The organism is Xanthomarina arctica (genome assembly GCF_014638915.1).
Classification (GTDB): domain Bacteria; phylum Bacteroidota; class Bacteroidia; order Flavobacteriales; family Flavobacteriaceae; genus Xanthomarina; species Xanthomarina arctica.
In genome coordinates, this window is record NZ_BMFQ01000001.1 from 1 (window position 1) to 115,343 (window position 115,343).

Here is a 115,343-nt window from a genome sequence, read left to right on the forward strand (position 1 = left end):
ACAATGTTGACGAGATCTATAGTCTCTGCGTATATATTAACCTTATTCCTCTCTTTTGTGCTTTCTAATTTATATGCCTTAATTTAGTGTTTTTATTAAAATGCTAACTTAAGAAGTATATAAAACATAGCTATTATAGTCTTTATCAAAGGTTTCTGTGTATTTGCGAAGACCGCCAAACTTTTAAATTTGGCTTTTAGTAAAATAAAGATAAAAAGAAAAATTTAAAAATTCGGCTCGTGTATAATCCGAAACGATAGCGTCTTTTTACACGCTACGTTTCATATACTAGACGTTGTGCTTCATTACCAGAAACCGCTAATCAATGATAAAATTCTTTAGAAAAATTAGACAAAATATGATTAGGGACAACAAAGTAGGTAAGTATTTATTCTATGCAATTGGAGAAATTGTACTTGTGGTTATTGGAATTTTAATTGCATTAGCAATAAATAATAATAACGAAAAACAAAAAACTAGAGCAAAGGAGCTTAACTATTTATCAGGAATTAAATCTGATATAAATCTTAATTTAATCGAACTCAAAACTTATATCACAACCAGGGAAACATCTGTCAGTTCTGCTGAAAATATGCTAGAGTTTTTTAATAATAAAAAAGAAGTCACCCCAGATAAATTTAATTTTAATAGTTTAAATGTACAAATTTGGTATCCTTTCAAAAAGAATGATAATACGTATCAAGAACTAATAAACTCTGGAAACCTTGCTATTATATCCAATGATTCAATTAAGGATATACTCATAAATTCACAATTGGGTTACAAGCAAATAACCTTTTTAGAAACTCATATGCAATATGATTTTGAAAACTACATTTACCCCATATATTTCAGTACAACAGACCTTGAATCTGATATTTCAAACTATACTTTTCAAGTATCGAACGGAACAGATGGTGTAAGAACAGAACTCTCTAAAGAAAAGATTGAATTATTATTAAAAAACCAAACATTTAAAAATGGCTTTGTACTTTCCATCTTTAATAATGAAAAGCTTATTACTGAATATAAGAATATGATCTTTATGACCGAAAAATTAATTAAATTAATTGATTCAGAATTAATAAAAAACAAATAACGAAAGCACAAACCGCTAACCAAAAGGATTCCCGCTTACTCGGAAATAAATATGATAAAATTCTTTAGAAAAATACGTTACGACCTTATGGAGAAAAATAAAACTAGAAAGTATTTAAAATATGCTTTTGGAGAAATAATACTTGTGGTAGTTGGAATTTTAATCGCATTAAGTATTAATAATTGGAATGAAAATCGAAAACATAATCAATCGATAAAAATATCAATAACTTCTCTTAAAAATGACTTAAAAAAAGATACAATTCAATTAAAAATGGATATTCAAGGAATTCAATTGGACTTTGATATGCTTACTAATTTCAAAATAAGATTGTCAAGTCCTAATGCAACCATCGACACATTAAAGCACATAGCAAGATATGAATACCTACCTTTCTTTGATCCCAGTAATGAAATAAATAGAAATACAATAGTTTCCTTGTTAAGCACAGGAAATATGGATTACTTTAATGAAAACCTAAAGTCTAAAATTTTGAGTCATAATTCAGAGCAACTGAAATTATTAAAAGTTATGGATCAAAATATTTCAATATTTTTAGATTCACAATATGGTCAAGGAATTGTGATGCAAAGTGAGAATCCTAATCCTATGATGAAATCTTCAGTAATTAAGGGCCCACTCTTGGAAAAGTATTGGAAAAATAAGGATGACAATTTATTTCTTGACACAATGCTCTCAAAATTATCTGGAAAATTGTTAATGGATAATATTCTTCTTTGGGCTAAAGAAGATTTATTAGAAAAAACAAATGCAATGATTGAGTTTTTAAATAATTGGGAAATAGAAAATGATTGAATTAATTTATAAAAAATAACGAAAGCACAACAACGTGTATAATCAATCGCTTGTTCTGTGTGTACTCGGAAAATCCTGCGGATTTTCTTCTGGTTCGTTTTCTTTTACTAATTTAGTTGCTAGCCAACGCAACTAACCATACACGAACACGTTGCCAGTAATTATGAAAAAACTCTTGCTCCTAATTTTAATCCTTACTTTTAATTTAAGTTTTAGCCAAATAGAAGAACTTAAAGGTAAATGGATTTCTGAGCAAAATGAAGCTATTTCTATTATAGATACACTTGATTCATTCAATGGTATTATGAGTGAAACTAAATATGACTATTTTCTATTAAAAATAAAGTCAGATACATTAATTTTTAAACCTTGGCATAATTCATCAGACAATAATATTCAAAATAGATTTGAGTTAAAACTAATTGATGTTAATATAAACTCACTTACAATTCAACCGATTTCAAAGCTCTCAATTGATTTCTTTAAAAAGGAAGAACCAATAACTTTTATCAACCAAAAGCAAATTATCGACAAATCTTTTAAGTTTGAGAAACTGATTTTCCACTCTTCATCCTGTTTTGGTACTTGTCCTATTGTTGACTTGGAAATTTCATCAAACAGAAAGCTTAAATTAACTGGAGACTATTACGTAGAAAACTCCAAAAGAAAAGACAAAGAACGTTCAGGAAGCTACATTGGAGAATTAACAGAAGAAGAGTACAACAAATTAATAGATTTAATCATTAAGTCAAGAATTACAACCTATAAAGACACAGATAAAAACGCTAACTTTTGTTGTGATGGTTCTATAAAAACTTTCGTTGTTTATCATAACGGCATTCGAAAATATTATAAGGCAATGATTTCTCCTCCTCTACTTGACGAACTTATTTCATTTTTACAGACTATCGACCAAAAATCCATATTAACGAAAACAACAGATGAATTTGAATTTGAAAAATAACTACTGGCAACACTGTATATAAAAAAATGCGTAGTTTAGTGCTAAACCAAAGGAAAGTGCGTACTTGCTTTCATCCGATTTTCGTTCCGAAAATCCTCTGACACAAGCACGCACTTTTCATATACAAAACCGTTACCTGCAATTAGAACGAACCTATGAAATAATGAAATACATAATTGAAATTTGCGTAGCAATAGACATCGCAATATTAGGTATAGCTTATCCTATAATTGTAGACAAAATCTCGAACATAGGAGATAAATATAACTCCAATTATCTTTCTGAATTATTTAATAAAGAATATCCACAAAGGAGGCTTAAATATTTAGATATTTCCACATTTAAATTCACTCTCTATTTTAATATTTTTTTATTCATTTTTTTAATTCTTGACTTACCTCCTTTATTCAAAACAAATATTTCTATAATTGACAACTTAATTGGCAATTCTGCTGAGATTCTAATATTACTATCTACGATAATTTTAACTATTCAATTCTTCATTTGGCTTGATAAGGTTATGCTTTTCAATGGAAAACCGACTACTCTATTAAAAAAAATAATAGCTAAATACAACAAATTCAAAAATGATGATGACATTCAAAAAAAATATCATTTAAAAACAATTAATGAATTTTCTTTTTTTGCACTAAATAATTCAAATAATCCCGATAAACATCTTCAAAAAACATTAGTCGATTTTTATTATTTTGAGTTTAAAAAAAATAGAACAAACTATAATAATGAAATACAAGGATTAGAATACCCAAATGAATTATATGAATTTGTTTATGATTTATGTTCTTCTGTAGTCAGAAAAGATAACGTGCAAATACCAGTTTTAGAGCATAGAGCTGTTAGTAGTTGGTGGATATTAGGAGAAAGTTTTGATGAAATTCCAATATCAGAAAAGACATATAATTGGTTATGGCGAAATATTATTACAATTAGTAAAAAAGAAAAGTACATACGAAGTCATTGGAGTACTGCTCATCAATATCTCTCTCATAGATTAAGACCAATATTGGAAGATTATGAGTGGAATGCACAAGAAGAGTTAATAACAAAAAACAAAGATGAAGTAGAAAAACGCAGAAAAGAAAGACTAGTGTTTTTAGAATTTCATTATGCATTAGGAGGTTTATTACTTCATAAAAAGTTATATAAAACAATAGATTATATTTTAAATTACACGCAATCTGTACCTCCAAGCTATGAGTTATTACCTGAAACAATGACCGATATTTTTTATTGGTTTGAAGAATTTAGGAATGAATTTAAAAGAGATAAACCTGTTGATATTAAATACTATTTCCCAGAATTAGATAATTATGGAAATAGTGGTAAAATTACATATAGGATATCTAGTTATATTGTTTTACTATTTATTAGACAATTTTCACGAAATAAGCATCTTACTTATCAAAATTTCACATCACTTCCTGAATTACCAGAGAATATTTTAGAATTAAACAATTGGTATGACGGTTTATCTTATTTTGAAAAATGCTTAGAGGATGTTACCCAAAACCACGAATTATTGTCAGAAACAAATTTTTCGGACATTGTAAAAACAAAAAAAACTGAAATGTTTGATTTTGTTTACAAACTAAAAGAAAATATAATTGAAAAAATTGGAGCTGAAAAACTAAATGCACCACTTTCGAAAGAAAAGATAAAAGACTTCAATGAAAAAACGAAAAATATAATAAATAATGCTTTCAAATTATATGATAATATATTTATTCCAATCGATAAAAAATCAAAAAAATCGGACTTAAAATTAACTGTAGCTGGAATAAACACGTTATTTTCCAAATCAGCGTTTACAGATAAAGATATACCAAACTTAAATTTTGACACAGTATTAGCAAGTCAAATATCTAATGGTAATATTAAGAGGTATATTCCAAACTCCTTTTTAATAGCAAGAACAAGAAGATACTTATTAAATTCGGACAATATAATTTCTGGTATTGAGAAACTTAACATAAATATTAATGATTATACTATTGTAGGAGTTAACATAAACGATGAGTTATCAAATAAATTAAGCAAATACAAAACAATACTGACAAATATCCCTTCTACACAGAACCAAATTCGTAACACATTATTCATACTCAAAACAAAAGATTTACCAAGTATTGAACATAGAGATTTAAGCGAAGAAGAAAAGGAAAAATTTGAATTGAAATTAATAGATGATAAACTGAAATTATATACTTCTGTTGTTGAATTAGAAAGTGAAGAGTTAAAAGAAAAATGGAAAGAATTGACAAATCCGAGAGATATAGAAGTTAATGTAAGAGTTACAATTGCATTCTTATCATTGATTATTTGGAAAAAAGATGTTGATGTAGTTCAAATAAATATCGAAAATAGATATAAAGAACAAGGAATTCCTACAGATATTAACGAAATAACACCATTTGAAGATAATAACTGCAGGTAACACCGTATATAATTTATTGCTGGCTTCTCGCCTACTTACGAAAGTCCTCGCGGACTTTCTTGGTTGGTAATTATTTACTAAATTAGTTACTTAAACCACGCAACAAACCATATACAACAACGTTGTAAAACACATAATGAAATGAAATTATATCTTTCAAAATCTCACTCTGATGATAACAGATTTTTTCCTAATCAAGGAAAATCAGGAATTATATTTTCATCGAAAGATGACATTTTAAAATTATGTGATTTTTTTGAGAAGATTAAAAATCATATCGAAAATAATGAGAATTGTCATATGCACTTCAGAGATAGTTTTCCAGAATGGAAAAAAGAAAAACATATTGACTTAGAGATTAATGTAGATAAGTAATTAAGTAAATTCAAATTGGACTCAATATTAAAATAAACTGATTTCCTTTATTTAAATGGATTTACTACATTTATAGATATAACATTTAATGAAAAAATTGTTCTAAAATGGAAGATTCCATGTCCCAAATAATTAAAGAGATTGCAAGCAATCTAGATTGCGGATTTGACAGTTATTACAATTCTAAAACCGATGAAATTGTGACTATTCCAAATTTCTCTAACTTTTCCGATGAAGAAGAATTTCTAGAAACCTTTAAAGTTGATTTGAAAAAGGTAACTAAAAATAAAGATGATTATATAAAAATTGGAGTTTTGGAAAGTTTTGAATCATTTAAAATCATGGAACTATTTGTCGATCAAATATCCGAAAAGCAATTAAAATATCAATTAGAAAAAGTTTTACATAACCAAAACCCATTCCAAAATTTCAAGTATTCCATTGAAAACTCTGATTATCGAAAATCATGGTTTGAATTTAAAAAAAATGAACTCGAAAAAATTGTCAAAAACAGATTAGACGATTAGAAAACAAAAACTTCTAGCAAAAAAAGCTTGTGTTATTTTTCGATTTTTTTTTTTGAATTTTAAACAACCTAAATCGAAAACACTCTTTTAAAAATTCTTTTAAATTTAAACCTAAAGTATCTATTTCAATGTTTTTTTTTGAAATACTTATTTTTAATAAAATTTTTGTGATTATTTCTGGCTTTTGAAAAAATTAATATAATTTCTGATAACTAAATATCACTTCATTTTTTTCTAAATCAAAATATGCTGTTTGACCAAGTTCATTAGGAGGACAATTTAAAACAGGTCTAAATCTTCCTCCATTATAATGAGCTTTAAAGTCAGCTAAATCTTGTTTTGTGGCTGCTTTTTGATTTTTAGGAGTAAACATGTTTATTAAAAGATTAGATGCAACATTACCTAAAGCAGCATTAGTTATGTCTGCCATATTTACTTTTGGTGCATCATATTTTTTTTCAGGCACTATTTCTTTTGGAGTTTTTTCAGTTGCAGGTAATTGTTTTAATTTTTTATTGGCATTAAAATTTGCAACTCTACATGACGTAGAACAAAATTTTTGTCTACCCCTTTTGGTTGGTTTATATTCTATCTGACAATAAAAACAAGTGTAATTGTAGGATTTTTGCATTTTTAGCGTTAATGTTACGTAATATTTACGTTAAATATTATAATTTCATATTAAACACAGTTTTCAAAAGAAAGTCTGTAGCTTCTTCTTCGGTAACCAATATTTTCTTTTCCTTTTTTGATCTCTTGGGTTTTAAGACTACTTTCTCGTTCTTAACTTCTACATCTATTGTCCTTGACAAAATTCCAGTTGGCTTCATTAAGTCCTGAAAGGATTCAAAATCTTTGGTGCTTAAAATAGAATCAGCCTTTATTTCTTTAATTTTTGGTGCATCTACAAAGTTCTCTTGAATATATTGCCAATGTTCTTCAAAAGTTGTTTGTTGTAACTCAAAAGACATCAAAATCTCATTATTTATTTCTTTAACATCTTGCTGAATATTTTCAACCATCCATTTCGAAACTCTTCTAAAGAAATCTAATTGAAGGCAATATTTGTTCAATAGAAAGTTGAACTGTTTTTCTTCTAAATCTGGTTGAAGGTTTAGTAGTTTAAAAGTGCTCTTATCTAAACGCTCCTTTTTAATCAATAAATGAAAATATGAAGGTGCATCTTCCAACAAAATATCAGATCCATCTGGCTTGACTATAACAACCTTATCAAATACGTTATCAAAAATCTTATCTTCCCACTTCTCTTTATCGAACTGGTTCCAAATTCTTCTTGGAATATAGAATATCATAGGTATATACAACCGTTTGGCTATTTCATCATATATCTGATCTAATGTTTCCTTCATTGTTATTTCTATTTAAGAGCCTAACATATGTGAGTAATCTTCTGGCAACTCGGCATCAATATCTCGCAAGTATTTTTCCAAAGCTGACATAGAAGAATGCCCCGTAATTAGCATCAACTTGCTTTTTGCTTCAAATGGTGAGGATTCCTTTACCAAATGTCTGTATAATTTGGTAATATAAGTGTGCCTGAAGCTATATAAACCATAATCTATACCAAGATTAAACTTATCTTTTACAACACGCTTAAATCGTTTGGAATAGTAATCTCTTTTGTTCTCTAATGCCGTATCCCATTCCCCTCCTATTTCATTGGGTGTAAAAAGTGAAAATTCTTTCTTCAACTTCGTTAGGTCGGGCAATTCCTTTATTAGTAAATCTGGAATTATTTTAGTCTTCATTGGACTGTTCTTTGCCTTGAACTTAATCGTTTTGGTTTTTAGGTCAATATCCCCAACCTTTAACCTACACACTTCAATAGGTCTTAAAAAATTATAGGAAATGAATTTAATGAATAGCAATAGGTTTGTATCCTCCTTTTCTAAATATTTGAATATTTCTTCTTGCTTATCTTGGGTATAGGTTTTATTCCTTTTGGGAATGGCCTTTAAAACGGGAATTTGTTTAATGATGTTAGACTTTATTATATCGTTATCAAAGAGCACTTGCATGATACTGCTTAAATCTGTTCGGAAGTTGTTTCTATTTCTCGGACTGGTTCTCGACAATACATCACTTAGAAACTGTGAAATCACTTTTTTATTGATTTCATCTATTCCCACAATGTTGGGATGGGTTTCCTCAATCCATTTTGAAAAGTTCTTTATTCTGTTTTCAAAACTTCTTTTAGTGGTCGCATTTATAAGCTTCTCTTTTTGTTTTAAACCAAAAGTGAAAGCTTCCTTATAAGTCATAACTGGCTCCTCTACTTTCACTTCTACGCTAGAACTTTTAATTGATTGCTTTTCATTCTTTATAACAGAAAGCTCTTTGTTGGTTTGGATAAGATTTTCATGAAGCTCTTCATTATTTTCATAAGGACTATACCCTTTTTTAAGAAGTTGGAGCAATGCCTTTCGATAAGTTACCAAAACAGAAAGTCTATCTTCTTTTGTTTTAAATTTATTAGCATTAGAATAAATGGGAGTTTGCCTTTTAAGTTTACCAGAATCTGGTTCTCGATAGGAAAAATAGATATACCAACGCTTATTTAAGTCGCCATTGGCAGAGTAGATTTTTGGGGCAGAAAAATTTTTTTTCAAAATTAAATCGTATTCACTTTCGTATTCATTTTGCAATTCTTGCGCAAGATAATGAAAAATCGTATGCATAAAAAAACGGTTTAGCGAAAGCCAAACCGTTGTTTTTGAAGTGATTCAATTTAGTAGCGGGAACTGGACTCGAACCAGTGACCTTCGGGTTATGAGCCCGACGAGCTACCTACTGCTCTATCCCGCGATGTGTATTCAAAAAATGATTTTCTTAGCTTTTAACTTTCGGTTCATAATGCCGACTCAATCTTTTTAGGACTGCAAAGATACAATGCTTTTTAGATATAACAAGTAGTTTTTTAATAAATTTATTATTCGCTGCTTTTTAAACTATACTCTTTCTTTTCTAATTTCAAAAACACACCTGTAATCTGAATGGAACTTCAACAATTCCGGTCCTCTAAACCTTTTCAAACTCAAATTATTACAAGAAAGATAGAGCATAGGCAGCAACTCTAAAAAATCCAATTATAAATTTTCTCACCGAGCACCTCAATTCATAAAATCAGAATTATTTTATTTAGTTAATTGCCTTGAAGAAATTAAATCATTTTCAAATGTTAACCCTTTTCGATTATTCTACATTAAAGGTTAAACATTTAAAAACAATATATATATGAAAACAATATTCAAAATTTCAAAACATCTCGTTTTAATCTTATTATTAGCCGTATTCTCATGTAGTAGCGATGATGACTCTAGTCCGAATCCCGGAGAAGACAATGGTATTAACGCAGTTAACTTCACAAAGGATTTTGATGAAAACCCAGTGCCCGGAGCAAGTATTGGTGCCATACAAGCAGCAAGTGACAATACCCTGAATTTTTCTATTACCTCGCAAACACCATCTGGTGCTATGAGTATTAATACAACCACAGGAGAATTAAAAGTATCAAATGCGGCAGTATTCGATTTTGAAACCTATCCTGTAATTATCGCCACAATTTCTATTATAACTTCTAATGGAACTACAAGTGTTACAGCAACTGTAAACTTAAATGATCTTGATGATATTGCTTCCTTATTAACTACATCTGAAGCTGATTATCTAGCAGCAACCAATGGCGATTGGATTATTATTACTGCCGCAGAATACAATGCTTTAGCCACGAAACTAAATGAAGTTTCTAAAGCAGGAACTACAGATGCCGCATATAACCCAGGAACTCCTATCTCCATTTCTAATAGTACTGAGTGGACAGTAGCAAACGTTACAACTGCTAATTTAGCCAATAACAGTTATGTATTCGCCTTAAAATACCACGCAAAGTCCGTAATAAATAATAGTACGACCAAAGTTAAGGTATCAAGTACAAGCTATTCTGATGGTTATACAGATTTGGGAAATACTTTACCAACGCACTCCGGAACAGAAGAAGATCTTTATTTTGTTTTAAAAGGAAGTAATACCATGACTACAGATATAGGCTATCTTGCTTTTTATAAGCCTTCAGGAAGTGTAATTGGACTTGTAGAAACACCTGAAAATGAAGGTGATGTTTATTTAAAATTTGATGATGCTTATTCTGGTTTGACGCTTTTACATGAAAACAGGAAAGTATTATACCAAGGCTTAAGTAGTACTCAAAAACAATGGTAAGTTAATAGAATCTTTTTAATGAAAGCCTAAAACCTTGTTTCTATCTATTGTATAAGATGAAGCAAGGTTTTTTTATATTCTATTACTCCAGAATTTCTACTCGAAAACTTTCAAGTTCTTGTGCTTCAAATTTAACCGAAATTTGTATCGGATTACAACATACTTCACAGTCCTCAATGTATTCTTGTTCAGGCTGTGAGCTGTCCAAAAGCATAGAAATAGTCTCCCAACAATATGGGCATTGAAAAAAGTGTTCTTCCATGAAATAAAGATATAAAAAAAGACTGTCTTTCCAGACAGCCTCGTTTATTCTTACTCAATTAATTAATACTTAATCATTATCTGTAATAACTGTTCCAGAATTAAACTCTATTTGTTTGTTTGGAATACTTCCTTCTCCGTCAATAACACTTACATATTCTCTGTCGAAATTATTGTCGCTTACCATAAACGTACTTAAATGAGATAGGTCTGTTACCTGATAAGGCACAGTTCCTGTTAATTCATTACTAGCCAATACCAATTCTTTTAATTGCGTTAACTGACCTAATTCCAATGGGATTTCTCCAACCAATTTATTATCAATTAAACTTAATATCTCTAATTTATTTAATTCGCTAAGTTGTGTTGGAATAGTTCCACTAAGAAAGTTACTTCCTAATAGTAATTCTTTTAAATTAACTAAATCTCCTAAAGAAGTTGGGATTGTTCCAGTTAAACTATTACTGTATAATTTTAAAACTATTAGATTATTTAAATCTCCAATTTGAGTTGGGATATTCCCTTCAAATTTATTCATGAATAATTCTAGGGAAACTAAATTATTTAAATTCCCAAGAGTTAAAGGTAATTGCCCTTCTATTTGATTAAATCCAAGATTTAAACTTCTTAAATTCACCAAATTCCCAATTTCTTGTGGCAATGTTCCTTGAAGGTTATTGAAATGCAAGTTGATTTCAACTACTTGATCATTTTTAACAGTAACTCCGTACCAATTTTCAACTGGCTGATTTAAATCCCATGTATTACTCCATTTAGATCCATTTGTTGAATTATAAAGAGCTACCAACGCATCTTTCTCGTTTTGAGAAATTTCCGAAAAGGAAAGTGTAGTCACTAAAAAACAAAGTATAATAAGTGTAAAATTCTTCATCTGTCTTTGATTTGGGATTAATCTCTAACAATATTAGTTGTTTTATAGATTATAAACAAATTTAATCGATGAACTACACTTATTAAGAAATTTAACCAAAAACTAATAGGTCTAATCTACAAATTTTCTAAGGCTTCCTGCACTGTTTCCCATTCCGCCATATGGGATTCTAACTTTTTCTTTTTTGACTGATACCCTTCAAAAAAACTGGTATTAGAAACTGCTTTATCATAGTTTGAAGCTAATTCAACATCCATTTCCTTTATCTCTTTTTCCAGTTGCTGGATTTTAGATTCCAAATTGCTCAACTTATTATTTAGAGACTTCGTCTTTTTCTGATCTTCGTATGTTTGCTTGTTACTTTCTTTTGGAGTTTCTTTTACCACATTACGTCTTTCAACTTCACGTAGATTTTCAACATTACGTTGTTGTAGGTAAAAATCAATATCACCTAAATACTCCTTAATTTTATGATCTTTAAACTCGTAGACACTATTAGTTAATGACTGAAGAAAATCTCTATCGTGAGAAACTAAAATAAGTGTGCCTTCAAATTTTTTAAGGGCTTCTTTTAATACGTTTTTAGATTTTATATCCAAGTGGTTTGTTGGCTCATCCATCACTAATACATTAAGAGGTTGCAATAACATTTTAGCTAATGCTAAACGGTTTCTTTCTCCCCCAGAAAGTACTCTTACATATTTTTCAGCTTCTTCTCCTCTAAACAAAAAAGAACCAAGGATATCTCTTACTTTACTTCTGTTTTTTTCGTTAGCAGCATCTATCATGGTATCTAGAACGGTTTTATTTCCATCTAAATAATCGGCTTGATTTTGAGCAAAATATCCTATTTGGACATTATGCCCTAATTTTAATTCGCCTTGATACTTAATTTCTCCTACTATAATTTTGGCCAATGTCGATTTCCCTTGTCCATTTTGCCCAACAAATGCGGTTTTAGAATCGCGTTCGATTGTTATGCTTATGTCTTTTAGAACTTGAGCTTCGCCGTAACTCTTAGAAATATTATGGGCTTCAATGACCACTTTTCCAGGGACAATTGAAACTGGAAAGTTTAATTTCATCACAGAATTGTCATCTTCATCCACTTCAATTCTTTCAATTCTATCCAATTTTTTAATTAAGGATTGCGCCATTGTCGCTTTTGATGCTTTGGCACGAAACTTTTCAATCAATTTTTCAGTTTGCTCTATTTGCTTTTGCTGATTCTTTTGAGTAGCAATTTGCTGATCTTTAACCTCTTGACGAAGCACTAAAAATTTAGAATAGGGTTTGTTGTAATCGTAGATTCTTCCTAATGAAATTTCAATAGTACGATTGGTTACATTATCTAAAAACATTTTATCGTGAGATACAATAACAACAGCTCCAGTATAATTTTTCAAAAAACTTTCTAACCAAATAATAGATTCAATATCTAAATGGTTTGTTGGCTCATCCAATAATAAAATATCATTATTCTGAAGAAGTAACTTAGCTAATTCGATTCGCATTCTCCAACCTCCAGAAAAAGTATCGGTTAACTTTTGAAAATCTTCTCGTTTAAAACCTAATCCTTGCAGAATTTTTTCTGTTTCACCTTGGTAATTATAACCTCCAAGAATTTCATATTGATGTTGAAATTCATTTAAATCAACCATTATTTGATGATAAATTTCACTTTCATAATCCGTACGTTCCACCAACTGAATGTTAACTTCTTCCATCTTAGCTTCAAGTTCTTTAATTTCCTTAAAAGCTTCGTAAGATTCCTCTAAAACAGTTCTACCAAGCACAAAATCTATATCTTGTTTTAAAAATCCAAAACTTAAATTTTTATCTGCTGCTATTTGTCCTGTATCTGGTTCTAATTCTTTAGAAAGAATTTTTAGCATGGTGGATTTTCCAGCACCATTTTTTCCAATTAACCCAATTCTATCTCCAGGACTTAGTTTAAAGGTAATGTCTTCGAATAAATATTCTCCTTGAAAAGAGATAGAAAGATTATGAATGTTAAGCATTTTAGTTACTATTGTTACAGAGCGTTATTAAATAATGTTTTAATTTTGCGATTACTTACAAACCGCAAAAGTAATAGTTTTAGTAATGATAAAAAAAGGTAATAAACTTTATAGCATATTTACTGGGTCTTGTCCTAAATGTCATCAAGAATCTATGTATGCAACAAGAAACCCATATGTTTTAAAAGATGTGATAAGAATGAACGAAACTTGTTCTCATTGTGGCACTAAATACCAGATTGAACCCTCCTTTTTCTATGGTTCCATGTATGTAAGTTATGGGGTTGGTATTGCATTTGCCGTTGCAGCATTCATTATTAGTCATGTATTTTTAGGTAGTAGTTTAATGACAGGTTTTATAGCCATTATTGGTGCATTAATTGTTTTTGCCCCTATTATTATGCGTATTTCCAGAAATATTTGGATCAATCTCTTCATGCATTACGATAAGGATTCAGTTAAAAATCAAACCGATTAATATCAATTTCACCTTCTAAAGGTTCATTATTTTCAATAAATTGGTAGAGTTGCTCGGCAACATATGGTCCAATCATGACACCTCTAGTTCCTAATCCGTTTAAAATAAACATGTTTTCGTGTTTAGGGTGTTTGCCCACTAATGGTCTTCTATCTTTAACGGTTGGCCTAATTCCGGCAACTTGATTGACTAGTTCAAAATCGCAAATTAAGAAGGTTTTAAGCTTCTTTAAGAGCTCTTCTCTACCTTCTTTGGTAATAACGTTTGTTTTATCGTTCCAATTATAAGTTGCGCCTATATGATATAAATCACCTCCTAAAGGCATAACAAACACACTAGATTTTAAAGCATAATCTATTTTTAAGTCGGGTGCAGAAATAGTTAGCAGTTCCCCCTTAGATTGTTTTAAAGGCAGATAATTAAAAAATGGGTTTTGCTTTAACCCAAATCCTTCAGCAAAAATTATCTGTCTTGCTGAAATATCTTTATATGAAATCCCTTTTTCAGAGGTCTCTAATTCATTATAATCAAAAGGGGTTTCTATAAGTTGGTTATTTTCTTTTAGATGTGCTTTATAAGAAGTGACTAGAACATTTGTATCGATTCTACCTGTGTTTAATACTTCGCCAAAACCAAAATCAGCATCTATATTTGGATTGTTATTTTTAATTATTTTATGTGAAAGTTGGTCGGATAATAACGGATTATCTGATGCAGCAAACCAATTGTTTTGCTCTTCCAGAGAGGTGAAACGTCTATAAACAGGCACTTTGTAATCTAATTTAACTTGAAATCTTTCTTCAATATTTCTGTACATTGGCAAGGCAATATCTAATTGCTCCTTACTTTTCCATACAGACGTAAATCGTTTTAAAACTACAGGATTATATACACCTCCTGCAACAACTGAAGATTGTTGTGATTGATCATCAAATACAACAAACGTTTTATTTGAACTTAATAATTGCTCACAAAAGGCTATTCCAGCCAATCCACAGCCTACTATAACATAATCTACTTGTTTCATTAAGACAAAAGTAATATAAAAAGATTCTTGTTTTTGTATAAATACAAAAACGCTCACTAAAAGTGAGCGTTTTTAATATTATAATTTAAATAGTGGTTTTAACTAGTAAGCCCACATATCTAATTCGAAATTTCTGATTTTTTCTTTAATTCTATCAGATTCTAAAAGTTGCATTAAGGCATTTTCAGAGATGTATTCTGTAACCTGACGGTCGCCATATACATTTTCCTCTTTATAAATATAACCATTATAACGTCTAGAATTCAACAAGAGATCGAAAGAAAAAGGCACTGCGCTATTTTCGTTGTTAAACGATTTTGCCTCGTGCAGAATCTCTCTTGCATCTGGGAAAAATACCCAAAATAATGCAATTGGCTCTTTGTTTGCTTCGTCGTCAGAATCTATAAAGTTAACATCTGGTGCTGCAGGAGCTATTCCAAGAAGTCTAAATTTTAATTCTGCTTGACGTTTATCAAAATACCATAAACCTTTAATTAAATAAGCACTAATATCGTAAGAGGTGATATCACGTTTTATAATATATTCTAGATCTACATATCCATCTGCATTAAATTGTTCGTAACCAATATCCAAAGTATCCACTTTAGACATAGCAGATTGAATATCTTTTAATGTACGTTTGGTTGTAAAATAAGAATCATCATAAATATTTTCAAGCTTACCATCCTTTATGTTTTTCCAAAGAACATCGAATAAAGAACGTCTGTTCTTACCAATATTATTTGTATCCACTGGGTAGTAAAAAGGAAAATTAACACGTTCATCAAGAACCACTCTTTCCCAAGTCATTTTAGAAAACATAATGTCTCTATCGTCAACATAACCATATTCTAATGGCTTGTCATCATCCACTTCTTTTTGAGCTTCGGTTCTAACTCCAATTTCATCAGGGTTTTTAGCATTTAAAATGTTAGCCTGTGAAAAGGAAGCAGATACAAACGATATGCTTAAAACGGTTAATAAAAAACTTTTATAATTCATCTCTTTAAATTTATTAATTAGGGCTTATCACTTAAGATGATAATGTCAATTAGTTTGCTATTTCAACAATAACAGCTGAAACTCCTTTTAACTTGTAACCAGAATTCCCTCTAATTTGAGCTTTGATATCAAATATTTGAACGTTATCTCCACGTTTCGCTTTACGCAATGCGTTTTTAGCTTGACTGTTTAATTTAGTTCCATTAACATCTACAGATGGTTGACCAGGTACTTTAAATTTAAACGACGTTACTTGAATTGGTAATTCAAAATCAAAATCGTCTAACATAGCACCAATAGTAGCAATCTCTACAGAGTTACGTGGTAATTTTACAATACCATCTTGTCCACTAATAGTTCCTGTAGGTTTTGGAATATCTTTAATTCTAAAAGTTGCTCTATCGCTTACTTTAGAACCATCAGGTAAAGTACCGGTAACATTAATTAAAATTTCTCTTCCAGTACCAGGGTTGATATTATATTTTCCAACACCAGAACCTTTACTTAAACCAGGAGCACTTGCAGATACGTTATTATCTGAAATACCTGCAAAAGAAATAGTCATCGGGTTAGAAACACCACGATATACTACATTCATTTTATCAGCAGAAATAGTTGCTGAATTCGGTTTAGGCACTACTGCGTAAGAACTTTTTACCGGAATAGAAATAATGGAATCTCCTTCTTTAAATTGGAATTCTCCAGTAATTTCTCTTTCTCCAACTGCACCTGCAGGGAAGTCTAAGACAGTTTTACCAGCTTGCATTGATGCAGCAGGTAATTCTTTACCATTAATTATTACTTTATCAGCTTGTAACGTATTATCTTTTTTACCTAAGATAATAGTTCCAGTAAAGTTTTCTCCTGAAAAGAAAGCTGTTTTACTTGGTACTACAATAGCGTCAAAGTTTGTTAAAGAAGCCTCTACTTTTAATTTACCCGCTAACATAGAAGATAAAACTTCAGATTCTGTAGTTTTAACATCCGCTTGTAACTGAGTCATTTTAGTTAAAGAAGCCACTAAAGGAAATCCTTTATAGTTGTAATCCAACCAGTCAACTTTATTTCCGTCTCTATTAGTAACTGCTTCAGTTGCAAATTTCTTTTGCACATCTGCAGAAATACCAGCCATATCAGGATTTGAAGCTAACACAGCAACAACACCATCTCTATAGGTTGAAATCTGGTTTAAAAACTCTTGACCTTCTTCTTTTATTTTATCACCTTTAAAGAAATTATCATCTAAATAATCTCCTTTATCCATGATTTCATAATCTCTAGGGTCATCAACTGTAGCAGTCATTTCACCTTTTAGAGTTTGAATATAAGTATTAAAGTTATTTGATAAAGTTGAAATCTGATCAGCTTGCACCATTAATGGTTGGTACTTTGCTGGTTGCTCAGCTACTTTTTCTGCCAAACCTTGCATAAATGCACTATTTCTTAAAGTCGTTGCTTCATTAGATTCGGTTAATTTTTCATTCATTAATCCAAATGCCGAAAGCACTTCTTTTGACATGTTTAGTGCTAGCATTGCTATAAACACCAAATACATCAAGTTAATCATTTTCTGTCTTGCAGACAATTTTCCTCCTGCCATTTCTAATTAGTTTAGTTGTTAATTGTTAAATTAAGTTTAGTTTCTCAACTAATTAGCTCTTGTTCATTGCAGATAACATTCCTCCATAAACACCATTTAATGATGATAAGTTAGATGCTAAAGACTGCATTTGATCTTTTAATTTAGTAGCGTTTTCAACAGCTTCTTCATTAATAGTTGCTTGACGGTTAACACTTTCTAATTGTACTTTATAAAGACTATTTAAAGATTCCATTTGTGCAGCAGCTAAAGATAATTCTTCGCCATATTTTCTAGTAGCAGCAATTGAGTCAACAGTTGGGCTGATGCCTTTTGCAGCTCCTTCGAAATTTTTAATGCTATCACCTAAGCTAGTCATTAATTCTGCATCGATTTTAGCTTCTTTTAATAAATTGTCTAATTTTTTAGATAATAACCCATCAGCATCTGTAGGTTGTTGTGCATTTTTACCCATTGAAGCACCTCCAGATAATTCTGGATATACTAAAGACCAATCTAATTCATCATCTACAGGTTCGAAAGCAGAAATACCAAATACAATTGCCTCAGCCACAAGACCAATAGTTAACATGACGTTACCCGTTAATGGTCCTAATTCGAAATGGATAATTTTGAAAAGTGCTCCAACAATTACGATTGATGCTCCAAATCCGTAAGCCATTGTCATAAATTTCTTAAATGCTCTTGATTGTGCCATAATTTTAGTTTTTTTTAGTTAAGTTTAAAGTTTCCTTAAGTTGATTAATATTAATTTTTATTGTGGTTGTTATTCTCTTTTAGTTGGTTGCATTTTTAGTAACTTCTGTTCCCATGTAATCTTGAACAGTTCTAAAACCAATGTAACTTCTTGCAGAATCTGCATATTCGTAATCTCTTGTGCTTACTTGTAAATAGTATTTAACATCTTTCCAAGAACCACCACGAACAACTTTTCTTTGGTTACTTGCAACGTTTACACTAGGATTGATAGTAGATACAAATTCATATGAAGAAGGATCGTAAGATGCCGCTACCCATTCTGAAACGTTTCCAGCCATATTATAAAGATTGAAATCGTTTGGCTCATAGGATTGAGCTTCTACAGTATATAATGCTTGATCTGCCGCATAATCTCCTCTTAAAGGTTTGAAGTTGGCCATAAAACATCCTCTATCATTTTTAGTGTAAGGTCCACCCCAAGGATAAGTTGCAGCTTGTAAGCCACCTCTAGCAGCATATTCCCATTCTGCTTCAGATGGTAATCTATAAGAATTTACAAAATGTTGTTTTCTTTCTTTTCTTGAAGCATTATGATATAATGTTCTCCATTGACAAAATGCTTTTGCTTGAATCCAAGACACACCAACTACTGGATAATCTCCATAAGCATCATGCCAGAAATAATCGTTGTGCATTGGCTCATTATAAGAATAAGCGAAATCTCTAATCCAAGTTGTGGTATCTGGATAAATTTCTACTTCTTCCTTAACAATAACATCTTTTCTTTTTAAAGTTCTATTTTTGGCTGCTTTTTCAATATCCATGTAAGTATATTGAAATTTGAATTTGGTTACATCCCAAGTTCTTTGTCCATTGTAAGATTCCTCTAAAGGAATATACATGGTATCCATAACCTCAGCATAATATTCGTCTGGATAATCTGAAGTATCAAAAATCAATTCAACATTGTCATTCAATTTACGACCTTCATAACCTGTTGGTCCTAAACCACTGTAGTTATCGTACATATACTTTTCGTATACAGTCATGTTTTCAGGATCTGAATCTAGAAAAGCATATTCTCCAATACCACCATCTCCAGGAGTTTCTCCAATCTCATCAGCAAGGATTGCTAATTTCGTTCTAATTGTTGAATCTCTAACCCAGTTAACAAATTGGCGATACTCGCTATTTGTAATTTCTGTTGCATCCATGTAAAATGCTCTAACAGTTACTGTTTTTGAAGGGGCATCGTTAATACCAGCAAGATCATCGTCTGCTTTACCCATTATAAAAGCGCCACCAGGTACTAATTCCATACCGTAAGGCTTTTCTGGATGCCATTTTTTTCCTTTCACACCTACTAATTGACCTCTGTCTCCAGAGCCACAACTTACAAGTAGTGCTAAAACTGCGATTAATAAAATAAACTTCTTCATATCCATAGAAAACTCGAGGTTAATAATTTCGTTTTTGTGTCTTAAAATTTTTAAGAGCGTAAACATATCTATATATTTTCAAAAAAACAACTTTTTTTTAAAAAAATTTACGTTTCATCGTAAAAAATGTGCGTTTTAACGATGAAAAACATGTTAATTAACATTTGCCCTTATACACAGTTCTTTTGCAAGGCCTTATACCAACGTTCAGGCACCTTGTTATCACAAGCATCTAAATAGTCTTTATGCATGCAAGGTAATAACGTATGTCTTTTTAATTTATTATTTATTTCTGATAAAAAAGGAATCTCAATCCACCAGCGTTGTGTTTTTATACTTTTATAAAACACTAGTTCCTGCTCTTCCACTAGAGTTATAAATTTCTGGTAATTACTTTCATTTGAAAAATCATCGTCTTTAACTCTAAAATTCACTCCTTCAATAAAATACCATATTATTTGTGCAACCAACATGGAAGTACTTGAATCGTCCTTAGAAGGTTTATACTCATAAATTCCCAATGAAGATACCTTATTACTTATACCAGCATATCTTGAAATAGCACAAATTTCCTTCCCGTCTAAGCCGTTTGGTGAAATTCTTTGTCTAGAACTTAATTCGGAAGCTTTTACCGAATTTAAATCGATACTCACAATGTTTGCATCTCTCATTACTGGTTCCACAATAGTGATATCTTGTGAAACTTGCCCTAATCGATAGGATTCAAAATAAAGCTTATCCATTAAATCTATTTCTTCTTGCGAATTAAAATAGGTTTGATAGCCTACAGTAGCATAATTAAATAGATTATATGGTTGGTCTAAAATAATCTTACCAACAAAGCTATCGTTCTTAATAGGCTTTTCAGAATCTCCTAAATCAAATTTACAATCTACATTAACGATATTAACCATCGGAGCCAAATCATCGTAAGCACGATAATTAGCATAGGTTAAATCTTGACTTCCTCCAATAATAACAGGTATGATTTTCTTTTGAACTAAAATAGTGATGGTCGTCTTTAAGGCAAAATAAGTATCTTCTACAGATTCTCCTTTATTAATATCACCTAAATCCGCAACTGTTTTATGCCAATTTCCAGGAAACAATGAGTAAAGTGACTTTCGAATCTCGTCTAAATGAAATTCCTCCCCCATATAATTGACATCACTTCTGTTTTCGAGAACGCCAATAATTGCTATTTGCACACCCTCTAATTCAGGAACGCCATGTTGCTTGGAATGTATTTTGATTTTTTTTCCCAGAGTTTGAGGAGACAACAACTCACTATGAGCTAAAACTGCATCTGAAACCGGCGAAAGAAAATTAAAATTCATTAGGTAATTCTTATTATTTAAAAGTAATTATTTCTTTTTAGTCGTTGCTTTCTTTTTAGCTACCGGTTTCTTTTTTGTAGCAACCTTCTTTTTAGCCGCTTTTTTCTTTGGTGCTTTTTCTTCAATTAAAGCTTTAGCTTCTTCTAAAGTCATTTCAGAAACGTCAACTGTTTTAGGTAATTCAATTTTTATTTTACCTTGTAACACGTTATGTCTTCCCCAACGAGCCTTTTCTACTTTGATTCCATCTTCCTCCCAGTTATGAATAACCTTATCAATATCCTTTTGGATTTTTTCTTCAATCAAAGTTACAATATCATTATCAGATAAATTATCCCAATCATACTTTTTATTGACATTTATAAAGGTATTATTCCATTTAATAAATGGTCCAAAACGTCCTTTTCCTTTTTGTACAGGTAAATCCTTATACATATATATAGGAGCATCAGCTTTTTGCTTTTCTTTTATCAAAACAATAGCATCTTCAAGCTCTACACTTAAAGCCTCAACGCCTTTTGGCAAGGACACATAAGCTGCACCAAATTTCACATAAGGTCCAAAACGTCCATTATTCACTTCCACTTCTTCACCTTCGTAAGTTCCTAGATTTTTTGGAAGCTGGAATAAATCCATAGCCTCTTCATAAGAAATGGTGTTAAGTTGTTGATCTGGAGATAAACTGGCAAAGGTTGGTTTTTCTTCATCATCTACGGTTCCTATTTGAACCATTGGTCCAAATTTACCTAAACGAACACTTACTTGTTTTCCTGATTTTGGATCTGTACCTAAAATTCTTTCACCAGATTCTCTATCAGCATTTTCTTGAACATCTTCTACAATAGGATGAAATTCTTTATAGAATTTTTTCATCATGGTTGTCCAATTCACTTTTCCTTCAGCAATATCATCGAAATCTTCTTCAACTTTAGCTGTGAAGTTATAGTCTAAAACAGCATCAAAGTTTTTTACCAAAAAGTCAGTTACAATCATTCCAATATCCGTAGGAACTAATTTTCCTTTATCGGAACCTACTTTCTCAGTTAATTCTTGATCTTTTACTAAACCATTTTTTAATGTTAATTGCGAATAATTTCGTTCTACGCCATCAACTGCTCCTTTTTCAACATAATTTCTGTTTTGAATGGTTGTAATTGTTGGTGCATATGTTGACGGTCTACCAATACCTAATTCTTCTAACTGTTTTACCAAAGAAGCTTCTGTATACCTATATGGTGCTCGCGTGTAACGCTCTGTAGCTGTAATATAATTATTAAGAAGCACCTCGTTAGTTCTCATAGCTGGCAACATACCTTCTTGCTCAGAATCCTCGTCATCTGTACCTTCTAAATAGACTTTTAAGAAGCCTTCGAACGTAATAACTTCTCCATTTGCAGTAAAAATCTCACTGTGAGTTGAAGCACTAATTTTCACGTTGGTTCTTTCCAACTCGGCATCGCTCATTTGAGAAGCAATGGCACGTTTCCAGATTAAATCGTATAATCTAGCTTGATCTCTATCAATATCTACAGAGTGTACTGAAAAATCTGTAGGACGGATGGCCTCATGCGCTTCTTGTGCGCCTTTAGATTTCCCTTTGTGATTTCTTTGTTGACTGAATTTAGAACCATAAGCACTTTCAATTTCTGCTTGAGCTCCTTTTCTAGCTTCATCAGATAAGTTAACACTATCCGTTCTCATATAAGTAATTAAACCGGCCTCGTATAAACGTTGTGCCAAGGTCATGGTTTTAGTTACTGAGAAATATAATTTTCTAGAGGCTTCTTGCTGTAAAGTTGACGTTGTAAATGGTGCTGCTGGCGATTTCTTCGCTGGCTTTTTCTCTAAATCGGCAACTTTAAAATCTGCTTTTGCATTTTTTTCTAAAAAGGCTTGGGCGTCTTTTTTAGCTCCAAAATTCTTTGGCAGCTTCGCTTTAAAGGCCTGACCTTCTTCGTTTGCAAACTCAGCATCTACTCTATAAGATGCCTCTGGTGTAAAGTTTTGAATGTCGCGCTCGCGTTCTACAATTAATCTTACAGAAACAGATTGTACACGTCCAGCGGACAAACCTCCTTTTACTTTTCTCCAAAGTACAGGAGACAATTCATAACCTACTATTCTATCTAACACACGACGAGCTTGTTGTGCATCTACCAAATCGTAATCAATTCCTCTTGGATTTTCAATCGCCTTTTGAATAGCCGATTTAGTTATCTCGTGAAAAACAATACGTTTTGTTTTTTCTTTATCTAAGTTTAAAGATTCTGCTAAGTGCCATGCAATAGCCTCTCCTTCTCGATCCTCATCACTTGCTAACCAAACCATTTCGGCTTTCTTAGCTAAGTCTTTAAGTTTCTTTACAACTGCTTTTTTATCTTTGGAAACCTCGTATTTTGGTTTAAAATCCCCATCTACATCTACTCCTAATTCTTTTGAAGGTAAGTCTGCAATATGCCCAAAACTAGATTCTACCTTGAAATCTTTTCCAAGAAATTTCTCTATGGTTTTGGCCTTTGCAGGTGACTCAACAATTACTAAATTCTTCGCCATTTATGATTTTTTAAGGCTACAAATGTATGTGAAAAAAAATTTATCTACCTAATTAATAAAATATTCAAGTGCTTTTTATCGATTTTTTTTGCTTTTGACGACAAAAATCGCACATTAAAAACCCGAAATATCATCTATATTATGAACATTATCTTCAATAGAATCGCCAAACCCAACCACTTCCTTATAAATAAAAAACGCAGGCAAATAAACAATAGACATTGTAAATAGTAGTCCAATTCCACAAGCCAATATTCCTAACATACCCAAAATTCCAGCTACAAACATGGTTAAAAATGTAATAAACCACTTTTTATTGCCTAGCTTAAAACTTATTTTAACAATTTCAATTTCTCCTAAATCTGGATTATGTGCTAAAACCACAGCAAAAAACGACAATGGAATAAAAACATATATGTACGGAATTATAAATACAAGCTGCGCAACAATAGCAATACCTGAATAAATAATTCCTAACATAAATACTTTTGAAAAATATTCTTTTTTGAAGAAATAAAAATAATCATCAGTCTCTGCTTCTCCTGAAACCACTTGTTTGCACATTCTGTAAAAGGCTCCTAAAAAAGCCATTGTTAAAGTTCCAATTAATATGGTTTGCGGGATGCCATAAATAATATTAGAATAATAAGAGTTATAGAAATTCTCCAAACTAAAGGCTTGTTGTAATGTTACATTTTGAGGAGAAAGTCCAATAATTGAAAAAACAAACATAAGACTCAAAGCTGAAGCCATAATTAACAAAATGGTAATAAACCCTTTTAGCCAGATCTTTTTAAAGAGTTCAATAATATTATCAAAAAGGCTTCCGAAATCTAATTGTTTTGCATTTCTAATTCTTGTTTCTAGTTCTAAGTAGGTCATTATTTAATTTTTTAATAGGGTTTAAAAGTAATTAAATTTTATAATTAGAAAGAGCAATTTTAACACACTGTCACTTTGTCACTTTGCTTAAAATAATTGTATCTTTGCAATTGCTTCTTTTTGCAGGCATGAAAATTGACTTAAAATAGTTTTTATTTTAAATATGGAAAAGGTTATTGACGAAAGCAAACAAGGCGAAAGTCTCGTTTTAGAAAATAAAGAACAAAATACCCGTAAACTTTATATAGAAAGTTTCGGTTGCGCTATGAATTTCAGCGATAGCGAAATTGTAGCCTCCATACTTTCCGATCAAGGATACAACACAACACAAAACCTTGAAGAGGCAGATCTGGTTTTAGTAAACACGTGTTCTATTCGTGATAAAGCAGAACAAACTGTTCGAAAAAGACTTGAAAAATATAATGCTGTAAAACGTATCAATCCAAAAATGAAAGTTGGTGTTTTAGGCTGTATGGCAGAACGTTTAAAAAGTAAATTCCTTGAAGAAGAAAAAATTGTAGATTTAGTTGTAGGTCCCGATGCTTATAAAGATTTACCCAATTTACTTGCAGAAGTTGAAGACGGAAGAGACGCCATAAATGTGATTCTTTCTAAAGAAGAAACCTATGGAGATGTTTCGCCAGTACGTTTAAATAGTAATGGTGTTACAGCTTACGTTTCAATTACCCGTGGCTGCGATAACATGTGTACATTTTGTGTGGTGCCTTTTACGAGAGGTCGCGAAAGAAGTCGGGATCCCCAAAGTATTTTAGAAGAAATAAACGATTTATGGACTAAAGACTTTAAAGAAATTACACTTTTAGGTCAGAATGTAGACAGTTACCTTTGGTATGGTGGCGGCTTGAAGAAAGATTTCGAAAAAGCTAGCGATTTACAACAAGCAACAGCCGTTAATTTTTCCAATTTATTAGATATGTGCGCCAAAGCATATCCAAAAATGCGAATTCGTTTTTCAACATCAAATCCACAAGATTTAACTTTGGATGTTATTGAAACTATGGCAAAGTACAGCAACATTTGCAAGCACATTCATTTACCTGTCCAAAGTGGAAGTAACAGGATTTTAAAAGAAATGAATCGCTTACATACACGCGAAGAATATTTTGCTTTAATAGATAATATTAAACGTATCCTTCCGGGATGTGCTATTAGTCAGGATTTAATTGCTGGTTTCCCGACAGAAACAGAACAAGATCATCAAGATACTTTAAGTTTATTGGACTATGTAAAATACAATTTCGGTTTTATGTATACCTATTCCGAAAGACCGGGAACTATGGCAGAACGCAAGTTGGTAGACGATGTTCCTGAGGATGTAAAAAAACGTCGATTGGCAGAAATTGTACAACGACAACGCGAACATGGCGCTATTAGGACTGAAGCATACTTAAATACGGTAGTAGAAGTTTTAATTGAAAAGGAATCTAAAAAATCGGATACTGAATGGTCTGGAAGAACCCAACAAAATAGTGTGGCTGTTTTTCCAAAAGAAAATTACAAAATTGGCGATTTAGTAAAAGTAAAAATAAACGATTGCACCAGCGCAACCTTAATTGGGGTAGCAATAGGATTATCAATGGATAGTTAATAATGAATAATTATTCCAAATTAGTAACAACCATTTTTCATTATTCACTTTTAATTCTTAATTAAATATATGGAATCAATTCAAGCTACAAAACAAAGATTTGGAATTATTGGCAACGACGCCAAGCTTAATCGTGCCATAGAAAAAGCTATTCAAGTAGCGCCTACGGATATTTCCGTATTAGTTACTGGAGAATCTGGTGTTGGTAAAGAGAGTATTCCTAAAATAATTCATCAGCTTTCCCATAGAAAGCATGGAAAATATATTGCTGTAAACTGTGGAGCCATTCCGGAAGGAACCATAGACAGTGAGCTTTTTGGTCACGAGAAAGGTGCTTTTACAGGAGCTACTCAAACACGTTCTGGATATTTTGAAGTTGCAGATGGCGGGACCATCTTTTTAGATGAAGTTGGCGAATTACCACTAACAACGCAAGTGCGTTTGCTACGTGTTCTTGAAAATGGCGAATTCCTTAAAGTAGGTTCCAGTCAAGTACAAAAAACCAATGTTCGGATAGTAGCAGCTACTAACGTCAACATGTTTGAGGCAATTAAAAAAGAGAAATTCCGGGAAGATCTTTATTACAGATTAAGTACAGTAGAAATCCATTTACCTCCTTTAAGAGATAGAAAAGAAGACATTCACTTATTATTCAGGAAATTTGCTAGCGATTTCGCCCTAAAATATAAAATGCCTACCATTAAATTAACAGACGAAGCCATTGCTTTGCTTTTAAAATTTAGATGGAGTGGAAACATCAGACAATTACGAAATGTGGCCGAGCAAACTTCGGTTCTAGAACAAAATAGAACGATTAGTGGACCAACGCTTCAAGGCTATTTACCAAGCGAAGGCAGTAATTTACCAGCCATTATTAAAACTTCGAAGGCTGATAGCGATTTTAGTAACGAACGTGAAATTTTGTACAAGGTTTTGTTTGATATGAAAAGTGATTTGAACGACCTGAAGAAATTGACCATGGAACTCATGAAAAATGGCAATGCTAAAGATGTTCAAAAACAAAACGAAGGTTTAATTCAAAAAATTTATGGCGAAGAGGACGAACAAACTGAAGAAGCTCTTGACGATTTAGAAGTTTTAGCTATTGCTGAAAACAGTACTAAATACAAAACCCCTACAGAAGAACCACAAGACAAATATCATTTTGCTGAAGAAATTGAAGAGGAAGAAACGCTATCTTTACATGATAAAGAATTAGAATTAATAAAAAAATCCTTGGAACGTCATCAAGGAAAAAGAAAATTGGCAGCTGCCGAATTAGGTATTAGCGAACGCACCTTATATAGAAAAATTAAGCAATACGACTTATAATATCTACTATGAAATTATATAAAATTACACTTTTAGTACTTATTTCACTTACTATTTTAGGCTGTGGTGCATACTCTTTTACTGGAGCTTCTATTCCATCAAGCACAAAAAGCTTTCAGGTTAACTATTTTAAAAATAATGCCGTTTTTGTGGAACCTGGTTTAGACAGACAATTTACTCTAGCTTTACAAGATTTACTGCTTAATCAAACTAATTTAGAATTGGTGAATTCCGGAGGAGATTTGGTTTATGAAGGTGAAATTGTCGATTACCGTATTTCTCCAACAACAGCTACAGCAGACAACACAGCAGCACAAAACAAACTAACTATCACAGTAAATGTGCGCTTTTTTAATAGAAAAAATGAGGAAGACGATATGGAACAACGCTACTCTTTCTTTTATGATTATGCAGGAGATGTCAATCTGGTTGGAGGAGAAAAAATAACAGCTATCGAAACTATTTTTGAACGCTTAACCCAAGATATTTTTAATGCAACATTAGCTAAGTGGTAAGAGAATGAATCAAAAGGCATTTATAGAAATACTTCAAAATCCGCAAAATATCTCTGCTGAAAACACAGCGGCCTTGCTTGCTATTACGGAAGAATTTCCATACCTTCAATCGGCTAGAACTTTATACCTCAAGGGCTTAAAAAACAAAGAAAGCATAAAGTACAACCAGGAATTAAAAACAACTGCAGCTTACACGTCAGATAGAAGTATTCTATTCGATTTTATTACTTCGGAAGAATTTCTTCAAAATGAAATTTCAAAATACATCAAACAAAATACCGCAAATTTAAAAGAGATTACTGTAGACCTCGAAGATATCTCCGTTGCTAAAAGCGTCTCTATTGACGAAATCCTAAAACAACAAATACAAGATACAGATGGTGTTCTGGATCCTGAATTATTTCAACCTAAAATTAAACTAAAAGAAGTTGCAAATTTTAGCTTAGATGAAACACAAAAAATTGAAGTAGTAACTAAACCTCCTGTTATTAAAGATGACATTTCACCAGATAGCATTTTAGAATTAGGAAAACCTTTACAATTTACACACAGTGAAACACATTCCTTTAACGAATGGTTAAAGATAACCCGTTTTAAACCTATTGAAAGACCAACTTCTTTAGAGGCAAATAAGACTGAAACCATAATATCTATGGATGATTCGCAGTTGGAAAGAAATAAGAAATTCGATTTAATAGATAAGTTTATCACTACAAATCCTAAATTAAAACCAAAGCAATTAACCAGCAATAACACCAATCTTGCGGAAGAACAGATGATTCAACCAGAATCATTAATGACAGAAACTTTAGCCAGAATTTATGTGGAACAAAAAAACTATAAAAAAGCAATTCAATCTTACAACATTTTATGTTTGAAATATCCAGAAAAAAGTGGTTTCTTTGCAGACCAAATTAAAGCAATAAAAAAATTACAAGAACAAAACAATAAATAATATGAGTACGTTTACAATATTTTTAGCATTAATCGTAGTTGTAGCCTTTTTACTAGTAGTAGTTATAATGGTACAAAACCCAAAAGGAGGCGGATTATCTTCATCATTTGGTGGTGGCGGAACGCAACAACTTGGTGGTGTAAAGAAAACAACCGACTTTTTAGACAAAAGTACTTGGACTTTAGCAGCTTTAATGTTAGCATTAATCTTACTTTCTAATGTTGCTATCAACAAAGGAACAAATGTAGTAGATTCTAAAGCTTTAGACATAGATGCGACAACAATGCCTGTTGCTCCTGCTCCTGTTGCTACTCCTACTGCTCCCGAAGCAACTAACAATGTTGCGCCAGAGACAGAAACAGAGTAATTATATTGTCTTTTAAAAAATTAAAAAATGCCAACTAAATTAGTTGGCATTTTTTTTTAATGAAATTTTGTCAGGCTTCTTCTATTGGCACATTTTTAGCACACTCCTAAAGTGAAAACATTAACTATATAATTAAAAACATAATAATATGAGTTTAAAAATTAAACCTTTAGCAGATAGAGTTCTTATTGAACCTGTAGCAGCTGAAACAAAAACTGCTTCTGGAATTATCATTCCTGATAATGCAAAAGAAAAACCTCAACAAGGTAAAGTTATGGCTATTGGTAAAGGCACTAAAGACGAACCAATGACTGTTAAAGTTGGAGATGCTGTTCTTTACGGTAAATACTCAGGAACGGAACTTAAACTTGAAGGAAAAGATTATTTAATGATGCGTGAAAGCGACATTCTTGCAATTATATAATTGCAAATTTCCAAAAAATTAAAAAAACAAATTCCAATGATCTCCAATCAAATAATAGTAATTCCTTTTTGGAATTAAGTATTTGAATTTTGAGATTTAAAAATTTTAAATAAAATTTTTCATTATGGCAAAAGATATTAAATTTGATATAGACGCACGTGACGGTTTAAAACGTGGTGTGGATGCATTAGCAAATGCAGTAAAAGTAACCTTAGGCCCAAAAGGTAGAAATGTAATTATTAGCAGAAGTTTTGGTGCACCTCAAGTAACTAAAGATGGTGTAACTGTTGCTAAAGAAGTAGAATTGGAAAACGCTCTTGAAAACATGGGAGCTCAAATGGTAAAAGAAGTAGCATCAAGAACCAACGATTTAGCTGGAGATGGTACAACTACCGCAACCGTTTTAGCACAAGCAATAGTAAAAGAAGGGTTGAAAAACGTTGCCGCAGGTGCAAATCCAATGGATTTAAAGCGTGGTATTGATAAAGCTGTAGAAGCTATTATTAAAGACCTTGAAAAACAAGCTAAAAAAGTAGGTAACTCTTCTGAAATGATTAAGCAAGTTGCTTCAATCTCTGCAAATAACGACGATACTATTGGCGAATTAATTGCTAAAGCCTTCGGAAAAGTTGGTAAAGAAGGTGTTATTACTGTTGAAGAAGCAAAAGGTATGGAAACATACGTTGATGTAGTTGAAGGGATGCAATTTGACAGAGGATATCTTTCTCCGTATTTTGTAACTGATGCTGATAAAATGATTGCCGATTTAGAAAATCCATACATTTTATTATTCGACAAAAAGATTTCTAACTTACAAGAAATTCTTCCAATACTAGAACCAGTTGCACAATCTGGACGTCCACTATTAATAATTGCTGAAGATGTAGATGGCCAAGCCTTAGCTACTTTAGTGGTTAACAAATTACGTGGTGGATTAAAAATTGCTGCTGTAAAAGCTCCAGGATTTGGTGATAGACGTAAAGCGATGCTAGAAGATATTGCTATCTTAACTGGTGGAGTTGTAATTTCTGAAGAAAGAGGTTTTTCTCTTGAAAATGCTGACTTAAGCATGTTAGGTACAGCAGAAACAATTACAGTTGACAAAGACAATACAACAATAGTAAATGGAGCAGGAAGCGCTTCAGATATTAAAGCTAGAGTAAATCAAATTAAAGCTCAAATTGAAACAACTACAAGCGATTACGATAAAGAAAAACTTCAAGAACGTTTAGCTAAATTAGCTGGTGGTGTTGCTGTACTTTATGTTGGTGCTGCTAGTGAGGTTGAAATGAAAGAGAAAAAAGACAGAGTGGACGATGCATTACATGCAACTAGAGCTGCTGTTGAAGAAGGCATTGTTGCTGGTGGTGGTGTTGCTTTAGTAAGAGCAAAATCTGTTCTGGACAAAATAACAACTGAAAATTTAGACGAAGTAACAGGAATACAAATTGTTGCTCGTGCTATTGAAGCTCCTTTACGTACCATTGTTGAAAATGCAGGTGGTGAAGGTAGCGTAGTAGTTGCTAAAGTTATGGAAGGAAAAGGTGCTTTTGGTTTTGATGCCAAAACAGAAACTTATGTAGACATGCTTAAAGCTGGAATTATCGATCCTAAGAAAGTAACACGTATTGCATTAGAAAATGCGGCTTCGGTTGCAGGAATGATCCTTACTACAGAATGTGCTTTAATAGATATTAAAGAAGATGCGGCTTCTATGCCACCAATGGGTGGAGGTATGCCAGGCATGATGTAATCAAGAATCTTGAATACACAAATTATAATAACTAAAAACGCCTCAATTTCTTGAGGCGTTTTTTTTATTCTATATTTATTTGAAAACTTAATTGATAATTAAGCTACTCCACAATAAGTCAATCATATGTTCTCCTTCATTGTCTCCATCACCTCCTAAATTCATGGTCATGATAAGAATACCTTCATCTTTTTTTCCAATTGCAGAAATTTCGTAAACTTCCAATTCACCTTTATATTCTAATTCGGCTTTTAAAACTTTCAATTTTTCACCACTTTCAAGGGTTCTTTCGTAATCTTTTCTTTCTAAAGTATAGCCATAACTTACACTCTCTTTAATTACTTCATTTAACATCATTTCCTGCAACATGGTAGGATCGAATGTGTCATACTTCTGAATAATAATTCCAGAACCACCTGCAGTCATTAACATGATTTGCTCAATACCTTCATCAATGGCCGTTTTCGAAACTTTATGATTCTTCGAATATTTAAAATCATAAAACGTATCATTATAAAATAAGGTGTCCTTTTCTTTTACCAAAATTTTAATGGTCTTTCCGTTCACTTTGAATTCATAATCTTCATCTAAGGAAATTTCTTGGGATTGATCGTTAACAGTTATAATAAAATTGGATTGAGAATATACGTTTGAAAATAATAAACAGGTAAAAATTAAAAGTAATTTCTTCATGATAATCGGTTAGTTATTAGACTTGCAATATAAAAAAAAAGTCCAAACATATATTTGGACTTTTTTATATAGTTTTTTAATCATCTTTATGATCGTCTACTACAGACTCTTCACGATATTTACAACAATCATGTACACTATTATAAGCTTCATTTGTTGCTACAACATTTTTAGTGTCGTGACCAACTGCTGCAATATTGTTTTCAATGGTTGCAACATTGGTTTTATTTTCGTCATAAATAATTTTCAACTCATGGGTGTTTACATCCCAAACAGCCGATTTTACACCCTTTGTTTTAAAACAAGCTTTCTCAATGCGGTCTTTACACATGTTACAAACACCATCTACTTCCATGGTTGCTCTTGCATTTTTGTTTTGCGAAAAAGCAGTGAAACTAATAAGCATCACCAATAATAATCCTAGTTTTTTCATAATTTTTATTTTTAAATTGTTATTGTTTTATTATTCTATATTAAATCGTAATCCTGCATAATAGGTACTTCCAAAAATGGATCCATAAACAAAAGTTGTATCAAAATAGGATCCAAAAGGATCGTCTGATGCTAAAATAGCTTTTTCTTGTCTAACATCTGTAATATTTTCTCCGCCAAAATATATTTCAAATCTTGGTGAAAACACTTTTGTTACTTGAGCATTTAAGGAGCCAACCGTTGGCGAATATTCAGGAACTTGATAAGCTACAGGGTTAGCTGTCGTGGAAGAAAAACGTTGTTCGCTTAACCAATTATAGGTTACATCAAACTTCCAATGCCCTCCAGTTTGTTGCAAATTTGTTTCATAAGACGCATTGGCAAACAAACGGTTTTGAGCTGTTAATGGTTTTTCCAATAAGCCAGAATCATATTGTGTTTTCACATCGTAATACTTATAGGCCAATCTCAAATCGAAATTTGTAAACACATTATAGTTAAATTCAAATTGAAAGCTATTGGCAAAACTTTTACCATCTAAATTATAAAAACTCACGGCTCGTGGATCTTCATAATCTACAACCACTTGATTGATGAAATTGGTTTTATAAAAATCGAATGTAACATCGGCTTTTTTTCCAAAAAGATTAAATCCTTGTAAAAAAGAAATTCCATAGTTCCATGCTATCTCAGGGTCTAAACCATAAATGGGGCCTCCATCATTTATGACGTTTATCATCCTAGAAGTAGCAAACATACTTTGGTTTTCGGCAAAAATATTAGCACTTCGTTTACCACGACCTACAGAAGCTTTTATAGCCGATTTCTCCCAAGGAGTATAACGAGCATGCAATCTTGGAGTTAAAAATAGTCCAAGTAAGTTATGTTCATCTACACGAAGGCCGGCGGTAATATTTAGATTGTCTAAATTATCATAATTGTATTCAAAAAAACCACCAATAGAAGCTTCTGTACGTCCATAAGGTGTGTTAATTACCATTTCATTATAATGATCATATGTATAACTTAATCCTGTTTTAATTTTATGTCTAGAATCGCTTATAATGGAATTATACATTGCATTTATATACAGACTGTTATGAGTTATATCATACACATTAAGTCCAAAATAGGACTCTTGTTCATGCCAGCTATAAGCAGATTGAAAACCTATACTCTGGTATGGAATATTTGGATTGACATATCTTAGTTTAACCGAGGCCTCAAAGCGCCTAGTATCTATAGCACTTCCCCAAGAATTGGTAGTTAATTTATCTGTATCTGGATCAAAATCTAATTGACCACCTTGTTTGTTGTCATCTAAATATTTCACATTTATAAAGCTGACTAAACCTTTCTCGGGATTGGTATATTGCCAACGATTCATCAGGTTAATTTGATTATAAATAGGCATATCCATAAAGCCATCATGATTGACATCATGCTTTTTATTATGTATATTTCCATGAATATATAACCCTGTATCCCATTTATCGGAAATCTTAGTATTCAAATGCGCATTGAGTTCTAATCGGGTATTACTTGCTCCATAAAGATTGACATATAATGACTTATCAATTTTTGGTTTTACCAGCTCAGTATTGATTTGCCCGGCAATACTTTCATAACCATTAACAACACTTCCTGCTCCTTTTGTAATTTGAATACTCTCTACCCAGGATCCTGGAACAAAACTTAAACCATAAGCTTGTGATGCACCACGAATGGAAGGAACATTCTCTGTAGTAATTAAAATATACGGTCCCGTTAAACCTAACATTTTTATTTGCTTTGTTCCTGAAACAGCATCAGCAAAACTAACGTCGATGGATGGATTTGTTTCAAAACTCTCAGATAAATTACAACAAGCAGATTTTAAAAGCTCATCGCTACTCATATTTATAACGTTTTGCGATGACAAATAAGACTTGGCAGTTGCTTGATTTCTGGACGTTAAAACAACTTCCTTTAAACTGCTAGTTGGTTCTAAGAAATGATTAATATCATCTGTGTTTTTAACCGTAAGAGTGTCTGTTTTATAACCGACATAACTGATCACTATTTTTTTGTATTCGATTTTATAGGGAAGCGTAAATTTCCCATCAAAATCGGTTACAGAGCCAACGGTTGTATCTAACCAATACACATTTGCTCCCGTAATAGGAGTGTGTTTATTTTGTTCGTTTACTTCCATAATCATCCCTTTAAGTGTCTCTTGCGAAAAGGAAAACAGAGGAAGTAAGGCTATTAAAAATACTATTTTTTTCATATTAAAATGAATTTATTAGCATGGTAATAACCATAATTAAAACGATGGAATCTTCTGTTATGATAGCTTCTGCTTTGGAAACATAAACGCGTTTCCCGAAAATTACTTTAACAGCATTTTTGCAAGTCAGACCTGCAATGTGATATGTATATGTCATTTTTGAAATGATATTTGATAATATTTAGTCTTTAATCCATGAATTCTTGCATTGGCAAAAATCCAGATTGCACTCACCATTTAATGATGAGATGGGTTTCGATGAACCTAAAGTTTATCGATTTCGCAGAAAAAAAATATCAAATAATAAAAACCTGATCGAGAACTTGAATATCTGCAATCAGATTGGGTGGAGTGTAATTTTTATAAGGTATTACCAATTCTGGTAAGCCCTGAAAAAGATTGAAATAAGAATGAACAAAAGCACTTAGAAAAACCTGCTGATGAAACTCTAAGTCTTCAAGAGATGTTTTCTTTAATTTATCTTGACCTTTTACAATATGAATTTCGTCTTTACAACAATGTTTTTTTTCTAAAGCAACTAAAGCTTCAGAATCCATATCTAAAATACAACTATCAACTTTAGAAAATATGGCAACATCAATTAAATTATCGCCACAATAGTGTTTTTCAACCGTAAAAGATAGGGTTGAAAGCAATACCAAACAGGCAATGGTTATTGAAAAGGTTTTATGTAAAAATACTTTTATCACTTAGCAAAATTACAAAAAAACCAATTGATAAACATCTTTTCATTAGGATTAACATTTATGAACGTTGTTTGTGATAATAGAAAGCGGGAATCAGTAGTAAAGCAATTAAGGGTTGGATTAAAAATCGTCTCACATTAAAAAATAAATAATAATCCTCTTGTCTTGGGTTTATAACAAAATAGAGGAACATGGATATTAAAATGAAATAAGAAACTGAGTAAATTAAAACCGAAAACTTAAGAATACTCCTATCCTTAAAGAGTACAAACAAAATTCCTAAAGAAATGATTGTATTCAAAACATAACGAAGCGTTGTAGAAGCAACCAACTTAACAACTTCTTGTCTTGGCGAATCTATATATAAATAATCATTTTGAAAGAAAGTTAAATAAGGATCGTAAAACAATTGCACCTCAAAGATTCTTATAAGAACCAATAAGCCTATTAAAACAATAAACGATATATATTTCATCACTTTATTCATGGCTCTCCTTGTGATTAGAAAAACGATTCACCCAAAATAGCCAAAGTAAACAAACCATCCCATAAATAATGGCTGGAAAAATAACCGTGTGCAAAATATCTTTTCTCCACGGATAGTGGTACAAACCTATGGACAAAATAACGACACGAATTAAATTGACCACATAAATCAAGACACTTCCTGCCAAGACATATAAAAAGGTGGTTTTAATTTTTCCTGTAAAAGCAATTATAAAAGATGCAAACAGAATGATAACACTAACAGAGTTGCAACCTTCTATAACCCTTGCAACATATTTATTATTAATAATCAATTTCATGGTAGGCTCTGTTGCATGAGGAACCACTTGCGCTTGATACCCTAAACTTTCAAGAATTTCTCTACTTTGCTTGGCTACCAAATTTGTCATATAATCTGGATAATAAGTCTCGCTTGAGCCATATTGCAAATACAATTTATATGAAAAAGTTAGAACAGCATACACCAAAAGAAAGGTTAGAATAAACTTAAGGACCGATTTATATTTTATAATGAGTTCTTTCAAAAAATAATGTTTAAGTACGACGTTAAAATTATACAAAATACAAGATACAATGGTGGTTTTTAAATACTTTTGTCCAAAATTTTTGAACAATGACTTTTATATCGCTAAAACCACAAGTAGAATCCCTTATTTCTTCAACAGAAAAAACCGTTGATGAACGCTTAAAAAACATTTGCGAACTTTTAGAATCTGAAATCCCACATTACAATTGGGTAGGCTTTTATTTTAAAAATGGCGATAAAAACGAACTCAAACTCGGTCCTTATGTTGGCGAACCTACAGATCATATCATTATTCCTTTTGGAAAAGGTATTTGTGGCCAAGTAGCTGTTAGCAACCAAAACTTTGTAGTACCCGATGTGGCTGCGCAAGATAATTACATTGCTTGTAGCATTACTGTGAAAGCGGAAATTGTAATCCCCATTTTTGTGAATGGTGAAAATATGGGACAAATAGATATCGACTCGAACACACCAGACCCGTTTACTGAAGAAGACGAACGCTTTTTGGAATTTGTTTGTGCTAAAGTATCAGAAATACTTTAAATTCTAGGTGTAAATTTTTTGATTCAAACTTCAATGTTAACAACTTCATTATTTAGTTAAAAAATCATCTCATTTTCAAGATGTCTTTGAGCTTCATTTTTGCTTTTAATTAGTACTTTTGCACTCATAAACAACAACTAACATTTTTTTTTGAAATAATTTCATTTTAAAAAGAATGACCACACACACAACACAACTAAAATGAGCAACAAAAAAACTATTAAATCGGCTTTAATTTCTGTTTTTAGCAAAGACGGATTAGAACCTATTGTAAAGCAATTACACCAACAAAACGTAACCCTTTATTCTACAGGTGGAACCGAAAAATTTATTAAAGATTTAGGTATTCCTGTAGTTCCAGTTGAAGATGTTACCTCCTACCCTTCTATTCTTGGAGGACGTGTAAAAACATTACACCCAAAAGTTTTTGGTGGTATTTTAAACAGACAAAATAACGAAAGTGACGCGAAAGAATTAATCGACTTTGAAATACCTCAAATCGATTTAGTGATTGTTGATTTATATCCGTTTGAAAAAACCGTTGCTTCTGGAGCAAGTAATCAAGATATTATTGAAAAAATAGATATTGGAGGGATTTCATTAATTCGTGCCGCAGCTAAAAATTACGCAGATGTAGTTTGTGTATCTTCTGTTGATGATTATAGCGAGTTATTACAATTACTTCAAACTAAAAATGGAGATACTTCTGAAGACGACAGAAAAAACTTTGCTGCCAAAGCATTTAATGTGTCTTCTCATTACGACTCAGCTATTTTTAATTATTTCAATAAAAATAATGAAATAGCTACTTTAAAAATTAGCGAAACACAAGCTCAAGTGTTGCGTTACGGCGAAAACCCACATCAAAAAGGATTTTTCTTCGGGAATTTTGATGATGTTTTCACCAAACTTCATGGTAAAGAATTAAGCTACAACAATCTTTTAGATGTAGATGCGGCTGTTAATTTAATAAACGAGTTTAAAGGAGAGGCTCCAACCTTTGCCGTTCTAAAACATAATAATGCCTGTGGGTTTGCACAACGTGAAACCGTATTAGATTCTTATGTAGATGCCTTGGCTGGAGATCCAGTATCAGCTTTTGGAGGTGTTTTAATAAGTAATACTGAAATTGATTTAGCAACTGCAGAGGAAATTCATAAATTATTTTGTGAAGTAGTGATTGCGCCATCGTTTTCAACTGATGCAGAAGCTATTTTAAAAGGTAAAAAGAATAGAATATTGCTTGTTTTAAAGGACTTCGAATTCCCTAAAACAACCGTAAGAACGTGTTTAAACGGCGTTTTAGTTCAAGACAGAAATTCTAAAACAGATACTCTAGAAGATTTATCTTATGCTACAAACAATAAACCAACAGAAAACGAGTTAGAAGATTTGATATTTGCATCTAAAATTTGCAAGCATACCAAATCGAACACCATCGTAATAGCTAAAAACAAACAGTTATGTGCTAGTGGTACAGGACAAACAAGTCGTGTGGACGCATTAAATCAAGCCATTCATAAAGCGCAATCTTTTAAATTCGATTTAAAGGGAGCTGTTATGGCAAGTGATGCTTTTTTCCCGTTCCCAGATTGTGTGGAGATTGCAGATAATGCAGGGATTTCGGCTGTAATACAACCTGGCGGATCCATTAAAGACCAGTTAAGCATCGATTATTGTAATGATAACAATCTAGCCATGGTGTTTACAGGAACGCGTCATTTTAAACATTAACATCCCCATGAAAATGGGGATCTCATCATGAAAGTGAGACCTCAAAACATACCGCAACGAAGCATTTTTATCGTTGAAAAATGGAAATTTAAATTTCGAAATGGGATTGGTATAATTTAATAATTGAGTATCTCATTAAATATTGAAAATCAATAAGAAAAGCAAAGATATTTATTGCATAACTTTTATTACATTTACAAGATAAGATTAACAACCCTCAAATAAACGACTGTAGCACATGGGATTTTTTGACTTCTTAACCGAAGAAATAGCAATCGATTTAGGAACTGCAAACACACTAATTATTCATAACGATAAAGTGGTTGTAGATAGTCCTTCTATTGTTGCCAGAGACAGAATTTCTGGAAAAATTATTGCTGTTGGTAAAGAAGCCAGCATGATGCAAGGAAAAACTCACGAAAATATTAAAACCATTAGGCCACTAAAAGATGGTGTAATTGCAGATTTTGATGCCAGTGAACAAATGATAAGCATGTTTATTAAAAATATTCCTGCTTTAAAAAAGAAGTTTTTTACTCCTGCTTTACGCATGGTTATTTGTATTCCTTCTGGTATTACAGAGGTTGAAATGCGTGCTGTAAAAGAAAGTGCTGAGCGTGTTAACGGAAAAGAAGTTTATTTAATTCACGAACCAATGGCCGCAGCTATTGGAATTGGTGTAGACATTATGCAACCTAAAGGAAACATGATTGTTGATATAGGTGGAGGAACAACAGAAATTGCTGTTATTGCACTTGGTGGTATTGTTTGCGATAAATCGGTTAAAATTGCTGGTGATGTCTTCACAAACGATATTGTTTATTACATGCGTACACAACACAACTTATATGTTGGAGAGCGTACTGCCGAAAAAATAAAAATTCAAATTGGTGCCGCAACTGAAGATTTAGAGCTTCCTCCAGAAGATATGAGCGTTCAAGGACGTGATTTACTTACTGGAAAACCTAAGCAAGTACAAATTTCATATAGAGAGATTGCAAAAGCATTAGATAAATCCATTTTACGTATTGAAGATGCCGTTATGGAAACTTTGTCACAAACACCTCCAGAATTAGCCGCAGATATTTACAATACTGGTATTTACCTTGCTGGTGGAGGATCTATGTTAAGAGGTTTAGACAAGCGTTTGTCTCAAAAAACAGACTTACCTGTCTACATTGCAGAAGATCCATTAAGAGCTGTTGTACGTGGCACAGGAATCACTCTAAAAAACTTACCTAAATACAAAAGCGTGTTGATAAAATAGCCTAACAAATGCAGCAAATAATAAACTTCATCATAAGAAACAAATCGTTTTTGTTATACTTATTGTTGTTTTCCCTTGCTTTTGTTTTCACTATTCAATCGCATTCGTATCATAAAAGTAAATTTATAAATTCCGCAAATTTTTTGTCAGGAGGCATTTATAATTCTGTAAATAATGTGAGTGAATACATTCACTTAGAAAAACAAAACGAATTACTTCAGAAAGAAAACAACGATTTAAAGTCTTTGTTATATAATACCACCGATTCTCTAAACAGAAGCTTTACAGATACAACCTATTCGGGAATTTCCTATAAATTCACCCCTGCCATCGTTATCAAAAATAGTTATTCTTTAAGCAATAACGTGTTGTTGTTAAACAAAGGTAGAAGAGATAGTATCCAGCAGGATTTTGGGGTTATTTCTTCAGAAGGTTTGGTTGGAATTATAGACAACACGAGTAAAAAATACGCTACGGTTATTTCTGTTTTAAACACCAGTAGCCAAATTAGTGCGCAATTGAAAAAATCGAATCATTTTGGTTCTTTAATTTGGAATGGGAAATCGCCATATTTGGTGCAATTAACCGAGATCCCAAAAATAGCTCCAATTGAAATTGGAGATACTATAATTACTTCTGGACGCTCATCCATTTTCCCAAAAAACATTCCAATTGGAACCATTGACAGTTTCAATCTAGATACGGCTCAAAATTATTATGTCATTCACGTAAAATTATTTAACGATATGACAAGCATGGAACATGTGTATATAATTGAGAATAAAGACTCAAACGAAATAAATAAGCTAATTAACAACACGAATGAATAGTCTTATTTTTACACATACTTTTAGGTTTATAATTCTTGCTATGTTCCAAGTATTAGTATTGAACCATATTAATTTTTTAGGCTATATAAATCCGTCTTTATACATTCTATTTATCCTGCTATACCCTTTAAAAAACAATCGGGTTATTTTTATTTTTGTAAGTTTCCTATTAGGTTTAACCATAGATATGTTCATGGATTCCGGAGGTGTGCATGCTGCCGCTGCTGTTACCATTGCTTTTATAAGACCTTTTGTTTTAAAATTTTCTTTTGGCGCTGTTTATGATCATCAAACAATGAAATTTGGGAATGTAGAATTTGGCTCAAAACTTACATACATCACTATTTTAACAGTAGTACATCAATTCGTTTTATATGCCTTAGAAATTTTTAACTTTTCTAAAATAATTTTAACACTTCAATACACGTTATTCTCCAGTATATTTACTATTATATTATGTGTGCTAACAACTATAATTTTTAGCAGGAGAAATAAATGAGACAATTTTTACTTTTTATAATCATCATTTTAGTAGGCCTTACCTTTATTGCTAGGCTTTTCTATCTTCAGGTTTACAACTTAGAAGAGCATAGTTTATTCGACGATAACGCCATTAGAAAAGTTTACGACTATCCAAAACGCGGTTTTGTTTACGACAGAAACGGAAAACTTTTAGTTTCAAACCAACCATCATACGATGTGATGGTAATTCCTCGTGAAGTAAAACCATTAGATACTCTAGAATTCTGCTCTCTTTTAAAAATTGATATTGAACAATTCAGAAAATTCTATAAAAAGGCCTATCACTATTCTCCAAGATTACCTTCTGTATTTGTGCCACAACTGTCCAAGGAAGATTATGCCGCGCTTCAGGAGAAGATGAGAAAATATGAAGGTTTTTACATCCAAAAACGTTCTTTAAGAGATTACCAAACATCTATTGGTGCCAATGTATTAGGCTATATTGCTGAAGCCACCCCTTATCAAATTGAAACTAACCCTTATTATAATATGGGGGATTTAGTTGGAAAACAGGGAGTTGAAGCGTCTTATGAGAATACATTACGCGGTGTAAAAGGCATCAAGTTTATTCAAAAGGATAGATTTAATAAAAACATAGGTCCCTATAAAAATGGCGTGTATGACACCATTCCAGAACAAGGAAAAGACATAACGATAACCATTGACGCAAAACTTCAAGCTTATGGTGAATTGTTAATGCAAAATAAACGTGGAGGAATTATAGCCATTGAACCAAGTACTGGAGAAATTTTAACTATGATTGCTGCTCCAACCTACAATCCTAATTTATTGGTAGGAAGAGATCGTTCTAAAAATTTCACTAAACTTTATAATGATTCTATCGCAAAACCACTATTTAACAGAAGTTTACAAGGTGTATACGAACCTGGCTCTCCTTTTAAATTAATGAATGCCTTAGTTGCCTTACAAGAAGGAGTTATCTCCACCAAAGAAACTGTAACCTGTTATGCTGGTTATAAATACGGAAGCCGATTTATGAAATGCCATTGTAGAGTAGGCACTAGAAATGACATGATTCATGGTATTCAAGAATCCTGTAATGCTTATTTTGCCACAATTTACAGACGTATTTTAGACAATCCGAAAAATGCTTCCATTGGAATAGACATTTGGAGTAAGCATGTAAAAAGTTTTGGCTTAGGAGATTTTTTGAATAACGACTTGTACGTTGGCCAAAAAGGAAGAATCCCAGACAGAGATTATTATAAGCATATTTATCCTAATACGTTCTACTCCACTTATACTTTGTCCAATGCTATTGGACAGGGAGAAGTTGCAACCACACCTATCCAATTAGCTAACATGATTGCTGCCATTGCAAATAGAGGTTTTTACTATACGCCACATATTATCAAAGATATAAAAGATGAAACTATAGATATAAAGTACACAACTCCAAATTACACGACTATAGACAAGCAACATTTTGAACCAGTTATTGAAGGTATGTTTAATGTTTATAAATATGGTACTGCTAGTCAATTACAAATTCCAGGAATAGAGATTTGTGGAAAAACTGGTACTGTAGAAAATTTTGTGAAAATTGATGGTGTAAAAACTCAATTAACCGACCATTCTATTTTTGTAGCCTTTGCTCCAAAAGACAACCCGAAAATTGCCATTGCCGTTTTTGTAGAAAATGGTTATTGGGGAAGTCGTTTTGCAGGTAGAATTGCTAGCTTAATGATTGAAGAATATATTAATGGTGAGATTACAAGAAATGACATGGAAAATTGGATCCTTACTCATAGTCTCGAAAATGAATACGCCAAACCTTATTCAGGAGAACCTTTTAAAATTAATAGAGGTACAACTTTACAAGTTATTCCAACAGAAGATTCCAATAAGATAAAAAAACAAATTGAAGCATTACAGTAATTTAACATGTATAGAGAAACAAACAGACACTTCAAATTCGATTGGATTAGTATTATTATTTTCATGCTTCTTGTTGGTTTTGGGTGGTTAAACATTTTGTCTGCCTCTCATGTTGGAGAAACCGTAGATTATTTTAATTTCTCTCAGCCTTACGGGAAACAGCTTATATTTATTTTCTTAACGATTTTATTAATAATCCTCATCCTTTCAATAGATTCCAAGTTTTATGAACGGTTTTCTGGGGTTATTTACATTATTTCTATGCTCTCATTAGTAGGGCTTTTTATTGCAGGAAAAAATGTTAATGGAGCCACCTCTTGGTATGGAATAGGAGGTATGACGCTACAACCTAGTGAATTTGCTAAAGCAGCTACGTCTTTAGCTATTGCAAAATTTCTAAGCGATTTACAAACCGACCTAAAAAACTTTAAAGATCAAGTTAAGGCCTTTATAATTATTGCTATTCCGGCTATTTTAATAATCTTGCAAAATGACACGGGAAGCGCCCTAGTCTATGCCACTTTCTTTTTTGTGTTTTACAGAGAAGGTTTACCTAAAATATATTTAATAATTGCCACGTTGCTTGCATTCATTTCTATTGGTTCTTTAAAATTTGGGGATATTACTACTAGTATTATTATTACCCTTGTCATTTTAGGATATCACTTTACCAGACGCAAAAAACCGGCTTTTATTAAAACAATATTAACTATTCTAGCCTGTATTATTTTAAGCTTTGGAGTTGAATTTTTATACGATAACATGTTGCAGGCCCATCAAAAAGATCGAATTAGTCTATGGCTAAGATTGGAAAACGATCCCGATAAACTTGCAGACATGCGACGCGATATTCTGTATAATCTTTACGAATCTGAAAAAGCGATAAGTTCCGGAGGAATAACCGGAAAAGGTTTTCTACAAGGCACAAGAACCACGGGGAAATTTGTTCCAGAACAACATACAGATTATATATTTAGTACCGTAGGCGAAGAATGGGGGTTTGCTGGAACCGTATTTGTAGTAGTCCTCTTTGTTCTCCTTTTATTGCGAATTCTGCATTTAGCCGAATTACAAAAATCACAATTCAGTCGCGTTTATGGCTACAGTGTCGCTTCCATTCTCTTCTTCCATTTTATGATTAATATAGGTATGGTTATGGGGCTTATTCCAACCATAGGTATTCCGCTACCCTTCTTTAGTTATGGTGGTTCTGGGCTTTGGGCATTTACTATTTTGCTCTTCATTTTTATCAAACTAGATTCCAATAGAATTAATGAGTGGTAGTTAACTTCATCTTAATAAAGATGTGCTTTTTTAAAATGGCACCGTTTTTGTAATGATAAAAAAGCCAGAATTTTAATTCTGTTTTTGTTTTTCAGTATTTCTAAAAAAATTGGAATAAGCTGAAAAATCACATTAAATAAATTTTGAAAGAACTTAAAAATCACAAATAATGTACTTTTTGAAACAATTAATCTAGATTATAAGATTTTTTTGTACTTTTAATTCAGTAAAACACCCTTTTAATATAATAAAAAAAAATTATGAAAAGTTTATTCAAAAAATTAAGTTTCTTGTTACTTACTATTTTCCTAACAAGCAATATTAGCGCACAAGTTAACGCTGATTATGACAAAAGCACTGATTTCAATAAATACAAAACGTATTCTCTAGAAGGCTGGGCAAAAAACAGTGATCAACTTTTAAACCCATTTGATAAACAGCGCATTACGGATGCTCTTAAAAGCGAACTGGAATCAAGAGGTATAACATTAGTAGAGACTGGTGGTGAAATAGCAGTTACACTTTATTTGACTATTAAACAAGCTACAGATTATACAGCCTATACTAATTTTAATGGTGGTATGGGATATGCTGGACGTTGGGGTTATGCTCGAGGAATAGGAATGGGAATGGGATCTGCTTCAACAAATGTAAGCGAAACCAACTATAATGTTGGAACCTTAATAATTGACATGTACGATAGTACTAGCAAAAGCATGATTTGGCAAGGTGATATGACATCAGATATTGAAACAAATGCTTCTAAAAGAGATAAAACTATCCCTAAAAAGATGAGCAAATTAATGAAAAAATTCCCAGTTGCACCGCTTAAAAGCTAAGTGCCATTGATTTTTTAGAATTTAATAAATTGATGCCTTTAATTTTAAATTAAAATTTAAAGTCTATATTTACTATTATAAGAAATATTAAAAGAATTGATATGTCTCTTTTCTTTTAATATTTTTTTTTTCAAAAAGATTACCATATCTAATATTTAATATCATATTATGAAAAGCACGATTATTACTATTAGCTTGTTCTTAATGTCTTTAGTAGGACATTCACAAGAAGCAAAAACAATGGACTCTACGGCTATTTTTATTTTAGACCAAATGAGCGATAATATAGGGAATTTACAATCTGTAACTTTTGACTTAAGTAATTCGATTGATGAATTAGATCACCAAGATAATATTGTCACCCAATTTTCGACAAGTACCATTACTTTTTCTGGTCCTGACAAACTTATAGTTAGAACTGATGGAACAAAAGGTAAAACTGGCTTTTGGTACGATGGAACTTACGTTACCTATTACAATTATGATGAAAACAATTATGTTACATTAGAAGTTCCAGATACAACTATTGAAATGATTGAAACCATGCATAAAAACTTCGATTTTGATTTTCCTGCAGCAGATTTCTTTTATCCTAGTCTTACAGACGACATGATAGAACAATTTGATTCTATTACCTATTTAGGAAAAAAAGTGGTTAAGGGAGAAGAATGTTATCATATTTTGGCTGTAAATGAAACACTGAATGTGCAAATGTGGATTTCAAATAAAACATTTTTATTGCCTAAGCATTTTATAGTAACTTATAAAGATAAATCGAATCTTCAATATGAATCGACATTTGATAATTGGTTAATAAATCCAACAATTCCAGAATCGGCATTTTCTTTTCTTGCTCCCCCTAAAGCAAGACTAATTAACATTATGGAAAAGTAATAAAACGAAAACATCATGACAAAATATAATTATAACATCAAACATATTCTAGGACTTCTTGTAGTTTTTATTGCACTTATCCTTCCTTCTGAAATTACAGCACAACGCATGGGCCATAGTGTTTCAAGAGGCGGTGGCGGACACACCATGTCTAGACCTACAACCCGACCTGCAACTAACAATAGAGCCACTACAAATAGAACCCCAAGTAGACCAACTACTAGCACGCGACCAGCTACTACTAATAGAACTCCATCTCATACAATAAATGGAGGCCATAATAAAAGTACGACTAGAAATATTTCTACAAATAACGTTCCTAACAGAAGTACGAGACCTGCTACCACCAATAGACCTACAACTGGGAAAACCAAAATTGCTGATAAATCTGGCAATAATGCAGCCCCTAAGCTAGATACTCGAAATATAAAAACTTCTAATATTCAAGACAATAGCATTAATACGGGTAATAGAGGCAATCGTAATAACATCAATAACGGCAACATAAATATTGATAATAGTAGAAACTTAACTGTAAATACTAGAAACACATATGTAAATCCTAGTCATGCACATTATTATAGACCGCCATACCACTATGGAGGCTACCATTATTATGCTCACAGACCTTATTATTATCATCCATATCAACCATACCATTGGGGACCCTATTACCACCCTTGGGGTTATTTTGTAGCAACTATGGCTACTACAGCTATTATTGTGAGTATAATTGACGACAGCAACGACAATAGTAAAGATGAATACCATTACGAAAACGGAACCTATTATTTAAAAACCGCTGATGGCTTTGTGGCTGTTCAAGCTCCTATTGGAGCCCAAGTATCAGATATACCCAAGGAAGCTGAAAAAGTAGATGTAAACAACACAACCAACTATTACTATGGTGGCGCTTTTTACGAGCAAAATAAAGAAGGCTATATTGTGGTACCAGCAACGGCGGGAACTATTGTTCCTAACCTTCCAGAAGGTGGTGATGAAATAAAAATTGGAGATGTTACTTATGTTCAATTTGGAGAAACTTACTACCAACCAATTCAAGTAGATGGCAAAGACATGTACGAAATTGTAGAGGTTAAGAAGGAATAAAAAAGATATTACAACCTTAATAAAACAAAAAGCATTGAATTAATATTCAATGCTTTTTTTATACCTAACAAAATATTTTTTTAGAATTTATATAAAGAATAAGTTAATTCTAATTTTCAGGAGTCTCTTCAGGCATATAACAATTAGTTTAAGCCCTCATTTTTAAAAGTTTAGAAAGATCATATTTATTATTCTTTAATAATTTAATTAACAATTTTAAGTATCTTTATATAAGTTCATACTAATTTTTCTCTTTAAGAAACGAATTTTAAGTCTGATTTAAAACAAGTTATTAATTTAATTTAAAAAATCACTACATGAAAAAACTCTTACTATTTGCAGTTAGTGTTATGCTTATTACATGCATCAGCGCTCAAGAAAACAGAACTAGTGCAGATGCTGAAGATGGGCAAAGTCTGGAAGATAAAATCCAGAATCCCATCGCCAACATAGCTAGCTTTCCTATTATTTACAACTTGTCTACAAATGAGAATAATTCGAATGTTGTAAATTTTCAACCTGTTATTCCTGTACAATTATCAAAAAAATGGCTATTGATAACCCAAGCCATTATCCCAGTTATGAATGTCGCTACACAAACAGGATATGAAAACGGACTTGGAAACATTACCTTTCTTGGAGCCATTACACCCACAAAACAAAGTGAATTTACTTGGGGAGCTGGACCTGCTTTTATGCTTCCCGCAGTAAATAATAAGTTAGGTTTTAATAAATTTTCTATTGGACCTTCAGTTATTGCTTTAAAACAAAACAATGGTTTTACTTATGGTTTATTACTCCAGAATTTCTTTTCTGTTGCTGGACCTAGTAATACAGAAGATGTTAATTATTTATACACGCAAGTCATATTATCCAAAAATTTGAACAATGGTTGGTACCTTTATTCTAACCCAATTATTACAGCAGATTGGAATGCAACAAGTAACAAACAATGGACCATTCCCTTAGGTGCTGGAGCCGGAAAGTTAATAACCCATAATAGATATCTTCCAATTAATCTTAAAGCAGGCCTTTTCAAATATGTGGCTCATCCTACGGAAGCCGATTGGTTGATCCAAGCACAAGCAACTTTTATTTTGAAATCGAAATAACATGTTTGCTAACAATAAAATCAAACTTAAAGTTTTTGAATAATACTTTTTTAAGCCTCTAATATTTCTTAGTTCAATTAAGTTCATACCTTTGTTGTGAATGAATCTTTTATTTTATATAGACAATTTACAGCTTTATGTTTTTAAATTTATTAAACCAAGAAGCAACATTGTTATATTACATAAACTATAAGATTCATCTGATTAAAAGCTTTGAAAATTGAATCTATCTCCAATTCATCATGAAAAAAATAGTTATTAGATCAAGTATCGTTCTATGTATTTTAATATTACTTATACTTATCTTTTTGCCTATGGGCATTAAAAGTTATGTCATTAAAAACAGCAAAGAACTTATTGGTAGACAAATAGATTTCGACGATTTTAAACTGAACTATTTTACGGGAACTCTTAAAATCACCGATTTTAAAATGTTTGAGCCTGATAATGTCACTAATTTTGTAAGCTTTGACTCCCTAATTATCGATACAGAAATCTATCGTTATTTTAAAAATGAAAAAGTACTCGAACAGGTTTATTTAAAAGGTCTTATTGTGAATACTATCCTGCAAGACTCATCTTTTAATTTTGATGATTTAATTAAGTTTCACACTTTGGATACGGATAGCACCAAAATTGAAGATACCGAACCTTTCCAATACTTTCTTTCCAACCTAGAATTAAAAAATGCCCAATTTATTTATAACGACAGAAACATTGACAACATTACTGATATAGAAGATCTGTCTTTTTTTATCCCGTTTATTGGTTGGAACCAAGAAAAAAAAAGCAATGTCGATGTGAAATTCAATTTAAAAAAAGGAGGTTCTATTACATCTAGTTTTAATGTTAATCCTGTCGATGGTGAATTTGATGCTAACATTGCAGTTAATGAACTTTATTTAGATGCCTTTTATAAATATGTTGTTGAATACGCTAATATCAATAGTTTCAATGGTAAATTAAATTCTCAAATATACATTTCAGGTAATATTAATGAGGCTATAAAATCTATTATTTCAGGGAAAGTGACCATTAACGATTTTGAAATGACGGACAAACAAGACAAGAAATTCCTTGCTGCAAAAAATCTAAAAGTTGCTTTACAGAAAATAGACTACGCCAATAGTACTTATGTTATCGATTCTTTAAATATTAACGACACTTATACTTTTTTTCATTTAGATTCCATTTCCAATAATTTATTCGAAATATTCAAACTGAACGAGTCTAATCAAAATGCTTCCACGACAACAATAGCAGATAGATCATCAATCGACTCAAGTGCAGATAAGATATATTATGCCATAAATCATTTGAATCTAAACAATGGAGTTTTAGATTATACAGATAATCTTACTGGTGAAGAATTTGATTACCATTTAAGCCAGATTCAAATGGAGTCAGACAGTATTTTTAGTAGTTCCAAGTGGGTGAACATCTATTCGGATATGCTTCTAAACAATCGAGGTACTTTAAATGCGAAAATTGGTGTTAATCCACAGAATACAGATAATGCCGAAATAAATATTACCATTGAAAAATTCTTACTATCAGATATAAATATCTATTCCAACCATTATATGGGGCACGATATTTTAGAAGGTGATTTTTACTATAATACCAAAACCGAAATAACTGACGGCACGATAACAAGTGAAAACAAATTATTGATTAAAAGTGTAGCTATTTCTAGTAATGAAAAAGGACTTTACAAATTGCCATTAAAATTTGCCTTATTTTTATTAAAAGATAAAAATGGCGATGTTAATCTAGATGTTCCAGTTCGAGGAGACTTAAACGATCCCTCCATCAATGTTGGAAAAATTGTTTGGACTACCTTTAAAAACCTTATTGTTAAAACTGCTGCTAGACCCATAAATTTCTTAGCTGGATTAGTAGATGGTGACCCTAAAGAATTGGAGGAAATAACATTGACCTATACAGACACCATTCCTTCAGAAAAATCAATAAAACAACTTAATAAATTAATTGATTTAGAAAACAGAAAAGAAGGCCTTAAAATTGAAATAGTTCATTTTGCAGATTTAAATTTACAAAAAGAAGCCATTGCTATGGCTGAAGTAGGCTCTCTTTATAATATAGAAACAAAAAAAGATTATCTGCATGACCTTAAAGGTTTTGAAACTTTTCTATTTGCTAAAGTAGAAAGCGATTCCCTTTCTGTTAAAGATGCGGTTTTAAGATGGAGTACCAATCAAAACTTAGATTCTTTAGTGAACGATTACAATTCAAAACTTATAAAAAACACCCAAGATTATTTGCTTGAAAAGAATCCTTTCACAAAAATACAAGTCATAGTAGCAGATCCAAAAGAGCCTGAACATTCCGGGTCAAATTCCAAATTCAAAATGACATATAACATGTTAGATGATAGATGATAGATGATAGATGATAGAAATGTAATTAAAGCAGATGGAAACCCATAAAAACATAGGTAACATCCTTCAATTAAAAATTTAGCAACTATTATCAACCCAAAATTTGTGAAAAACAAGATCATATTTTTAGAAAATGTTTGTTTTTATTCTAAAAGAATCATTTAATGATAAACTTTAGGATATTAATGACGCCCGAAATATGCTAAATAAATCTTGTAAAATCCGCCATTGATTTCCTAAAATCTACTTATTTAAACAGGTGACTAATTACGCAAATATAACTGCTGTCTCACTATCTAAAATCCTTAAAAGAGTTCAGTCCTATTAACAATTGTTAACTTTTTCAATTTCTGTTTTATTTATTTTTTTCAATAATTAAGGCGATGCCTTAATTTTATTAATCTATGCTCAATGAGAGGAGGCAAGCGTCGAAGCAACACGCGCTTGTTTACAATGTAAATCAGGGTTTTAAACATAAAAAACACAATTACAATTATAGATTTTCAAAATTAAATCCTTAATTTTATAAAAATGAATACTAATCAATAATCTAAATATGAAAAAACTATCATTAGGAGTATTGTTAATTCTCATACCACTATTATCAATTTCCCAACAAAACAAAAAGCCAAATATTTTAGTTATTTGGGGAGACGACATTGGTCAATCCAATATTAGCGCCTACACTATGGGACTTGTTGGCTACAGAACTCCAAACATTGACCGAGTGGCAAACGAAGGAATGATTTTTACCGATAATTATTCTGAGCAAAGTTGTACTGCAGGTCGCTCATCTTTTATTACAGGACAAAGTGTTCTAAAAACTGGCTTGAGTAAAGTAGGAATGCCTGGAGCAAAAGAAGGAATTTCTGAAAAGGACCCAACAATTGCAGAAATGCTAAAACCCTTAGGTTATACAACAGGGCAGTTTGGAAAAAATCACTTGGGGGATCTTGATCACATGTTACCAACTAACCATGGTTTTGATGAGTTTTTCGGTAATTTATATCACTTAAATGCAGAGGAAGAACCAGAATTGGAAGATTACCCAGACCCGGCTTTATATCCAAATTTCAAGAAAAACTATGGCCCTCGCGGTGTCATTCATTCGTATTCAAATGGACAAATTGAAGATACTGGTGCTTTAACAAAAAAGCGCATGGAGACCATAGATGACGAAACTGTTGCTGCTGCAAAAAAATTCATCAGAAATGCAGTTTCATCAGGGAAACCATTTTTTGTTTGGTGGAATGGAACCCGTATGCACTTTAGAACACACGTTAAAGATTCAAATCGCGGTATTTCGGGGCAAGATGAATATGGCGATGGAATGGTTGAACATGATATGCATGTTGGAGAATTATTGAATTTATTAGATGAATTAGGTGTTGCAGATAACACCATTGTACAATATGGTACTGATAATGGCCCACACAAGAATACTTGGCCAGATGCAGGTGTTAACCCTTTTAGAGGTGAGAAAAACACCAATTGGGAAGGTGGTTGGAGAACCCCATCAATGGTACGTTGGCCTGGTAAAATTGAGTCAGGTTCTGTTTCAAATGAAATCATTTCAGGAATGGACTGGTTTCCAACCTATTTAGCTATTGCTGGAAATCCAAACATCAAGCAACAACTTTTAAAAGGTGTTACTGAAAACGGACGTTCATACAAAGTACATTTAGATGGTTATAATATGTTACCTTATTTAACTGGTGTAGAAAAAACAGGACCTCGTAAAGAATTGTTCTATTTTTCTGACGATGGTGAATTAATGGCTTTATGTTTTCCATGACTGGAAAGTAACATTTATGCACCAAAATTCTGAAGGAACTTTAGACACATGGTCTAAACCAATGGTAACCACAAGAATACCTTGGCTATATAACTTAAGAAGAGACCCGTATGAATTAGCAACAACTACTTCTAATACATATTGGGATTGGTACCTTGATCATGTCTATTTATTGTTACCTGCTGCGGATTATGTAGGGCAATTTATTGCAACTTTTCAAGAATTTCCACCAAGAATGAAAGCGGCTAGTTTTAATTTAGGAGACACCATGAATGCTTTAAAATCTGCCGGAAGTCATTAAATAAATATATAAATTAAAAAAAGCAGGCTTTTAGCCTGCTTTTTTATTTACTTTAAAATACGCTGAGTAATTATAAACATTTTAAGGGCATTCCTTTTAACTTTATATAAAGATTAGAATTGTAATAATCACTAAAAAAACAGTAAAAACAACACGGCTAGGATACTACCCCATAACTATATAGCAAGAGTAAACAGCAAATAAAATACAAAGTTTTTAAAATTCTAGCTAATAAACTAATGCCATTTAAAATATCAATTTATATTTGCAAACAACTTTATTTACAAAAATATGAAATCTATAAAAATCACTCTTTTACTGTCGCTTTTTATGACCGTAGGTATGTTTGCTCAAGATAAAGAAGCAGAAGCACCTAAATCGGATACAGAAGATGCAGCGGCATTAGCAAAAAAATTGGCAAATCCAATTGCTAATTTAATTAGTGTTCCATTTCAAAACAATACAGATTTTGGAATTGGAAGCCTAAATGGAACAAGAAACACCTTGAATTTTCAACCAGTAATTCCATTAAAACTTTCTGAAAACTTAAATTTAATTAACCGTGTTATTGTACCATACGTATCACAATACAACGTTACAGCTCCTGGCTCAAGTCAAACAGGTATTGGTAATACTACGATAAGTTCATGGGTATCACCTACAAAAGTAAAAAATGGAATTATTTGGGGAGCTGGACCTGCCTTTCTTTTACCAACAAATAATGAATATATAGGAACTGATAAAACAGGTGTGGGACCAACTGTTATCGTTTTAAAACAAGCTAATGGCCTAACTTATGGTATGCTTGCAAATCAATTATGGTCTGTTATAGGACCAAGTGCTTCTGCTGATGTTAGCCAAATGTTTTTGCAATTCTTCTTAGTGTATAACTGGAAATCTGGAGCTGGTTTAGGTATAAGCTCTGAAAACACATTTAATTGGGCAGGAAATAGTAATACATCTTATTTAATACCAAATGTAAACGCGGTTACTAAATTAGGTAAACAAATAGTACAAGTACAGATAGGACCACGTATTCCTACTATATTTTCTAACAGCGAAAGCAAACCAGATTTTGGTGTAAGAGCAAGTTTTGTTCTTGTTTTTCCTAAATAAAACATCTGTTACAAAGAATAAAAAAGCGTGTTACCATTGACACGCTTTTTTTAATGCCTTTACTTGTTAGATTTTAGATCCTTTAAAACTCTATCTAATAAAATGTTACTTTTATTAACTCAAAAAAAATCTTAACTTTAAGGATTAGAGTTTCTTTTTAAGAAACTAAAGAAATTTCAAGTTTATTAAAATTTACTTTTATTGTATATTCGAATCTGATTTACTATTAATCAAAACATTAACCAATTTATAGATAATAAGGAAGTCAAGTTGAAAATTATTCTTACTATTTAGTTTATAATTTACTCGAACCATGAAAACACAATTTATTTCTATCCTTTTCCTCTCATTTATTTTATTCTCCTCTTGCAAAAATGAGACTACTAAAACGAATGATACATCCGAAATCATTGAAGCAGAAATTATAATTGCAGATCCGCTTCCTTCATGGAATGATGGCGCTACTAAACAAGCAATCATCGATTATGTTACAGATGTTACAAATACAGAAAGTGAAAGCTTTATTCCTCTTGTAGATCGTATTGCAACTTTTGATAATGATGGTAACTTATGGTCTGAGCAACCTATATATTTTCAGTTACAATTTGCCATGGATCGCGTAAAAGCTTTAGCTCCAGAACATCCAGAATGGGCAAACCAACAACCTTTTAAATCTGTTATAGAAGATGATATGAAAACTTTGGTTGCTTCAGGAGAACATGGAATTCTTGAAATAATGATGGCTTCGCATGTAGGAATGAATACGGCGGAATTTGAACAAATAGTCACAGATTGGATAGCAACTGCTAAACACCCCAAATTTGATAGACCTTATACTGAATTAGTTTTTCAACCTATGTTAGAGTTGTTAAACTATTTGAGAGCTAACAATTTTAAAACTTTTATTGTTTCTGGTGGTGGCATTGAGTTTATGAGACCTTGGGTAGAACAAGTTTATGGTATTCCAAAAGATCAAGTTGTAGGAAGCAGTATTGCTACCGAATTTGATTATAACAACGGAAACCCTGTAATTAAACGCACTTCAAAAATCGATTTTATTAATGATGGCAATGGAAAACCAGTAGGTATTAATAAATTTATTGGAAGGAAACCTGTGTTTGCTTCTGGAAATTCAGATGGAGATTTACCAATGTTACAATACACAGATTCTAACAAATACCCTTCTTTTCAACTTTATTTACACCACACCGATGATGAAAGAGAATGGTCTTATGATAGAGAATCGCATATTGGTCGTTTAGATAAAGGCCTTGATGAAGCAAACGAAAAAGGTTGGACTGTTATTGATATGAAAAACGATTGGAATGTTATTTACCCGTTTCAAATGAATTAAGTTCCTTGTTTTTAGAAATATAATCACGAATTATCCGGTTTACTTAAATGAATTATAACCCACATGAAGCATAAACATCTACTTTTATTGTGGGTTATTTTGTTTTGCTTACAAGTTAAAGCTCAAGATAGTATTACAGCACAAGATGTAAAAGTGAATCAACAGATTTGGATAGATTATAATTTTAAAAACAGAGTAGATAGCACAAAAATATTAAACACCGAAATTGGTTTTAGAAAAATAACACCTAAGGTTTATAATAAATTTTTAGCTATTTCAACACTATCGTTTCCTCATAAAACCCAACCTGAATTTTTAAAGCTAAAAAACCCTTTAATTGAATCCTTTGAATTAGGACTAGGAACCATTTTTACAGATAATTACAATGCAGACGACAATTTAGAAATAAGATTCATACAAGGTTTTAAATTTACCGTTCCAGCATTAATAAGGCACTTTGATTTTAAGAATTATGTTCGTTTAGAAGAAAGATTCCAGACAACTTTTGATGGTTCTGGTTGGACAGCAGGATATAGAATTAGATATAGAATATCCACAGTCTTGAAATGGAAAAAACACCTTGTCGAATTTACGGAGGGCATTTATTTTCCATTAAGCTTTGAAATGTTTTTTAATCTAAAAAAATCTGATAGTTATAACGACTTGGTGCGAATTTCACCAGGAATAGGATATCAACTTAAAAATGATTGGAGATTTGAATTATATTTAATCTTTAATGAATCTAAAAACACTACTGAAACCAGCAATAATTCAAGTGAATTTATTTTAAGAATTCGAGTTTATAGCGGTCAATTAAAAAACAAATCGAAAGAAAAACAATTAAAACAAATCCCGAAATCTGATTAGCATCAAAAAGTAACCTACTAATTATTTACGTTTAAATTCAAATTATATGAATGTATTCATGAATTTTTTCAATAGGAAAAGCCCTGAGCATTCCAAAATGACATTTGCTTTTTTTTTAATAGGGTTCCTTTTAACTTCCGCAACTTTTAGCCAAGACCAATTAACAAAGCATCAAGATCACCCAGATTTAAAAATCAATTCTGCACCAATTATAGTCGATGGTAACGAGTTATTTAATGTTAGAGGGGTTTCCTCCTATCCTGCAGAAAAACGGGCCACTAAGATTACTGAAAGGATTATAGCTGTTGCGAATGATTATACATTCTCTCCTGACTCCATTAAAATAATCGAGTTAGAAGAACATTCTGTTATCTACGCCAATAAAATACCTATCATTCAAATTTTCAATTCTGATGCCTCTTTTGAAGATTTAGATAGACTCGATCTAGCTGAAGCTGTTAAACTAAATATCAAAACAACCATTGAAAAATACAGACACGATAGAAGCAAACCCGTTTTATTAAAAAATCTAAAACAAGCCATTATTGTTTGTGTTATTCTATTAGCGATATTCCTTGTGCTACTTTGGATTATTAAACGCTTTAAAAAATGGTTACAAAAGAAAATTGAGTCAAGAATAAAATCGGTTGAAAATATTTCATTTAACCTCATTAAATCTGGTCATTTATGGAAAGTTTTTCATGTGTTTTTAGATACCTTTAGACTTGTTATCATACTATTTTTTGTTGTTGCATTAGTTGACTATGTTCTTAGTCTTTTCCCTTGGACCAATGCCTTTTCAAAATATGTTCACAAAATAATTTTCGATCCATTAATTGAATTTGGCAGAGCCTTTGTCGAATACATTCCGAAGTTTATTTTTATAGCCATCATTTTTTTCATCACTAAGTACTTGTTAAGATTAATAAAACTTTTCTTTTCAGGAATAAAAGATGGAGGTATTGTTATTCATGATTTCAATCCGGATTGGGCATTTTCTACCTACAAAATTATTAGATTTTTCATCATTGCCTTTGCTCTAGTTATGGCTTACCCATACATTCCAGGATCAGATTCTGTAGCATTTAAAGGTCTATCGGTTTTTATTGGTGTTTTATTTTCTTTAGGATCTTCTTCTTTTATAGGAAATTTAATTGCAGGATATTCTATGATTTATAGAAGCGCTTTTAAAGTTGGAGATATGATAGAAGTAGAAAATCAAATTGGTTTTGTGGAGGAACAAAAATTATTGGTTACGCGTTTACGTACACATAAAAACGAAGAAATAGTGTTACCAAATTCCATCTTGTTAAATAATAAGATTACAAATTACTCTAATAAAGCAAAGGAAACGGGTATTATCTTGCATACGAAGGTTGGAATAGGATACGAAACTCCATGGAGACAAGTAGATGCCATGTTAAAACTAGCGGCTAATAGAACCGAAGGTTTACTAAAAACCCCATCTCCCTATGTGCTTAAAAAAGATTTAGCAGATTATGCTGTCAATTATGAAATAAACGCTTACTGTTCTGACATACAGAATATTAATAACATTTATTCCGTCTTAAATCAAAACATTTTAGATGTTTTTAATGAAAATAACGTGCAAATTATGACACCGTCTTATGTTGCTGATACCGAGATCCCAAAGGTAGTCCCAAAAGATCAATGGAATACACCTTTAGAAAACGAGAGTTAAAATAAATTTTCATTTTTGAAACCCTCTTTTTTGTATATTGAACTCTAATTTACTACCAATCATTATATTACTAACTAAACTTTTTTAAAAACATGAAAAAATTATTAGCTGAATTTATTGGAACCTTCTGGCTTGTGCTTGGAGGTTGTGGAAGTGCTGTTCTTGCAGCAGGAGTTCCAGAACTCGGAATTGGATTTGTTGGCGTTTCATTAGCATTTGGATTAACTGTTCTCTCTGGAGCCTATGCTTTAGGTCATATTTCAGGCGCTCATTTTAATCCAGCAGTCTCAATAGGTCTTTGGATGGGTGGCCGTTTCGATGGAAAAGAATTACCTGGCTACATTATATCCCAAGTTCTTGGTGGTATTGCTGGTGCAGGAGTTTTATACCTTATTGTTAGTGGTGCTGAAGGCTTTAACGGATTTTCTGGTCCTGGTGCCTTTGCATCAAATTTTTATGGAGATTCTCCTTATGGAACAAATTATAATTTGACTTCTGCACTTGTTACCGAAGTTGTAATGACTTTTATGTTCTTAATAGTGATTCTTGGAGCTACTCATAAAAATGCTGCAGTAGGTTTTGCTGGCTTATCCATAGGTTTAGCCCTTACTTTAATTCACCTGATAAGCATTCCTATTACAAATACCTCTGTAAATCCTGCAAGAAGTACTAGTCAGGCTTTATTTGTTGGAGGAGAAGCTATGGGACAATTATGGTTGTTCTGGGTGGCTCCTATTATTGGTGCTATTCTAGCTGGATTAGTCTATAAATATTTGGTTCCTAATCCAAAAGAAATTGTTTTAAAAGACTAAACTTAAAAATAGAGGAAGCTAAAAACTTCCTCTATTTTTTTAACTCTAATTTTTCAGCAAAATAATCGCAAAAATCCTTCATGGTTGCAGTCATTTTTTCGTCCTGAGTCGCATTATGAAACGTTTCACTCATAGCCACAAGTGTTTGATGAAAAAATAATTTCATTTCTTCAACTGGCATATCTTTCGTCCAAAGATCAATTCTTAACGTTTCTTGAGCTTTACTATCCCAAACAGATAATAACATCGCTTTGGCTTCTTCATTATTTATACCACCATCCTCTGCGGTCCAATGTAATTTTTCTGGTACTTTATTGTCGTCTAATTCAATTTTAAGTTGAATTGTAGATGTTTTATTTGCCATTTATTTTTTTGGTTTAAAATTCGAATTGTTAAAAATATCCATAGGCTCCATTTGAAGCATGTCTTTTAAAGAAACATCATTATGTTCCATAAATGCTCTAACTATTTGCCAACCCATATAGCGACCCATTTGTCCAGGAGATTCTGAGTCGATTTCTTCTAGATAAAATTTCGAAAAAGGAGCAGGATTGATAAATCTATTAGGAAGTTTAGAATCTGTACTAAACAGTAATTCATTTTCTACAAAAAAGCGCCAAACTTCAGCTTCATTGGATGCAGCCCATTCTATTTGTTCTGGGGTATACCCTATTTTCTCAGCATCTGTTTTAAAAGGAATAACCACATCTTTAAAATAAAGTTCTTTTCCGTAATAAATCATTTCGTCTAACAACGATTTTAAATGCTGCTGAAAAATATAATTATTAGCATAAGCTCCAGCCATATCGACCACTACTTGGTCTTTATTGAAATTCTGCCTTAAATAACTTTGAATGCCTTGATAGAATTCATGTTCACTCCCCAAATAGGTGTCTATTGATATTAAAACAATAGTATCTGTTACTATCACTTTATTTCTATAATCCACATTGGAAAGCGTAGTGACAACTCGAGGAGTACGAAATTCTGGAAAATAATAATGAAGATGTTGAAACAGTTTTTTAATGTCTATGGTTTCTTCTTTAAATTCTGTAAAAACACGCTCAGTTTCAGCAGTTAATTGTTGTTGTAGGGTATCGTTGATTTTATCTAACCAAAAAGAATCTGGATATTTTTCCGAAAACATAAAAGGATAAGCTCTCTTTGTTTCGCCCAGATTTTCAGCTGTTGTTTCCCCAAAAGCTTTATCAAATCTTTCAATAACAAGATCTACCTTAATATCAGCTATCTCTTTTTCTATTTGGTTATCTTTCTTGCAAGAAAAAGCAGAAAAAAGGATTAATAATAGCAAACTAAAATTCTTCATATAAAACTTAAAGGCGGTTAATTTTTATTAATAAGGCTATTCTTTTACTTTTGTTCGACAAAGGTAAGGTTCTTTGATTAAAATTCATTTAAAATGCAAACAGAAAAAGTAGTTGATCATATTGTAAAATGGCTAAAAGATTATGCTTTAAACGCTAAAGTGAATGGTTTTGTTGTAGGGATTTCTGGAGGCATAGATTCTGCTGTAACTTCGGCTTTATGTGCTAAAACAGGATTGGATGTTCTTTGCATTGAAATGCCTATCCATCAAGCACAAAGTCATGTAACAAGAGGCCAAGAACACATTACAAACCTAAAGCGTGCTTATAAAAATGTAAGTCACCTTAGAGCCGATTTAACACCTGTTTTTGAAGAGTTTAAAACCGAAGTCTCTTTACAAGGTGAACAAGTAGTTGTAGACATGGCTTTAGCAAACACAAGAGCTAGATTACGTATGACGACCTTATATTACTATGCTGGTCTGAAGAAATTATTAGTGGCTGGAACTGGAAATAAAGTAGAAGATTTTGGGGTTGGATTTTATACAAAATATGGAGATGGTGGTGTGGACTTAAGTCCGATAGCCGATTTATTAAAATCTGAAGTTTACCAATTAGCACAAGCGCTACAGGTAACTGAATCTATTATAAATGCCGCTCCAAGTGATGGCTTATTTGGAGACGCTAGAAGTGACGAAGACCAAATTGGAGCCTCTTATCCTGAATTGGAATGGGCTATGAAAATGGTTGAAGAAAATAAAACTGTAGATGACTTTAAAGGTAGGGAGCTTGAGGTATTTAAAATATATAAACGCCTAAACAATGCTAACCTTCACAAAATGAACCGGATACCTATTTGTGTAATTCCAAATAATTTAAGAAATAAATAATAAAATATGATTAAAATTTATTATATTTACTTATTACACGTTTAAAATCACACTTTTTTTTGCCTCGACAGTCTTAATATTTAAAACTTTTAAAGATGATAAAACTGTTGGTAGTTGACAGTCACCCAATTATTAGAAAAGGAATCGAACTTCTTTTTGTTGCTTCTAAAGACATCAAAGTTGTTGGAGGCGTAAGCAATGGTGAAGCAATTTTTGATTTTCTAAAACAAGAGAAAGCAGATGTTATTATATCTGAAATAGATTTACCAAAACTTAATGGCATTACAGCCTTGAGAAGGCTTTCTAAAGAATACCCACAAATTAAAGTGCTCATGTTTTCTTCACAGCCTGAAGAAATATATGCACTCAACACCATTAAAGCTGGTGCCTCAGGTTATCTCTCAAAAAATGCCAATATTATTACTATTAAAGAAGCCATTGAAAAAGTATTCGATGGAGAAATTTATTTAAGTAATAATTTATCTAATCAGTTAACACTTGGCAAACGAATTTCTAAAACTTCAAAATCGCCTTATAAAAAATTATCCACTAGAGAAATTGAGGTTTTAAAGCTCATTTCAGTAGGTAGAAAAAATAAGGAAATTGCAGAAGAGTTGGAAATTAATGAAAAAACAGTAAGCACCTATAAGGCAAGATTAATGAAAAAACTACATGTAGAAAATATTGTAGATTTAATTAATAGAGCTAAATTAATGGAGTTTTAAAGTGCTTTGTTTAATTTTCTAGACAGCAAATTATCCAACTTCTTATAACCAACTACTTCTTCAAGAATCTCTCTATATTGGACTTGAATATTAGCTTTTGTCTCTTGGCTTAACTCGTCAATTTTTTTACTTATTAAATAGCATCTTAAGCTTAAAATAGTTTCGTTAACCAATTGTGCAATGGTATCTGTTTTCTCTTTTGGGAAAATATTTTTTCTTTCCCAGTCAGACAAAGCATAGCGTTCGTCTTCCATTAAAATGGTAGTCATTTCGGTAGCAACATCTGCATCCACATTGTTCACAAAATTCTCCAAGGCAAAATCCGGATTCTGATTTAAAGTATCAATAATCTTATAATAAAGTCCTTTAAATTTCAAATTGGTAAACTCCATCTCATCTTCTTGAAGGTCCAAATAAATTTTTTCAAAAACTTTAGCTCTGTGTACAACTGGTTCTAAAATAAGTTCGTTTTTATCGTTCTCCTTCAGAATTAAATCTTCAAAATTCTCTGTTCTATTTCCGTATAGAAGTAAAATTTGAATAATTTTTCGTTCTAATACATACTGCACATCCACTTTAATTTGTGGCTGTTGGCCTTTAACTACTTGAAATGCCTTTTGTTCTTCTTTATGTTGTTTATTGGCTTCATCTAAATCTTTTTTCGAAGATTGTGCCAAAGTACTAAACAACACTTCTTCACTAATTTGCATGATTTTAGAACATTCTTGAATATATATTTCGCGTTTAATTCTATCTGGAATTTTAGAAATACTATTCACGATATCACGAACTGTATCCGCCTTTTTTATAGGATCGTTCTTAGAATCTTCAAACAACATGGAAGCCTTAAATTGTATAAAATCTTGTGCCTTTTCTTCCAGATACAAAGTCAGTTCTTCCAGGGTGTTCTGTTTGGCAAAACTATCAGGATCTTCCCCATTAGGAAAAGTACAAATCTTAACGTTCATGCCCTGCTCAAGAATTAAATCGATTCCTCTTAACGAGGCTCGAATTCCGGCAGCATCACCATCAAAAAGCACAGTAATGTTTTTTGTTAGCCTATTTATAAGTCGGATTTGGTCTGAAGTCAATGCCGTTCCAGAAGAAGAAACCACATTTTTAATTCCAGTTTGATGAAATTGAATGACATCTGTATAGCCTTCCACCAGATAGCAATTATCTTCTTTCGCAATACTTTGCTTGGCATGAAAAATCCCATAAAGCACTTTACTTTTATGATAGATATCACTCTCAGGAGAATTTAAATATTTGGCCGCTTTTTTATCGTTTGTAAGAATACGTCCGCCAAAACCCAAAACACGTCCACTCATACTTCTAATAGGAAACATGACACGCCCTTTAAATCTATCGAAACGCTTTTCTTCTTTAACAATGGTAACGCCAGCTTTTTCTAAATAATCTATATTATAACCTTGTTTTAGAGCCTCATCTGTAAAGGCTTGCCATTCATCTAAGGAATAACCTAAGTGGTATTTTTTTATGGTTTCTTCTGTAAACCCGCGTTCTTTAAAATAACTTAGACCTATAGCTTTCCCTTGATTTGTTTTATGAAGTGTATTCTGAAAATATTTGCTAGCAAATTCACTGACTAGATATAAACTTTCACGTTCGTCTGCTTGCTCTTTTTGCTCGTTTGTTTGCTCCGTTTCTTCAATTTCAATATTGTATTTATTGGCTAAATACTTAATGGCTTCCGGATAAGTAAAATGCTCATGCTCCATTAAAAAAGCCACCACATTCCCACCTTTTCCACTAGAAAAATCTTTCCAAATCTGCTTAACAGGCGACACCATAAAACTTGGAGAACGTTCATCGCTAAACGGACTCAAACCTTTAAAACTACTTCCAGATTTTTTTAATTGGACAAAATCGCCAATAACCTCCTCTACACGAGAAGTTTCAAATACTTGGTCTATGGTGGATTTTGATATCAAATTAAAGAATTAGTGGTTTGAGATGACAGATTTAACGAATGGTAAAAGTAATAAAACTTATTGTTTTTAAATTTTATTAAACATAAATAAAAAGGGCTTCAATTTTATTAATTGAAGCCCTTCTTATTCAAATTAACTACTTAAACTAATCCATATCAAAACGCAAACCCAATGAAATATTATTTTGATTTACTGCTTGGTCCTTAAAGATGGTTGATAAATCGTATTTAGCATAAACACCTACGTTTCCCAAAGAAATATAAGAACTCACTCCATACACAAAACTGTTAGTATTAAAATCTTTAATTTTATCTTTCTGAAAATTGCCATTTTCATCATCGTATTTCAATTTTTGCAAGGACTGCAATACAAATCCACCATAACCACCAACACCTATTTTAAACTTTTTATGTGTTGAATATCTGAAGTAATTTTCTTTATCAATTTTCTTGGAAGGACCAAATTCAAAATGAACAGGAAAAACTAAATTAGTAGATCTAAATTTCGATTTATCCACATTTAAAGGAAACTCTTCCAAAGTAACCACATCTCCTTCTTCAAGAAAATACTGATTGTCTTTAATATCTAATTTATTCCACTGAAAAGAGATTCCATATTTTAAACGAACGGCATTGCTGTTGTTTAATAACCTGGTTTTCCAAGCCCACCCTAACTCTACAAACCCAGAACCTCCAAGTTTATATGGAGAATCGTTAAGCGATTGTCCTTCAATAATGGCATTATTAAAACCAATGGCGAAAACTAAATCGCTAGTAGTACGTTTATCGAATTTTCTAGGCTCCTTCTTCGTTTTCGGACCTATATATAAGCTTTTTAGATCGAATTCATCAGAATCTTCACTTTTACCAACAGTAATTATAAAGCCGTCTAAATTGGCTCCTGTATCATAAGGTACATTTTCATTTCGTTCTAATAATGAAATCCGATTGTCAATAATAGCCAACCTATTTTCAATATTCATAGCATGCTTTATTGCTAATTCTTCTTTTAGAATATTGGCCTCTTCTTGAGTAACCTCCTCGTTATCTAATTGAACATTTACGGCTTCTACTTCGATTTTGAGCCAATCCTTTTCCTGAATAACCACTTGCTCCTTTTGAGCCTCTAAAACCTTAATTTCTTTACTATTTGATGTCTCTTGTGCAGAGATTAATTGCACAGAAAGCGTGAGCACTAAAAGTGCTAAATACTTGGTAATTGTTTGCATAATTGTTTGTTTTTTAATTGATGAATGTTAATCGTTACGTTCGGCAACTGCAGTTTTTACCTTCTTGTAATTTGTTTTAATGGTTTCAAAAACTTTATCTCTAAACGATTCTTCCAAATCTTCTTCAACGTCTTGAAGTAAAGCCTTAGCATCTATAGCATAGGTATTGCTATTTGCGGTTTTTGAAATGTTTTGTTGTGCTTTTAGTAATAAAGCATCTATATCTGTTACTGTTTTATTTGTTTTTTCTTGAGTCTCTAAGGTTACTAACGCTGTTCTATCTTTAGGAGATTCCATACTTAAATTATTTACCATTTCTTCAGCTTCACGATTGGTTTCAGCATGTACAACTTGTGTGTTTTTAACTGGATAATTTTTTAATTTCTTCCCAGTTCCATCTGAATTTATTTTTTCTTCTGAAAGATTATTAATGGTTGCATTTAATCCTTCTTTTACAACCAAAGTTTCTTGAATATCTACCTTTTCATTATTTTTAAAAATGTCTACTTCATTTATTTCGGTATCCACTAAAACGGGAGTGAAATTATTTGTTTCTGGTGTATTTAGAAACATATTTATCATAAAAAGAATCCCCACCAAACTAGCGGCTATTCCAAACCACCAGATTGTTTTAATAGATGACTTTTTTGGGGCTGTATCTAATTTTTTCGAAAGCCTATCCCAAGCTTGACTTGATGGCTGAAGTGTTCTTTTCTCAAGCTTTTCCTTAATATTCTCTTCAAATTTAATTGGAGCCATAACTTGTTGTGTTTTGTTTTTTAATCTGCTCTTGCAACAATTTTCTTGCTTTAAATAATTGCGATTTGGAAGTCCCTTCCGAAATCTGTAATATGCTTGCAATTTCAGCATGTTTATACCCTTCTATGGCATACATTATAAAAACCATTTTGTATCCTTCTGGCAAAGCATCAATCAACTTTTGTAATTCTGCAACTTCAAATTCAGTATTCATCTGGTTTGATAAATCGGTTGTATCTTCAAAATATTCATCCGAAAATTCAATTCTTTTTTTTTGTCTTAGAAATGAAATAGATTCTCTAACCATAATTCGCCTTATCCAGCCTTCAAAGCTTCCTTCAGCCTTGTAACTTTTAAGATTGTTAAACACTTTGAAAAAACCATTTAACATGGCTTCTTCTGCATGTTGCACATCTTTTATATAATACCTACAAACACTCAACATTTTAGGTGCATGCATCTCAAACAAAACGTGCTGTGCTTCACGATTGTTTTTAATGGCTTTTTTAATAAGCACCGATTCGTTTTTGTAGAGTTGTATAACTTTCACTTAAAGAGTTTTGTACTGCTTCTATTTATAAAGACGCAATTATTATAAAAATAGTTGCCTGAAGTTTTAAAAATAAATATTAATTTTTAGATTGATTTAAAAATACAATTAATAAAAATAAAATAACACACTTTAAACCAATTACTTAGGGGTTTTAATTTCTCATTTAAAAACAAAAATGCTAAAACCTATTACTAGGCTCTAGCATTATAAGACACTATATATCTTTAATTAAAAATCAAATTATTTGTAATAATGACCTTTTCAGAAAATGACTTTATTTATGATGTAGAAAATCTTTTTTGATAATAATAAATACCTATGTAAATAAATATAAAGTAGGCGTATAGCATTTCTCTGGTCTCAGCAAATGCCATTTTCACCAATCCTGGCGATAAAATAGCCAACACAAAGGATAAACTAAAAACAACAAGCATGATAAGAAGGAAATTTAAACTTGGTTTTTGATACCCAATTTTTAAAAGTAATTTTTTAATTTTTTTATTTAACATTAGAAGTGGTATCATCAGGAAATAACCGAAAAAACCAATTCTAAACATATTTTGAGAAGATTTAAAAAAGTTTATAATACCAGCTTGACTTATCTTACCATCTACAAAGAGTTTCTCGCCTATAAAAATATCTAAATTATGAAAGTTAAATTCATTTTGAACATTTACTTTTTCTATTCCAGGAACTGAATACTCAAAAACTCTTTGAAACCAACTTGTTTCCTCGCCCATAAAAACAAAACATAAAATGGCCCAGATAATAGGGAATAGTAATTTATTCTTGCCTTTAAAAATAGTGATTAAACATAATATAAAACCTATCAAATAGAAGAAAGCAGTAAGATACTCTATAGGTCCATCTTCCCTATTAATTTCAGAGACATACTCTGGTTCTCCAAACCACATAAATAGAACAAAAATTAATCCGAAGACTAATGAAAAGGGTAATAACCACTTATTTTTAAACATAATAATTGAATTTAGGTTTTTTTAAATTACATGCTATTAACCAATTGTAGGATATATCAAAGATATAAAGTAATCTCAAGTCTGCAAAAACATTCGTTCAACTGAATATTTATCCCTATAAAGTAGATTATTTTTTTCGGTCAATCACATAATTAACCATAAGCTCTAAAGAATTCTTATAGGTAGATTCTGGATAGAATTGGAGAATTTGAAGTGCTTCTTCTTGAAACTCCTTCATTTTGGCAACTGCATAATCTAAACCACCTTTTGCTTTTACGTAGCTTATTACTTCAGCGACCCGTTTTTTGTCTCTATTGTGGTTTTTAATAGAATTAATAAGCCAACGTTTGTCTTTTTTATCTGCTTGGTTTAGCACATAAATTAAGGGCAAAGTCATTTTTTGCTCTTTAATATCGATTCCTGTAGGTTTTCCAATAGCCTCATTACCATAATCAAATAAATCGTCTTTTATTTGAAAAGCCATTCCTATTAACTCGCCAAATTTACGCATACGTTCTACATGATCCGATTCTGGTTTCACAGAAGCAGCACCTAGACTACAACAAGCAGCAATAAGCGTTGCTGTTTTTTGACGTATAATTTCGTAATAAACGACTTCAGTAATATCTAATTTTCTGGCTTTTTCTATTTGAAGTAATTCGCCTTCACTCATTTCCCTAACCGCTATGGAAATAATTTTCAATAGGTCGAAGTCATTGTTATCTATGGAAAGTAAGAGTCCTTTTGACAATAAATAATCACCAACTAAAACAGCAATTTTATTTTTCCAAAGGGCATTGATTGAGAAAAACCCACGACGTCTGTTACTTTCGTCAACCACATCGTCATGAACCAAAGTAGCTGTATGAATCAGCTCAATAACCGAAGCTCCTCTATAGGTACGCTCGCTAACTTCACCATTAGAAACCATTTTAGACACAAGAAAAACAAACATAGGTCGCATTTGCTTCCCTTTTCTGTTGACAATGTAATGTGTTATTCTATTTAGTAAAGCGACTTTAGAAGACATGGACAATTGAAACTTTTGTTCAAAAAGTTCCATTTCGTAATCTATTGGTTGTTTTATTTGTTCTACAATTTTCAAAAGAAAAAAGGTGTAAAATATATAATAACAAACGTACTAAAAATGCCTTTGATATGCTATTTTACACCTTACAAATCAAACTTTGTTTCAATAAAGAGTAGTAACTACAAACGCTGCCAAGGCTTTTTTATCTAAATCTTGCCCTACATAAGAAGTTATCTTTTCTAAAACTTGATCTGTTTTATAAAGCAGGTCCTTATAATCAACATAAATAAGTTCTACTCCAGGCTCTCTCTCTTTTGAAGTGGGAAACAATTAAAATTTAATTTAAAATATAGCATTGCTTATTTTATGTGTCCCATAATTATTATGAAATAAAAGTGACAGAAGAGAGATCATAAACTTATTTTAACCACAAGCGTTATTCTCTTTTTTATAGAGATAACAAAATTTCACAGTCGTAATAGAAAATAAATCCATTATTTATTCTTAACTTAACGGTCTCTAACTTTTTAAATATAAATATTATGAAAAAAATTACTTTATTATTTATTCTATTAATTACTTTGAACGTTAGTTCTCAAACCATCTTGTTTGAAGACGGTTTTGAAACTTATACAGATTTTGCTATTACTGACGTTGGATCATGGACATTATTAGATGTCGATGGATTACCGACTTATGGTTTTACTGGTGTAACTTTTCTAAACTCTGGATCTGCTAAATCTTTTCAGGTTTTCAATGCCACTGCTACAGATCCAGCATTAGACCCTACTGCTACTAGCGATTGGACGGCTTACAATGGCATGAAAGGTATGGTTTGTTTTGCTGCTGTTCCTTCTGGAGCAAACTATAATAATGATTGGTTAATTTCTCCACAGATTACGCTTGCTGAGAGTGGAAACTCACTATCGTTTTGGTATAAAGCTTGTGATGCTACTTATTCTCAAGAACGTTTTTCTGTATCAATTTCAACCACTGGAACGGCTGCAGCAGATTTTACTGTTATATCAGCTAATCCTGTAATAATTGCAGATGGCGATAACACGTGGCAACAATTCACTTATGATTTTCCTGTAACTTATGACAATACCTCTGTTTACGTGGGTATTCATTGTACATCTCAGGATCAATTTGGATTTATGATTGATGACTTTTCAGTTTCTACATCCCTTTTGAGTGTTGAAGATTTTGAAGCAAATCAAATACACATTGCGTGTAAAGAAAGAGTGTTAACACTTTCTAATATTCATGGCAGTGCTGCCTATAGCATCTATTCCTTAACTGGTAAAAAAGTGCTTTCTGGACAAACTCAATTAGAGTCTCAAGAAATAAATTTAACTAATTTATCTTCTGGAATGTATGTTGTTGAGGTTGCGGATTCTAAAACGAATGCAGTAAATCGTAAGAAATTTGTTATTCAATAATTAAAAACGTGATACATTTAAAAAGGCTTTCAAAATTTTGAAAGCCTTTTTTTTAACTCTTATTTGCTAATTGTCCACAAGCCGCATCAATATCTTTACCTCTGGAACGTCTTACAGTAACCGTAATATTATTGGCTTCTAGCATGGAAACATACATATCAATAGCTTGAGAATTTGCTTGTTGAAACTCGCCATCATCAATAGGGTTGTATTCAATTAAATTTACCTTACTTGGGGCAAATTTGCAGAATGCGATTAAAGCATCCACATCTTTCTTTTTATCGTTGATATTATTCCAAACCACATATTCATAAGTAATTCGGTTCTTAGTTTTTTCGTACCAATACACTAAAGCTTCACGTAGATCTGCTAAAGGAAATGTTGCATTAAAAGGCATGATGGATGTTCTAACCTCATCAATTGCGGAATGAAGTGACACGGCTAGTTTAAACTTCACCTCATCGTCTGCCATCTTTTTAATCATTTTTGGCACTCCAGACGTAGAAACTACAATCCGTTTTGGAGACATGCCTAAGCCTTCATCCGAAGTAATTTTATCGATAGCTTTTAGTACATTGTTATAATTCATGAGTGGCTCTCCCATTCCCATGAAAACAATGTTGCTTAAAGGTCTGTCATGATAAAGTCTACTTTCTCTATCTATAGCAACAACTTGGTCGAAAATTTCGTCTGGATTTAAATTCCGCATCCGTTTTAGTCTAGACGTTGCACAAAATCTACAATCTAAACTACACCCAACCTGACTTGAAACACAAGCTGTGGTTCTGGTTTTTGTAGGAATTAATACCGACTCGACAATCAAGCCATCATGTAATCGAACGGCGTTCTTAATAGTGCCATCGTTACTTTTTTGCATGGTATCCACATGAATGTGATTGATAACAAAGTTATCTTTCAACATCTGTCTGGTTTCAATGGAGATATTGGTCATATCTTCAAAAGTGTGAGCTCCTTTGCTCCACAACCATTCATAAACCTGATTCCCTCGAAAAGCTTGGTCGCCTTCCTTGACAAAGAATTCCCGAAGTTGCTCTTTAGTTAAAGCACGTATGTCTTTCTTTTTTGTTTCCATGTATGTGCAAAAGTAGTGAAAGGGAATGGGATTGACGAATTACTCTTTTCAATTTGTTTATTGACCTTGAAAAATCGCGACCCTTTAAATAATGTCATAAAAAAAGCCTTGTAGAAACAAGGCTTTTTTTAAAACTATAATTTTAATTATATTATTAGCATGGCATCACCATAGCTATAAAAGTTATATTTTTCTTTAATTGCCTCATCATAAGCCTTTTTAATGAAGTCGTAACCTCCAAAAGCTGAAGCCATCATTAATAAAGTAGATTTTGGTGTATGAAAATTTGTAATCATACAATTTGCGATACTGAAATCGTATGGAGGGAAAATAAATTTATTAGACCACCCATCAAATTCATTTAAAGTCCCATTAGAAGACACAGAGCTCTCTATAGCTCGCATTGCTGTTGTACCGACAGCGCAAATACGTCTTTTTTCTTTGATGCCCGTATTTATCATTTCTACAGCATCTTTTTTAATAATAATCTCTTCGCTATCCATTTTATGTTTAGACAAATCTTCTACCTCAACGGCATTAAAAGTCCCTAAACCAACATGTAATGTTACTTCTGCAAGTTTTACTCCTTTAATTTCTAAACGTTTTAATAAATGTTTAGAAAAATGCATTCCAGCAGTTGGGGCTGCAACAGCACCTTCATTTTTAGCGAAAATGGTTTGGTAACGTTCTTCATCTTCTGGCTCTACCTCTCTTTTTATGTATTTTGGAAGTGGTGTTTCACCTAATTCCTTAAGTTTTACACGGAAATCTCTATAAGAACCATCGTATAAGAAACGTAAAGTTCTTCCTCTAGATGTTGTGTTATCAATTACCTCAGCAACTAACGAGTCTCCTTCGCCAAAATATAGTTTGTTCCCAATTCTTATTTTTCTTGCTGGATCAACAAGCACGTCCCATAGACGTTGTTCTTCATTTAATTCTCTTAATAAAAACACTTCAATTCTAGCACCTGTTTTTTCCTTATTTCCAAAAAGTCTGGCAGGAAAAACTTTGGTGTTATTAAGAATCATCACATCGTCCTTATCGAAATAATCAATAATGTCTTTAAACATTTTATGCTCAATAGTTTGTTTCTCGCGATTCAAAACCATTAAACGAGCTTCATCTCTATTTTCAGATGGATACTCCGCTAATAATTCTTCTGGAAGTGTAAAACCAAAATGTGATAATTTCATATGTGTCTATCGATTTTTATGTTAAAATGAAAGTGTTCTATCTTTGTCAAGATTGCAAATATACAACCTGAAAGTAGGCGTTGTCAAGTATTTAGGCAATTATTATTGTAATTACCTAATAATCTTTATTAAAGTTGAATGGATTAATCTGTTTTAATCTGAAATCCGATGCTTTTTAAATCTTCCCAAAAGCTTGGATAGGATTTTGAAACAACTTCGGCGTTGTTGATTTTAATTGAAGTTTTAAGCGCTAGTGGCGCAAAAGCTAATGCCATTCTGTGATCGTTATAGGTATCGATTGCTATATTGCTTTTAATATTATTAGAAGAATCTAGCGTTAAGCTATCTTCCGTTATTGCTACTTGACCACCTAATTTTTCAATTTCCGTCTTAAGTGCAAAAAGTCTATCTGTTTCTTTAATTTTTAAGGTATGAAGTCCTGTAAGAACACATGAAATCCCTAATCCGAAACAAGTAACTGCAATGGTTTGAGCAATGTCTGGAGCATTCGATAAATCTAATGAGATTAACGACCCGCCCGAACCTACCTTTTCGGTACGGGCTGGTTTTTGATTTACGATTGTTGATTTTTGAAGTAGGATGCTATTATTTTCGAAAGTAGTTTCTACTCCAAAATCTTTATAAATTTCTGATAAAACAGAATCTCCTTGCAAACTATTTTGTTTATATGAAGACAAGCTAATTTCTGTTCCAACAGCGCTTAAAGCCACAATACTATAAAAATAGGAAGCAGATGACCAATCACTTTCGATTAACGATTTTTGATTGTTGACCCGCCCGAACGTGCCTTTTCGGTACGGGCTGGTTGTTGATTGTTGATTGACTTCAACCACATTATTCTGAAAGTCTGTTTTTACTCCTATCTGATTTAACAAATTTAAAGTCATGTTGATATATGGAACGGATGTGATTTTTCCTTCTAAAGTAAGTTCCAAACCATTTTCCAGTTTTGGAGCAATAAGTAATAAGGCTGAAATATACTGACTGCTTACATTGGCTTGTAAAGTAACCTTGTTTTTGGTTAGTTTTTTACCTGTAATTTTTAAAGGAGGAAGTCCATCAGATTCTAAATACGAGATTTCAGCACCCAGACTTTTAAGAGCATCGACCAAAATTTTAATTGGGCGTTGTTTCATTCTATCAGAACCCGTTAAAACCACTTCTCGTCCATCTTGCGTTGCAAAATATGCTGTTAAAAAACGCATAGCAGTTCCAGCATGATGCACGTCAATAACATTTGAAGAGGTTAACAAAGCTTCTGTCATGACCTTACTATCGTCAGAATTTGATAGATTATCAATCTCTATGTTTGGAAATAAGGCTTGCAACAACAACAATCTGTTCGATTCGCTTTTAGAACCGGTTATGCTGATTGAAGATTGGAGATCGTGGATTTCTGATTTTTGAATTTGGATGTTCATTAACCTATTTAAGTTTTTTATTATTATGATGTCTGTCGTGATCGCGTTTGGTTTTTAGATCCAATTTCTTATCGAAAGCCACTTGTAAATCGATTCCTGTTTGATTGGCAAGACATAAGACCACAAACATAACATCTGCTAATTCTTCGCCTAAATCTTTATCCTTATCACTTTCTTTCTCACTTTGTTCGCCATAACGTCTGGCAATAATTCTAGCAACTTCGCCAACTTCTTCAGTAAGTTGAGCCATATTGGTTAATTCATTAAAATATCGAACACCATGTTCTTTTATCCATGTATCTACTTCTAACTGTGCGTTTTTTATATCCATCGTTAAACTTTTTTAAGAACAATTGTCTCTGCTTGCTTTTTAACCACTAGCTCAAAAAACTGTTTGAACTGTTTGTAGTCTGCAGGCAAAATTAATGAATTATTTAAATCTAAAGTAATAACCAGTTGAAGCGTTGAGCCATTTTCTTTTATTAAATATGTAAACTCCCCTTCGGTATCATTATACTGTAATTTTTCGTTTGCCGGTAAAGATTCCACTTCAAACCCTTCTGGCAACATAATGTTTACCACATATTTTCTAGAGGTAGGGAAATTTAAATCTAACGGATATTTTCTTGTTTCTAACTTAAAAGGAGTTTCATTTAATTTTAAAAACAATAAAGGTGAAAAATAATAGTTCCCCTTAATTTCTTCAACAGCATGATCCAACTGATATTGATAAGTTAAAAGCACGGGTTTTATTGATTTATCCTTAACCTCTAAATCTAAATTAGAAACTTGTAAATTTACATTTTTGGATTCAACTTCCTTGATTAAGTCTTCTTGAGAAGCACTTTTAAACCTATTTCTAAAAGTTAAAGCGCTATAATCTGTAAATTGGCTTCTAACTATTCCTGTAGCCGATAGATCTGGATTTAGCGTCATATTTAATGACACAATTTCTTTTGAAACTTCTTTAACTAATAAGTTAATCCAGTCTGAACTTCCATCTTTCTGGATTATACGTCCTTGCCAATTTAAAACTTTAACAGGTAAAACATTCACACTAGTAAAAGGTTCAGAAGCATCCAAAAGTAATATCCCTTGTGCCGAATTGACGGCACAAATAACATAATTAAAACTACTTAGGCTAGGAAATAACGGCACCCCATTATTCTTGGTGCTTATTAAAACAGGATTCGCATCTAATCCAGCTTCCCGTAACATGGAAATTAAAATTAAGTTTATATCCGCTACATTCCCAACACCCTGTTGATAGGCTTGCTTAACCCCTAAATCAGTATTATAGCCTTCAAGCCCATTCCATTTTACTTTTGTTTTCACAAAATCAAAAACACTATTTATTTGCTCAACTGGATCTGTTATACCTGCTGTAGCCTGACTTAAATCGTTTTTAAAATAATCTGACTCAATTAATTGATCACGGAAATAACTACTTTCGTAAATGGTTTTTGTTACTTCTCCCCAGGTTGTGGATACATTTTTAAACGGCGTATCAGGTAATTGAATTGACTTCAATTCCATAATTAATTTTGCTTGATAGTTATTTATATTATCAACATAGTCCTCATTACTTAAAGATGGAATATTCTCCAGATTTGAGTTTAGTATATTATAAGAATAATTAACTACGGAATCTTGTATGGTGGAAGTAAGATTTCCCGAACGAGCATTATGGTGTTTTTTACGCATTATAGTGTTTTTGGCTGGCTCGCTAGATTGAACAATTTTAGGAGTATAAATTGCTTTAGGATTAACAATAGTTGTGTAATTATAAAATTCGGGAGTTGATACTTTTACATCTAATTTATTAATTGGTATTTCTTTTTGAAAAGGAATGTCATTTATTGATAATAATTCTGATTGTATAACATATCTAATTTCTAGGATAGCATTCTCTTTTACATTTGGCATTTTAAAATGTACTGTCTTCCAATCTCTGCTTATTTTTTCTTCAAATATGTCCGTCTTTTCAAGTTTAGTTTCAACAATTTTATTCTTTTCAAGAGTATAGGTATAGGCTTTTAAATTTCTCAATAAATCTTCAGAATAACCTTCTCCTGTATATAGTCTGATTTTTTTTGTGGCAAACTCAAAACCCTTTTTATTATAAATTTTGATTCTTTCAAATACATGGTTTTCTTGAATAAAACCTAGATCTTCAATATAAACAAACTTGATATTTTGATTTCGATATAGAATAGCCGCATTTGTATTTCGTTCTAAAACATTCTCAGTCTCTAGCAATTCTGCTTTACTTACTTTTCCAAACTTAAAATCTTGGGCAAATGCGGTTTGTACAGTAAATAAACATGTTAGTAAAAAAACGAATTTCATAGGTTGGATTTTTAATTTAAATCAATTATTATACTTTTCTAAGTATAATTTTCTCTGCTTGTTTGTTAACTAACAACTCGAAAAACTGTTTAAATTGTTCGTAGTTTGGTGGTAAAATCAAGGTGTTATTTAAATCTAAGGTTATAACTAATTGAAGCATGGCCCCATTTTCTTTTATTAGATATGTAAATTCACCCTCAGTATTGTTATACTGTAATTTTTCGTTTGCTGGCAAAGACTCTACTTCAAATCCCTCTGGCAACAATATGTTTACCATGTATTTTCTCGAGGTTGGAAAATTTAAATCAATTGGATAATTTCTTGTTTGAAGTTTAAAAGGACTTTCTTTTAATTTTAAAAATAATAAAGGTGAAAAATAGTAATTCTCTCCTATTTCTTCTAAGGCATCATCTAATTCATACTCATAAGATACTTGCACAGGTTTTACTGGGGTTTTCATATCTGAGACTTCAATATTTGAAACCAGCAAATTCCCATTTTTTGATTCTATATCTTTAATTAAATCATCTTGAGAAAAGCTTTCGAAGCTGTTTCTGTATTCTAAAGCTTTATAGTCTGTGTATTGGTTTCTAATTTTCCCTGTTGCAGACAAATCTGTATTAAGTTTAATATTTAATGAAATAACCTCTTTTGATGCTTTTTGAACTGAAAGGTCAATCCAATCGGAACTTCCATCATTACGTACTAACCTCCCTCGCCAATTCAATACTTTAACAGGTAAAACATTTAAACTTGTGAAACTTTTAGAAGCATCTAAAAGTATGATACTTTGCCCTGAATTAACGGCACAAATAACATAGTTAAAACCATTTCTAGTTGGGAATACTGGAATACCATTGTCTTTTGTACTTACTAAAACTGGGTTAGCGTCTAATCCAGCATCACGTAACATGGCAATTAAAATTAAATTAATATCTGCAACATTTCCAACACCTTGTTTATAAGCTTGTCTAACACCTAAATCTGTGTAATAGCTATGAATCCCATTCCATTTTACTTTAGTTTTTACAAAATTAAAAACATTATAAATTTGCTCTTCTGGATTTGTTGCTCCAGCAGTAGCTGTACTTAAATCGTCTCCAAAATAACCAGTCTTATTTAATTGATCGCCAAAATAACTGCTTTCATAAATAGTTTTTGTTACTACTTCCCAAGTTGTAGATAGATTTTCATATGGTGTATCAGGGTATTGGATAGAACTCAATTCCATTATCAATCTTGCTTGATAATTACTTAGGTTATCAACATAAATTTCATCTACTAATGAAGGTATATTAACAGAATTAGATTCTACAACATTAAATTGAACATCTCTTTTAAAGGATACTAATTCTGATTTAGAGGTACCACGCATTCCTGGTTCTGGAAGTTTTCTGTAAGAAAAACTAACATTTTTATAATACTGACTCTCATTTAATTTAGGATAATAGCTCGCTTTAGAATTCAACAGCGTAGAATATCTAAAATATTCTGGAGTTTCCACTCTAAAATCAATCTTATTGATAGGTATTAATTCTTGAAATGGGATATCTTCAATAGCTAATCTAGGAGAAACTATGGTATATCTAAACTCTATTATACTGCCATCTTTAATATTAGGCATCGTAAATTTGGTTTGCCTCCAATAACTACTTGTTTTCTCTTCAAAAATGCCATCTTTACTAAGTTTAGTATCATCAATATCACCTTCAACTAAATTATAGGTATAAGCTTTAAAACCTGTTAAAGCATCTTTTGTATCACTACTTTCATCATACAATCTAACCTTTTTAGTAGCATACTCGTAACCTTCTTTGTTATATATTTTAATACGTTGGTGTATTTCATTGTACTGTACAAAACCTTTATCCTGCTCAAAATTAAAAGAAATTTTTTGGCTACTATACAAAATAGCGGCATTTGCATTTGGTTCTAATTGGTGTTGCTTCTCTTCTAATTCTTCTTTACTAATTTTTCCAAATTTATAATCTTGTGCAACTGTTATTTGCAATGTTAGCACAAGGGCGAATAAAAAAACGTATTTCATAGGTTAGGTAGTTTTAGGTTAGGTTAGGTTTTTGAGATAAATACAATTTTGGAGTTATCATGCTTTTTAATACTTAAACAAAAATCTCTGAATTCCTGATAATCTTCATTAGAATAAGAGCCTTTATTAAGTACAAGTTCACGTTTATAAGTTATAATGTTGTTTGTAATAGATATGTTTAAACTATAGGATCCAAATTTATTTTGAATGGAAACGGGCTCTTTCATGGCTTCAATGCTTAGGGCATTTGAAAATGTAATTTGATAAGTCTCTTCCTTGGTATAGCCTCTTTCAATAACAAATGGCAATTTCCTAGTCTTATACCTTGGCGGTGTAACCGTAATTTTATTAAACACATTTGGTTGAAATAATAATCTATTACCAGCTTTTGAACCATATTTAGAGATTTCCACTTCCACGTCTTCAATAAAAACAATGCTATCTTTATTGTTAGTGAAGTTCATCTTTTGAATTTCCAGATTGTTTAGATCGCTCCAAAAGTCGTTTTTATAGTAAAGCTCTTGTTCTTTTACGGTACGATTTTGCAAACCTTCGTGCTCGCCATATTGAGAACCCCTTGACTGAATTTGAATGGCCCCAGAAATAGTTCCGTTTTCGTCCAAAACCAAATCTGCATCTATTTTTTGAGTGTTTTCAGAAGCAGAATACATTTTAGTACGAACAATTCTCCCACCTTCTGGAGTAATAATTAAGGCATCTCTATCGTCAGTAAAATTGGCATTATATCCAAAGGGATTGGTTTTACTAGTGCATTCAAGCCAAATATATTCGTCATTATTAGGTATGCATAAAATAGCATGGTTGCCTTGAGTTGCAGAAAAATCTTTATCTATATCAATTAGCTTATCATCTCCATAAATTATGGTGTAATAAGAAGGAACTCCTACTTCCTTTAATAAAGCTTGGGTGTAATTGGTTAAAGCTTTACAATCTCCATAGGCTAATCTATCAACATCTTCCGCGTTCATAGGTTTCCAACCCCCAATACCAACTTGGACGCTTATGTAACGTGTTTTATTTTGCATAAATTCATAAACAATCTTAGCTTTTTCTACGTCTGAATTTGCGTTTTTAGTAAGTTGCTTAATGGTGGTTTTGACCGTAGGTGGTAATTCTTGGGTATCACTAATAAGGCTATTGTTCATCCATAAACCAAAATCTTCCCAAGTATTGTTGACACCTTTTACACCTTCCATTTCAAATTCTGTTAAGGCAACCTTTAACATTGGCGCATAGGAATCAAAATTTGGACTAAAAGCCTCAGGCACAATAGATGATAAATTTTCAGCTTGATAGTGATTATCACTAATTTCTTTTATAGGATAGTCTTCAAAATTTGAAGTTTTAATCTTAATAGGAATTCCTGAAGTATTTGTAATTTTGTAAGTTGCCTTTTCAGTGCTTGTATAATAACCTTCTATGGGTTTCCAACCTGGAATAAACGCCGTAGAATTGTAGATAACTTGCGTTTCAAAAACAAGCGTATAGGGATAATTTATTGGAGTATAATCTAAATATTTTACGCGACTATCAGAATACAGTGTACCACCTGGTACCGCACTAACATCCTTAAAATCGTTTTTTCTAAACTTTTTAATTTCCTTTCCGAAGGAATTATAAATACGAGCTTCGAGAGCTTGAATATTTATATTCTCGTCGTAATGCTGGTAAGCTCCAAGCTTATAATCTCCTTCCTTATTAAAAACTGTGATAATTCGAGTATTGGTATACACAAACCTGTCGAAATCTGAGATTTCAATATGGACATCGTCAAACCTGACAACGGCATTCGATTTTATTTTAAGCTCCAAAGGAATAGAATTTACAGAAAGTAAATTTTCATTTTGAGCGGCTATTTGCGTATTAATTAGGGAGGAGAGTACTAAAAGTATGATTAATTTCATGTAGGTCCTTCTTTTCTCTATCTCAAAAATAGAATTTTTTGTGAAAAAACAAAGCTTTTAATAAAATTAATTCACTTATTCTTTATTTTTAGAATCCATGATAATGGTTACTGGACCATCATTTAAAAGTTCTACTTTCATGTCTGCTCCAAATTCTCCCGTTTGAACGGACTTTCCTAAATCTGTTTCTAATTGTTTCACAAAAGCTTCATAAAGAGGAATGGCAATATCTGATTTTGCCGCTTTAATATAGCTTGGCCTATGCCTTTTTTTGTGTTTGCGTGAAGTGTAAACTGACTAACAACAATGGCATCTCCTTTCATTTGAATCAGAGATTGATTCATGACACCATGTTCATCATTAAAAATTCTAAGATTGGCTGTTTTATTGGATAACCATACAATGTCTTCATTGGTATCTTCGTTTACAATACCTATCAAAACAAGTAATCCATTAGTAATGGATGCTACTTTGGTATCTTCAATTGTGACACTAGCTTTTGAAACTCTTTGAATAACTACTTTCATGATTTACTTTAATTGCAAAGGAATATAAAAACTTATTCTTGATCTTTTTCCCAAGTATCTGTTCGGTAATGCTCATCCTCATCTTCAATAATTTGCAAATAACTTCTATATCTTGAATAAGCAATTTCGTCTTTATCTAAAGCGTCTTTTACGGCACATTTTGGTTCGTCCACATGAATGCAGTTATTAAACTTACAGTCTTGTTTTAGTTTAAAAAACTCAGGAAAGTAGTCTCCTACCTCCGTTTTATCCATATCTACTACCCCAAAACCTTTAATTCCTGGTGTATCTATAATTTTAGCACCAAAGCTTAAATCGTACATTTCTGCAAATGTTGTGGTATGCTGTCCTTGCATGTGCTGACTAGAAATAGCTTTAGTTTTTAAATCTAAATCTGCTTCTATGGCATTTACTAAGGTTGATTTTCCAACCCCAGAATGACCAGCAAACATGCTTACTTTATCTTTCATTAAAGCTTTTACCTTATCCAAATTTTTTCCAGTAGTTGCTGAAATTCCAATACATTCATACCCAATCTGTCTGTAAACATGGGCTAAATATCGAACCTCATCAAGGGTTTCTTCGGGATAGGTATCAATTTTATTAAATAGCAAAATGGTTTTAATAGAATACGCTTCGGCAGTTACCAAAAACCTATCGATAAAACTTGTAAAAGTTGGAGGATTATCAATGGTTACTAATAGAAAAACCTGATCGATGTTTGAAGCAATAATGTGTGTTTGCTTTGAAAGATTCACAGATTTTCTAACAATGTAATTTTTTCTGTCGTGAATGTAGGTTACAACACCAACTGGTTCATCGTTATTCTCCGTATCTAAATCGAAGTCAACGCGATCTCCAACTGCAATTGGATTGGTACTTTTAATACCTTGCATTCGGAATTTCCCCTTAATTCGGCATTGATATGTGGCACCTAAATCTGTTTTTACAGTGTACCAACTTCCAGTAGATTTATATACTATTCCTGTCATTATTACAAAGATGCCATTATTAATTAATATTTAAAAGAGATTCGTTAATAATGGCATGATCTATTTGTAATTAACTGTTGATAATTTTATCCTGGTGATTAATAGACTCTTGATGAACAGCTTTAAAAACACGTAAAATAAATTCTTCACTTAGGTTCTTTTCTTCCCCTTGAAGAATCATTTTTCCAAGAATCTCATTCCAACGTTTGGTTTGTAAAACGGCTACGTTATGAGATTTTTTAAGAGACCCAATATCATCGGCTACTTTCATACGCTTACCCAACATATCTATTAATTGATGATCTATAACATCAATTTGAGTACGCATGGTATTAATTTTATTTTTGAATTCGGCTGCTTCTCCAATTTCTTTTCTAATACGTAAATCTTTTGTGTACTGAATTAAAGTTTCTGGAGTAATTTGTTGAGAAGCATCGCTCCAAGCTTTATCTGGGTTGTGATGCGTTTCCACCATCAATCCATCGTAATTTAAATCTAGAGCAGTTTGACATAAGTCGAAAATAATATCTCTACGTCCTGCAATATGCGAAGGATCTAAAATAAGAGGTAAATCTGGAAAACGATTTTGCAAATCTATTGGCAATTGCCATTCCGGATTGTTTCTATATCTGGTTTTTTCGTAGGTTGAAAACCCTCTGTGAATAACACCCAGATTATTAATTCCTGATGTGTGAAGTCTCTCTACAGCACCTAACCACAAAGCTAAATCTGGATTCACCGGATTTTTAACTAACACAATTTTATCTGTTCCTTTTAAAGCTTCAGCAATTTCCTGAACAATAAACGGACTAACGGTAGTTCTTGCTCCAATCCATAAAACATCCACATCGTGTTGCATAGCTAAATCTACGTGATTTGCATTAGCAACTTCAGTAGAAATAAGCATACCTGTTTCTTCTTTCGCTTTCTGTAACCATTTTAAACCTAAGGCTCCAACACCTTCAAAATTTCCTGGTCTTGTTCTTGGTTTCCAAATTCCAGCACGTAAAACAGTGGCGTCACTATCTTTTAATTGATGTGCAATTGTTAATACCTGCTCTTCAGTTTCTGCACTGCAAGGTCCTGCTATCACTAAAGGGTGTTCTAAATTGAAAGCATTTAACCAGTTTCTAAGTTCTTTTTTGTTTTCCATAATTTGTTTTTAAAATCCAAATTTAAAATCCCAGATTCTAAGTTAATCAACTACTTGACTAGTTTGGAATTTGTAATTTTATTTTTGGTGCTTTATTTATTGTATTCCTTTTAATATGTCTTTAATATGATTTGTACTTTCCATTTCATTAAAAATGTCTTCAAAATTATCTGCTTCCATAAACTCTTTAAACTTAGTCAGATTGTTTATATACTCGTTTAATGTTTCTATAACATTTGTTTTATTCTGTTTAAAGATAGGCGTCCACATGTGTGGAGAGCTTTTTGCCAACCTTACTGTAGAAGCAAAACCACTACCAGCTAAATCGAAAATATCGCGTTCATTTTTCTCTTTTTCAATAACTGTTTTCCCTAGCATAAATGCGCTGATATGTGATAAATGAGACACATAAGCAATGTGTTTATCGTGTGCATCAGGATTCATGTAACGCATATTCATTCCCATAATCTTAAAAATGGTTAAAGCGCGTTCTTGCAATTTAAATGCTGTTTTTTCTACTTCGCAAATAATATTTGTTTTGCCCTTAAACAAGCCTTCCAAAGCTGCTTTTGGTCCAGAAAACTCTGTACCTGCAATAGGATGAGTCGCTAAAAAGTTTCTACGCTTTGGATGATTTTCCACTGCCTTGCAAATACTTGCCTTAGTCGAACCAGAATCGATTACTAAAGTCTCCTCTGAAACTTTATCTAAAATTTCTGGTAATAAAATTTCGGTTGCATCGACTGGAATAGAAACAATTACTAAATCGGCTTTATGTAAATCTTCAAAAGTGGCTGTTTTATCAATTATTTTTAAAGATAAAGCGTCTTTTAAATGGATTTTATTTTTATCAACTCCATAAATCATTATGTCTGGATTTAATTTCTTAATATCTTTTGCGATACTGCCTCCAATTAAACCAACTCCTATAATGTATATATTTTTCATTTTATTTAATTCTTGATATAGCTTCTTCAATTACCTCTGTGGATGCGCATAGTGAAAACCTAACATATCCTTCACCTTGGCTTCCAAAAATAGTTCCTGGAGCAATAAAAATATCGTGTTCTTTTAATAGTAAATCGACAAATTCTTCCGACTTTAAAAAAGCTGGGGTCTTTGCCCAAACAAACAATCCAGCGGCTCCTTTGTCGTAAGTACAATTTAAGCTATCGGCTAATTCCCAAACTAATTTGCGTCTTTCTTCATAGACGTTATTCAAGCTTACAAACCATAATTTCGAACATTTCAAGGCTTCAATTGCCCCTTTTTGGATTCCGTAAAACATTCCGGAATCCATGTTGCTTTTAACTTTTATAATATGGTTTATATAGTCTGATTTTCCTAAAACCATTCCCACTCTCCAACCAGACATATTAAAGGTTTTACTTAAAGAATTCATTTCCAAACACACATCTTTTGCACCCGGAATACTTAAAAGACTTCTTGGAGCATCATTCAAAATAAACGAATAAGGATTATCGTTTACAATAAGTATCTGATGTTTTTTAGCAAAGGCAACCAATCTTATAAAAAACCCTTCAGTTGCTTTCGCCCCTGTTGGCATGTTAGGATAATTGACCCACATAATTTTAACTTTGGATAAATCTTGCTTTTCCAGTAATTCTAAATCTGGCATCCAATTTTGTTCTTCAGTTAAATCGTATAAAACAAGTTCTGCGCCAAGCAATTTTGTAACAGAAGCATAGGTTGGATATCCCGGATTTGGAATTAGCACCTGATCTCCTGGATTTAAAAAAGCCATAGAAATATGCATAATCCCTTCCTTACTTCCCATTAACGGCAATACTTCTGTGGCAGGACTTAAAAAAACTTGAAACTGCTCTTTATAAAAAGACACCATAGCTTCACGTAATTCTGGTAACCCTTGATAACTTTGATACTGATTTGCAGACTCATCTTTTAAACTCTCGCACAAAGTAGATATTACTTTTTGTGGCGGTTGTAGGTCTGGGCTCCCAATACCTAAATTGATAATTGGTTTTCCATTTGCTTGCAACAATCTAACTTCTCGAAGTTTTTTCGAAAAGTAGTATTCTTCTACAGTTTGCAATCTTTGCGCTGCTTCAATCATAATTTTGCGTCTTTAAATTCGCCTAATATTTTAAATTTTTCTGTCATGATTTCCATAATAGAAATAGCTTTTTTATAATCTCCGTAATCGTTAAAGGTAACATCCACAAAAAAGGCATATTTCCAAGGCGTTTCAATTTTTGGCATGGATTGTATTTTAGTTAAATTCAGCTTACAATCGCTCATCACATTTAACATGGCGGCCAAACTCCCTCTTTTGTGTTCCAACTCGAATTTTATAGACGCTTTGCTTATGTCCGATTCTGATACCTCATGATTCTCTTTTTTTACAATTACAAATCGAGTCTCGTTCTGTTTTATAGTTTGAATACTTTCAGAAATGATATTTAATTCAAACAATTCAGATGCTAATTTACTAGCAATAGCGGCAACTCCTTTTAAGTTTTTGGTTCGAATTCGCTGTGCTACTTCGGCCGTATCTTTATCTTCAACCAACTTAATATGTGGGTATTTTTTAAAAAACTCCTTGCATTGCAATAAAGCCATAGGATGTGAATACACCTCAACAATATCGTTAATATCCTGATTTGGCAATGCCATTAAATGGTGTTGCACATCTAAATAATGCTCTCCAACCATGTGCAAATTATGGTTATCTATCAGGGCGTAATTTGGAATAATAGATCCCGCAATCGAATTTTCTAAAGCCATAACAACAGCATCAGATTCTCCTGTAAGTAAGCTTTGTACAACTTCATCAAAAGTCAAACACTCCTTTAAAGTAATTTCATCTCCAAAATACTGCTGAGATACAATATGGTGGAAAGATCCTTTTACTCCTTGAATGGCTACTGTTTTTATCATCTTTATTATCTTAATAATCTTTGTTTTATGACTTCCAAAACTTTCTTAAACAAAAAAAGTCCCGATTTTCATCGAGACTTTTATAACATGTATTATTTTTATATTTAAATTACATATACAGAGTCTCGTTTCCTTTGCTAAAAAAGAAATAATTCCAGTTGTAATATGCAAAACTCAATGTTGTTTTCATAATCAGACTGCTAATGTAATTAATTAATTGAAAAAACAACATGTATCCATGATTTTTTAATTGAAATGGTTTGATAATTAGTTATTTTTACCAAAAATTTAAGAGTTTTATGTCTATTGAAGTTGAAAATATCTCAAAAGTTTACGGGTCTCAAAAAGTATTAAACAATATTTCCTTCAAGGTAAACAAACCTGAAATTGTTGGATTTTTAGGTCCGAATGGCGCTGGAAAATCAACGATGATGAAAATTTTAACCACCTATATTGATGCTTCTGAAGGTCAGGCTAAAGTGAATGACTTTAATGTAAACACCAATAAAAAGCAAGTACAACAAAGTGTTGGGTATTTACCAGAACACAATCCGTTGTATTTAGAACAATATGTTAGAGAATATTTAGATTTCAACGCCCAAGTATATGGTGTTGAAAAACAACGCATAGAAGAAGTCATTCAGCTTACAGGATTAACACCTGAAGCACATAAAAAAATTGGTCAACTCTCTAAAGGTTATAGACAACGTGTAGGATTAGCTAATGCCCTTTTACATAATCCGGATGTTTTAATATTAGATGAACCTACAACCGGATTAGATCCAAATCAATTAGTAGAAATCAGAAATTTGATTAAAGATATAGGAAAAGAAAAAACGGTTTTCCTTTCTACACATATCATGCAAGAGGTTGAAGCCATGTGCGACCGAGTTATAATTATAAATAAAGGTGAAATTGTAGCAGATAAAAAATTGAAAGAACTTCGTGATGGGCAAGAGCAAATTGTTATTGTAGAATTTGATTACAGAGTTGAAGATGCTTTTTTATTGAAACTACCAAAAGCGAAACATGTTGTAAATACGCACGATTTTATATATGAAATTACTTTTTCAACTTCAGAAGATATGCGTTCTCATGTATTTGATTTTGCACATGACAATCAATTAAAGATTCTTCAGTTAAATCAGAAAAATATGAGCCTGGAAAGTTTGTTTCGGGAACTTACGAAATGATTTTGATATTTGTGCTATGACACAGAGTCCCACTTAGAAAACGCTGAGTTTCAAAGAGAATTTTTTCTATTCAAGAATAAGTTTCCCAGTATAAAACTGCTCTACTTCAACAATTGGTGGCTGATTTTTAGAAATTAAATCTCCCGTACTTCGTAATTCTCCTTTTAAAGACACTTGCGGATTTACAATCATATCGTTGCTTCCTCTATGGAAAACAGTTACTTCTTGAGCTATAAGGTCTGCACCTTCAAAACGTCCAATTCCTGAATAAAAGCCAACTGTTAGTTTATTGGTTTCTCCAGAAATATAAAAGGAAGATAAATTATTTGAAGTTATTCTTAATTCGTTTGAGTTGACTTGAAGTCTAAAATCGCCCATGGTAAATCCTGCCTCAATATTAAAATCTTCAGAATAAAGCTTGAGGTTATTATAGTTTAAAACACCATCGGACGAAATATCAAATTGTGTAGAGCTTCTAATATCTGTAATATTTGGAGCTGATACATAAATTTTTGTTGGTTCGTAATCCCGGACGTAATTACAGGTGTTATTGTCTGTTAATCGCAGTTGATTATCAATGACAACTACTTCAACATCGTTTAATAAATTTTCACCTGTTTCAATTAAAACCTTGGTTTCTGGAGCTTCTTTTAAAATTAATTCAATATTTCTATTTACAAATATCTTATTGAAATCGGCAACAGACACCTCTAATTGCACTATGTTTCCTGATTTCTGAAAACAATCGTTAGCATCTTCACTATCGCAAGCAAAAAGAAGTCCTAAAACAAATATGAATACTAGTTTTTTCATATTCATTTTTCGTGAAAACGGAAATCTATCTCTTTTCTTATTCATTCTAAATTCAAATTATAATCTAATTCCAACCCCAAATTCCACTGCTTCAGCTTTAGCTCCATGAGATTTTAATGTAACGGCTCCAAACCATTTTTCGCCAAAATAGCGTTTCAAACCAATCCTAAAATAGGTTCTTCCTTCAAAATCGTAAGGATAATAAACATAATAGCCAATTTGTGTAAGTAAAGACAATTTATTAATAAACAATTCGTGTCCTGCTGTAATTCCAACGCGTTTAAAATCTTCGTCGCCGGAAACATTCTCTTCTGGAAACGCAACCGATTTATAATAAATCAATTCTTTTAAAAACATAGAAAAGAAAACATCTGTTCCTAATTGCACAGCGCTTTTTCGGGATAAACGCTTATCTGCATAAGCCGAAAGAACATAAAATGGATATTGCTTAGTACCAACCACATCACTTTGATTAATACCACTTCTAAAAACAAAATTGTATTTTATGGGTTGGGTAAACTTTTCTTTGGTAACTGTTTTAATATATTCGGGATCTGTATCATCCAAATTATAGGTTACACCAACATTAACCGCTACCGTATTGGCACTAGTATTTGGTGCCTTTACATTCCCGTTGGAATAATGTAATAAAGTAAACCCTCCTTGAACACCAAATTTACCAAATAGGCGTTCCTTTTTATAATTTAGCATTACATAGGTAGCACTTAAAAATTTGGAACCAAAAGCAATGTTTTTATGATTATCTATTTTATCGTAAGGATTCGTATTATATGCCAAACCTTGACCAATACGCAACATTAAATTGCGTTTTAAAAAATAGAAATTATAATGTCCATAAACTGAATAATTATTCCCTAAAACATCGTTTTTAAAATCTTGATAAGAAACTGAAACTCCCCAATCTGGATAATTATAGCGTTGTTCCCAGTCTTTTTCGCCAAAAGTTTTTTTGTTCCAGCTTAAAATAACACCGTAGGGGTGTTCATTAATTAAATGAAGAATATCGTTATTATGTAACGCAATATTTCCACTAAAATAGTTGAGATCGAAATACGATTTAGTTTGTTTTTCTTGTGAAAAAACCAATCCGAAACTTAAACATAAAACGTAGGTTAGTATTTGCTTCATTATATTAATTATGAAGCAAAAATAACAGAATAATTAAAATACTTGCGATGCAATGGCTTTTATATTATCACTTTTTCCCATGGAATAATAATGGAGCACTGGAATTCCAGCTTTTTGAAGCTCTCTAGATTGCTGGATGCACCATTCAATCCCCAATTTTTTTACCTGATCGTTGTCTTTACATTTTACAACTTCCAATATTAATTCTTCGGGTAAATCCACATGAAAACGATGAGGGATTAAATTGAGTTGCTTTTTTGTTGCTATGGGTTTCAATCCTGGAATAATTGGCACAGTAATTCCTTCTTTTCTGCATTTTTGCACAAAATCAAAATACTTCTTATTATCGAAAAACATTTGTGTGACAATATATTCGGCGCCATTTATAATTTTCTTTTTCAAGAATTTAATATCACTATCTAAACTCGGAGCTTCCATATGTTTTTCTGGATAGGCCGCAACGCCAACACAGAAATTGGTGGCTGAAGTATTTAGAAGTTCTTCATCTAAATAGGTTCCTTTATTCAATTCAGAAATTTGAGAAACCAAATCGCTTGCATAATTATGTCCTTCTTTTTCTGGTCTAAAATAGGTTTCGGTTTTCACCGCATCACCACGTAAAGCCATGACATTATTGATACCTAAAAAATCTAAATCGATTAGAAAATTCTCGGTATCCTCTTTTGTAAATCCGCCACACAAAATATGTGGAATGGCATCTAAGTGGTACTTATTTTGAATTGCAGCACAAATACCAACGGTTCCAGGTCTTTTTTTAACCACTTTTTTCTTGAGCAATCCGTTTTCTTGTTCCTGATAAACATATTCTTCACGATGGTAAGTAACATCAATAAAAGGCGGTTTAAATTCCATTAATGGGTCGATATTATCAAAAATAGATTGCACATTTTGTCCTTTTAAAGGTGGTAAAATCTCAAATGAAAACTGCGTTTTCCCGTTTGCGTTATTTATGTGTTCTGTTACTTTCATGTTCACTTCCCACGAAAGTGGGAACCTCTTTTTTGTCACGAATACATGAATGATTATGTATCGCTTTATTAATATTCATTTTTTGTGCGTTACCTAAAGGTCGGGCTTTCACTACTCGCTCTCTTCGAGGAGCTCACACAGGCCGTTCAATCCCTAACGCAACTCAGCCGTAGACCTACAAGGTTTTAAAAACCTTGCAGGAGAATCGAAGCTAATCACCCCAAATTCATTAGGAGATTCCTGCTTTCGCAGGAATTAATCAACTAAATTAGGACTCAACCATTTTTCTGCTTCTTCTTGTGTAGTGTCTCTTCGTTTCGCGTAATCTGCTACTTGATCTAGGTTTATTTTCCCCAATCCGAAATATTTAGCATCCGGATTTGCAAAATAATAACCACTTACACTTGCTGCTGGCCACATGGCCAAACTTTCGGTAAGCTCAACACCAATACGTTCCTTAACGCTCAATATTTCCCAAATAGTCCTTTTCTCTAAGTGATCTGGACATGCAGGATAACCAGGAGCTGGACGAATGCCTTTATAATTTTCTTTTATTAAATCTTCGTTTGTTAAACTTTCGTCTTGAGTATAATTCCAGTGGTTCACTCTGACTTCTTTGTGCAAATATTCGGCAAAAGCTTCTGCCAAACGATCTGCCAAAGCTTTAACCATAATCGCATTATAATCGTCATGATCTTCTTCAAACTGCTTTGCTAATTCTGCCGTTCCAAAACCTGTTGACACACAAAAACAGCCCATATAATCCTGTTTTCCAGTTTCTTTTGGTGCAATAAAATCAGCCAAGGCTAAATTGGGTTTTCCTGATGCTTTTTTGGATTGCTGACGAAGGGTTAGGAATTTAAATTGGTTGTTAGTTGTTGGTTGTTGGTTGTTGGTTATTTGTATTTCAATATCATCATCATTAACCGTGTTTGCTGGAAATAATCCGAAAATAGCTTTGGCTGTCAGGAGTTTTTCATTGATAATACGGTTTAATAATTCCTTAGCATCTTTAAATAACTCGACTGCTTGTTCGCCAACAACATCATCTTCCAGAATATTCGGGTAACGCCCATGTAAATCCCAACTTCTAAAAAAAGGACTCCAATCGATAAATTCTTCTAATTTTTTTAAATCGAAATCTTCAATGACTTGAATTCCTAGTTGCTTTGGCTTTACAATTTCAGACGTATTCCAATCGATTTTAAATCTATTTTTTCGAGCGTCTTCTATTGTCAGGTATTCTTTTTCTTTAGTTCGCTTTAAAAACTGCTCTCTAAATTTATCGTACTCCTCCCTAATTTGTTCTTTAAAAATAGCGTTGTCTTTTTTCAATAGATTTCCAACAACCGTAACTGCTCTAGACGCATCGTTAATATGAACTACCGTATGATTATAATTTGGTGCAATCTTAACAGAGGTATGAGCTCTTGAAGTTGTAGCTCCTCCAATAATCAATGGAATATTTAAATTTTTCTTTTCCATTTCTTTAGACACGTAAGTCATTTCATCTAAAGAAGGTGTAATCAAGCCACTCAAGCCAATAATATCAACATTCTCTTTTATGGCCATTTCAATAATTTTTTCTGGAGGAACCATAACACCTAAATCGACAATCTCGTAATTATTACATCCTAGAACAACGCTTACAATATTTTTACCAATATCATGAACATCACCTTTAACTGTTGCCATCAAAATTTTACCCGCAAATTCCTGTTTCCCACCTTTTTCAGCTTCTATAAATGGTTGCAAATAAGCAACAGCCTTTTTCATTACCCTTGCCGATTTAACCACTTGTGGCAAGAACATTTTTCCACTTCCAAATAAATCGCCAACCACATTCATACCTATCATTAAATGACCTTCAATAACTTCTATAGGTCTTTCCGAAGCTAAACGCGCTTCTTCAACATCTTCAATAATAAAAGCATCGATTCCTTTAACTAAAGCATGCGTGATACGTTCTTGCAACGGTTTATCTCGCCATTCCAAAACGGCAACTTCAATATCTTTTTTATTTCCTTTTACGGTCTCGGCATAATCTAATAAGCGTTCTGTGGCATCGTCTCTTCTATCGAAAAACACATCTTCAACCAATGCCATTAATTCCTTGTCGACTTCATCATAAACTTCTAGCATGGCAGGGTTTACGATCCCTAAATTCATTCCATGTTGAATGGCATGGTATAAAAAAGATGCATGCATGGCTTCACGAACGGTATCATTTCCTCTAAAAGAAAAAGACACATTACTCACGCCTCCAGAAACATTGGCATAAGGGAGGTTTTCGCGAATCCATTTAGTAGCATTAAAATAATCCATAGCATTTTTTCGATGCTCCTCCATGCCTGTTGCCACCGGAAAAATATTGGGATCGAAAATAATATCTTGTGGAGGAAAACGAACAATATCTACTAATAATCTATAAGAACGTTCGCAAATTTCTATTCTACGCTCGTAAGTATCAGCCTGACCATCTTCATCAAAAGCCATGACAATAACGGCGGCACCATAACGTTTTACCAATTTAGCGTGATGAATAAATTCGGCTTCACCTTCTTTTAAACTGATAGAATTAACGACTGATTTCCCTTGAACTACTTTTAAACCAGCTTCAATAATCTCCCATTTGGAACTATCTATCATAATAGGAATTCGTGAAATATCAGGTTCTGAAGCAATTAAATTCAGGAATTTAGTCATGGCATAAACACCATCCAACATCCCTTCGTCCATATTGACATCCAAAATTTGCGCGCCACCATCCACTTGATGCCTGGCAACTTCTAGAGCTTCGGAGTAATTTCCATCCTTAATTAATCGAAGAAATTTTCTAGAACCTGTAACGTTAGTTCTTTCCCCAACGTTAATGAAGTTGCTTTCTGGTGTTACCACAAGGGGTTCTAAACCTGATAAAGTCAAATACTTTTTACAATCACTTTCAGCCATTAGATTTTTATTTTTAATTGTCTTGGTTTGTAATTCTCTGCAACCTCGGCAATCGCTTTAATATGTTCTGGGTTTGTACCACAACACCCTCCAATAATATTGATAAGTCCATCTTTTAGATAGTCTTCAATTAAAGCTTGCATTTGTTTAGCCGTTTGGTCGTACTCACCAAAAGCATTTGGTAATCCAGCGTTTGGATGAGCCGATGTATAAAATTCTGTTTCGTTAGACAAGCGTTGTAAATAAGGTTGTAACTGTTCGGCTCCTAGCGCGCAATTAAATCCGACACTTAATAATGGAATATGAGAAATAGACGCTAAAAAAGCTTCAACCGTTTGCCCAGAAAGTGTACGTCCGGATGCATCGGTTATTGTTCCTGAAACCATAATAGGGATATCCATGTCACGTTCTTCTTTTACTTCTTCAATAGCAAATAAACAGGCTTTCGCATTAAGAGTATCGAAAATGGTTTCAACTAAAAGCACGTCAACGCCTCCATCAATTAACGCTTCAACTTGTTGTTTGTAGGCTATTCTAAGTTCATCGAAAGTAATTGCTCGAAATTCTGGTCTGTTAACATCTGGAGATAAACTTGCTGTTTTATTAGTCGGACCAATACTTCCAGCTACAAATCGCGGCTTTTCAGGATTTGATTTTGTGAATTCATCAGCAACTTTTCTAGCTATTCGAGCCGATTCAAAATTAAGTTCATAGACCAAATCTTCCATATCATAATCGGCCATAGCAATGGTAGTTCCTGAGAAGGTATTAGTTTCTACTATGTCTGCCCCAGCTTCAAAGTATTGTCTATGAATTTCTGCAATAGCTTCTGGTTGCGTAAGCGTTAACAAATCATTGTTTCCTTTTAAAGACGTTGGATAATCTTTAAAACGCTCGCCTCTAAAATCTTCTTCAGAAAATTTATAGCGTTGCAACATGGTTCCCATAGCGCCATCGAGAACTAAAATGCGTTTTTGTATTTCGTTTTTAATGTTTGCCATTAGCTTAATGCTTGTTTTAAATCTTCAATTATATCTTCTATATGTTCTAGTCCAACAGACACACGAATTAGACCATCTGAAATCCCAGTTTCTAAACGTTCTTCTGTAGATAATTTGCTATGTGTTGTCGATGCGGGATGTGTTACAATGGTTCGGGTATCTCCAAGATTTGCAGATAACGAACAGTGTTTTATTTTATTCAAAAAATGTCGTCCTGCTTCAATCCCACCATGAACTTCGAAAGCCACAATATTTCCACCTTGACGCATTTGTTTCTTAGCAATTTCATATTGTGGATGCGATTTCAGAAAAGGATATCTTACCTGTTTCACCACATCTAAAGTCTCCAAAAACTGAGCTAATTTTAGCGCATTTTCGCAATGTCTATCTACTCTTACCGCTAAAGTCTCTAGACTTTTAGACAAAACCCAAGCGTTAAATGGAGACATGGCAGGTCCTGTATTTCTAGAAAACAAATAAATATCGCGAATAATATCCGAACGACCAACAGCAATGCCACCTAATACACGTCCCTGACCGTCAATAAGTTTCGTTGCCGAATGTATTACTAAGTCCGCTCCAAAAGCAATAGGGTTTTGAAGGTAAGGAGTGGCAAAGCAATTATCAATCACTAAAATAAGCTTGTGTTTTTTTGCAATCTTCCCCAAAAGTTCTAAATCCAAAATATCTACTGCCGGATTTGTAGGTGTTTCGGCGTATAGAATTTTAGTTTTAGGTGTAATTAAATCTTCGATGGTATGACAAGCATCGGCCTTAAAATACGTGGTTTCTATTTGCCATTTTGGAAAATACTTGGTAAACAAACCATGTGTGGAACCAAAAACTGAATTACAGGATACAATATGATCTCCAGCATTTAATAAAGCTGCTAACGAACCAAATACAGCGGCCATGCCAGTTGCAAAAGCATAACCTGCTTCTGCACCTTCTAATGCGACCATTTTATCTACAAATTCGGTTGTATTGGGATTTGTAAATCGGCTGTATAAATTTTTCTCTTTTTCTTCTGCAAACGAAGCACGCATATCTTCGGCATCATCAAACACAAAACTAGATGTTAGATATAAAGGTGTTGAATGTTCTGAAAACTGAGAACGTTCTGTTTGAATTCTTATCGCTTCCGTTTCGAAGTGTTTTTTCATTTTAATTGGTGTTTTTTGCTAATCTTAAAATGTCACCAAATACGCCTCTGGCAGTGACTTCTTTTCCAGCTCCAGCACCTTGAATAACCAAAGGTCTTTCGCCGTAAGACTCTGTAAATATTTCAAAAATAGCATCCGATCCTTTTAAAGAACCTAATGATGAATTTTTAGGAACTGAAACTAATTGGACATCTAACTGACCTTTACTTTGAAATAAGTCTCCCGATAAATCGCCAATATATCTCAACACATGATCTGGTTTTTGAGTATCTTTTTTAGTCTGAAACGTATCGTTTAGAGCATCTAAATCTTCTAAAAAGGTGGAAGCAGAAATATCTCTAAATGCTTCAGGAATTAAATTTTCAATGTGAATGTCCTCAAACTCATTTTCTAAATCTAGCTCACGCGCCAGAATCAATAATTTTCTGGCCACATCGTTTCCATATAAATCTTCTCTTGGATCTGGTTCTGTATAACCCTGATTTATTGCTTCCTGTAAAATTTCTGAGAAGGGTCTGTTTTCCGAAGAAAAGGTATTAAACAAATAGCTTAAAGATCCCGAAAAAACACCTCTAATTCTTGTGATGTTTTCTCCCGATTCGTGTAATAATTTAATAGTATCAATTAAAGGTAATCCTGCACCAACATTCGTTTCATACAGATATTCTTTTTTATTTTCTGCAAGCTTTTCTCTTAAAGTTTTATAAAAGCTATGAGAAACCGTATTGGCAATTTTATTTGAAGAAACTAAATCAAATCCAGCTTCTACTAGTGGAATATAATTATCAATAAACGTTGCATTTGCCGTATTATCCACAGCAATTAAATTTTCTAAATGATGTTTTTTCGCAAAGGCAATAACAGCCTCAGCCGAATTACTTTCAATACCATCAATTTCTAAATCATGTCTCCAATTGTTTTTAATTCCAGAAGCATTTAAAAGAACTTGCTTTGAATTTTGAATGGCAAATACACGAAGTTGGATATGTCTGCGCGACAGAATAGCTTCTGTATTTTCTATAATTTGATTGATTAAAGTCCCTCCAACCAAACCTTTTCCAAAAATGGCAATATTCACTTTTTTTGCCATTCCGAATACTTGTCCGTGAATAACATTTAGTGCTTTATGCAACTGCGCTTTTTTCACCACCAAACTCACATTTTTACCCGAGATGGTATTATTAAACAGTAGTGGCACAATTTGGTTTTTAATAAGCGCGTTGTATGGTTGATGGAACTTACTTAAATCTAAACCAATGATAGAAATAACAGAAACATCATCAATAATGGATATTTTATGAACATCTTTAGTGTAAAAATCGTTTTCAAACTCACGTTCTAGAGCAATTATAGCATCGTTTGCTTTATTGGCATCCACTATAAAACCAATCCCACGTTCCGACGAACCTTGAGAAATAATACTAACACTTATATTATGGATACTTAAGGTTTTAAAAATCCTAGCATCAATTCCTGCTTTTCCTAAAAGACCGCGTCCTTCAAAATTAATTAAAGAAACATTTTCTAAAACCGAAAGTGATTTGATGCCTTCCACAGGTGTTTTTGAGGTAATCAAAGTCCCATTATCTTCCGGATTAAAGGTGTTTAATATACGCAGATTTATGTTTTTTTCTATTAAAGGAACAATTGTTTTTGCATGTAAAATGGTGGCGCCAAAATTGGCGATTTCATTCGCTTCGCTGTAAGATAATTGGTCTATTTTTTTAGCATCGGCAACTAAATCTGGGTTTGCTGTATAAATACCGTTTACATGTGTGTAACTTTCAAGCTCTTCAGCATCTAAATAATTTGCTAATAAAGAAGCTGTATAGTTACTTCCATTACGACCTAAAGTCGTGGTTTGATTTTTTAAGTTCGATGCAATAAACCCTGAAACGATGTTCACTGTATCTCCATTATATTTTTGAAAATGAGCTTTCACATTCTTTTCAGAAACAGCTAAAAGGGGCTGGGCATCTCCAAAATTCTCATCGGTTTTTATTAAAATCCTGGCATCGGTGGCATGTGCTTTTATGGAGCGCTCACTTAATAATTGCGTCACAATTTTTGTTGCTAGCAATTCGCCTTGAGATAAAACCTCGTCTTTTATTTTTTCACTGTAATCATTTAACAAACTAACACCTTCTAAAAGGGTGTCCAATCTGGAAAATTCATCCGAAAAATTGATGTTTTTTAACGGCTCTGTTTGATATACTTTAAAAGCATTTAATTCCGTTTTATAATCTTGACCTGTTGATGCTTTGTTAAGAATAGCTTCCAATTCGTTAGTGGCATTTCCTCTAGCGGACACCACAATTGCAATATTCTGTTTAGCTTTTACTTTAGCTTCTATAATGGAAAGAACCGATTGAAGCCCTATTCCGTTTGCTAAAGATTTACCCCCGAATTTTAATATTTTCATTCTATTTTCTTTAGCTTCAGGTTTAAAAATTCCTGAAATTATTTTTTCTAATTGTTCAAATTCTATCAAAAATGCATCATGTCCGTGAATGGAATGAATTTCATTATAAGTAACATTAGAATGTGTTAATGCGAGTTGTTTTTGGGTTTCGCGATTCTCTTCAGCAGTAAAAAACAAATCTGAATCGACACCTATTATATGTATGTTGGCTTGAATTTTATCTAAAACACTTAAATTTTGCTCATTACCACCAGTAACATCAATTGTTTTAAGCAATTGATTCATTAATTTATAGGACGATAACTGATATCTTTCTTGCAATTTTTTACCATGATGAAGCAACCAACTTTCTACATTAAAAATCTTTAAATCGCTGTTTTTTGTGCGCTGAAATCTATTATTAAATGATGCTGGCGTTCTATAACACAACATGGCATGCATGCGAGCATCGTGAACTGGATTACTAGAATTGACTAAAAACTGTTCTTGAATTTGGCAGTTAGCAATAAGCCAATCAGTTGCTTTCCAATCTGTAGCAACAGGAATAAAATGTGTTGCTAAATTTGGTTTTAGGGCTAACATTTCCCAAGCAATACCACCACCTAGAGAACCTCCAATAACAGCAAACACTGTATCAATTTGAAGTTCCTTTAATCCTAATAAAAAGAGAACTGCGATATCTTTTGCTATGAAGTTTTTATAGTCTTCAATTATAAAATCGTCGTATCCATTTCCTGGAATATTAAAAGCAATAACAGTATACGTTTTGGTATCTATCACTTTATCTTTTCCAATAAGATCTTTCCACCAACCTTCAACTCCAGATACATTACTATTCCCGGTTAACGCATGATTAACAAGTACAATTGGCGCAGTACCTAAGGACTTACCAAACAGTTGGTAAGACAATTTTAGAGGAATTGTCTTACCGCTAACTGTGGTAAAATTTGATATAGGTATGTACTTTAAATCTTTCATTTTAGTGAGTTTCAAGCTCTGATTTTTTTATAAGCGCAAAAGTGGTTTTCAAATCGGCTTTTAAATCTTCGATATCTTCAATCCCAACAGACAGTCTGATTAAATCTTGAGAAACACCCGCACTTGCTTGGGATGCTTCATCTAATTGTTGATGTGTGGTACTTGCAGGATGAATAATTAGCGATTTTGTGTCGCCTATATTAGCGAGTAAGGAAAATATTTTGGTGTTATCTACTATCGTTTTGGCAGCTTCAAAACCGCCTTCAACTCCAAAAGTAACCAAACCACTTTGTCCTTTAGGTAAGTATTTTTTCGCCAATTCATGGTATTCACTAGTTTCTAAACCCGGATAATTTACCCATTTAACTTCCGGTTGTTCTTGTAACCACTTTGCTAATTCCAAGGCATTTTGGCTATGTTGTTTTATTCTAACCGTTAAAGTTTCCAAACCTTGAATAATATTGAAGGCATTTGTTGGACTAATTGCGCCACCAAAATCGCGTAATCCTTCTAGAATTAATTTAAAAGTGAAGGAAGCTGCACCTAAAACTTCATGATAAACTAGACCATGATAACCTGCTGAAGGCTCTGTAAATTCTGGAAACTTCCCACTTGACCAATCAAATGTTCCTGCATCAATAATGGCACCACCTAAAGATGTTCCTTGTCCGCCTATATATTTTGTTAAAGAGTGAATAACAATATTTGCACCGTGTTCAATTGGATTCAATAAGGCTGGAGTCGCAACTGTATTATCGACAATAAACGGAACTCTTGCTGCTTTTGAATGTTTTGCAATGGCTTCCAAATCCAACACATCTAACTTCGGGTTCCCTAAAGATTCTACAAAAAATGCTCTTGTATTATCTTGAACGGCCTCTGCAAAATTATCTGGGTTTGAGGGATCAACAAATGTTGTTGTAATTCCCAGTCTTGGTAAGGTAATATTTAATAAATTATAGGTCCCTCCGTATAAACTACTTGATGCTACAATGTGATCTCCTGCTCTTAAAAGTGTTAATAATCCTGTAGAAATGGCAGACATTCCAGAAGCAAATACCACTGCGCCAATACCACCTTCCACAGCGGCTAAGCGATCTTGTAAAATCTGATTCGTTGGATTGTTTAATCTGGTGTAAATAAACCCTAATTCTTTTAAAGAAAAGAGATTCGTTGCATGTTCTGAGTTGTTAAAAACGTAAGATGTAGATTGATAAATTGGAACAGCACGTGTGCCTCCATTTTTTGTGACATCGTGACCTGCATGCAACGCTTTGGTTGCGAAATTTTGTGTACTCATTTTTCTAGTTTTTTTGAGTTAATAAATAAATTAAACCAAAAGCCAAATAAGCCTCTTGAGAAGCGTACCTAATAGAAAAATGTTAAAAAGAAAATAGAAATCACAGATGAGTAATTTCGTTTAGTTATCTATCCAACATTCGATAAATGAATCGAAAATTAAGTAGAATTTAGCACCTTCTTAATTGCTTAAGGGTTGCTAAGGCTTCAATGGGTCTAATCCCTCCGCCTTTCTTGATAACACTTCAGTAAGTTTTTGAACTTTGTGAGGACAAATATTGCAACACAAATGTTAGAATTCCAAATTTTAAAGAGCTTTTTATTTTAATTTCAAAAATAAATCTTAAAAAATTAGTTATTTTTTAGTAAATATTTATCATTAATTACCTGGGCAACAGGCACATTATCAATTTTACTTTCCAACCATGAAATAATATCCAAATATAAAAAGGCTCTTCTTTCATATGGATGCTTTTCAAATGGTTTCAGTTTTTCAAGAAGATTTTTGAAAGCATTTTTTAAATCGGTTGGATAAATATCTTGCAAGCCTCTAATGAATTTTATCATTTCTTTTTGAACCTCATGCAAATCATTCATTTTGATTAAAAACTTATAGGTACTTCTTAAAAGCGAATCTAAATGATAATCTAGTCCAGCTTCATAATGTGCCACTAAATTCAAAACTCTGGCAAAACACAATAAGTCTTCACGCATTGCAAGCGTTTTATTTGAAATGATTTTATCCAGATAAAAAATACATTTTTTATTATCGCCTGCACCAAAATGTAAACTTGCAAACTTGTAATAAAATATCATTTTGTGGTGCTCGTCTATGCGATTATTAAATTTCTTAAGATTACTTTCAATTTTAGGTATCAATACCAAGCCTTCTTCAAAACTTCCATCTATAAAATGTTGATTGATATGGTGAAAATTTAAATATAAAAACACTAAAGATTCTACATTTTCATTTTTAGGAAAACTTGGTTGAGAGACCACATTTTCGAATTGTTTTAAGGCTTCTTGAAACTTAGGTTTATTCTGAAGAAAAAATATAGCTTCTAGTAAATAATTATTTCCTTTTAGGAAAAATACAGGGTTTAAGCCTATCATATTTGGTTGGTTAGAAAATAAATCTACCCATTTTGAAGCATATCTATAACAATTTAAAAAATCCTGAAGTAGAAAACTATACCATAAATGTGCTTTGAAAAGCCATAATTTTTCTCGAAATCCTAAACTACTAAATTCAAACTTTGGTAAGCTTTTCTTAAAATATGCCTGAACTTGTTCACTCTCATCCAAGTTTTTAACATATCCAGATTTTAGAATAATACTATATAATTGAAGCGAAAGGTTAGACAATTTGCTAGCAATAACATTAAGCTGACTTAAATCCTTAGCTTGAATAGACAACTCGTCTGCACGTGTTGCAATACTTCTTGTAATATACTGCGACTCAATAATTTTCTCCAGTTCGACTATTTCAAAAGCTAGGTTTTTTTCTTCGTTTTGTATGGCTAACTCCTTTGCTTTATCAAGTATTTTTAAACTTTGTTTGTAAAGTCCTTTGTGGTATAAAATGGAAGCAAAATCTAATTGTTCTCTAATTTGCGAGCGTATATTTTGATGTGAAGGGTTTAATTTTAAACTAATTAAAATTTGCTTGTACAAATGTGCTTTTACATTTGCTAATTGTTGCTTTTTAACGATCCCACTTTTTACAATAGCGACTTCATCGTATACTTTTGATTTATCCAAAAAATTAAACAAATTCAAAAATATAGAGTCTGAATTCACATCTAATCGGCCAACATACAATTTGAATTGTCGTTTTTCAGATTTAGTAAGTGATTTCAATAATAAAAATAAATTATCTTTTTGGTCTTTAGTTATCACAGAAAATTTAATTTAAATCTCTAATTATTAGTTATTTAAAATACAAAAATAAAGTTGAACATCGTAAATAACAAGGATTATGTCCACCAAATATTAATCCAAAATATAACTTAGCATTACAATACAAAAATTTATTTAAATAAATGTCAAATTCACAAATACAAATATTTGATACGACACTACGAGATGGCGAGCAAGTTCCTGGTTGTAAACTAAATACGAATCAAAAACTAATTATTGCTAAACAGCTCGATTTACTTGGAGTTGATATTATTGAAGCAGGTTTCCCCGTCTCCAGTCCGGGAGATTTTAAATCTGTTGAAGAAATTTCAAAAATCGTAAAAAATGCTACTGTTTGTGGGTTAACTAGGTCTGTAAAAAATGATATTAAAGTTGCGGCAGAAGCATTAAAATATGCAAAAAAACCTAGAATTCATACCGGAATAGGAACATCAGATTCACATATAAAATACAAATTCAAATCCAATAGAGAAGACATTTTATTAAGAGCTTTTGAAGCTGTAAAATATGCAAAATCATTTGTGGAAGATGTTGAGTTTTATGCTGAAGATGCAGGAAGAACAGACAACGAATATCTTGCAAGAGTCTGTGAAATGGCGATTAAAGCTGGTGCAACTGTTTTAAATATTCCAGACACTACAGGATATTGCTTACCTAGTGAATATGGAGCTAAAATTAAATACTTAAAAGAAAATGTAAAAGGCATTGAAAAAGCCATTTTATCTTGTCATTGCCATAACGACTTAGGTTTAGCTACAGCCAATTCTATTGAAGGCGTTATTAATGGAGCCCGACAAATTGAGTGCACCATTAACGGGATTGGTGAACGAGCAGGAAATACAGCACTAGAGGAAGTCGTTATGATTTTAAAACAACATCCCTATTTAAACTTAGATACAAATATTAATACAAAACACTTATACGCTATTAGCCAATTAGTTTCAGAAAGTATGGGTATTTACACCCAACCAAATAAAGCTATTGTTGGCGCGAATGCTTTTGCTCATAGTTCAGGAATACATCAAGATGGTGTTATAAAAAATCGTGAAACTTACGAAATCATGAACCCTAAAGATGTTGGTGTAACCGATTCCGCCATTGTTTTAACAGCCAGAAGTGGTAGAGCCGCTTTAGCTTATAGAGCAAAAAATGTAGGTTATGAATTAACTAAACTTCAATTGGATGATGTTTATGCTAATTTTTTAAATTTTGCCGATAGAAAGAAAGAGATTAATGATAATGATATTCATGAAATTATTGAAACAAGTAGAGTCTATCAACAAATAATTAGCGCATAATGGGAAAAACATTATTTGATAAAGTTTGGGATGCACATGTTGTAGATGCTATTGAAAATGGACCACAGGTGCTTTATATTGATAAGCATTTGATTCATGAGGTAACGAGTCCGCAAGCTTTTAATGAATTAAAAGAAAGAGATATTCCTGTTTTTAGACCAGATCAAATTGTGGCGACTGCAGACCACAATACGCCTACCATAAACCAACATTTACCAATTAAAGATTTGTTATCTAAAAACCAATTAGAACAACTGTCTGATAATTGCAAAAAAAATAATATTACACTTTATGAGCTAGGACATAAATACAATGGCATTGTTCACGTTATGGCTCCCGAACTGGGTTTTACACAACCCGGAATGACTATTGTCTGTGGCGACAGTCATACGTCAACACATGGCGCATTTGGAACTATTGCATTCGGCATTGGAACTAGTCAAGTAGCACAAGTTTTTGCAAGTCAATGTTTATTATTATCCAAACCCAAAAGTTTACGAGTTACTATTAATGGTAAGTTAAGGGCTGGCGTCTTACCTAAAGACGTTATTCTTTACATCATTTCAAAACTAGGCACCAATTCTGGAACAGGATATTTCTGTGAATATGCTGGTGATGTATTTAAAAACATGTCCATGGAAGGCCGCATGACCATTTGCAACATGAGTATTGAAATGGGAGCTCGTGGTGGCATGATAGCGCCCGATCAAACAACTTTTGATTATGTTGAAGGCCGTGAATATGCTCCAAAAGGAGAAGCTTTCGACAAAAAAGTAGCTTATTGGAAAACACTTCCTACGGATGTAGATGCGACTTTCGATAAAGAATACTTTTTTGATGCCGAAGATATCGAACCCATGATAACTTATGGAACAAACCCAGGCATGGGAATAAAAATAACAGAGAACATTCCAAATATAAATGATGCATCCTTTGAGAAATCCTTAGAATACATGGATTTCAAAAAAGGAGAATCATTAATAAATAAACCTATCAACTTTGTATTTATAGGTAGTTGCACCAATTCACGTATTGAAGATTTTAGAGTCGCTGCAGATTATATAAAAGGAAAACAAAAAGCACAAAACGTTACTGCTTGGTTGGTTCCTGGAAGCAAACAAGTAGAATCACAAATTATAGACGAAGGTTTAAAAGACATTTTTGTAAATGCTGGTTTTGAATTACGTCAACCTGGTTGTTCTGCATGTTTGGCAATGAATGATGATAAAATTCCGCAAGGAGAATATTGTGTTTCCACTTCTAATAGAAATTTTGAAGGTCGACAAGGACAAGGTTCCCGAACTATTTTGGCAAGTCCGTTAGTAGCGGCTGCCGTTGCCATAGAAGGTAAAATCATAGATATCACGAAACAACTAAATTAAAAAATGAGATTCCTGTTGAAACGGGAAATGACTATGGAAAAATTTACAACACTATCCTCAACCGCAATCCCATTAGATATCGAAAATGTAGATACTGATCAGATAATTCCTGCTCGCTTTTTAAAAGCTACAGACAGAGAAGGCTTTGGAAATAATGTTTTTAGAGATTGGAGATTTGATAAAAATGGAAATGAAAACCCTGATTTCATTTTAAATAATAAAACCTATTCAGGAAACATCCTTGTAGCTGGAAATAATTTTGGTTGTGGCTCTAGTCGTGAGCATGCCGCTTGGGCACTAACAGACTATGGTTTTAAAGTTATTGTCTCTAGTTTTTTTGCTGATATTTTTAAAGGAAACGCGCTTAATAACGGGCTGTTACCAGTACAAGTTCCCGCTGATTTTTTAAAAGTTTTATTATCAGAAATTAAAAATAAACCAGATACGCAGTTAATTGTAAATCTAGAATTGCAAACCATTTCAATTAAAGGCACGTCTTTTAAAGCATCTTTTGATATTGATGCTTATAAAAAAACCTGTATGATAAACGGTTATGATGACATTGATTATTTATTAAGTAAAAAACAAACGATAGAGGCTTTCGAAGCCAAAAAAACATATTAAAATCAACCTATGAAATTAAATATAGCTGTTTTATCAGGAGACGGAATTGGCCCCGAAGTTACTAATCAGGCCGTTAAAGTGCTAAAAGCAATTGCACAAGAGTTTGACCATTCATTTGTATTTAGATCAGCTGATGTTGGTGCTATTGCAATTGAAGAAACAGGGAGTCCCTTTCCAGACGCTACTTTAAAACTTTGCAAAGCAAGTGATGCCATCTTATTTGGAGCTATTGGAGATCCAAAATATGATAATGATCCATCTGCAAAAGTAAGACCAGAACAAGGTCTTTTAAAGCTTCGAAAAGAATTAGGATTATATGCAAACATAAGACCTGTTAAGGCTTACGATGAATTATTAGACGCTTCACCTTTAAAACCAGAGAACATTAAAGGCACAGATATCTGTATTTATAGAGAATTAACTGGAGGAATATATTTTGGAGAGAAAACATTAAGTAAGGATGGCGATTCGGCTACAGATTTATGTGCTTATTCTCGTGTTGAAATAGAACGCGTAGCACATTTAGCATTTAAGGCGGCTCAAGGCCGACGTAAAAAATTAACTTTAGTTGATAAAGCGAATGTTTTAGAAACATCTCGATTATGGCGAAAAGTAGTTACAGAAATGGCTAGTCAATATTCAGATGTCACTTTAGAGTTTTTATTTGTGGATAATGCGGCCATGCAAATAATTTTAAACCCAAAACAGTTTGATGTTATCTTAACTGAAAATATGTTTGGAGATATTATTAGCGACGAAGCCAGTGTTATTGGTGGTAGTATTGGCCTATTGGCATCTGCTTCTATAGGTGATAAACACGCTATGTTTGAACCAATTCATGGATCCTACCCTGAAGCAAAAGATAAAGGTATTGCAAACCCAATAGCTTCTATTTTATCTGCCGCCATGCTTTTAGAGCATTTTAATTTAATAGATGAAGCTGCTATGATAAGAAAAGCAATCGAAAAATCTTTACACTTAGAAATTACTACTCCGGATTTAAATTCAAAATACGAATCCATAAGCACGAGCAAAGTTGGCGATTTTATTGAAGATTTCATTAACCACCCTAAGGATACAAACTTAAATTTTACAAATATCCACGTGGGACAATCAACAATTATTTAAATAATTATTTTATATATTTTTAGATTAAATCCGAAGAAGCACCTTGGAAAAGGTGCTTCTTTTTATTTTGGAAACCTCATTATAAACTCCAAAAACTTTTATTTTACAACATATTATAATTATAAAATATAATCTGTGCTCACAAAATTTGAAGCTTTAGAATCTAATAATTCTTTTAAAATAGCATTATTATATGCGTTGTCCTTAGATGCTACAAAAGTTCTAATTGAAAAAGAACGTAAAGCATCGTGAACACTTAATGTTGCAACAGCAGAATCTTTTCTTCCTGTAAAAGGATAGACATCTGGTCCACGCTGACAAGAACTATTTAAATTAACACGACATACCAAGTTAACTAAGGTGTCTATTAAAGGTGCTAGAGTTTTAACATCAGCCCCAAACAAGCTTACTTGTTGCCCGTAATTTGAAGCGGCCATATCATCTAAAGGCTCTTCAATATCACTAAAAGAAACCACTGGAATGACTGGACCGAATTGTTCCTCTTGAAATACACGCATATCTTTGGTTACAGGATATAAAACTGCTGGAAAAATGTAATTCTCTGTGGTTTCACCTCCTTTTTTATTAATGACTTTTGCTCCTTTTGCAACGGCATCATCTATTAATTCTTGAATATATGCTGGTTTATCAGGTTCTGGTAATGGTGTTAATTTGGCTCCATCTTCCCAAGGATTTCCAAATTTTAGTGCATCTACTTTTGCTGAAAAGCGTTTATTAAACTCTTCAACTATAGCTTCATGCACATACAATACCTTTAAAGCTGTACAACGTTGACCATTAAAGGAAGTTGCTCCTGCAATACATTCTTCTATAGCCAAATCTAAATCGGCATCTTTTAAAACGATAGCTGGGTTTTTAGCTTCCAAACCTAAAACCAAACGCAATCTATTACTTTTTGGGTGTTGGTTTTGCAAGGCATTTGCAGATTTACTATTGCCAATTAAAGCCAACACATCAACCTTTCCAGATTGCATGATTGGAGTTGCAACGGTTCTTCCTCTTCCGTATATAATATTTACAACGCCGTTTGGAAAACTAGTTTGAAAGGCTTCTAATAAAGGTGAAATTAATAAAACACCATGTTTTGCTGGTTTAAAAATGGCTGTATTCCCCATAATTAATGCGGGAATTAAAAGCGCAAATGTTTCATTTAAAGGATAATTATAAGGTCCTAAACAAAGAACAACTCCTAGTGGGCCACGACGAATATGGGCATTGACACCAGAATTTTTTTCAAATTTGGCGCTATTACGATCCATTTGTTTGTAATCTTCAATGGTATCATAAATGTATTCAACAGTTCTATCGAATTCCTTTTGAGAATCTCCTAAATTTTTACCAATCTCCCACATTAATAATTTAACAATTTCTTCGCGCTTGGTTTTCATCTGTGTTACAAACTTTTCCATGCACGCAATACGGTCAACCACCTTCATGGTTGGCCATAAACCTTGTCCTTTATTATAAGCTAAAGTTGCTGCGTTTAATGCGTCTAAAGCTTCCTTTTCTCCTAATACTGGAATGGTTCCTAGAAGTGTTGGTTTATAATCTGGAGTAGAAGATATTGTTGAATAAACGTCGGAAGTTTCTCCTGCCCAAGGTTTCAATTCTCCTCCTACTAAATAAGTTTGTTGGTTTAAAATGTTTTTAATTTGATACTGTTCAGGAATATTCATAAAATGTATTTTGTTTAAACTAAAAATTGAAATAAATCGGGTTTATCGTTAAGGTAATCTCCATAAAAATCATGAAGTTTCATTTTGGTAATAAGAGGTTGTAAATCTGAAGGCGATTTAAGTTCTAAGCCTACAACAGCAACCTCATTTTCTCTGTTTGCTTTTTTTGTGTATTCAAAATGTGTAATATCGTCGGTTGGACCTAAAATATCCACCACAAAATCTCGTAAAGCTCCTGCACGTTGCGGGAATTTAATAATAAAATAATGCTTTAGATTCGCATAAATTAAGGCGCGTTCTTTTATTTCAGCCATTCGGGTAATATCATTATTACTTCCGCTAATAACACAGACCACATTTTTTCCTTTTATCTCTTCGGCATATTGTTCTAAAGCAGAAATACTCAAAGCACCAGCTGGTTCTACAACAATAGCATCTTTATTGTAAAGATCTAAAATAATTTGACAAATATGACCTTCATCCACAGTAATAACATTTGATAAATTTTCTTTACAAATTGCAAAATTTAGGTCTCCAACACGTTTTACAGCTGCTCCATCTACAAAGCTTGTAATCGTTTTTAATTCTGTATTTCTATTGTTTTTTATCGAGGTTAACATGGATGGTGCGCCATTTGGTTCCACACCAATAATTTTTGTTTGCGGTGATAATATCTTAAACACCGAAGATAAGCCTGCGGAAAGTCCGCCACCTCCAATAGGTACAAATACATAATGTATGGGATGAGATTTGGCTTGGTCTATAATCTCTAAGCCAACCGTAGCTTGACCTTCAATCACTTTTTCATCATTAAAAGGATGTATAAAAGTTTTGTTCAGGCGTTCACATTCTTCCATTGCTGCATGGTAAGCATCATCAAAAGTATCACCAATTAAAATAACATCCACATAAGCTTCCCCAAACATTTTCACTTGTTCAACTTTTTGATTAGGTGTTGGCGCAGGCATAAAAATAGTTCCTTTTATCTTTAACAGCTTACAAGAAATGGCCACACCTTGTGCATGGTTACCAGCACTTGCGCATACTATTTCATTCTCAATTTGAGAGGTGTTTAAAGAAGAAATTTTATTATAAGCGCCACGAATTTTATAGGAGCGTACTTCTTGCAAATCCTCTCGTTTAAAATACACATTTGCATCGTACTTTTTAGAGTAATGTGCGTTCTTAGTTAAAGGCGTTATAGAAGCAATGCCTTTTAGTTTTTCTGCTGCTAATTCAACAGCTTTTAAGGTTGGCTTATATATTGTTGTCATATTTTCCATAGTCACTTCCCATAAAAGTGGGCATTTTTTTCTTATATAAAATACCTGAAAGGTTTTAAAATCTTGCAGGATAATTAGATTATGCTAATACTGAAGCTTCAGTTTCTATATCTGATTTTATAATTTTCATTGCTGTCATTGCCGCTCTTAAACGTTTTCCAACAGCTTCAATTGGGTGATTTCTAATGGCATCATTGACTTCAATTAATTCCACATTATCAACTCCGTTTACTGTTGAAAAGGATTCTCCAATAATATCCGTTTTTACTGTTTTCATAAAATCGCTTAATAATGGTTTGCAAGCATGATCAAATAAATAGCAACCATATTCTGCCGTATCAGAAATGACATTATTCATTTCAAATAATTTCTTTCTAGCAATGGTGTTTGCTATTAATGGTAATTCATGCAAGGATTCGTAGTATGCAGAATCTTCTATTATTCCGGCACTTACCATAGTCTCGAATGCTAATTCCACGCCAGATTTCACGAATGCTACTAAAAGCACGCCATGGTCAAAATATTCTTGTTCAGAAATATGATTGGAGGTTAAAACTGTTTTTTCGAAGGCAGTTTCACCAGTTGCAGCTCTCCAGGATAGCAGGTTTATATCGTCGTTTGCCCAATCTTCCATCATGGTTGTAGAAAAATGACCTGAAATGATATCGTCCATATGTTTTTCAAATAACGGACGCATGATGTCTTTTAATTCTTCAGATAATTGGTAAGCTTTTATTTTTGCAGGATTAGACAATCTGTCCATCATGTTTGTTATGCCTCCATGTTTTAAAGCTTCTGTAATGGTTTCCCATCCATATTGAATTAATTTTGCTGCATAACCTGGCTCAATGCCTTCTTCTACCATTTTATCAAACGATAAGATGGCTCCAGTTTGTAATAAACCACATAAAATGGTTTGTTCTCCCATTAAATCACTTTTCACCTCAGCAATAAAAGAGGATTGTAAAACGCCTGCTTTATGTCCACCTGTTGCTGTCGCATATGCTTTTGCTTGAGTCCACCCTTTATGTTCTGGATCGTTTTCTGGATGCACAGCAATTAATGTTGGCACTCCAAATCCACGCTTATATTCTTCTCTAACTTCGGTTCCTGGACATTTTGGTGCCACCATAATAACCGTTAAATCTTCACGAACTTTGGTGCCTTCTTCAACAATATTAAAACCGTGAGAATAACTTAAAGTGGCTCCTTTTTTCATTAAAGGCATCACTGCTTTTACCACACTTGTATGTTGCTTGTCTGGTGTTAAATTCAAAACCAAATCTGCCGTAGGAATTAATTCTTCATAAGTTCCAACCTGAAATCCGTTAGAAGTTGCTTTTTTATAAGAATCGCGTTTTTCATCTATAGCAACTTGCCTTAACGTATACGAAATGTCTAATCCAGAATCACGCATATTCAAGCCTTGATTTAGGCCTTGAGCCCCACAACCAACAATAACGATTTTCTTTCCTTTTAAAGCGTTTACGCCATCTTCAAATTCTGAAGCGTCCATAAAACGACATTTTCCTAATTGATCTAACTGATTTCTTAATGATAAGGTGTTAAAATAATTTGACATGGTTTTTGTTTTTAATGTTGAAATGCTTTAAGCATTGTTGATATTTTCATTTCATCTTTTGTAACAGACACACGTCCAGAACGTGTAAATTGCATAATCCCAAAGACACTTAATTCTCTATATAATAATTCTATTTCTTCTTTTTTTCCAGACTTTTCAATGACGAAAAACTCTTTATTAACTATTACTATTCTTGCGTTACTATCTTTGATGATATTTTGAACTTCTGGTTCGTCAAATAATAATTCTGATTTGATTTTGAACAAGCAAGATTCTTGATAAATAATTTGATCTTCTGTATGATAATACGCTTTTATTACTTCCACTTGTTTTTCAATTTGACCTTGAATTTTTTTCATTCTTTCTTCTGAAAGTTGCACCACAATGGTCCATTTAGAAACACCTTCAATTTCAGAAACCGATGAATTAATGCTCTCGATATTTATATGACGACGTTGAAAAATTGCCGAAATTCTATTCAGTAATCCGATGTTGTTTTCTGTATAAATTGATACCGTAAATTGTTTTATTTCGCTTTCCATAATTATTCTAATCTTATATCTGATACACTTGCTCCTGTTGGAATCATTGGAAATACATTTCCTTCTTTCTCAACACATACTTCTAAAAAATAAGGCCCTTTGGAATCTATCATTTCCTTAACTGATGCTTTTAAATCTTTTCTTTCTGTTACTTTTTTTGCATCAATAAAATAACCTTTTGCAATGGCTACAAAATCTGGGTTTGTCATTTCTGTAGATGCATATCGTTTATCAAAAAACATCTGTTGCCATTGACGCACCATTCCAAGGAATTCATTGTTTAAAACCACAATCTTCACGGGTACTTTTTGCTGAAAAATTGTCCCTAATTCTTGAATTGTCATTTGGTAACCACCATCCCCAGCAATCATCACCACTTCTCTTTCTGGAGCTGCCATTTTTGCACCAATGGCTGCGGGCAGAGCAAAACCCATAGTCCCTAAACCTCCAGAAGTAATATTACTTTTGGTAGTAGTAAATTCTGCATATCTACAAGCTATCATTTGATGTTGCCCAACATCACTCACAATTGCGGCATCTCCTTTGGTTTGGATGTTGATTTCTTTCAACACTTCTGCCATGGTTAAACCTTCTTTGGTAGGATATAATTCATTTTTAATGACTTTTTCATATTCAATTTCATATAAATCTTTAAATTTCTGATGCCATTCGGGATGTGAATTGGCTTTCAATAAGGGTAATAAGGCTTCTAAACTTGCTTTTGCATCACCAAGAACAGCCACATCTGTTTTCACATTTTTATCCACTTCTGCAGGATCAATTTCAAAATGAATGACTTTAGCCTGTTTTGCATAAGATTCTAAATTTCCTGTTACACGATCGTCAAAACGCATTCCAATAGCTATTAAAACATCGCAATCGTTGGTTAAAACATTTGGCGCATAATTACCATGCATTCCAACCATTCCAACATTTAGCGGATGTTTTGTAGGGATTGCTGAAGCACCTAAAATAGTCCAAGCTGAAGGAATTCCAGCTTTTTCAATCACCGCTTTAAAGGCTTCTTCGGCTTTCCCTAAAATAACGCCTTGTCCCCAAACTACTAATGGTTTTTTGGCATTATTAATAAGCTCTGCTGCGGCTTTTAAGGAATTTTTATCTGTATCAGGAATTGGCTTATAGCTTCTTATACCTTTGCATTTTTCGTATTTGAAATCAAATTCTTCAAATTGCGCATCCTTAGTAATATCCACTAAAACTGGTCCTGGACGACCACTTTTTGCTATATAAAATGCCTTAGCTATCACTTCAGGAATCTGTGACGCTGTGGTAATTTGACAATTCCATTTGGTTACAGGAGTAGAAATCCCGATGATATCTGTTTCCTGAAAAGCATCGCTTCCTAATAAGTGAGATCCAACCTGCCCAGTAATACAAACCATGGGAGTAGAATCTATTTGAGCATCTGCAATCCCTGTAATTAAATTAGTTGCTCCCGGGCCAGAGGTTGCAATGGCAACTCCCACTTTACCTGATATTCTTGCATAGCCTTGAGCGGCATGGGTAGCGCCTTGCTCATGACGGGTTAACACATGATGAATTTTATCTTGATACTTGTATAGCTCGTCATAAACTGGCATAATGGCTCCTCCAGGATATCCATAAAGGATTTCTACACCTTCGGCTAAAAGACATTTTATTACCGCTTCGCTACCAGAAATTCGCTCGGTTGCTTCCTTGCTTGTTGCTTTTTCTTGTAAAGTTTGAGTTTCTTTCATCTCCTCTTATTTTGTTGTTCTATCGGCTTTTTTAAACCAACTTAATCTTTGTTTTTTTATCATATTATTCCTTCTTCCGTAGGAATTTAAAACTCATCTGTTACACATCCCATAGATGCTGACGATACTGTTTTAGCATATTTATAGAGCACACCTCTTTTAAATTTTAATTCTGGTGCTTTCCATTGTTTTCTTCTTTCTTCTAATTCTGCTTCTGAAACTTCTAATGAAATGGCGTTTGATTCGGCATCAATCGTAATTAAATCGCCATCTTTCACTAAAGCTATGGCACCACCAACCTGAGCTTCTGGTGTAATATGTCCAACAACAAATCCATGAGTTCCTCCAGAAAATCGTCCATCTGTAATTAAGGCGACATCTTGACCTAGACCTGCACCAATAATTGCTGCTGTAGGCTTTAACATTTCTGGCATTCCAGGACCACCTTTCGGGCCTTCGTAACGGATTACAACCACGTCTCCTTTTTCTACCTTACCATCTCTAATTCCATCGTTCGCAGCGTATTCACCTTCAAATACTTTTGCTTTTCCAACAAAACGCAAACCTTCTTTTCCAGTGATTTTTGCAACACTTCCTTCGGTAGCTAAATTGCCATAAAGCATTCTTAGATGTCCAGATATTTTTATTGGATTTTCAATAGGTTTAATAACATCTTGACCTTCTTTTAAATCTGCTACATCTAACAAATTCTCAGCAATTGTTTTTCCAGTAACGGTTAAACAATCCCCGTGTAGCAATCCTTTTTTAAGAAGATATTTCATAACTGCAGGAATCCCTCCTACGGCATGTACATCTTCCATTAAATATTTTCCACTTGGTTTTAAGTCGGCTAAAAACGGAGTTGTATCACTTATTTTTTGAAAATCTTGTAATGTGAAATCAATTTGAGCTGCTCTAGCAATTGCTAAAAAGTGTAATACGGCATTTGTAGAACCTCCTAAAATGGTTACCAATCTTACAGCATTTTCTAAAGATTTACGCGTAATAACATCTGAAGGTTTGATATCTTTTTCCAATAACAATCTTAAAGCTTCCCCAGCTTTTACAGACTCTTCTTTTTTAGCATCGCTTAATGCTGGATTAGAAGAGTTAAAAGGCAAGGTCATACCTAATGCTTCAATAGCTGATGCCATGGTATTGGCTGTATACATGCCACCGCAAGCACCAGCTCCAGGACATGCCTTTTCAACAATATTTTGGTATTCAGTTTCAGACATAGTACCAGCAACTTTGCTTCCCCATGCTTCAAAAGCTGAAACAACATCTAATTTTTTTCCGTTATGGCAACCAGAATCAATAGTTCCACCATAAACCAGAATACTAGGTCTATTTAAGCGAATCATGGCTATTAGTGCTCCAGGCATATTTTTATCGCAACCTACAACAGTAATTAATCCGTCGTAACTCATGGCTTGAACCACCGTTTCCATGGAATCTGCAATAATATCGCGAGAAGGCAAAGAATACCTCATTCCAGGAGTACCCATTGAAATTCCGTCACTAACACCAATGGTGTTAAAAATTAATCCAATAACATCTTCATTACTAGTTCCTTTCTTGACTAATTTTGCCAAATCGTTAAGGTGCATGTTACACGGATTCCCTTCATAACCCGTACTTGCAATTCCAACCATAGGTTTAAAAAAATCTTCGTTTGTTAACCCAATAGCGTGCAACATAGCTTGTGCGGCTGGTTGCGTAGGATCTTGCGTAACTGTTTTACTATATTTATTTAATTGATTCATAATGCTTTTGACATTTTTTTAATTAGAAAACGTATCCTTAGTTATTACAAACTTATTGTTATGAGAAACTAAACTGCTTTCATTAAAATATGTATTCATAATTTTTAAAAGATCGAAATTAATAATTTGTGTTTTTCTTATTGTTATTGTATTACCTAATCGACTAAATTCACATACCTACAATTTATTATAAACCACTATTAATCAATTATTTGCATTCTTATTAATATGATGCTCAATCATGTCGATTCTCAATAAAAAAAGCCTGTATCTAAATGGATACAGGCTTTTTTATATATAAGGACCTATATCAACTCAACATGAGTTAATAATGACAATAATGTTTATGATAACTGACAATGTGTTCATTTTATATATACTAAAAAAGCCTTCCCAAATAGGGAAGGCTTTTAAAACGTTTTATGTTTATTAAATACCACTCCCTTACCGTTGTGAAATAATCACGACGCTAATAATAGAAATGATATTGATAATTTGCTTGTTCATTTATTACTTCAAATATTAAAACTTTTTATTTTAAATCTAAAGAATCTTTATTTAATTTTCTATTAATGGAAACTCATTTGCTGAAATCATTTTTTCAAAATCTGCTTTTATAGTTTCAAACTGTACATTTCCCAACACATGGCATTGGGTTTTTAATACAATTACTTCTTCTTTTAAACCTTTATTAGAAGTCTAGCCATAATCTATTTGTTTTCTATATTCAATCCCAAAAACCATTAAATTAATTTTT

The 115,343-nt window shown here is 32.5% G+C and carries 99 protein-coding genes, 1 tRNA gene, 1 pseudogene and 1 riboswitch; of the genes and pseudogenes, 42 read left to right on the forward strand and 59 right to left on the reverse strand.

The window, feature by feature from the left end; translation table 11 throughout:
• Positions 1-325 precede the first annotated feature (325 nt).
• From IEV77_RS00005 to IEV77_RS00030, 6 genes are all read left to right on the forward strand, one after another.
• Positions 326-1,099: a DUF6090 family protein gene (locus tag IEV77_RS00005; protein WP_188460614.1), complete on the forward strand. Its 774-nt coding sequence runs from the start codon at positions 326-328 to the stop codon at positions 1,097-1,099.
• An 87-nt stretch (positions 1,100-1,186) separates the two neighbouring features.
• Positions 1,187-1,915 carry a DUF6090 family protein gene (locus tag IEV77_RS00010; RefSeq protein ID WP_188463009.1) on the forward strand — a complete coding sequence of 243 codons (729 nt, stop codon included), beginning with the start codon at positions 1,187-1,189 and terminating at the stop codon, positions 1,913-1,915.
• 163 nt (positions 1,916-2,078) lie between these two features.
• Positions 2,079-2,879: a DUF6438 domain-containing protein gene (locus IEV77_RS00015; protein ID WP_188460616.1), complete on the forward strand. Its 801-nt coding sequence runs from the start codon at positions 2,079-2,081 to the stop codon at positions 2,877-2,879.
• A 163-nt stretch (positions 2,880-3,042) separates the two neighbouring features.
• Positions 3,043-5,334 carry a hypothetical protein gene (locus IEV77_RS00020; RefSeq protein WP_188460618.1) on the forward strand — a complete coding sequence of 764 codons (2,292 nt, stop codon included), beginning with the start codon at positions 3,043-3,045 and terminating at the stop codon, positions 5,332-5,334.
• A gap of 141 nt (positions 5,335-5,475) precedes the next feature.
• Positions 5,476-5,709: a hypothetical protein gene (locus IEV77_RS00025; RefSeq protein WP_188460620.1), complete on the forward strand. Its 234-nt coding sequence runs from the start codon at positions 5,476-5,478 to the stop codon at positions 5,707-5,709.
• Positions 5,710-5,816: 107 nt separating this feature from the next.
• Positions 5,817-6,236 (forward strand): UPF0158 family protein, encoded by a 420-nt coding sequence (locus IEV77_RS00030; RefSeq protein ID WP_188460622.1) that lies wholly within the window; start codon positions 5,817-5,819, stop codon positions 6,234-6,236.
• A gap of 193 nt (positions 6,237-6,429) precedes the next feature.
• On the opposite strand, the gene IEV77_RS00035 is transcribed toward IEV77_RS00030, so the two are convergent.
• From IEV77_RS00035 to IEV77_RS00050, 4 genes are all read right to left on the reverse strand, one after another.
• Positions 6,430-6,867, reverse strand: a complete 438-nt coding sequence (locus IEV77_RS00035; protein WP_188460624.1) for a hypothetical protein — start codon at positions 6,865-6,867, stop codon at positions 6,430-6,432.
• Positions 6,868-6,904: 37 nt separating this feature from the next.
• Entirely contained in the window at positions 6,905-7,606 is a 702-nt protein-coding gene (locus tag IEV77_RS00040) for a hypothetical protein (protein ID WP_188460626.1), read from the reverse strand.
• A gap of 12 nt (positions 7,607-7,618) precedes the next feature.
• On the reverse strand, positions 7,619-8,935 hold the full coding sequence (locus IEV77_RS00045) for a tyrosine-type recombinase/integrase (RefSeq protein ID WP_188460628.1): 1,317 nt from the start codon (positions 8,933-8,935) through the stop codon (positions 7,619-7,621).
• Between the two features lie 54 nt (positions 8,936-8,989).
• A tRNA-Met gene (locus tag IEV77_RS00050) sits at positions 8,990-9,062 on the reverse strand.
• Positions 9,063-9,491: 429 nt separating this feature from the next.
• On the opposite strand from IEV77_RS00050, the gene IEV77_RS00055 reads away from it, so the two are divergent.
• On the forward strand, positions 9,492-10,475 hold the full coding sequence (locus IEV77_RS00055; protein WP_188460630.1) for a cadherin repeat domain-containing protein: 984 nt from the start codon (positions 9,492-9,494) through the stop codon (positions 10,473-10,475).
• Between the two features lie 82 nt (positions 10,476-10,557).
• Here IEV77_RS00055 and IEV77_RS00060 read toward each other — a convergent pair whose 3' ends face one another.
• The 3 genes from IEV77_RS00060 to IEV77_RS00070 form a co-directional block, all read right to left on the reverse strand.
• Complete coding sequence (locus IEV77_RS00060; protein ID WP_188460632.1) at positions 10,558-10,737, reverse strand: CPXCG motif-containing cysteine-rich protein; 180 nt, start codon at positions 10,735-10,737, stop codon at positions 10,558-10,560.
• A 69-nt stretch (positions 10,738-10,806) separates the two neighbouring features.
• The gene (locus tag IEV77_RS00065) at positions 10,807-11,628 is read right to left on the reverse strand and encodes a Two component regulator three Y domain protein (protein WP_188460634.1); all 822 of its coding nucleotides are present in this window, start codon (positions 11,626-11,628) and stop codon (positions 10,807-10,809) included.
• A 116-nt stretch (positions 11,629-11,744) separates the two neighbouring features.
• Positions 11,745-13,649: an ABC-F family ATP-binding cassette domain-containing protein gene (locus tag IEV77_RS00070; RefSeq protein WP_188460636.1), complete on the reverse strand. Its 1,905-nt coding sequence runs from the start codon at positions 13,647-13,649 to the stop codon at positions 11,745-11,747.
• Positions 13,650-13,734: 85 nt separating this feature from the next.
• Here IEV77_RS00070 and IEV77_RS00075 point away from each other — a divergent pair, with 85 nt between their 5' ends.
• Complete coding sequence (locus IEV77_RS00075) at positions 13,735-14,127, forward strand: DUF983 domain-containing protein (RefSeq protein ID WP_188460638.1); 393 nt, start codon at positions 13,735-13,737, stop codon at positions 14,125-14,127.
• Here the strand turns inward: IEV77_RS00075 and IEV77_RS00080 are convergent.
• The 8 genes from IEV77_RS00080 to IEV77_RS00115 all read right to left on the reverse strand — a co-directional run bounded on the left by IEV77_RS00080 (position 14,108) and on the right by IEV77_RS00115 (position 24,666).
• Positions 14,108-15,154 carry an NAD(P)/FAD-dependent oxidoreductase gene (locus tag IEV77_RS00080; protein ID WP_188460640.1) on the reverse strand — a complete coding sequence of 349 codons (1,047 nt, stop codon included), beginning with the start codon at positions 15,152-15,154 and terminating at the stop codon, positions 14,108-14,110. The two genes, IEV77_RS00075 and IEV77_RS00080, sit on opposite strands and share 20 nt — an antisense overlap.
• Before the next feature lie 102 nt (positions 15,155-15,256).
• The gene (porN, locus tag IEV77_RS00085) at positions 15,257-16,156 is read right to left on the reverse strand and encodes a type IX secretion system ring subunit PorN/GldN (protein ID WP_188460642.1); all 900 of its coding nucleotides are present in this window, start codon (positions 16,154-16,156) and stop codon (positions 15,257-15,259) included.
• A 49-nt stretch (positions 16,157-16,205) separates the two neighbouring features.
• Positions 16,206-17,756 carry a type IX secretion system motor protein PorM/GldM gene (gene porM / locus IEV77_RS00090; protein ID WP_188460644.1) on the reverse strand — a complete coding sequence of 517 codons (1,551 nt, stop codon included), beginning with the start codon at positions 17,754-17,756 and terminating at the stop codon, positions 16,206-16,208.
• A 52-nt stretch (positions 17,757-17,808) separates the two neighbouring features.
• Complete coding sequence (porL, locus tag IEV77_RS00095) at positions 17,809-18,453, reverse strand: type IX secretion system motor protein PorL/GldL (RefSeq protein ID WP_188460646.1); 645 nt, start codon at positions 18,451-18,453, stop codon at positions 17,809-17,811.
• A 79-nt stretch (positions 18,454-18,532) separates the two neighbouring features.
• Complete coding sequence (gene porK / locus IEV77_RS00100) at positions 18,533-19,894, reverse strand: T9SS ring complex lipoprotein PorK/GldK (protein WP_444542121.1); 1,362 nt, start codon at positions 19,892-19,894, stop codon at positions 18,533-18,535.
• 170 nt (positions 19,895-20,064) lie between these two features.
• Entirely contained in the window at positions 20,065-21,231 is a 1,167-nt protein-coding gene (locus tag IEV77_RS00105; RefSeq protein ID WP_188460648.1) for a formimidoylglutamase, read from the reverse strand.
• Positions 21,232-21,258: 27 nt separating this feature from the next.
• Positions 21,259-23,784: a type I DNA topoisomerase gene (gene topA / locus IEV77_RS00110; protein WP_188460650.1), complete on the reverse strand. Its 2,526-nt coding sequence runs from the start codon at positions 23,782-23,784 to the stop codon at positions 21,259-21,261.
• Between the two features lie 114 nt (positions 23,785-23,898).
• Positions 23,899-24,666, reverse strand: coding sequence for a hypothetical protein (locus tag IEV77_RS00115; RefSeq protein ID WP_188460652.1), 768 nt, complete (start codon positions 24,664-24,666; stop codon positions 23,899-23,901).
• 163 nt (positions 24,667-24,829) lie between these two features.
• On the opposite strand from IEV77_RS00115, the gene miaB reads away from it, so the two are divergent.
• From miaB to groL, 7 genes are all read left to right on the forward strand, one after another.
• The gene (gene miaB, locus IEV77_RS00120; RefSeq protein ID WP_188460654.1) at positions 24,830-26,275 is read left to right on the forward strand and encodes a tRNA (N6-isopentenyl adenosine(37)-C2)-methylthiotransferase MiaB; all 1,446 of its coding nucleotides are present in this window, start codon (positions 24,830-24,832) and stop codon (positions 26,273-26,275) included.
• Between the two features lie 69 nt (positions 26,276-26,344).
• Complete coding sequence (locus IEV77_RS00125) at positions 26,345-27,607, forward strand: sigma-54 interaction domain-containing protein (protein ID WP_188460656.1); 1,263 nt, start codon at positions 26,345-26,347, stop codon at positions 27,605-27,607.
• Positions 27,608-27,615: 8 nt separating this feature from the next.
• Positions 27,616-28,122, forward strand: a complete 507-nt coding sequence (locus IEV77_RS00130) for an LptE family protein (RefSeq protein ID WP_188460657.1) — start codon at positions 27,616-27,618, stop codon at positions 28,120-28,122.
• 4 nt (positions 28,123-28,126) lie between these two features.
• The gene (locus tag IEV77_RS00135; protein ID WP_188460660.1) at positions 28,127-29,077 is read left to right on the forward strand and encodes a DUF8458 domain-containing protein; all 951 of its coding nucleotides are present in this window, start codon (positions 28,127-28,129) and stop codon (positions 29,075-29,077) included.
• Position 29,078: 1 nt separating this feature from the next.
• Positions 29,079-29,444, forward strand: coding sequence for a preprotein translocase subunit SecG (gene secG, locus IEV77_RS00140; protein ID WP_188460662.1), 366 nt, complete (start codon positions 29,079-29,081; stop codon positions 29,442-29,444).
• 148 nt (positions 29,445-29,592) lie between these two features.
• A complete protein-coding gene (locus tag IEV77_RS00145) occupies positions 29,593-29,868 on the forward strand; it encodes a co-chaperone GroES (RefSeq protein WP_188460664.1) in 276 nt (91 codons plus the stop codon).
• Positions 29,869-29,992: 124 nt separating this feature from the next.
• Positions 29,993-31,621, forward strand: a complete 1,629-nt coding sequence (groL, locus tag IEV77_RS00150) for a chaperonin GroEL (protein WP_188460666.1) — start codon at positions 29,993-29,995, stop codon at positions 31,619-31,621.
• 87 nt (positions 31,622-31,708) lie between these two features.
• On the opposite strand, the gene IEV77_RS00155 is transcribed toward groL, so the two are convergent.
• The 7 genes from IEV77_RS00155 to xrtF form a co-directional block, all read right to left on the reverse strand.
• A complete protein-coding gene (locus IEV77_RS00155) occupies positions 31,709-32,314 on the reverse strand; it encodes a hypothetical protein (protein WP_188460668.1) in 606 nt (201 codons plus the stop codon).
• 76 nt (positions 32,315-32,390) lie between these two features.
• Positions 32,391-32,747 (reverse strand): heavy-metal-associated domain-containing protein, encoded by a 357-nt coding sequence (locus IEV77_RS00160; RefSeq protein ID WP_188460670.1) that lies wholly within the window; start codon positions 32,745-32,747, stop codon positions 32,391-32,393.
• Between the two features lie 30 nt (positions 32,748-32,777).
• A complete protein-coding gene (locus IEV77_RS00165) occupies positions 32,778-35,015 on the reverse strand; it encodes a TonB-dependent receptor (protein ID WP_188460672.1) in 2,238 nt (745 codons plus the stop codon).
• Between the two features lies 1 nt (position 35,016).
• Positions 35,017-35,172 carry a hypothetical protein gene (locus IEV77_RS00170; protein WP_188460674.1) on the reverse strand — a complete coding sequence of 52 codons (156 nt, stop codon included), beginning with the start codon at positions 35,170-35,172 and terminating at the stop codon, positions 35,017-35,019.
• A gap of 139 nt (positions 35,173-35,311) precedes the next feature.
• Positions 35,312-35,725: an HYC_CC_PP family protein gene (locus tag IEV77_RS00175; RefSeq protein WP_229736545.1), complete on the reverse strand. Its 414-nt coding sequence runs from the start codon at positions 35,723-35,725 to the stop codon at positions 35,312-35,314.
• A gap of 55 nt (positions 35,726-35,780) precedes the next feature.
• Positions 35,781-36,209 (reverse strand): exosortase F system-associated membrane protein, encoded by a 429-nt coding sequence (locus tag IEV77_RS00180; protein ID WP_188460676.1) that lies wholly within the window; start codon positions 36,207-36,209, stop codon positions 35,781-35,783.
• On the reverse strand, positions 36,202-36,753 hold the full coding sequence (gene xrtF / locus IEV77_RS00185; protein WP_188460678.1) for an exosortase family protein XrtF: 552 nt from the start codon (positions 36,751-36,753) through the stop codon (positions 36,202-36,204). Before xrtF ends, IEV77_RS00180 begins: the two co-directional genes overlap by 8 nt.
• Positions 36,754-36,842: 89 nt before the next feature.
• On the opposite strand from xrtF, the gene IEV77_RS00190 reads away from it, so the two are divergent.
• The 19 genes from IEV77_RS00190 (at position 36,843) to aqpZ (ending at position 59,138) form a co-directional block, all read left to right on the forward strand.
• The gene (locus IEV77_RS00190; protein ID WP_188460680.1) at positions 36,843-37,298 is read left to right on the forward strand and encodes an XrtF-associated fRMsr-like GAF protein; all 456 of its coding nucleotides are present in this window, start codon (positions 36,843-36,845) and stop codon (positions 37,296-37,298) included.
• A gap of 201 nt (positions 37,299-37,499) precedes the next feature.
• Positions 37,500-39,032, forward strand: a complete 1,533-nt coding sequence (gene purH, locus IEV77_RS00195; RefSeq protein ID WP_188460682.1) for a bifunctional phosphoribosylaminoimidazolecarboxamide formyltransferase/IMP cyclohydrolase — start codon at positions 37,500-37,502, stop codon at positions 39,030-39,032.
• 238 nt (positions 39,033-39,270) lie between these two features.
• Entirely contained in the window at positions 39,271-40,299 is a 1,029-nt protein-coding gene (locus tag IEV77_RS00200; RefSeq protein WP_109309704.1) for a rod shape-determining protein, read from the forward strand.
• Positions 40,300-40,307: 8 nt separating this feature from the next.
• Entirely contained in the window at positions 40,308-41,129 is an 822-nt protein-coding gene (gene mreC, locus IEV77_RS00205; protein ID WP_188460684.1) for a rod shape-determining protein MreC, read from the forward strand.
• Positions 41,122-41,628, forward strand: a complete 507-nt coding sequence (locus IEV77_RS00210; protein WP_188460686.1) for a rod shape-determining protein MreD — start codon at positions 41,122-41,124, stop codon at positions 41,626-41,628. Before mreC ends, IEV77_RS00210 begins: the two co-directional genes overlap by 8 nt.
• Complete coding sequence (gene mrdA / locus IEV77_RS00215) at positions 41,625-43,550, forward strand: penicillin-binding protein 2 (protein ID WP_188460688.1); 1,926 nt, start codon at positions 41,625-41,627, stop codon at positions 43,548-43,550. The genes IEV77_RS00210 and mrdA overlap by 4 nt, the downstream gene beginning before the upstream one ends.
• A gap of 6 nt (positions 43,551-43,556) precedes the next feature.
• Positions 43,557-44,834, forward strand: coding sequence for a rod shape-determining protein RodA (gene rodA / locus IEV77_RS00220; protein ID WP_188460690.1), 1,278 nt, complete (start codon positions 43,557-43,559; stop codon positions 44,832-44,834).
• A 260-nt stretch (positions 44,835-45,094) separates the two neighbouring features.
• Positions 45,095-45,673, forward strand: coding sequence for a DUF4136 domain-containing protein (locus IEV77_RS00225; protein ID WP_188460691.1), 579 nt, complete (start codon positions 45,095-45,097; stop codon positions 45,671-45,673).
• A 168-nt stretch (positions 45,674-45,841) separates the two neighbouring features.
• Positions 45,842-46,567 carry a DUF2092 domain-containing protein gene (locus IEV77_RS00230; protein WP_188460693.1) on the forward strand — a complete coding sequence of 242 codons (726 nt, stop codon included), beginning with the start codon at positions 45,842-45,844 and terminating at the stop codon, positions 46,565-46,567.
• Positions 46,568-46,582: 15 nt separating this feature from the next.
• Complete coding sequence (locus tag IEV77_RS00235; protein ID WP_188460695.1) at positions 46,583-47,677, forward strand: DUF6515 family protein; 1,095 nt, start codon at positions 46,583-46,585, stop codon at positions 47,675-47,677.
• 317 nt (positions 47,678-47,994) lie between these two features.
• A complete protein-coding gene (locus IEV77_RS00240) occupies positions 47,995-48,789 on the forward strand; it encodes a neuromedin U (RefSeq protein ID WP_188460697.1) in 795 nt (264 codons plus the stop codon).
• Positions 48,790-49,031: 242 nt separating this feature from the next.
• Complete coding sequence (locus IEV77_RS00245) at positions 49,032-51,191, forward strand: DUF748 domain-containing protein (protein ID WP_188460699.1); 2,160 nt, start codon at positions 49,032-49,034, stop codon at positions 51,189-51,191.
• Between the two features lie 556 nt (positions 51,192-51,747).
• Entirely contained in the window at positions 51,748-52,986 is a 1,239-nt protein-coding gene (locus IEV77_RS00250; RefSeq protein ID WP_229736547.1) for an arylsulfatase, read from the forward strand.
• Between the two features lie 16 nt (positions 52,987-53,002).
• Entirely contained in the window at positions 53,003-53,287 is a 285-nt protein-coding gene (locus tag IEV77_RS17415; protein ID WP_229736548.1) for a hypothetical protein, read from the forward strand.
• A 291-nt stretch (positions 53,288-53,578) separates the two neighbouring features.
• Positions 53,579-54,403, forward strand: coding sequence for a hypothetical protein (locus IEV77_RS00255; RefSeq protein ID WP_188460701.1), 825 nt, complete (start codon positions 53,579-53,581; stop codon positions 54,401-54,403).
• A 313-nt stretch (positions 54,404-54,716) separates the two neighbouring features.
• A complete protein-coding gene (locus tag IEV77_RS00260; protein WP_188460703.1) occupies positions 54,717-55,757 on the forward strand; it encodes an HAD family hydrolase in 1,041 nt (346 codons plus the stop codon).
• A gap of 63 nt (positions 55,758-55,820) precedes the next feature.
• Positions 55,821-56,624 carry a DUF2490 domain-containing protein gene (locus IEV77_RS00265; RefSeq protein ID WP_188460705.1) on the forward strand — a complete coding sequence of 268 codons (804 nt, stop codon included), beginning with the start codon at positions 55,821-55,823 and terminating at the stop codon, positions 56,622-56,624.
• Between the two features lie 97 nt (positions 56,625-56,721).
• Positions 56,722-58,326, forward strand: coding sequence for a mechanosensitive ion channel family protein (locus tag IEV77_RS00270; RefSeq protein WP_188460707.1), 1,605 nt, complete (start codon positions 56,722-56,724; stop codon positions 58,324-58,326).
• 92 nt (positions 58,327-58,418) lie between these two features.
• The gene (gene aqpZ, locus IEV77_RS00275; protein WP_188460709.1) at positions 58,419-59,138 is read left to right on the forward strand and encodes an aquaporin Z; all 720 of its coding nucleotides are present in this window, start codon (positions 58,419-58,421) and stop codon (positions 59,136-59,138) included.
• 31 nt (positions 59,139-59,169) lie between these two features.
• Here aqpZ and gldC read toward each other — a convergent pair whose 3' ends face one another.
• Together gldC and gldB are read right to left on the reverse strand one after the other, a co-directional pair.
• A complete protein-coding gene (gene gldC, locus IEV77_RS00280; RefSeq protein WP_188460711.1) occupies positions 59,170-59,502 on the reverse strand; it encodes a gliding motility protein GldC in 333 nt (110 codons plus the stop codon).
• A complete protein-coding gene (gene gldB, locus IEV77_RS00285; RefSeq protein ID WP_188460713.1) occupies positions 59,503-60,465 on the reverse strand; it encodes a gliding motility lipoprotein GldB in 963 nt (320 codons plus the stop codon).
• Between the two features lie 93 nt (positions 60,466-60,558).
• Between gldB and nadE the strand changes: the two genes are divergently transcribed.
• Both nadE and IEV77_RS00295 read left to right on the forward strand, forming a co-directional pair.
• Complete coding sequence (nadE, locus tag IEV77_RS00290; protein WP_188460714.1) at positions 60,559-61,353, forward strand: NAD(+) synthase; 795 nt, start codon at positions 60,559-60,561, stop codon at positions 61,351-61,353.
• Between the two features lie 95 nt (positions 61,354-61,448).
• Positions 61,449-62,078, forward strand: coding sequence for a response regulator (locus IEV77_RS00295; protein WP_188460716.1), 630 nt, complete (start codon positions 61,449-61,451; stop codon positions 62,076-62,078).
• On the opposite strand, the gene dnaG is transcribed toward IEV77_RS00295, so the two are convergent.
• From dnaG to IEV77_RS00330, 7 genes are all read right to left on the reverse strand, one after another.
• Positions 62,075-64,033, reverse strand: a complete 1,959-nt coding sequence (gene dnaG, locus IEV77_RS00300; RefSeq protein ID WP_188460718.1) for a DNA primase — start codon at positions 64,031-64,033, stop codon at positions 62,075-62,077. The genes IEV77_RS00295 and dnaG overlap by 4 nt on opposite strands.
• A gap of 145 nt (positions 64,034-64,178) precedes the next feature.
• A complete protein-coding gene (locus tag IEV77_RS00305; RefSeq protein ID WP_188460720.1) occupies positions 64,179-65,261 on the reverse strand; it encodes a hypothetical protein in 1,083 nt (360 codons plus the stop codon).
• Between the two features lie 27 nt (positions 65,262-65,288).
• Positions 65,289-66,020, reverse strand: coding sequence for a hypothetical protein (locus IEV77_RS00310; RefSeq protein WP_188460722.1), 732 nt, complete (start codon positions 66,018-66,020; stop codon positions 65,289-65,291).
• Positions 66,007-66,570 (reverse strand): RNA polymerase sigma factor, encoded by a 564-nt coding sequence (locus IEV77_RS00315; protein ID WP_188460724.1) that lies wholly within the window; start codon positions 66,568-66,570, stop codon positions 66,007-66,009. Before IEV77_RS00315 ends, IEV77_RS00310 begins: the two co-directional genes overlap by 14 nt.
• Before the next feature lie 281 nt (positions 66,571-66,851).
• Positions 66,852-67,550, reverse strand: coding sequence for a hypothetical protein (locus IEV77_RS00320; protein ID WP_188460726.1), 699 nt, complete (start codon positions 67,548-67,550; stop codon positions 66,852-66,854).
• Between the two features lie 127 nt (positions 67,551-67,677).
• The gene (locus IEV77_RS00325; RefSeq protein ID WP_188460728.1) at positions 67,678-68,655 is read right to left on the reverse strand and encodes a polyprenyl synthetase family protein; all 978 of its coding nucleotides are present in this window, start codon (positions 68,653-68,655) and stop codon (positions 67,678-67,680) included.
• Between the two features lie 87 nt (positions 68,656-68,742).
• Entirely contained in the window at positions 68,743-68,910 is a 168-nt protein-coding gene (locus tag IEV77_RS00330; protein ID WP_188460730.1) for a hypothetical protein, read from the reverse strand.
• 212 nt (positions 68,911-69,122) lie between these two features.
• Here IEV77_RS00330 and IEV77_RS00335 point away from each other — a divergent pair, with 212 nt between their 5' ends.
• On the forward strand, positions 69,123-70,022 hold the full coding sequence (locus tag IEV77_RS00335) for a T9SS-dependent choice-of-anchor J family protein (RefSeq protein ID WP_188460732.1): 900 nt from the start codon (positions 69,123-69,125) through the stop codon (positions 70,020-70,022).
• Between the two features lie 52 nt (positions 70,023-70,074).
• Here the strand turns inward: IEV77_RS00335 and rlmN are convergent, their stop codons facing one another.
• From rlmN to IEV77_RS00400, 13 genes and pseudogenes are all read right to left on the reverse strand, one after another.
• Entirely contained in the window at positions 70,075-71,115 is a 1,041-nt protein-coding gene (gene rlmN / locus IEV77_RS00340) for a dual-specificity RNA methyltransferase RlmN (protein ID WP_188460734.1), read from the reverse strand.
• Positions 71,116-71,261: 146 nt separating this feature from the next.
• Complete coding sequence (gene queA, locus IEV77_RS00345; protein WP_188460736.1) at positions 71,262-72,311, reverse strand: tRNA preQ1(34) S-adenosylmethionine ribosyltransferase-isomerase QueA; 1,050 nt, start codon at positions 72,309-72,311, stop codon at positions 71,262-71,264.
• A 143-nt stretch (positions 72,312-72,454) separates the two neighbouring features.
• Positions 72,455-73,753, reverse strand: a complete 1,299-nt coding sequence (locus IEV77_RS00350; RefSeq protein ID WP_188460738.1) for a 3-phosphoshikimate 1-carboxyvinyltransferase — start codon at positions 73,751-73,753, stop codon at positions 72,455-72,457.
• Between the two features lie 4 nt (positions 73,754-73,757).
• Positions 73,758-74,084, reverse strand: coding sequence for a nucleotide pyrophosphohydrolase (locus tag IEV77_RS00355; RefSeq protein WP_188460739.1), 327 nt, complete (start codon positions 74,082-74,084; stop codon positions 73,758-73,760).
• A gap of 2 nt (positions 74,085-74,086) precedes the next feature.
• Positions 74,087-76,102, reverse strand: a complete 2,016-nt coding sequence (locus tag IEV77_RS00360; RefSeq protein ID WP_188460740.1) for a DUF3858 domain-containing protein — start codon at positions 76,100-76,102, stop codon at positions 74,087-74,089.
• A 28-nt stretch (positions 76,103-76,130) separates the two neighbouring features.
• Positions 76,131-78,149: a transglutaminase family protein gene (locus IEV77_RS00365; protein WP_188460742.1), complete on the reverse strand. Its 2,019-nt coding sequence runs from the start codon at positions 78,147-78,149 to the stop codon at positions 76,131-76,133.
• A gap of 23 nt (positions 78,150-78,172) precedes the next feature.
• On the reverse strand, positions 78,173-80,074 hold the full coding sequence (locus IEV77_RS00370; RefSeq protein WP_188460744.1) for a DUF3858 domain-containing protein: 1,902 nt from the start codon (positions 80,072-80,074) through the stop codon (positions 78,173-78,175).
• 75 nt (positions 80,075-80,149) lie between these two features.
• Positions 80,150-80,601, reverse strand: a pseudogene (gene dtd / locus IEV77_RS00375) (D-aminoacyl-tRNA deacylase).
• Positions 80,602-80,633: 32 nt separating this feature from the next.
• Positions 80,634-81,593 (reverse strand): ribosome small subunit-dependent GTPase A, encoded by a 960-nt coding sequence (gene rsgA / locus IEV77_RS00380; protein WP_188460746.1) that lies wholly within the window; start codon positions 81,591-81,593, stop codon positions 80,634-80,636.
• Positions 81,594-81,663: 70 nt separating this feature from the next.
• Positions 81,664-82,746, reverse strand: coding sequence for a bifunctional 3-deoxy-7-phosphoheptulonate synthase/chorismate mutase type II (locus IEV77_RS00385; protein ID WP_188460748.1), 1,083 nt, complete (start codon positions 82,744-82,746; stop codon positions 81,664-81,666).
• Positions 82,747-82,842: 96 nt separating this feature from the next.
• Complete coding sequence (locus IEV77_RS00390; RefSeq protein ID WP_188460750.1) at positions 82,843-83,694, reverse strand: prephenate dehydrogenase; 852 nt, start codon at positions 83,692-83,694, stop codon at positions 82,843-82,845.
• 1 nt (position 83,695) lies between these two features.
• Complete coding sequence (locus IEV77_RS00395; protein WP_188460753.1) at positions 83,696-84,841, reverse strand: pyridoxal phosphate-dependent aminotransferase; 1,146 nt, start codon at positions 84,839-84,841, stop codon at positions 83,696-83,698.
• On the reverse strand, positions 84,838-85,665 hold the full coding sequence (locus IEV77_RS00400; protein WP_188460755.1) for a prephenate dehydratase: 828 nt from the start codon (positions 85,663-85,665) through the stop codon (positions 84,838-84,840). The genes IEV77_RS00395 and IEV77_RS00400 overlap by 4 nt, the downstream gene beginning before the upstream one ends.
• A 299-nt stretch (positions 85,666-85,964) precedes the next feature.
• On the opposite strand from IEV77_RS00400, the gene gldA reads away from it, so the two are divergent.
• Positions 85,965-86,858, forward strand: a complete 894-nt coding sequence (gene gldA / locus IEV77_RS00405; protein WP_188460757.1) for a gliding motility-associated ABC transporter ATP-binding subunit GldA — start codon at positions 85,965-85,967, stop codon at positions 86,856-86,858.
• A gap of 66 nt (positions 86,859-86,924) precedes the next feature.
• Here the strand turns inward: gldA and IEV77_RS00410 are convergent, their stop codons facing one another.
• The 9 genes from IEV77_RS00410 to IEV77_RS00450 form a co-directional block, all read right to left on the reverse strand.
• Positions 86,925-87,671 carry a head GIN domain-containing protein gene (locus IEV77_RS00410; protein WP_188460759.1) on the reverse strand — a complete coding sequence of 249 codons (747 nt, stop codon included), beginning with the start codon at positions 87,669-87,671 and terminating at the stop codon, positions 86,925-86,927.
• Positions 87,672-87,728: 57 nt separating this feature from the next.
• Complete coding sequence (locus IEV77_RS00415) at positions 87,729-88,820, reverse strand: acyloxyacyl hydrolase (protein WP_188460761.1); 1,092 nt, start codon at positions 88,818-88,820, stop codon at positions 87,729-87,731.
• 33 nt (positions 88,821-88,853) lie between these two features.
• A complete protein-coding gene (gene metF / locus IEV77_RS00420; RefSeq protein WP_188460763.1) occupies positions 88,854-89,810 on the reverse strand; it encodes a methylenetetrahydrofolate reductase [NAD(P)H] in 957 nt (318 codons plus the stop codon).
• A 255-nt stretch (positions 89,811-90,065) separates the two neighbouring features.
• A complete protein-coding gene (gene metH, locus IEV77_RS00425; protein WP_188460765.1) occupies positions 90,066-92,762 on the reverse strand; it encodes a methionine synthase in 2,697 nt (898 codons plus the stop codon).
• Complete coding sequence (locus tag IEV77_RS00430; protein WP_188460767.1) at positions 92,762-93,763, reverse strand: homocysteine S-methyltransferase family protein; 1,002 nt, start codon at positions 93,761-93,763, stop codon at positions 92,762-92,764. Before IEV77_RS00430 ends, metH begins: the two co-directional genes overlap by 1 nt.
• Complete coding sequence (locus IEV77_RS00435; RefSeq protein WP_188460769.1) at positions 93,763-94,926, reverse strand: trans-sulfuration enzyme family protein; 1,164 nt, start codon at positions 94,924-94,926, stop codon at positions 93,763-93,765. The genes IEV77_RS00430 and IEV77_RS00435 overlap by 1 nt, the downstream gene beginning before the upstream one ends.
• A gap of 1 nt (position 94,927) precedes the next feature.
• Complete coding sequence (gene thrA, locus IEV77_RS00440) at positions 94,928-98,326, reverse strand: bifunctional aspartate kinase/homoserine dehydrogenase I (RefSeq protein WP_188460771.1); 3,399 nt, start codon at positions 98,324-98,326, stop codon at positions 94,928-94,930.
• A 1-nt stretch (position 98,327) separates the two neighbouring features.
• Positions 98,328-99,626, reverse strand: a complete 1,299-nt coding sequence (locus IEV77_RS00445; protein ID WP_188460773.1) for an O-acetylhomoserine aminocarboxypropyltransferase/cysteine synthase family protein — start codon at positions 99,624-99,626, stop codon at positions 98,328-98,330.
• 121 nt (positions 99,627-99,747) lie between these two features.
• Positions 99,748-99,869, reverse strand: a riboswitch (SAM riboswitch).
• A 107-nt stretch (positions 99,870-99,976) separates the two neighbouring features.
• Positions 99,977-101,521, reverse strand: coding sequence for a hypothetical protein (locus tag IEV77_RS00450; protein WP_188462919.1), 1,545 nt, complete (start codon positions 101,519-101,521; stop codon positions 99,977-99,979).
• 146 nt (positions 101,522-101,667) lie between these two features.
• Between IEV77_RS00450 and IEV77_RS00455 the strand changes: the two genes are divergently transcribed.
• Genes IEV77_RS00455 through leuB form a run of 4 tightly spaced genes read left to right on the forward strand, consistent with a single transcriptional unit; the run spans position 101,668 to position 105,977 of the window.
• On the forward strand, positions 101,668-102,843 hold the full coding sequence (locus IEV77_RS00455) for a 2-isopropylmalate synthase (RefSeq protein ID WP_188460775.1): 1,176 nt from the start codon (positions 101,668-101,670) through the stop codon (positions 102,841-102,843).
• Positions 102,843-104,225 (forward strand): 3-isopropylmalate dehydratase large subunit, encoded by a 1,383-nt coding sequence (leuC, locus tag IEV77_RS00460; RefSeq protein ID WP_188460777.1) that lies wholly within the window; start codon positions 102,843-102,845, stop codon positions 104,223-104,225. Before IEV77_RS00455 ends, leuC begins: the two co-directional genes overlap by 1 nt.
• 33 nt (positions 104,226-104,258) lie before the next feature.
• The gene (gene leuD, locus IEV77_RS00465) at positions 104,259-104,849 is read left to right on the forward strand and encodes a 3-isopropylmalate dehydratase small subunit (protein WP_188460779.1); all 591 of its coding nucleotides are present in this window, start codon (positions 104,259-104,261) and stop codon (positions 104,847-104,849) included.
• A gap of 9 nt (positions 104,850-104,858) precedes the next feature.
• Entirely contained in the window at positions 104,859-105,977 is a 1,119-nt protein-coding gene (gene leuB, locus IEV77_RS00470) for a 3-isopropylmalate dehydrogenase (protein WP_188460780.1), read from the forward strand.
• Positions 105,978-106,096: 119 nt separating this feature from the next.
• On the opposite strand, the gene IEV77_RS00475 is transcribed toward leuB, so the two are convergent.
• The 6 genes from IEV77_RS00475 to ilvD form a co-directional block, all read right to left on the reverse strand.
• A complete protein-coding gene (locus tag IEV77_RS00475; RefSeq protein WP_188460783.1) occupies positions 106,097-107,674 on the reverse strand; it encodes an NADP-dependent glyceraldehyde-3-phosphate dehydrogenase in 1,578 nt (525 codons plus the stop codon).
• Between the two features lie 14 nt (positions 107,675-107,688).
• Positions 107,689-108,957, reverse strand: a complete 1,269-nt coding sequence (gene ilvA / locus IEV77_RS00480; RefSeq protein WP_188460785.1) for a threonine ammonia-lyase IlvA — start codon at positions 108,955-108,957, stop codon at positions 107,689-107,691.
• Between the two features lie 79 nt (positions 108,958-109,036).
• Complete coding sequence (ilvC, locus tag IEV77_RS00485; protein WP_188460787.1) at positions 109,037-110,539, reverse strand: ketol-acid reductoisomerase; 1,503 nt, start codon at positions 110,537-110,539, stop codon at positions 109,037-109,039.
• Positions 110,540-110,550: 11 nt separating this feature from the next.
• Positions 110,551-111,081: an acetolactate synthase small subunit gene (gene ilvN / locus IEV77_RS00490; RefSeq protein WP_188460789.1), complete on the reverse strand. Its 531-nt coding sequence runs from the start codon at positions 111,079-111,081 to the stop codon at positions 110,551-110,553.
• Between the two features lie 2 nt (positions 111,082-111,083).
• Positions 111,084-112,820 (reverse strand): biosynthetic-type acetolactate synthase large subunit, encoded by a 1,737-nt coding sequence (gene ilvB / locus IEV77_RS00495; protein ID WP_188460791.1) that lies wholly within the window; start codon positions 112,818-112,820, stop codon positions 111,084-111,086.
• Between the two features lie 86 nt (positions 112,821-112,906).
• Positions 112,907-114,586 carry a dihydroxy-acid dehydratase gene (gene ilvD, locus IEV77_RS00500; RefSeq protein ID WP_188460793.1) on the reverse strand — a complete coding sequence of 560 codons (1,680 nt, stop codon included), beginning with the start codon at positions 114,584-114,586 and terminating at the stop codon, positions 112,907-112,909.
• Between the last annotated feature and the right edge of the window lie 757 nt (positions 114,587-115,343).

What these genes read in the sequence shown, in the direction of transcription:
- IEV77_RS00005 (WP_188460614.1), top strand. Translation starts at nt 326, where the DNA reads ATGATAAAATTCTTTAGAAAAATTAGACAAAATATGATTAGGGACAAC.
- IEV77_RS00010 (WP_188463009.1), top strand. Translation starts at nt 1,187, where the DNA reads ATGGAGAAAAATAAAACTAGAAAGTATTTAAAATATGCTTTTGGAGAA.
- IEV77_RS00015 (WP_188460616.1), top strand. Translation starts at nt 2,079, where the DNA reads ATGAAAAAACTCTTGCTCCTAATTTTAATCCTTACTTTTAATTTAAGT.
- IEV77_RS00020 (WP_188460618.1), top strand. Translation starts at nt 3,043, where the DNA reads ATGAAATACATAATTGAAATTTGCGTAGCAATAGACATCGCAATATTA.
- IEV77_RS00025 (WP_188460620.1), top strand. Translation starts at nt 5,476, where the DNA reads ATGAAATTATATCTTTCAAAATCTCACTCTGATGATAACAGATTTTTT.
- IEV77_RS00030 (WP_188460622.1), top strand. Translation starts at nt 5,817, where the DNA reads ATGGAAGATTCCATGTCCCAAATAATTAAAGAGATTGCAAGCAATCTA.
- IEV77_RS00035 (WP_188460624.1), bottom strand. Translation starts at nt 6,867, where the DNA reads ATGCAAAAATCCTACAATTACACTTGTTTTTATTGTCAGATAGAATAT.
- IEV77_RS00040 (WP_188460626.1), bottom strand. Translation starts at nt 7,606, where the DNA reads ATGAAGGAAACATTAGATCAGATATATGATGAAATAGCCAAACGGTTG.
- IEV77_RS00045 (WP_188460628.1), bottom strand. Translation starts at nt 8,935, where the DNA reads ATGCATACGATTTTTCATTATCTTGCGCAAGAATTGCAAAATGAATAC.
- IEV77_RS00055 (WP_188460630.1), top strand. Translation starts at nt 9,492, where the DNA reads ATGAAAACAATATTCAAAATTTCAAAACATCTCGTTTTAATCTTATTA.
- IEV77_RS00060 (WP_188460632.1), bottom strand. Translation starts at nt 10,737, where the DNA reads ATGGAAGAACACTTTTTTCAATGCCCATATTGTTGGGAGACTATTTCT.
- IEV77_RS00065 (WP_188460634.1), bottom strand. Translation starts at nt 11,628, where the DNA reads ATGAAGAATTTTACACTTATTATACTTTGTTTTTTAGTGACTACACTT.
- IEV77_RS00070 (WP_188460636.1), bottom strand. Translation starts at nt 13,649, where the DNA reads ATGCTTAACATTCATAATCTTTCTATCTCTTTTCAAGGAGAATATTTA.
- IEV77_RS00075 (WP_188460638.1), top strand. Translation starts at nt 13,735, where the DNA reads ATGATAAAAAAAGGTAATAAACTTTATAGCATATTTACTGGGTCTTGT.
- IEV77_RS00080 (WP_188460640.1), bottom strand. Translation starts at nt 15,154, where the DNA reads ATGAAACAAGTAGATTATGTTATAGTAGGCTGTGGATTGGCTGGAATA.
- porN (WP_188460642.1), bottom strand. Translation starts at nt 16,156, where the DNA reads ATGAATTATAAAAGTTTTTTATTAACCGTTTTAAGCATATCGTTTGTA.
- porM (WP_188460644.1), bottom strand. Translation starts at nt 17,756, where the DNA reads ATGGCAGGAGGAAAATTGTCTGCAAGACAGAAAATGATTAACTTGATG.
- porL (WP_188460646.1), bottom strand. Translation starts at nt 18,453, where the DNA reads ATGGCACAATCAAGAGCATTTAAGAAATTTATGACAATGGCTTACGGA.
- porK (WP_444542121.1), bottom strand. Translation starts at nt 19,894, where the DNA reads ATGAAGAAGTTTATTTTATTAATCGCAGTTTTAGCACTACTTGTAAGT.
- IEV77_RS00105 (WP_188460648.1), bottom strand. Translation starts at nt 21,231, where the DNA reads ATGAATTTTAATTTTCTTTCGCCGGTTTCAGATGCAGTTTTAGCTCAT.
- topA (WP_188460650.1), bottom strand. Translation starts at nt 23,784, where the DNA reads ATGGCGAAGAATTTAGTAATTGTTGAGTCACCTGCAAAGGCCAAAACC.
- IEV77_RS00115 (WP_188460652.1), bottom strand. Translation starts at nt 24,666, where the DNA reads ATGACCTACTTAGAACTAGAAACAAGAATTAGAAATGCAAAACAATTA.
- miaB (WP_188460654.1), top strand. Translation starts at nt 24,830, where the DNA reads ATGGAAAAGGTTATTGACGAAAGCAAACAAGGCGAAAGTCTCGTTTTA.
- IEV77_RS00125 (WP_188460656.1), top strand. Translation starts at nt 26,345, where the DNA reads ATGGAATCAATTCAAGCTACAAAACAAAGATTTGGAATTATTGGCAAC.
- IEV77_RS00130 (WP_188460657.1), top strand. Translation starts at nt 27,616, where the DNA reads ATGAAATTATATAAAATTACACTTTTAGTACTTATTTCACTTACTATT.
- IEV77_RS00135 (WP_188460660.1), top strand. Translation starts at nt 28,127, where the DNA reads ATGAATCAAAAGGCATTTATAGAAATACTTCAAAATCCGCAAAATATC.
- secG (WP_188460662.1), top strand. Translation starts at nt 29,079, where the DNA reads ATGAGTACGTTTACAATATTTTTAGCATTAATCGTAGTTGTAGCCTTT.
- IEV77_RS00145 (WP_188460664.1), top strand. Translation starts at nt 29,593, where the DNA reads ATGAGTTTAAAAATTAAACCTTTAGCAGATAGAGTTCTTATTGAACCT.
- groL (WP_188460666.1), top strand. Translation starts at nt 29,993, where the DNA reads ATGGCAAAAGATATTAAATTTGATATAGACGCACGTGACGGTTTAAAA.
- IEV77_RS00155 (WP_188460668.1), bottom strand. Translation starts at nt 32,314, where the DNA reads ATGAAGAAATTACTTTTAATTTTTACCTGTTTATTATTTTCAAACGTA.
- IEV77_RS00160 (WP_188460670.1), bottom strand. Translation starts at nt 32,747, where the DNA reads ATGAAAAAACTAGGATTATTATTGGTGATGCTTATTAGTTTCACTGCT.
- IEV77_RS00165 (WP_188460672.1), bottom strand. Translation starts at nt 35,015, where the DNA reads ATGAAAAAAATAGTATTTTTAATAGCCTTACTTCCTCTGTTTTCCTTT.
- IEV77_RS00170 (WP_188460674.1), bottom strand. Translation starts at nt 35,172, where the DNA reads ATGACATATACATATCACATTGCAGGTCTGACTTGCAAAAATGCTGTT.
- IEV77_RS00180 (WP_188460676.1), bottom strand. Translation starts at nt 36,209, where the DNA reads ATGAATAAAGTGATGAAATATATATCGTTTATTGTTTTAATAGGCTTA.
- IEV77_RS00190 (WP_188460680.1), top strand. Translation starts at nt 36,843, where the DNA reads ATGACTTTTATATCGCTAAAACCACAAGTAGAATCCCTTATTTCTTCA.
- purH (WP_188460682.1), top strand. Translation starts at nt 37,500, where the DNA reads ATGAGCAACAAAAAAACTATTAAATCGGCTTTAATTTCTGTTTTTAGC.
- IEV77_RS00200 (WP_109309704.1), top strand. Translation starts at nt 39,271, where the DNA reads ATGGGATTTTTTGACTTCTTAACCGAAGAAATAGCAATCGATTTAGGA.
- mreC (WP_188460684.1), top strand. Translation starts at nt 40,308, where the DNA reads ATGCAGCAAATAATAAACTTCATCATAAGAAACAAATCGTTTTTGTTA.
- IEV77_RS00210 (WP_188460686.1), top strand. Translation starts at nt 41,122, where the DNA reads ATGAATAGTCTTATTTTTACACATACTTTTAGGTTTATAATTCTTGCT.
- mrdA (WP_188460688.1), top strand. Translation starts at nt 41,625, where the DNA reads ATGAGACAATTTTTACTTTTTATAATCATCATTTTAGTAGGCCTTACC.
- rodA (WP_188460690.1), top strand. Translation starts at nt 43,557, where the DNA reads ATGTATAGAGAAACAAACAGACACTTCAAATTCGATTGGATTAGTATT.
- IEV77_RS00225 (WP_188460691.1), top strand. Translation starts at nt 45,095, where the DNA reads ATGAAAAGTTTATTCAAAAAATTAAGTTTCTTGTTACTTACTATTTTC.
- IEV77_RS00230 (WP_188460693.1), top strand. Translation starts at nt 45,842, where the DNA reads ATGAAAAGCACGATTATTACTATTAGCTTGTTCTTAATGTCTTTAGTA.
- IEV77_RS00235 (WP_188460695.1), top strand. Translation starts at nt 46,583, where the DNA reads ATGACAAAATATAATTATAACATCAAACATATTCTAGGACTTCTTGTA.
- IEV77_RS00240 (WP_188460697.1), top strand. Translation starts at nt 47,995, where the DNA reads ATGAAAAAACTCTTACTATTTGCAGTTAGTGTTATGCTTATTACATGC.
- IEV77_RS00245 (WP_188460699.1), top strand. Translation starts at nt 49,032, where the DNA reads ATGAAAAAAATAGTTATTAGATCAAGTATCGTTCTATGTATTTTAATA.
- IEV77_RS00250 (WP_229736547.1), top strand. Translation starts at nt 51,748, where the DNA reads ATGAAAAAACTATCATTAGGAGTATTGTTAATTCTCATACCACTATTA.
- IEV77_RS17415 (WP_229736548.1), top strand. Translation starts at nt 53,003, where the DNA reads ATGCACCAAAATTCTGAAGGAACTTTAGACACATGGTCTAAACCAATG.
- IEV77_RS00255 (WP_188460701.1), top strand. Translation starts at nt 53,579, where the DNA reads ATGAAATCTATAAAAATCACTCTTTTACTGTCGCTTTTTATGACCGTA.
- IEV77_RS00260 (WP_188460703.1), top strand. Translation starts at nt 54,717, where the DNA reads ATGAAAACACAATTTATTTCTATCCTTTTCCTCTCATTTATTTTATTC.
- IEV77_RS00265 (WP_188460705.1), top strand. Translation starts at nt 55,821, where the DNA reads ATGAAGCATAAACATCTACTTTTATTGTGGGTTATTTTGTTTTGCTTA.
- IEV77_RS00270 (WP_188460707.1), top strand. Translation starts at nt 56,722, where the DNA reads ATGACATTTGCTTTTTTTTTAATAGGGTTCCTTTTAACTTCCGCAACT.
- aqpZ (WP_188460709.1), top strand. Translation starts at nt 58,419, where the DNA reads ATGAAAAAATTATTAGCTGAATTTATTGGAACCTTCTGGCTTGTGCTT.
- gldC (WP_188460711.1), bottom strand. Translation starts at nt 59,502, where the DNA reads ATGGCAAATAAAACATCTACAATTCAACTTAAAATTGAATTAGACGAC.
- gldB (WP_188460713.1), bottom strand. Translation starts at nt 60,465, where the DNA reads ATGAAGAATTTTAGTTTGCTATTATTAATCCTTTTTTCTGCTTTTTCT.
- nadE (WP_188460714.1), top strand. Translation starts at nt 60,559, where the DNA reads ATGCAAACAGAAAAAGTAGTTGATCATATTGTAAAATGGCTAAAAGAT.
- IEV77_RS00295 (WP_188460716.1), top strand. Translation starts at nt 61,449, where the DNA reads ATGATAAAACTGTTGGTAGTTGACAGTCACCCAATTATTAGAAAAGGA.
- IEV77_RS00305 (WP_188460720.1), bottom strand. Translation starts at nt 65,261, where the DNA reads ATGCAAACAATTACCAAGTATTTAGCACTTTTAGTGCTCACGCTTTCT.
- IEV77_RS00310 (WP_188460722.1), bottom strand. Translation starts at nt 66,020, where the DNA reads ATGGCTCCAATTAAATTTGAAGAGAATATTAAGGAAAAGCTTGAGAAA.
- IEV77_RS00320 (WP_188460726.1), bottom strand. Translation starts at nt 67,550, where the DNA reads ATGTTTAAAAATAAGTGGTTATTACCCTTTTCATTAGTCTTCGGATTA.
- IEV77_RS00335 (WP_188460732.1), top strand. Translation starts at nt 69,123, where the DNA reads ATGAAAAAAATTACTTTATTATTTATTCTATTAATTACTTTGAACGTT.
- rlmN (WP_188460734.1), bottom strand. Translation starts at nt 71,115, where the DNA reads ATGGAAACAAAAAAGAAAGACATACGTGCTTTAACTAAAGAGCAACTT.
- queA (WP_188460736.1), bottom strand. Translation starts at nt 72,311, where the DNA reads ATGAAATTATCACATTTTGGTTTTACACTTCCAGAAGAATTATTAGCG.
- IEV77_RS00350 (WP_188460738.1), bottom strand. Translation starts at nt 73,753, where the DNA reads ATGAACATCCAAATTCAAAAATCAGAAATCCACGATCTCCAATCTTCA.
- IEV77_RS00355 (WP_188460739.1), bottom strand. Translation starts at nt 74,084, where the DNA reads ATGGATATAAAAAACGCACAGTTAGAAGTAGATACATGGATAAAAGAA.
- IEV77_RS00360 (WP_188460740.1), bottom strand. Translation starts at nt 76,102, where the DNA reads ATGAAATTCGTTTTTTTACTAACATGTTTATTTACTGTACAAACCGCA.
- IEV77_RS00365 (WP_188460742.1), bottom strand. Translation starts at nt 78,149, where the DNA reads ATGAAATACGTTTTTTTATTCGCCCTTGTGCTAACATTGCAAATAACA.
- IEV77_RS00370 (WP_188460744.1), bottom strand. Translation starts at nt 80,074, where the DNA reads ATGAAATTAATCATACTTTTAGTACTCTCCTCCCTAATTAATACGCAA.
- rsgA (WP_188460746.1), bottom strand. Translation starts at nt 81,593, where the DNA reads ATGACAGGAATAGTATATAAATCTACTGGAAGTTGGTACACTGTAAAA.
- IEV77_RS00385 (WP_188460748.1), bottom strand. Translation starts at nt 82,746, where the DNA reads ATGGAAAACAAAAAAGAACTTAGAAACTGGTTAAATGCTTTCAATTTA.
- IEV77_RS00390 (WP_188460750.1), bottom strand. Translation starts at nt 83,694, where the DNA reads ATGAAAAATATATACATTATAGGAGTTGGTTTAATTGGAGGCAGTATC.
- IEV77_RS00395 (WP_188460753.1), bottom strand. Translation starts at nt 84,841, where the DNA reads ATGATTGAAGCAGCGCAAAGATTGCAAACTGTAGAAGAATACTACTTT.
- IEV77_RS00400 (WP_188460755.1), bottom strand. Translation starts at nt 85,665, where the DNA reads ATGATAAAAACAGTAGCCATTCAAGGAGTAAAAGGATCTTTCCACCAT.
- gldA (WP_188460757.1), top strand. Translation starts at nt 85,965, where the DNA reads ATGTCTATTGAAGTTGAAAATATCTCAAAAGTTTACGGGTCTCAAAAA.
- IEV77_RS00410 (WP_188460759.1), bottom strand. Translation starts at nt 87,671, where the DNA reads ATGAAAAAACTAGTATTCATATTTGTTTTAGGACTTCTTTTTGCTTGC.
- IEV77_RS00415 (WP_188460761.1), bottom strand. Translation starts at nt 88,820, where the DNA reads ATGAAGCAAATACTAACCTACGTTTTATGTTTAAGTTTCGGATTGGTT.
- metF (WP_188460763.1), bottom strand. Translation starts at nt 89,810, where the DNA reads ATGAAAGTAACAGAACACATAAATAACGCAAACGGGAAAACGCAGTTT.
- metH (WP_188460765.1), bottom strand. Translation starts at nt 92,762, where the DNA reads ATGGCTGAAAGTGATTGTAAAAAGTATTTGACTTTATCAGGTTTAGAA.
- IEV77_RS00430 (WP_188460767.1), bottom strand. Translation starts at nt 93,763, where the DNA reads ATGGCAAACATTAAAAACGAAATACAAAAACGCATTTTAGTTCTCGAT.
- IEV77_RS00435 (WP_188460769.1), bottom strand. Translation starts at nt 94,926, where the DNA reads ATGAAAAAACACTTCGAAACGGAAGCGATAAGAATTCAAACAGAACGT.
- thrA (WP_188460771.1), bottom strand. Translation starts at nt 98,326, where the DNA reads ATGAAAGATTTAAAGTACATACCTATATCAAATTTTACCACAGTTAGC.
- IEV77_RS00445 (WP_188460773.1), bottom strand. Translation starts at nt 99,626, where the DNA reads ATGAGTACACAAAATTTCGCAACCAAAGCGTTGCATGCAGGTCACGAT.
- IEV77_RS00455 (WP_188460775.1), top strand. Translation starts at nt 101,668, where the DNA reads ATGTCAAATTCACAAATACAAATATTTGATACGACACTACGAGATGGC.
- leuC (WP_188460777.1), top strand. Translation starts at nt 102,843, where the DNA reads ATGGGAAAAACATTATTTGATAAAGTTTGGGATGCACATGTTGTAGAT.
- leuD (WP_188460779.1), top strand. Translation starts at nt 104,259, where the DNA reads ATGGAAAAATTTACAACACTATCCTCAACCGCAATCCCATTAGATATC.
- leuB (WP_188460780.1), top strand. Translation starts at nt 104,859, where the DNA reads ATGAAATTAAATATAGCTGTTTTATCAGGAGACGGAATTGGCCCCGAA.
- IEV77_RS00475 (WP_188460783.1), bottom strand. Translation starts at nt 107,674, where the DNA reads ATGAATATTCCTGAACAGTATCAAATTAAAAACATTTTAAACCAACAA.
- ilvA (WP_188460785.1), bottom strand. Translation starts at nt 108,957, where the DNA reads ATGGAAAATATGACAACAATATATAAGCCAACCTTAAAAGCTGTTGAA.
- ilvC (WP_188460787.1), bottom strand. Translation starts at nt 110,539, where the DNA reads ATGTCAAATTATTTTAACACCTTATCATTAAGAAATCAGTTAGATCAA.
- ilvN (WP_188460789.1), bottom strand. Translation starts at nt 111,081, where the DNA reads ATGGAAAGCGAAATAAAACAATTTACGGTATCAATTTATACAGAAAAC.
- ilvB (WP_188460791.1), bottom strand. Translation starts at nt 112,820, where the DNA reads ATGAAAGAAACTCAAACTTTACAAGAAAAAGCAACAAGCAAGGAAGCA.
- ilvD (WP_188460793.1), bottom strand. Translation starts at nt 114,586, where the DNA reads ATGAATCAATTAAATAAATATAGTAAAACAGTTACGCAAGATCCTACG.